A 115,343-nucleotide genomic window follows, 5' to 3' on the forward strand; every position below is an offset into this window, starting at 1 on the left:
AGGTTGATGCCCGCGAAGCCGGGGGCGATGGCCTTGACGATCTCCACGATGGCGTCGGAGTCCTGGGTGTCCAGGCAGATCGGCCAGGCGTCGATTCCGGCGAAGCGCTTGAACAGGGCCGCCTTGCCCTCCATGACCGGCAGCGCGGCCATGGGGCCGATGTTGCCCAGACCCAGGACCGCGGAGCCGTCGGTGACGACCGCGACGCTGTTGCGCTTGATCGTCAGCCGCCGGGCGTCCTCGGGATTGTCCGCGATCGCCTGGCACACCCGCGCCACACCCGGGGTGTAGACCATGGAGAGGTCGTCACGGTTGCGGATGGGGTGCTTGGACGACATCTCGATCTTGCCGCCGAGGTGCATCAGGAACGTACGGTCGGAGACCTTGCCGACCAGAATGCCCTCGATGCCGCGCAGCTTCTCGACGATCTCGTCGGCATGCGCGGTCGAGCTCGCCGCGATGGTGACGTCGATACGGAGCTTCTCGTGGCCGGAAGCGGTCACATCGAGGCCGGTGACAGAACCACCGGAGGACTCCACGGCCGTGGTCAGCTGGCTGACCGCCGTACCGCTCGCGGGGACCTCCAGCCGGACCGTCATCGAGTACGAGACGCTGGGCGCCGTTGCCATGCTTGTGTTCCTCTGCTGGTACGTATCGTGTCCACCGGTTCGGGCCCGGTCCGCGACCGGCATCAGGTGGTTGTCCCGGCGATCTCGGCCGGGCGGAGCAGGGCGGCCAGCCGGTCGGCCGGGAGCAGTCCCTTCTCCAGGACGAGTTCGGCGACGCCGCGCCCGGTGGCCAGGGCCTCCTTGGCGATGCTGGTGGCCGCCGTATAACCGATGTGCGGGTTGAGGGCGGTCACCAGGCCGATGGAGTTCTCGACGGTGGCGCGCAGCTCCTCGACGTTGGCGGTGATGCCGGACACGCAACGGTCGGCCAGCACCAGGCAGGCGGCGCGCAGATGGGTGACGCTCTCCGAGAGGGAGTGCAGGATGATCGGCTCGAAGGCGTTCAGCTGGAGCTGACCGGCCTCGGCCGCCATGGTGATGGCCACGTCGTTGCCGATCACCTCGAAGGCCACCTGGTTGACGACCTCAGGGATGACCGGGTTGACCTTGCCGGGCATGATGCTCGAACCGGCCTGCACCGGCGGCAGGTTGATCTCATTGAGCCCGGCGCGCGGACCGGAGGAGAGCAGCCGCAGGTCGTTGCAGCTCTTGGAGAGCTTGACCGCGATGCGCTTGAGCACACCGGACAGATGGACGAACGCCCCACAGTCCTGGGTGGCCTCCACCAGGTTCGCGGCGGTGATCAGCGGCAGCCCGGTGATGTCCTCCAGGTGGCCACGCGCCGCCTCGGCGTAACCCTTGGGGGCGTTGAGGCCGGTGCCGATGGCGGTGGCGCCGAGGTTGATCTCGTGCACCAGGCCGGAGGCCTCCAGCAGCCGACTGCCGTCTTCCTCCAGCATCACGGCGTACGTGGAGAACTCCTGGCCGAGCGTCATCGGCACCGCGTCCTGGAGCTGGGTGCGGCCCATCTTGAGGACGTCGCGGAACTCCTCGGCCTTGGCGGCGAACGCCTCCCGCAACACGGCCATCGCGTCGAGCAGTTCACGGACGGCGATGACCGTGGCGACCTTGAGGGCCGTCGGGTAGACGTCGTTGGTGGACTGGCTGAGGTTGACGTCCTCGTTGGGGTGGAGGACGTCGTACTCGCCCTTTTCGTGGCCGAGGATCTCCAGGGCCCGGTTGGCGATGACCTCGTTGGCGTTCATGTTCGTCGAGGTACCGGCGCCGCCCTGGATCACGTCCACGACGAACTGATCGTGCAGCCGCCCGTCCCGGATCTCCTGGCAGGCGGCGACGATGGCCGCGGCCTTCTCCGGGGCCAGGAGCCCGAGGTCCTCATTGGCGCGGGCCGTGGCTTCCTTGACCGCCGCGAGGGCGTTGATCAGGTGCGGGTACGCGGAGATAGCCGTACCGGTGATGGGGAAGTTCTCCCGGGCACGCAGCGTGTGGATGCCCCAGTACGCGTCGAGGGGCACATCCCGGTCGCCGAGTAGATCGTGCTCGCGGCGATGGTCCGCAGTCATGGACACAGAGGTTTTCCTTCGTGAGGGTCGTGATGCTGGGGCCGTGTGAAACCGGACAGAGGCAGACATGACGCGGCCATGTCAGCGCGTACGGACGACGGGCCGGTGATCGAGGGGCGACGTACCAGGCGAGGGCCGCGGCGGCCCTTCGCTGAGGACACTCTGCGGTGCCGTCGCTGTGAGGTCCATCGGCAATTTCCCCGGTTGCTTATGAAGCTTTGCTTCACAGACACTCTTCTGGTCTACTCCGTGATGTGATCGATCCACGCAGGCTCCGGGTATTGCGGGCGCTGGCCGAACATGGCACTGTCACCGCCGCGGCCCAGGCTCTCTACATGTCCCCGTCGGCGGCTTCGCAGCAGCTCGCCGCCCTTGAGGGGGAGGTCGGACACGTTCTGCTGGAACGGCGCGGGCGCACCGTCCGGCTGACGCCCACCGGCATCGTGCTGGCAGCTCACGCGACGAAGATCGCCTCGCAGCTGGAGCAGGCGGAGGCCGAGATGGCGGCGTGCTCGGAGGGCCTGGCCGGTGAGGTGACCATCGCGGCATTCGCCAGTGCGATCACCGAAGTGGTGGCCCCGGCGGTGGCGGCGCTGCGGGAGGACGCTCCGCAGGTACGCATCCGGGTGAAGGACGCCGAAGGGCATGCGAGCCAGCGGCTCCTCGTCGACGGCGCGGTCGACATCGCCCTGTCGGTGGAGCACCGGGACGTCCCCGGTCAGAGCACCGAGCAGCTGCTGCGCGAGCCGCTGTACGCGGAGCCGTTCGATGTCGTGCTGCCGTCCGGCCATCGGCTGGCCGACGCCCCGGAGGTCGACCTGGCCGACTTGAGCAAGGACCCGTGGGTCACGCCCTGGCCCGGCAACCCCGTGCACGACGTCGTCCTGCGCGCATGCGAGGAGGCTCGTTTCCAGCCCCGGGTGGAGTGTCTCGCCGATGACTCCCGGGCGGTGTGTGCCCTGGTCTCCGCCGGTGCGGGGGTGGCGCTGGTGCCCCGCTCGGCGCTCCACGGCATCGCCTTCGGCGGCGCCGCCACCCGCCCGGTCTGCGGCCACCGTCCCACCCGGCGGGTGTTCACGGCCGTCCGGAGCGGCAGCGAACGCCATCCACTGCTCCGGCTGGTGCTGCGCGAGCTACGGGACCAGGCCGCCGCCCTCCGCTCGTGAGCGCTGATCGGCACGCGCTGTCGGCCGCTCGCGACCCGGCGGGAGAACGGCCGGAGGCAGCCGCGCCACCAGCGGGTCGCCGTCGAGGAAGCCGAGGAGTTCGCCACCGGTGGGCGCGGTGGCGGGGCCGTGCCGGGTGACGGCGAAGGCGGCCGCCGCGTTGGCGCCCCGCGCGGCCTCGACCGGGGTCAGCCCGCTGCCGAGGAGAGCGAGGAAGGCGCCGGTGTGGGCGTCGCCAGCGCCGTTGCTGTCGACGGCGGTTACCCGGCGCCCGGGGAGGTGTACGGGCTCGCCACCGGGCGGTACGAGGCGGCATCCGGCGGCGTCGGCTCGTACGATCACCCCGGTGTCCGGGCCCAGCCGCGCGGCGATCGCGGCCGCGATCGCCGGGGCGTCGTCCAGCCCCGTCAGCAGCCGTCCCTCGCGCTGGTTGCAGGTGATCCAGTCGCTGCGGGCCAGGACGGGGTCCAGTACGTCCGGGGGGATGTCGGCGACCAGTGGCCCCGGGTCGAGGAAGACCCGGACGTCCCGGGGCAGCCGTGCGATGAGGGAGGCCAGGACCGGGCCGTTCACCGGGTAGGCGAGCCCGTACCCGGAAATCTGCACCAGGTCGCCGGGGCGCAGCGCGGCGAGCACCGTGGCCGCGTCGGCCTCGGTGAGCCGGGCCTCCGCGCCGAGGCTGGTGGCGAAGGTGCGCTCGCCGTCGTCGTCGACGAAGGCCACGCAGAATCCGGTGTCCGCCTCCGCCAGTGGCGGCAGCAGCACCTCGATGTCCTCGTGTGCGAGGTCGGTGCGCACCCGGTCCGCGAACGGGCCCGTGCCGTGGGCTCCGGTGTACAGGGCGGGCAGGCCCAGGCGGCGGGCGGCCACCAGGACGTTGAAGCCGCCGCCGGTGGTGAGGGTGGTGTCCGTGGACACGGTGTCGCCACCGCGTTCGGGCACGGACGGCACCCGCATCACCAGGTCGACGATGGCGTTGCCGAGGAGGACGAGCCTGCCCTCCGCCCGGCCGCCGGTGGCGACGTCCGCGCCGCTCATGCGTGCTCCTGTGCGGTCGGCTGTGCGGTCGGCGCGAGCATCGTGTGCTGTGCGGAGGCCTCGCTGCGGACGGTGGCGTCCAGGCGTCGCAGCAGGGCGTAGACGGCGGCGGCCAGGGCCAGGGTCACCACCCAGCCCAGTCCGTTGGTGCCGATCCAGCTGTCCGAGAGGGGTCCGGAGAACCAGATGTCGTGGGCCCCGGTTCCGGCTTCGGTGAAGAGCAGGCCCACCACGATGGCCACGGCCCAGGCGGTCGTCGCGGGCCAGGAGAAGCCGCCCCGGTACCAGTAGCGGCTGGTGCGGCCGGTGTTCATCAGGGCGTCGGTGTCGTAGGACCGCCGGAGGATCAGGTCGACGGCGAAGACCCCCACCCAGGCGGTGATCGGCACGGCGAGGAGGGTGAGGAACGTGATGAACGGACCGTAGAAGTCCTTGGCGATCAGGATGAAGTAGATGCCGCCGACGAAGGTGACGACCACGTCCAGGGCGACGGCCAGGGTGCGCCGGACCCGTATCCCCAGGGTGATCATGGTGAGCCCGGCCGAGTACACGGACAGGTGGTTGGAGAGCAGTAGCCCGCCGAAGGCGGCGATCAGGTACGGGACGGACATCCACACCGGCAGCATCGCGTTGATCGCCGAGACCGGGTCGGACGCGGAGGCGAGATCCGGCTCCCCCGCCGCGAGCAGCGAACCGAGGGAGATGAGGACGACCAGGGGAATGCCCGCGCCGAACGCCGAGGCGGCCACGAGCCTGCCGCCGGAGATCCGGCGGGGCAGGTAACGGGCGTAGTCGGCCCCGGTGTTGGCCCAGCCGATGCCCGTTCCGGCGGCGATCATGCCGGTGCCCACGACCATGGCGCTCACCGGACCGGCCGGGGCCTGGAAGACCTTGTGCCAGTCCACGGTGGCCACGAGGAAGCCGATGACGACCACATTGAGCAGGCCGAAGACGTAGGTGGCCCACTTGTTGATCCACATGATGGTGGCGTGTCCGAGGCCGCTGATCAGCAGGGTGCAGCCGATGAAGACCAGCAGACAGATCACGGTGAGCACGGTGTTCTTCTGTATGCCGAAGGCGACGTTGAGCAGCGCCAGGAGGGCGAAGGCGGCCGTGGTCGTGTTGATCGTCTCCCAGCCGAGCCGGCTCAGCCAGGTGACCAGCGTGGGGCCCGCGTTGCCCCGGGCCCCGAAGACCGCCCGGGAGAGGGTGAGCGCGGGCGCGCCACCGCGTTTACCGGCGATGCTGAGGGCGCCCACCAGGGCGAACGAGCCGAAGGCGCCGAGCACGGCCACAATGGCCGCCTGCCAGATGTTCAGGCCGCGGAAGCTGACCAGCGCCGCGCCGAGCGGCAGCCCCAGAATGCTGATGTTGGCCGCGAACCAGGTCCAGAACATCTGCCCCGGGTGGCCATGGCGTTCGGTGTCGGGCACGGGCTCGATACCGCGTGTCTCCACCGCGCCGACGCGGTCGTTGTCTGATCCGGCCATGGTCGTACCTGTCTTTCTGTTCGGGGAGAGCAGTCACCCGGTCGCGGCGGCCCGCAGCGCGAGGAGGGAGGTGGTCAGCGGCTCCAGGTCGAGGCCGTTGACGGAGCGGAGGGTGGTGAGCGCGTCGGCCGGGAGGCCGGAGGCGCCGCTGAGTGATCCGGCGACGGCCCCGGCGATGGCGCCGATGGTGTCGCAGTCGCCGCCGAGGTTGGCGGCCAGGATGCAGGCACGCCACGGTTCGCCGTCGGCCAGGGCCAGTACGGCGAAGGCCGCGGGGACGGACTCCTGACTGGCGACGCTGGTGCCCACGAGGTCGCTGATGCGGTCCAGGGCCCGCTGCTCGGGCAGCCCGCGGACCAGTTCCACGGCCCATTCGATACGGGCCGCGATGGAGGCCCCGTAGACCCAGTGGCCGCGCTCGGCCCCGGCGGTCGCAGCCGTGATCGCCGCGGCGATGACGTCCTCCGGGCCGCCGCCGTCGATCCCCCGGCTCACCGCCGCGGCCACGGCGGCGGCCGAGGAAATGCCGAGGGTGGTGTCATGGGTGACCTGGCACGCCGCGGCGACCTGGTCGATGAAGGGCTCCAGCGGCTTGCCGGGGAAGGCCACGCCGACCGGGGTGATCCGCATGGCGGCGCCATTGGTGGCACCGGACTTCCCCGCCTCCTCGGGCGGTGTGCCGCGGGACACGGCCTCCAGGGCGGCCTTGGTGGACGGGCCCAGCAGATCGAAGGAGCCCTTGGCCTTCATGGCGCGCTCCCACTCCAGAAGCTCCTGGGCGAGCCGCGTCGGGTCGATACGACCGCTCCCCTCGGCCAGCAGGCGGCCCACGATGACGGCCTGGTCGGTGTCGTCGGTGACCGACCCCGCGGGCATTCCGGCGCTCACCGGATTGTCGGCCGGGCCCGGTTCAAAACCGGTGACGGTGCCGAACCGGGCGACGATCGACCGCCGGGACATGATCTGGGTCGGCATGCCGAGGGCGTCGCCCATCGCCAGGCCGTACATGGCTCCGAGGGCGCGGTCGTGCTGGTCGCTCATCAAGGTTCCTATCGGTGCGGGACTGGTCGGTGCGGGGGCTGGTCGTGCGGGGGCGGCGGCTCATTCGGGCGGCTCGCCGAAGCCGAGGTGGAGTTCGAAGCGGGCGGGGTCCAGCAGGCTCGTCACGTACTCGACGACGCGGCCGTCCGGCCCCCGGCTGATCCGGCGCGTACGGAGGAACATCTCCCCCTCGCCACGGCGCAGCAGGGCCGCCTCGTCCGCGTCCAGCCTGGTGAGGGACGCCCACTCGTCCCCGTACGTGGCGCGGACGCCCACCGCGGCCAGGGTCCTGGTCAGCGAACCGTCCACCAGGCCGCGCAGCGGCACCTCGGCGAGGGCCGGGGTCAGCGGGACCCGGCTGCGCTCCAGCGAGACGGGGGTGTTCCCGGGCAGGACGCGCAGGCGGTCCAGGGCCAGGAATTCGCCACCCGCGATGTCGAGCTCCCCGGCCAGTCCTTCGTCACGCACCGCTTCGAGGCGCAGCACCTCTGTGGTGATCCGGGCGCCCTGATCGGCCAGGGCTCTGGTCCAGCCCAGCCGGTTGTCCAGCAGGGTGCCGTCGAAGGTGACGAACGAGCCGACACCGGCGTGCGTCGAGATCAGCCCCTGCTTGCTGAGCTCGTCCAGCGCCTGGCGGACGGTGGTCCGGCTGACGGCGAAGCGCTGGGTGAGCGCGTGCTCGCCGGGCAGCCTGCTGCCCGGTTCCAGAGCGCCGCTGTGGATCTCACGGGCCAGGACGCGGGCGACGCGCTGGTGCTTCAGGACCTGTTCAGTCATGTCCGGAAGCTAGCCATACATGTCCAGTCCTGTCTAGAGGGCTAGCGGGATGAACTGGATACCCGCTGATCCTCGGGAGACTCCCAGACGGCATGGTCATGGGCGAAGAGCACCCGTCGCGGGTCGAACTGGACGAGGCGATCCAGCCACGCCAGGTACGGCGGCAGCGGCCGGGCCAGCCCGTCGATGGTGTGGCCGCCCCTGCGCGCGGTGGCCAGTTCCGTGCCGCACCAGGTAGCCGAGCACCGGCTCGACCCGTGGGTGCGGGCCGCCCGTCCCCGACCGCGGGCGGGTGTGGAGCGGGGCTCGACCGAGAATCCTGTGCGGGGAGGTATCCAGATAGGTGGTCAGTCGGTCTGGAACTGCCACGCCGACCCCGGACTTCCGAAGGAGTCAGGCATGATGCGCCGCCTCACCACCACGGCAGGGATTCTGGCCGCCGCAGGAGCCCTCGTCCTTGGGATGGCCACTTCGGCCTCCGCTGCTCACGGCGACCTCTTCAACAGCACCTGGCGCTCCGTCAACCCCAGCGGCTGCATTTCCGTACCGCTGGAGGACAACAGGTTCCACGTGTACAACGCCACCAACGAATACGCCCTCGCCTATATGAACAACGACTGCACCGGGCCGGTCATCGATGTGATCCCGCCCGACGGCCAGTCCGAGGGAGGCGAGATCGCCATTCTGGGCCGGGCCGTCTGGATTCGCTGACGGCGGAGTGGACGGCGCGGGTGTGCGCGCCGTCCACGGGGTGTGTGTCAGCCGCCTGCGGCGATGGCCGTCAGGAGCGCTTGTCGATGGTGATGAACGGGTCCCATTGGAAGTACCCCACCGGTTTCAGGTCGCTGTCCAGGACCTGGAAGTAGAAGCGGTACGTGACCCGGCCGATCTTGCGGACGTCCGCCTCCCAGTAGTGGTCCTCGTAGTCCTGCGTCACGAAGTCCGGCCTGCCGTCGGACCCCTCCTTCGGCATCGGATAGGTGCCGTCGCCCACCACGACCCGCGGGGTGCTGATCAGCGGATCGCTGCTCACGTACCGGTAGAGCAAGGCGCTGTACTCGCTGTTGAGGGACAGGGTCGTCTCGCGCCAGCGGATGATGTCCCGGGGGTTGGCCCGGAAGTTCAGCTCGGCTCCCGACGTGCCGACGACGCGGTCGTGGCGGGTCGTCATGTAGATCAACTCGTGGTCGACCTGGGTCGGCGCGTCGGGATTCCTCGACGCACTGGTATAGCGCTGGGCGATCGAGAAGGCGTCGAACGCGATCATCACGTTGATGATTTCGGACATGTTCCTAACCCCTTTTCTCTTGCACCTTGTAGGCCATCGCCCGCGGGTAGTCGTGCCGGTGCAGGCGGACGCGGACCAGCAGCGGTCCGTCGTTGAGCGGATCGGTGGGGTCGGCGAGGCGGGCCAGCAGCTCGTCCAGCTCGGAGGTGTGGGCGATGCTGATCCCGTTCGCCGGGGTCTTCTTGCCGGAGAAGACATCGGCGAGGCGGTCGTAGTGCCACGGGTGGAGGACGTTGTAAAAGTCCGCCTCCTGCGCCTCGTCCCCCTCGCCGGGGTCCCCCTCGCCGGAGTTCCCCTCTCCGGAGTTCCCCTCTCCGGAGTTGCGGTCGGCGTAGTAGGACGGGTGCACGAGCATCTGCTCGATGCCGTAGAAGTGCCCGTTGTCCATGACGAACACCACCGACCGCAGCCCGAGCCGGGTGTGGGTGGAGATCTCCTGGCAGGTCTCCTGGAAGGCGCCGTCGCCGACGAACACCATCGGGCGGGCGTGTTCACGCTCGGGGGCGAGCGCGGCGCCGGTGGCCGCGCCGACGGACCAGCCGATGGACAGCCAGCTGATCTGCGACAGGAACCCGCCCGCGGGCAGGCTCAGGTTCATCGAGCCGATGAGGGAGAACGCGGCGTCGGAGACGACTGTCCAGTCCGTTTGGGTCTCCTGGCCCAGGAAGTGGTTGATCCGGTCGAACACGCCGTCGTAGGTGAGCCGTTCGCCGGACCGGGTGCGCGAGCCGCCGCTGTGGAGGGTGGCGCGGTGGTTCCGGAGGCTGGCGGGGCGGTCGCCGGGCGCACCGTGGTGGGCGTGGGCCTCGGCGTAGTAGTCGGCGGCCAGGCCTCCCGATCCGAAGCGCTTCACCAGTGCGTCCTGGAGTGCGGGCAGCAGCCGCTCCAGCTGGACGTCGGGGAAGTACCGGGTGCCGACGCTGACGCCACCCTGCGCGGCCATCACCCAGTCGGTGCCGACGGACTGGTCCCCGCCGAGGTTCTTCGACGTGGACCAGGCGCCGAGCCCGATGCGGCAGGTGGCCCAGTCCTTGAAGATCCAGTGCACATCCGGATGGCTGGCGGGGCCGTTGTAGACGCCGTGGAACTGCCGCAGTTCCTCGTCGACGACGGCCTTGGCGCCGACGGTGGTGCAGAAGGGCACCCCGGTGGCGTCCGTCAGATCGGTGAGCTGATCGCCGAGGCGGAACCGGTCGATCTCCTCGCCCGCCCACACGATCGGGCGGGGCCTGCCGTCCGGGCCGGGATGGTCGTCGATCAGGGTGAGGATGGCGTCGACCGCGTTGTCCAGCATGGTCTGGTTACGGGTGCTGAACGGCCGCTCGCGGCGGAGGAGGGGCGCTTCGGCGACAGCACAGGGCTCGTCCCACAGGTCCTCCATGACCTCCAGGTAGACCGGCCTGCGCTCGGACAGACAGGCGGTGAGCGCGGCGTCGATCTGGCCGGGGGCGAGGCCCGGGTTGGAGATGACCTGCGCGTCCACGGTGACCTGCCGGTAGACGTCCAGGTTGCTCTCCCGGCGGGGGCTCATATGGGAGGTGAGCAGGCCCAGGGCGCGGTAGTTCTGCCACTGCTCGTAGGGCGGGCAGGCGTTGATGGCGACGAGCGGGATGTGCTCGACGTAGGCGCCGCCGCAGGCGTTGAGCAGGTTGAACGCGCCGACGCTGTAGGTGACGGCGGCCGCGCCGATGCCGTGGACGCGGGCGTAGGCGTCGGCGGCCTGTCCCGCGCCGCCCTCGGTGGGAGTGCCGACCCACTCGACGTCGCCCTCGGCCCGCAGGGTGGTGAGGAACGGGCCCAGATGGTTGCCGGGGACGCCGAACAGGTGGGTGATGCCCAGCTCGGCCAGACGGCCGGCCAGATAGCGGGCGACCGTGCACTCGGGGGACAACGCGGTCACGAGCGGCTCCCCTGCTGCGGACCCGGGGTGGTGACCGGCGGGGCCTGGTGGACGGCAGTGGCGGCGCGGATGGCGCTCTCCAGGGCGCCCTCGATCCAGGCGTGCTTGAGGGAGGTGTGCTCTCCGGCGAAGTGGACGGGCCCTTCGGGGCGGGAGACGTCCAGGTGGAAGCTGGTCATCTGGTGCGCGGTGTAGATGGCGGCCTCGCCGAACGCGTACGGGTCGCGGGCCCAGCTCTTGGTGGCGCCCCGGCCGGTGAAGAACACCTCGACGCGGCGGCCGTGCAGGGCCTGGAGGTTGCGCAGGGCGTAGACGTAGCGCTCGTCGCTGCGCATGGAGTCCCAGCGTGCGGCGTCGTCGGACCAGGAGTACGAGGCGAGCACCACGCCGCCGGTGCTGCCCTCGACCCGGTGCGAGGGGTAGTACATGAACCGGTTGGGGTTGTCGGTGGCGGAGCCCCCGCCGAAGCAGTGGGAGGCGGGGCGGACGGCGGGGCCGCGCAGCGGCATGGTGCTGTTGAGCTTCCGCATGTCCTCGGTGACGCTGCTGTCCTTGACCGCGGCGCCGAGCAGGCCGGCGCCCGCCTCGGCGAGCACGGGGGCGGGGGCGGCACCGGCGGCGTGCTCGCCGCTCAGCTGGTAGTACTCGTACAGCCCCGGTGCGATGCTCTCCAGTTCGTTGCGCCAGTCGTCCTCGGTGAACTCCCACCACCGGTGGCTGAACTCCAGCAGCACCTTGGTGGCCTGGTCGTAGTGGGTCTCGATGATGGCGCGGCGCTTCTTGTACGACATCGAGGGGACGATCTCCACGAAGCGCAGCGCGGAGAACGGGATGGTGACGATCGCCAGGTCCGCGGTCCACTGGCGCGGCGGGGCCTGCGGATCGTTCTCGGCGACGGTCGTCACGGCCACGCCCCATCCGTCGGGTCCGACGGCGTCGGTGCCCTCGGGGGCGGCGTCGCGGCTGGGGTCGTGGTATTCGAGGCGGATCATGCGGTGGCCGGTCTTCACCTCGTCGCGCAGCCCCTGGTGGAGGGCGTGCGGCAGCCGCCAACTGCCGCCGGGAATCTCCCAGTAGCGCACGCCGGGGTTGATGTCGCTGCGGCTGAGGAAGCTGTGGAAGAAGGAGAGGTGCAGCCGTGAGGACATGTTTTCCAGGGTGCCGACGGCCTCGATCGCCTCGTCGCTCAGCCCGCCCTGGTCGCGCAGGAAACCGCCCATGGAGTAGCCGTCGAAGTCGCGGATGACCCGGGCCCAGCCCTCGACCCACTCGTCGAACGGCTTGTTGACGCGCCGCCCGTCGACGATGTCGGAGTAGTAGTCGCGTACGGTCTCCAGCGCGTCGTCGACCATCTTCACGACCGGGGCGCGGACCTCGTCGTCGGTGAGGTGGAAGCCCTCGTTGACGCGTTCCGGGGCGGCGCTGTAGTCGGCGCGCCGCACCTGGACGCGGTTGGCGCGTATCCAGGAGTTGCCGCGCTTGTCGGGCTCCCGGAAGCCGGGGCTGTCCTCGCCGTAAGTCCAGGTGCGTCCGGTGAAGGAGGTGTACGTCACCGGGGGGAGCGCGGCGTCGGGGCCGCTGCCGGTGGCGGGGTCGATGTCCACGTTGTAGAACTGCCGACGGCCGAGCCCGAGTTTGTCGACGAGAGCGAGCACGAGCGGGTGGAAGTCGGGCAACCGCATGGCCCCGGCCTCGGCGTACTGCGCGGAGTCGTCGAAGGGCTGATGGTGCTTGGTGGCGCGGAAGGTCTTGATGCGTCCGCCGACACGGCTGGCGTTGGCCTCCAGGATGGTGACGTCGTGACCCGCGTCCTTGAGCAGGCGCCCGGTGACGAGGCCGGTGATACCGGCGCCGATGATGAGGATCTTCTTCCGGGGGTGGGGCGTGGCGCCGAGGCCACCCGTGTCGATCAGCGTCCGGAGATAGCCGAGCTTGAGATCGTCGTTGTCCGGCCCGACGAGGAGGAGCTCGCGGGCGAGCCTGAGACACGTTTGCCAGCGCGCACGGGTGGCGGAGTTGTCGCGTGGAGTGTCGGTCATAGCCTGGGATCGTAGATACGAAGAAACGATTTTCCGATTAACCAGAAAGGTAATGCATTGGCAAAGTCCTAAAAATATCGAACACGCGACGAAACACATGCATAATGAATGGGAACAAGAATTCGTATACGTCGCGTTCGGTGCGCTCCGTGAGCCGGGGCGGCCGCCGGTTCGCAGACGGCCGCCCCGCCGGGCGGATCTAGTCGCGCAGTACCGTTGTGGCCTTGTTCCCGGCGTAATCCTCCAGCACGGCGACGACCTCGCTGGTCGAGCTGGTCATGGTCACCGTCATCGCCGGGCGGGTGGTGCGGCCGCGGACGATATACGGCTTGGTGCCCGAGCCGTACGTCGTGGCGAACGATTTCGGCTTTCCGTCCTCAAGGATGGAAAGCGTGTGCCAGTCGGGAAGGGTGGGGCGGGAGAAAGAGAAAGTGTTTCCCGTAATCTTCACGGCGGATTGGGGATAGGGGCTGATATCGGTGTCGGCGAATCTGCCGCGCACTCCTGTGGCCGTGCCCCCGCCGGTCTGCGCGGTGAGGAGGAAGTCGTCTCCGTTGACGGGGACACCTGTCAGGGTCGCGCCCGGCTGGTCGCCCGGCACCGTGACCTTCTTGGTGAACGGCTTGGAGGTGTCGAGGCCGCGGACCGTCACGGTGACGGGCTCACCGCTCTGCCGCGGGGACCAAGCGGCCTTCAGGGTGCCGTCGGGGGCCGCCTTGGCGGTCACGCCGGCCGGAGCGGTGGACAGGTCGAACGACACGGTCGCGGGCTTGCTCCGGGTGCCGTCGGGGCCGACCGCGACAAGCTTGATCTTCCCTGATGTGGCGGTGAATCGCTTGACGTAGTAGACATCGTCGTAGATGCCGCCGAGGTAGGTGTCGTCGAGGTAGACGTCGTAGCGGCGCACCGTGTCGTAGTCGCTGCGCCGCCAGGACAGGAACAGTTCGTCGCTTCCGGGCAGCAACTGGTCGATGCGCAGCTTCTCCGGCGTCGCCGGGGTGCGGTCCACGCCGTCGTGCAGCGCCAGGGCACCCACGTTGACCTGATAGTTCTTGATCGGCTGCGCTCCTGCGGCGACGACGAGGCCGAGGGAGGCGATGCGTTCTCCGGCGTACTTCGACAGGTCGGCGGACGCGGTGGTCCAGCCGCTGGTGTGCTTGCCGGAGCCGGACAGCGGCACCTGGGCCACCTTGCCCGGGTCGGAGGCGAGCACCAGCGCGAGGCGCAGCTGCGAGTCGTCGTCGGCCGAGGGCTTGTTGTAGGTGAGGTCGAGCGTGGACGCCGAGGTGACGCTCAGGTCGGTCTTGTAGAGGCGCACGGTGTTGTCGCTTTCGAGCGTGCCGCCGAGGGCCAGGGAGCTGCCCCCGTTGTAGGCGCCGATGGGCCGGTAGGAGAAGCGGCTCGCGGGCGTGTACTCGGGGCCGTAGTCGAAGTCGGCCTTGAGGGGCGACTTCGCGGCGTCGATCCACCACTGCCAGGTCACCGGGGTGTCCTGGAGGTTGATGTTGCCCCATTCGGCGTCGCCTGCGAGCTTGCCACCGCTCCAGGAGGACAGGCCGTGTCCGGTGTTGAAGGACGTGGCGAAGGTGCTGCCCTTGATGACGGAGCGCTCGGCGATGTACTTCGACATGCCCTTCCAGTTGCCCTCCGGTGTGGTGGCGCCCTGGGACGAGCCCGTCCACCAGCGGCGTTCCCGGTCGAAGACGGCCGACTGGGCCTTGTCGTCGGTCTTGTTCGCGTAGTCGGAGGAGACGAAGTCGGCGCCGAGCGTGGCGATGCCGTTCATGGGGGCGCCGTCGGCGTCGAGGTTGTTGTCGAGGTCGTAGGGCTGGTCGAACTGGTACATGCCTGCCTCGACACCGGCGAAGACGCTTCTGCGCGGGTCGAGACCGAGGCCCTTCGCGTAGGTCTTCGACTTGGTGAGCTTGGTCTTGTTCCACCAGTAGTTGAGGAAGATGGAGTCGGACACGTCGCCCGTGGCCGCGTCCCGGACGAACGGGCCGTTCACCGCGTTGAACTCGTTCTGGTACGAGATCCTGCCGCTGGAGTTGTCGATGGAGTCGTACCACTGCACATACAGGCCGCCGTCGCGCAGCTGCTGGAGGAACTTCTTGTAGGCGGGGATGTCGGCCGGGGCGACCGCGTCCTCCTGGTTGATGAAGTAACCGTCGAAGCCGTAGTAGCCGGCGACCTCGATGAGCTTCGCGGCGGCGGGGAACCGGCCGTCGGCGTCCCGCTGGAGCAGCTCGGAGTAGGCCTGGTCACCCCGGTCGTTCGGGGAGAAGAAGACGCAGCCCAGGGACCGTACTCCGTTGGCGTGCGCGGCGTTGGTGTAGCCGGGGTTGGGGAGGTTGACCGCCCCGAACTCGAACCACTTCTCCTTCCAGTCGAGGTCGGGGTCGTAGTAGTCCGTGGGTACGCCCTCGGTGGGCATGCCGTGCCAGGACGCGTACACATCCGAGTACTGCCAGTAGTTGAAGAGGTACTGGCTGAACTCGTTGGTGTAGGGGTGGCTTTCGAAGAAGGCGTTGCCGTAGTCGCCCGCGAGGGTCAGCGACTGGGTGTCGGCGGGGAGGGACGGTGTGCGCTGGGTGGCGGCGTTGGGAGCGATGCGGGTCTGCAGGGGCACCTTGGCGCGCAGCAGCTCGGCGTCGGTGTCGTCCGCGGGGTTCCAGCGCAGCAGGTCGGTGGAGGAGTAGCCGTGCTGGTAGGGCTGGTTGGCCCCGACGGCGCTCTCCCCCGGCCACGGGAGGGTGTCGCTCGCCAGGGCGCTGCCGGCGCCCAGGATCAGGGCCAGTGCCGCTGCCAGGGCACCGGTGCGGATACGGGCCGGGGCCCGTCTTCCGGTGCCGTGGTGTCGCCGTTGTCGCTGTCGTCGTGCCATGCCATGTCCTCGCTTTCACTGGTGCGGGCGGATGGTGGCGCTCAGATCGCTCACGTACAGGTCCGTGCGGGCGCGTGCGGGCGCGCCCTCGGCGAAGCAGTGGGCGGCGGGCAGGTCCCAGGCGACGGTGACCCGGCCGCGTGGCGGGGCGGTGACCCGGCGGAAGGCGAGGAGTTCCCGTCGCCGGGGCAGTACCGCGCCGCCGGTGCGGTGGCCGAACAGGGGGACGATGACCTCGGCTTCGGCGGGGTCGGGGTTGGTGAGGCCGACTTCGATGTGTACGGATCGCCCGGCCACGTGGGCGGTGAGGTGGTCGAAGGCGACGGTCCCGTAGCGCAGGCCGAATCCGAAGGGGAACAGCACCGGGTCGGGCGCGTCCCGGTAGACGTCGGCGGCCGGGTGACGGTCGTTGTACCGCACGGGTACGGCCCCGGGGTGGCGGGGCGCGGTGAACGGCAGCAGGCCGACCGGTTCGTGGCCGCCGAGGAGCGCGGCGGTGATGGCTTCGGCGCCGTGCGGCCCGGGGTAGCCCGCCCACAGCACGGCGTCCGTGTGGTCCGTGACGGTGGTGAGTACATGTGGCCTGCCCGCGATGACCACCGCGACGACGGGGCAGCCGGTCCGCGCGCGTACGGCGGTGACCAGGTCGTCCTGGCCTCCGGGCAGCGACACGTCCGCGACGTCGACGCCCTCTCCGGCGGTCGCCACCGCGGCGGGGCCCGCGACGGCCCCGTTGTCGGCGAAGGCGTCGTCGTAGGCGCGGTGGCTCGTCCCGCCGAGGGCGAGGATCACGACGTCGGCGCCGCACAGGTCGGCCCGGGAGGGCAGGCCGGGCGGGCGCACGATCTCGGTGTGGGGCAGTGCCCGGCGCAGCGCGTGTTCCAGGGAGAGGGCCGATGCCGCCGGGAGGGGTGGCACGTAGTCGCCCAGCATCGCGGTGACGTCGTGGGCGTTGGGTCCGGCGAGCACCACCTTGGTGAGGGATTGCGGGGCCAGTGGCAGCAGATGGTCCGCGTTGTGCAGCAGGACCAGGGACTGGCGGGCCAGGCGCCGGGACAGCCGGTCCGTCGTGCGGGCGGCCAGGGTGAGCCGCTCCCGGGCGGGTACGGGATGGGCGGGTGCGGGCCGGGCCGGGCCCGTTTCCGGCAGCAGGCCCAGGCGGTGCTTGAGGGTGAGCACCCGGCGGCAGGCGGCGTCGACCAGCTCGGCCACGCGGGGGTCCCGGTCGGCGGCGGATTCCAGCAGGGCGAAGGACTCGTCCCACAGCGAGAGGTCCACACCGGCTTCGAGGGCGGCCACGGCGGCGGCCTCGGGGCTTCCGGTCATCGTGGCCAGGCGGTCCACGGCCCGGCCGTCCGCCATGACGATCCCGCCGAACCCGCACTCCTCGCGCAGGAAGCCGGTGAGCAGCTCGCGGTGGGCGCAGCAGGGCACGCCGTCGATGTCGTTGTAGGCGGCCATGAACCCGAGCGCCCCCGCCTCGACCGCTGCCCGGGCGCTCGGCAGATGGAGTTCGCGCAGGTCGCGGGGGCCGATGACGGCGGACTGGCCGTTGCGCCCGCCGACCGCCTCCCCCTGGGCCGCCAGGTGTTTGAGTACGACGGCGACGCCGCCCGTACCCGGTGCGCCCGCGCCGCCGCCCCCGTGGCCGTCCTGCATTCCGGTCACCACGGCCCGGGTGAGTTCGGCGGCCAGCAGCGGGTCCTCTCCGAAGCACTCCTCCGCCCGCCCCCAGCGCGGGTCGCGCAGCAGATCGAGCGCCGAGACCAGCGCCAGATGTACCCCGCTCGCCGCCAGTTCGGCGCCGACGGCCGCCGCCGCCTCGGTCAGCAGGGCCGTATCCCATCCGGCGGCGACGGCCAGGTTGGTGGGCAGCAGCGTTCCGCCGAGGGCCTGGTGGCCGTGGGGTGCCTCTTCCGAGAGGAGCACCCCGATACGGTGGCGGCTCGCCCGGGTCACTTCGTCCTGGACGAGCGCCGCGGCCTCGGCGCGCTCCTCGGGCCGGATGCCGTCGTGCCAGGAGCGGCCCGACCAGGCGTCGGCGCGGAACAGCCCGTACAGGGCCCCGAGGCCGCCCCAGCGGTCGACCTCGGCACGGGCCCGGTGGGTGAGCCGGAAGCCGCCCCGGGGCGCGCGTTCGACGGCCTGCCAGCCGTACAGGCGCTGGTTGAGCTGACCGGCCTTCTCTCTCGGGGTCAGCTCGGAGAGGAGTCGTTCGACAGCGGCGGGTGCGGGCGCGGGCGCGGGTTCAGTGTTCGGCATGGGTATGCGTCCTGCTCAGTACCTCGGCGTCGCTGACCGAGGTGTAGTAGGTGCGTCCGGTCGGTTCGGCGTGGATGAGGGAGGTGATGCCGCGGGCGCGCAGCGCGTCCGGGTCGGCGGCGGACGTGGAGGTGACGAGGGCGGGGCGTGCTCCGGCGCGGGCGCGTCGCATCCAGGTCTCGAACACACCGCCGCCCGGGGACAGTTCGGCGCGGGAGAGGGGGACGTCGGCGCTGTCGACCGGGACCACGACGGCTTCTCGCCGGGGCGAGGGGCGCGGCCGGTCGCGGAGCTCGGCGGCGAGTGCGGCGAAGCGCTCCCCGATCGGCTTCACCGCGCCGTCGGCGCCGATCAGGCCGAGGCTGTGTTCGAGGTCGGGGAAGTCACCGAGTCGGCGGTCCACATCGTGTGAGCACCACCAGGTGATCCCCCACAGGGCCTCGCTGTCGGCCGCCGCTCGGACCGTCTGTTCAAGGAAGTCGGGCGCCTGGTCCTCGGTGAGGTGGTTGAGCGGGGCGCCGACCTCCTGGAGCCACACCGGGCGGGCGGGGTCGGTGGCGAAGGCGCGGGACAGCTCGACGAGGTAGGCGGCGTGGTGGACGCTCTCGTGGGACATGGCGCCGTACCCCTGCGCGGTGCCGTTGAAGATCCACGAGTGGACGACGCTCATCTGGCCGTGACGGCTGGAGTGGGCCGGGACGAAGGCGTGGTCGTCGGCGTACCAGACGGCGTCGTATTCGGCGTTGAGCCGGAAGTGGCGGGGGTCGCGCGGCCCGGTGCCGTGCAGGGCGTCGAGCCAGCTGGTCACCTGGTGCGGGGTGGCGGGCATCGGGTGGGGATGCACCGCCGAGGTGAACTGGTTGACCTCGTTGCCCAGGGTCAGCCCGAGGAAGGTGGGCACGTCGTGGAGGTGCTCGTCGAACGCCTCGACCAGCCGGGCCTGGGCGGCGATGGCGTCGGGGTCGGTGAACATGCTGCGCCGGTGCCAGTCCGTCAGCCAGCTGGGCACGAAGTCGAAGCCGGACAGATGTCCCTGGAGGACATCGACACTGGCGTCCAGACCGGCGTCGCCCGCGATTTCCACGACCTCGCGGATGTCGCGCAGGGCGCGGTGGCGGATCAGGGTGCGGTTCGGCTGGACGACGGGCCACAGCGGCAGGATGCGCACATGGTCGATTCCCAGGGCCGCCAGGGCCGCCATGTCACGGCGGGTGGCGTCCCGGTCGGGGGCCAGCCAGGAGTAGAACCAGTCCTTGGACGGCGCGTAGTTGACTCCAAACCTCAGCATCTCAACCTTTCAGGCCGCCGGCTTCCAGCCCGCGGAAGAAGTGGCGCTGCAGGACGGCGAAGAACGCCACGATGGGAACCAGGGCGATGATGGTGCCTGCCGCGATGAGGCGGGGATCGTCGTAGAAGGTGCCGCGCAACCGGTTCAGGCCGACGGTGAGGGTGTAGTTCTGTTCGTCCGACAGGACGATGAGGGGCCAGAGGAAGTCGTTCCACGAGCCGACGAAGGCGAAGATGGCCACCACCGCGATCACGCCCTTGACCTGGGGAACGGAGATCCGGAGGAAGCGCTGCCAGGCGTTGGCGCCGTCGACGATGGCGGCCTCTTCCAGCTCTCCGGGGAGGTTGCGGAAGGCGTTGCGCATGAGCAGCACGTTCAGCGCCGCCACCAGGGTCGGCAGGGCGACCCCGACCAGCGTGTTCACCAGCCCGGTGGCCCTGACGGTGAGGAATTGCGCGATGAGGACGGTCTCGGACGGGACCAGCAGGGCGGCGACGCAGATCGCGGTGGCCACGCCCCGGCCGCGGAAGCGCAGTTTCCCCAGCGCGTACCCGGCGCAGGTGGCCCCGACCACATTGCCCGCCACGGCCATGGCCGCCACCGCCAGGGAGTTCAGCAGATAGCGCGGCACCGGAACACGGTCGAGCACCGTGGCGAAGTGGTCGAGCGTGGGGTGTTGGGGGATCAGCTCGGGCGGCCGTGTGTACAGCGGTTCACCGGCGCCTTTGAGGGACAGCGACAGCTGCCACACCAGCGGCCCCGCCAGGAGCACGGCCATGAGCAGGAGGATCAGATAGCGCGCCACGGAGCCCGGTGAGGCCCCGCGCCGCCGGGTGGCCGGTGCGCGCGTGGGCACGGGGCGATGAGCCATCACGAACTCCTCTTGCGCTGCAGGGCGAGTTGTACGAGCAGCAGCCCGCCGAGGATGACGAACATGAAGAGACTGATCGCGCCCGCGTACCCGGTACGCGCCTGCAGCCCGGTGCCCTCCCGCTGGATCAGCATCGTCATGGTGAGGTCGCCGCCACCCACTCCCCCGGTGCCGCCGGTGAGGACGTAGACCTCGCCGAACACGCGGAAGGCCGCCACGGAGGACAGCACGGCGATGAGGGTCATGGTGGACCGCACACCGGGGACCGTGACGGCCAGGAAGGTGCGCACCACACCGGCGCCGTCCACCGCCGCCGCGTCGTACAGGCTCTGGTCGATATTGGCCAGCGCCGCCAGGTAGATGACCATGTAGTAGCCGAGGCCGGTCCACACGGTCACGAACATGGCGCTGAAGAGCAGCAGCCATCGGTCGGTGAGGAAGGGAACGGGCTCGGCCACCATGTCGAGCGTGGAGAACAACGCGTTGACCAGGCCTCGTTTGTCGAGCATGTTCGTCCAGATCAGGCCGACGACCACGGGCGACATCACGACGGGCAGATACATGGTGGTGCGGAAGAAACCGGTGAGCCGTCCCGCGCTGCTCACCAAGGTGGCGAGGATGAGCGGGAGGATCACCATGCAGGGCACCACGCACACGGTGTAGAGCATGGAGTTCAGCAGGGCCGTGGTGAAGCGTTCGTCGGCGAACATGCGGCGGAAGTTGTCCCAGCCGACGAACTCCCCCTGCCGCAGCAGGGTCGAGTCCGTGAACGACAGGCCCAGTGTGTTCGCGAACGGCACGATGACCATCGCCACGATGACGGTCAGTCCCGGCAGCAGGAACAGCCACGGGGTCAGGCTCCAGCGGTGCGTGGCCAGGACGGTCGCCGTGCGGCGGGCCGGGCGCGCGGCTCGCTTCGCGGAGCCCTGGGAGGTCCGGCGCTGCTGGGCGGAGAGGGTCACTTGTCCGCTTTCAGGCGCTCGTTGGAGTACCGGACGGACGCGTCCAGCGCCGCCTTCACGGACTTCTTGCCCAGCAGTGCCTGGGCGATCTGCTCCCGCAGTGTGTTGCTGTCGGCCGAGCCGGAGAACGCGGGCGGCCACCACACGACCGCCTTCCGCACCTGGGCGGCGCTCTCCCGTCGCACCGTGGTGGCGGGGTCCCCGTCGTCCTTGGTGAAGTACGCGTTGTCCAGCGTCCCGGCGGACGAGGGGAAGACCGACGCCTTCTTGGCGAAGGCGAGCTGATGGGCGGAGTTCGTCACGTACGTGGCGAAGGCGGTGGCCAGGGACCGGTTCTTGCTCGCGGCGTTGACGACCAGGGACTCCAGGTACATGTTGGGGGCGCTGTCGCTGATGCGCGGGCCGATGCCCAAGTTCTTGTAGACGCCGGGCGCGGTGGCCTTCAGGTCGTCCAGCGTGTAGGAGCTGCCGGGCAGATAGGCCAGACGGCCCGCCTTGAACTCCTCCACCTCCTTGGTCTGGAGGTTGTTCAGCGCCTCTTCGTCGATGCCCTTGTCGGCGTAGAGCTTGCGGAACCGTTCGACGTACTCCACGCCCTTGGCGTCGTTGTACGTGAACTTGCTCCCGCGCGCGTCCATGAGCGGCACGCCGTACTCGCCGAAGGTCTCGATGGCGGGCATCCGGGCGATCATCATGGTGTCCGAGCACTTCTCGGCCATGGTTTCCGCCTGGTCGAACAGCTCGTCGTAGGTGGCGGGCAGCTTGCCGGGGTTCAGACCGCACTTCTTGAACAGGGACTTGTTGAAGAAGGACGGCCCGGTGTTCAGATACCACGGGTAGCCGTAGGTGCCGCCGTCCAGGCCCTCGAAGGTCATGGCCTCCCATGCCTGGTCCGCATACTTCTTCTTGGCCTTCGGATCGGCCTTGTTCACATCGAGCAGGACACCGGCCTTGGCCAGGGTGTAGGCGGACTCCGGCCCCATGTCGGCCACATCGGGGAGGGACCCGGCCGCGGCGTCGGCCGACAGCTTGTCCTGGTAGCCCTCCGCGGGCTGGTCCACCCACGTGATGTCGGTCCCCGGGTGGGCCTTCTCGAACGAGGCGATGAGCTCCTTGAAGTACGAGGTGAACTTGTCGTTCTTCAGGTTCCAGGTCTGGAAGGTGATCTTGCCGGACACCTTTCCGTCCGACGCCTCCTTCGACCCGCCGCCGCCCATGACACAGGCGGACAGCATCAGCGATCCAGCAGCGAGTCCGGCGATGAGCGCGGACCGTCTTCCCGCCGACGTCATTCGTTTTCTCCTCATCTGGGGTGTGTTCCAGGGGTGATCCGCAGGGTCGCCACCTGGAAGGGGCCGAGGTTCAGAACCGCGCCGTCGGCGGCACGGCGCGTACCGCACGGTGTCCGGGGCAGCGCCGTGGGCAGGTCGTCCTCGGGCGCGAGTGCGCGTTCCAGCAGGTCGGTCTCTTCCGCGACGGCGTCCGCGCCGAGTTCTTCGCAGGGGCGGAGCAGGGCTTTCGCCCGGCTCCCCCGCGTCTCGTAGACCCGTACGACGAGGTCGCCAGAACCGTCGTCGGCGAGTTTGATCCAGTCGACGACCGCGTGCCCTCGCAGCAGCTCGATTGCCACCAGGGGTGCCAGTGGCGGGAGCGGTGCGATATCGGGCGCGTTGAACGCGGCGGCGGCCTCGACCGTGGCGGGGATGTCCGCGCCGGGGAGCAGCGCCCAGCGGAAGTGGTGGCGGCCCGCGTCGGCGCCGGGGTCGGGGAAGCGGCTGCCCCTGAGCAGCGACAGCCGGATCACGGTGGAGTCGCGGTCGGCGCGTGCGTCGGCGCCGTACATGGTGTCGTTGAGGATGCCGAGGCCGTAGTCGCCGTCGGCCACCTGGATGTACCGGTGCATGGCGGCCTCGAACATCGCGTCCTGCGATGCGGTGTTCGTCAGGAGCGGCCGCTCGACATGGCCGTACTGCGTCTCGAAGCGTGCCGTGCCCGCCATGAGGTGGACCGGCAGAGCGACCTTGAGCAGGCGCTCGCGCTCCTGCCAGTCGATGGCGCACTCCGTCTCGAACCGGCCGGTGCCCGCCCTCAGCCACATCGTCAGCGTGACCGTCGAGGCGCCGAACCGCCGGACGACCTCGACACCGGCGTCGGGTCCGTCCTGGACCACCGTCCGGCTGGTGACATCGTCGACCACCTGGAAGTGGCGCAGGGTGTGGCGGTCCACGTCCCACGCGTCCCACCGCACCGGCTCGTCGCGGAACAGCTGCAGTACGCCCATACGCCCGCCGGGGGGCACCACCTCCCGGTCACCGCGCAGGTCGTGGAGCGAGGTGAGGTGGCCGTCGGCGTCGACGACGACCCGCAGCAGGCCGTCGTCCAGAACGGTGGCGCCCGCTTGGCCGTCGGTGACGCGGACGGGTTCCGGCTGCGTGTCGGCAGCGGGGATGAACGGCGGCAGCAGACCCGCCGTCCGGCCGTCAGCCGGAGCGCCCAGGGCCTTGGCCGCCCGGTCGATGAGCTCGCGCAGACGGGACTCGGTGGCCCGGTAGGTGTCGCGGGCCTCGCGGTGCACCCAGCTGATGGAGGTGCCCGGCAGGATGTCGTGGAACTGGTGCAGGAGCACACCGCGCCAGATCTCGTCGAGACTCTCCCGCGGATAGGGCGCGCCCCGCAGGACGGTGGCCGCCGCGCCGAGGTACTCGGCCGCCCTGAGCAGCGATTCGCAACGCCGGTTGTGCCGCTTCATGGCCACCTGGGACGTCAGGGTGCCCCGGTGCAGCTCCAGGTACAGCTCCCCGCGGTGGACGGGCGCCAGTGGCCTCGCCACCGCCTCGACCTCGCGCAGCTCCGCCTCGGCGTCCTCGAAGAACTCCGCCGGAGTACGCGACACCATGCGTGGCGCGCCTTCGATGTCGGCGAAGCGGCGCAGCCGTTCGGCCATCTCCCGGGTGGGGCCACCGCCACCGTCGCCGTAGCCGTAGGGCAGCAGCGAGTGGGAGGCGATCGCCTTGTCCTGGAAGGTGGTGACCGCGTGGCGCAGTTCGCGGGCGGTGACCTCGGCGGCGTAGGTCTCCGCGGGCGGGAAGTGCGTGAAGATCCGGGTGCCGTCGATGCCTTCCCACCAGAAGGAGTGGTGCGGGAAGACCGTGGTGTCGTTCCAGGAGATCTTCTGGGTCAGAAACCAGCGGGCCCCGGCACGGCGGGCCAGCTGCGGCAGCGCACCCGAGTAGCCGAAGGAGTCGGGCAGCCACACCTCCCGCGTCTCGATGCCGAAGCGGCTGAGAAAGTACCTTTTGCCATAGGTGAGTTGGCGCACCAGGGACTCGCCGGTGGGTATGACGCCGTCCGGCTCCACCCACATGCCGCCGACGGGCACCAGCCGCCCTCGCTCGACGTGGTGGCGCACCCGCGCGAAGAGTGCGGGGTAGTGCTCTTCGAGCCAGGCGAAGTGCTGCGCCGCCGACATGGTGTAGACGAGGTCGGGATGGGCGTCCAGCAGGGCGAGGGCGTTGGAGACGGTCCGGGCGAGTTTCCGTACCGTCTCGCGCAGCGGCCACAGCCACGCCGAGTCCATGTGCGCGTGTCCGACGGCGGTGATCCGGTGGGCGGAGGCGTGCGCGGGCGCGGCGAGCAGTGGCGCGAGGTGGGCCCGTGCCCGGCGGGCGGTGGCTTCGGCGTCCGCCTCGTCGTAGGTGTCGAGGGCACGTTCGATGCCGTAGAGCAGTCGCCAGTGCCGTGGCTCGTCCTCGGTGAGTTCGGCGGCCAGGCCGCCGAGGACGTCCAGGTCGGACATCAGGGCGTGCACCTCCGGCGCGAAGACGGCGGTCTCGGCGCGCCGTAACCGGAACTGCTCGAACGGTTCCCGCGCGCCCTTCTCCCCGTGCTCGGTGGTGACGAAGGGCGGCAGGCCCAGCAGAAGGGGGTTCGCCGCGGCCTCGACGTAGAGCACGAAGCGGCCGTCGGGGCCGAGCAGCCCGGGGCCGGTGTGCCTGTCGCCGTCCCCGTCCCCGTCCCCGAGCCGGATCGCCGTCTGGCGCGGGTGCAGCCCCTTGACGACGGTGCCGTCCGGGGTGAACACCAGCCCCTCGCAGTGGCCGCCGACGGAGTGGTCGAACCAGCCCAGGTCGAGCAGCAGGTCGATCGGTCCGGACGCCCGGGGCCCGGCCTTGCCGCTGACGCGGAACCAGGTCGTGGACCACGCCGGTCCCCAGGCGTCGCCCAGGGCGAAGGGACGGTAGTCGGGGCGGCCGACCTCGGGATCGGCCGTCAGCCCGAGCGCGTGGCGAGAGCTCACCGGCTCGCCGTCGCCGCCGACCGGCCACGCCTCGATCTCGACATCCCCGAGGTGGCTGTGGACCCGGGGAAGGATGCGTTCCCTGCGTACGCGGTCAAGCCGCTCGAGCGTCCTGCCGAAGTGCTGATGCATACGTGGTCCCCACCGCAGAGGAGGAGCAACAGGCTTGCTTATACGTTTTAGTAGAATCGAGTCGGCGGCAGATTAATACGTTTCAGTTCGGCAGCCACCGCGACGGATCATCACGTTTGCGTAAAGTCGACGGGGGTCACGAGGGAGGGGCGATGCCACCGAAGAACCATGCCTCGTCAGGAGCGGGGACGGACCCGGACTCCCCCGGCGGCCCGCGCGGCGCACCCGGTCGCCCCCGTGCGGACGCGTCGCCGCCCCGGCTGCGCAGCACCGACATCGCGCGGCTCGCGGGCGTCTCCGTGGCGGCGGTGTCCATCGCGGTCAACGGGCGCCCCGGGCTGAGCGACGCGACCCGCAAGCGCATCCTCGATGTCGCCGATGAGCTCAACTGGCGCCCCCACCTGGCGGCCCGGGCGCTCAAGGGCGCGGCCAACGACGTGGTCGGCATCGTCATCGCCCGTCCCGCGCGCACACTCGGCGTCGAGCCGTTCTTCGCCCAGTTCCTCTCCGGCCTCCAGTCCTGCCTGTCCAACCGGGGCATCGCCACACAGTTACTCATCGTCGAGGACACCGAGACCCAGCTGACGGTCTATCGGCGCTGGGCGGCCGAGAACCGGGTCGACGGCCTCGTCCTGCTCGACCTCGCGGTCGACGACACCCGGCCACCGCTCGTCGCCTCTCTGGGCATCCCCGCGGTGGTGCTGGGCAGCCATGGGAACCCCATGGAGCTGACCAGCGTCTGGGTGGACGACCACGCCGCGACGGTCAGCATCCTGCGCCATCTGGTCGCCCTCGGACACCGCCGCATCGGCCACGTCAGCGGCACGGTGGCCTACCAGCACACCCAGCGCCGCCTGCGGGCCATCGACGACGTGCGCGAGTCCACCGGCATCGACGTGACGTCCGTCGCCACCGATTACTCCGACGCCCAGGGCGCGTCGGCCACCCGCCGTCTGCTCGAAGCCAGCCCCCGCCACACGGCCCTCGTGTACGACAACGACGTCATGGCGGTCGCCGGACTCGGCGTGGCCACCGAGATGGGCATCCCCGTTCCCGGCGAGGTCTCCGTGGTGTCCTTCGACGACTCCGTCCTCACCACCATGGCGCACCCCTCGCTCACCGCGCTCACCCGCGACACCTTCGCCCTGGGCACGCTCACGGCCACCGAGCTGCTCCGCGTCATGGCAGAACGCCCCGCGCCCCGCGCCGTGCAGGCCCCGACTCCGCGGCTCGTCGTACGGCAGAGCACCGCCCCTCCCGCCGGGGGCCGATCCGCGGGCCCCTGCGAGTTCCCCGAAATTCCCTAGACCTGCCCGGAATTCCCCTGGACTTTCCGGAGCCATTACCACCGGTTGCGTTCCGGGCGGCCATTGACATGGTCATCCTGCTGTCGAAAAATCTTCCCGACCGCTTGGCGATCTCCCTTCCATGGCATGAGTGAAAGGTCTGCTCTTGTCGATGACATCGTTGTCCGACCCCGCCTCTTCAGCCGACGCGACCGCGGAACCGGGGCCGGACGGCCGACCGCCGCTCTCTTTCGGCCAGCGCCGGCTGTGGGCGCTGTCCCAGCGTGAGGGTGCCAGTGCCGCGTACAACGAGCCCATGGCGTTCCGGCTGCGCGGGCCGCTGGACCGGGCCGTGCTGGCCCGGGCGCTGGACGCCCTGACGGCCCGGCACGAGGCGCTGCGCACCCGGCTGGTGCCGTACGAGGGCGACGCGTACCAGCAGGTCGACCCGGCGGACACCGGCTTCGCCCTGGCGGTGGACGACCTGACGGGCTGCCCGGATGCCGAGGACCGGCTCGCCGAGGTGCTGCGCCGGGAGACCGCCGTCCCGTTCGCCATGGCCGCCGAACCGCTGGCCCGAGGGCGGCTGGTGGTGCTCGGCCCGGACCACCACGTGATCGTGCTGACCGTGCACCACGCGATGTTCGACGGCTGGTCCCGCAGCATGATGCTGCGCGAGACCGGCGCGCTCTACGCCGCCCTGCTGCGCGGCGAGCCGGACCCGCTGCCGCCCGTACGGTGGCAGTACACCGACTTCACCCGCCGCCAGCGGCAGTGGATGGCGGGCGGCGAGCCCGCCGCGCAGGAGGAGTACTGGGCCGGGAAGCTGGCCGGGGTGCCACCGCTGCTGGAGCTGCCGACCGACCGGCCGCGCCCGGCCGAGCAGGACCACTCCGGTGACCGGGTGCACCTGGAGATCGGCCCCGAGCTGACCTCGGCGCTCAAGGCGGTCACCGAGGAACACGAGGGGTCGCTCTTCTCCACGCTGCTCACCGGCTGGTCGATCGTGCTGTCCCGGCTGTCCGGACAGCGGGACCTGGTGGTGGGCACCCCCACCGCCAATCGCCGCCGCGGCGAGGTCGGCGGCGTCATGGGTTTCGTCGTCAACACCCTTGCCCTGCGCGTGGAGCTGGCGGACGCGCCGACCGGCTCGGAGTTGCTGCGGCGGGTGCGGGCCACGGTCCGGGCCGGGGTGAAGAACACCGACCTGCCCTTCGAGCGGGTCGTGGAGCTGGTCAACCCGCTGCGCAGCGCCGCGCACACCCCGCTGTTCCAGACCATGCTCGCCTGGGTTCCGCCCATGGAGGACGTGATGGAGCTGCCGGGGGTGACGGTACGGCTGCTGCCGATGCCGTACGCCCCGGCCAAGTTCGACCTGGTCCTCGGGGCGGAGGAGGCGGACGGGCGGATCGTCGGCGATCTGGACTACGCCACCGCGCTGTTCGACCGGGAGACCGTCGAACGCCATCTGCGCTACCTGGTCCGGGTACTGGAGCAGCTGGCCCGCGAGCCCGGGCGGCCCGTCACCGAGTACACGCTGCTGGACGAGGCGGAGACCGCCGAGCTGCTGGCCGACTGGGACGCCACCGGTGCCCCGGGAGTTCTCTCCGGCGAACCGGGCGGGCTGGTCGAACGGTTCGAGGCCCGCGTACGGTCCGCCCCGGCGGCCACCGCTGTGGTGGCGGACGGCCGCCGCCTGACCTACGCCGACCTCGACCGGCGGGCCAACCGGCTGGCGCACGCCCTCATCGCCCGTGGGGTGCGCCCGGACCAGGTGGTCGCGCTGCACACGGGCCGGTCGGCCGAGCTGGTGGCCGGTGTGCTCGGCATCCTCAAGGCCGGTGCCGGGTGGCTGCCCCTCGACCCGGGCCAGCCTGCCGAGCGGCTGGCCGCGATGGTGTCCGGCGCACGGCCCGCCCTGGTCCTCACCGACCGGCGGGGCGCGCCGGAGTCGTGGCATCCGTTGACGGCCGTCGAGGCCGAGGGCGAGCGGGACGACGCGCCGGGCGTCAGCGTCCCGCCCTCGCATCTGGCGTACGTGATCTACACCTCCGGCTCCACCGGCCGCCCCAAGGGTGTCGCGGTGACCCGTGGCAATGTGCTGGCCCTCTTCGACCAGTGGCTGGCCCGGTTCGGCACCACCCCGGGCGAGGCGGCCTCGGCCTGGTCCAGCATCGGGTTCGACGCCTCGGTGCACGAGCTGCTGCTGCCCCTCACCACGGGCGCCGAAGTGCACCTCGTACCCGAGGAGTTGCGTGGCGACCCGGCGGCGCTGATGGACTGGCTGCGCGAACACCGGGTGGTGCAGGCATTCCTGCCACCGGCCTACATACGGTGGATCGACGAGGACCCGGAAGGGCGGCTGGCCGGGCTGGCGCTGCGCCAGGTGCTGACCGGGGTGGAGTCGCTGCCCGAGGCGGCACTGCACCGGATGGCGTCGGCCCTGCCCGGGCTGCGGATCTGCTTCGGCTACGGGCCGACCGAGACCACGCTGTACAGCACCGCCTACACCGACCCGGGGCCGGTGGACCGGCCGTGCCCGATCGGCCGCCCGCTGCCCGGCACCCGGCTCTATCTGCTGGACGAACGGATGCGGCCGGTACCGCCCGGTGTGGTGGGCGAGGTGTACATCGGCGGGGCGAGCGTGGCCCGCGGATATCTCAACCAGCCGGAGCTGACCGCCGAGCGGTTCCGGGACGACCCGTTCGTACCCGGCGGCCGGATCTACCGCACCGGCGATCTGGCCCGCCGCTTGCCGGACGGCAACGCCGAATACGCCGGCCGCCACGACGACCAGGTCAAGCTGCGCGGATTCCGCATCGAGCCGGGCGAGGTGGAGGCGGCGCTGCTGGCGCTGCCGGGGGTGCGGGAGGCCGCCGTACTGGTCGACCGCGACCCGGGCGGCGAACCACGGCTGGTGGCGGGCATCGGGCGGGGCGGGGCGCCGTCCCGGCAACCGCACGAGTGGCGGGCGGCGCTGGCCGACCGGCTGCCGGACTACATGATCCCCGCGGTCTTCGTGGAGCTGCCCGGCCTGCCGCTGGGCCGCAGTGGCAAGCTGGACCGGGCCGCCCTGCTGGAGCGGGCGCGGGCCGCACTGCCCGCGCAGGTCAACACCGCGACCCCGCGCGACCGGGTGGAGATGGCGCTGCACCGGATCTGGTCCCGGCTGCTGCTCCACCCCGGAATCGGCATATCGGACAACTTCTTCGACGTCGGCGGCACCTCCATATCGGCCATCAAGATGGCCCACGCGATCGGCGAGGAATTCGGCGAGACGCCGCAGATCCGCGAGGTGATCCTGCATCCGACCATCGAGGGGCTCGCCGAACGGCTGCGCCGGGGCGCCACCGGACCGACGGATGCGAAACCGGGGGCGACGCCGGGTACGAAACCGGGGGCGAACCTGATCGAGTTCCGGGCCGGGGCCGGGCGGCAGCGGCTGGTGTGCGTCCATCCGGCCGGGGGCACCGCCTTCTGCTATCTGCCACTGGCGGGCACGCTCCCCGAGGACATCGGAGTCCAGGGCATCCAGGCCCCGGGCATCGACCCGGGTGAGGAGCGGCTTCCCACGGTCGAGGCGATGGCGCGGGCGTACCTGGAGATGATCGACGTCCGCCCGGACGAGTCGCTGGTGCTGTGCGGGCTGTCCTATGGCGGCCTGATCGCGCATGAGATGGGCCGTCGGCTGGCGCTGACCGGCCACTCCCGGCTGAGCGTGGTACTGCTCGACACCCAGGCCACCGACGACCCGGCCGAGCGGGCCGCGATCCAGCCGGTGGCGTACGAGGAGTTCGCCGACAAGCTGGTGCGGTTCAACGGCATGTACCCGGGCATCGAAGCCGACCAGCTCACCCGGTACTTCGAGACCTACAACCACAGCCGGATGACGGCCCGCGACCACCACCCGGGGCCGACCACCGCCGCGCTGACCCTGATCGAGGCCGCCGCGGACGGTCCGGACCTCTCGGGCCCGCATCCGACCCGCGAGTTCTGGCGGCGGCGGGCCGGTGCCGGGCTCGCGGTGGTGCCGCTCGACTGCGGCCACTGGGACCTGCTGGAGGGGGCACAGGTCTCGGCGGTGGCCGGAGTGGTCGTCACCGAACTGGCCCGGCTGGACGCCGTGGAGCCGACCCGCCAGTTCGTACCGTCGTCCGTGGCGCCGGAGCGCTCATGACGACCTTGAGCGACGGCCCGGCCACGGTGGCCACCGGTCTGGCCCACGGCGTCCACCTCCAGGCACGACTCACCCCCGACGCGATCGCGCTGGTGGACCGGGACCGCCGGTTCGGTTACGCGGCGCTGGACGGAGCGGGCGCGCGGGTGGCCGAGGCGCTGCGCGGCCACGGGGTGCGCCCCGGCGACGCGGTCGCGGTCGGCCTGCCACGCTCCTGGCAGCTGGTCGTGGTGGTGCTCGGCGCGCTGCGGCTGGGCGCCCGGGTGGTGCCGCTGGACACGCAGAGCCCGCCGGAGCGGCAGGCGCACATCCTGACCGACTCGGACAGCGTCGTGCTGGTGCATGGCGCCACGGCGCCGGAGGGCCTCCCGGCCCCGGTGCGTCCGCTCCCGGCGGCGCGGCTGCTGGACGCCGTCACGGACGATGCGACATCGGTCGACGGATTCGCCGTGACGGACGATGCGACATCGGTCGGCGGGTTCGCCGCAGCGGACGGTGCCGCATCAGCCGACGGGTTCCCGGAGCGGCCCGCCGGGCTGGTCCTCTACACCTCCGGCACCACCGGCCGCCCCAAGGGGGTGGAGCTGCCGGAGGCCGGTGTCCTGCGGCTGGCCCTCCCCGGCTGGCTGCGGCGGGAGCCGGGAGCACGGTTCGCCTGCCTGTCCAACCCGGCCTTCGACGCGATCAACTTCGAGATGTGGACACCGCTGCTGACCGGCGGCTGCTGCGTGGTGCTGCGGGACGAGGACGTGCAGTCGCCGCACCGGCTCGCCGCCGCGCTGCTGCGCGAGCGCATCGACACACTGTTCATCACCACCGCGCTCTTCCAGGCCGTGGTGGACACCGTGCCCTCCTGTTTCGCCGGTGCCCGGCAGGTGCTGGTCGGCGGCGAGCAGCTCAACGCGGCCGTGGTGCGGCGCTGGTACGGACACAACGCGGGCGCCGCCACGGTGCTGCACAACATCTACGGCCCCACCGAGGTGTGCACCTTCTCGCTGGTCCACCCGATCCCCCGCGACTTCGACGCGGACGCGGTGCCGATCGGCCGTCCACTGCCGGACACCGGGGCGCTGCTGGTGGTACCGGGCTCCGACCGCGTCGCCGAGCCGGGCGAGACGGCCGAGCTGCTGCTGTCCGGGCCGGGCGTGGCCACCGGCTACCGTAACCTGCCGGAGGAGACCGCCCGGCGGTTCGTCCGGTTGCCCTGGTACGACGGCGGCCGGGAGCGCCACTACCGCACCGGTGACCTGGTGCGGGCCGACGCCGACGGCGTGATCAGCTATCTGGGCCGGGCGGACCGGCAGGTGAAGGTGCGCGGCTTCCGGATCGAACCGGCGGAAGTGGAACGGCGGATCGCGGCGCACCCGGCGGTCCGGCAGGCGTACGTCTGCACCCGGGAGCATCCGGAGACCGCCGGACACGAACTGCTGGCCTACCTGGTGGCCGGGCCGGAGCTGGACTTCGAGGAGTTCGACCGGCATCTGACGTCCGCCGTACCGGCCTATATGCGGCCGCACCGGATGTACCGGGTGGACGCACTGCCGCTGACGGGCAACGGCAAGGTGGACCGGGCCGCGCTGTTACGCCGCCCGGACCGCCCGTGGCAGCGCTCCGCCGACACCGACGCGGGCCCGGCCGCCGTGGTCACCGCCCGGCAGCGGGAGGTGCTGGAGCTGGCCGAGGCGGTGCTCGGCACCTCGGGGCTGCGCCCCGCCGACCGGTGGATCTCCAGCGGGGGCGATTCGCTGCGGGCGCTGCGGCTCCGGTTCGAGATCCGCCGCCGCTGGGGGTGCGAACTGGGCCAGGCGGAGGTGCTGCACGCCGATTTCGCCGCCATCGCCGAGGCGGTCGACCGGTGGGCCGGTTCGGGCGCCGGCCCGCGCTACCCGGTGCCGCCCCCGCCGTCCGGCGCCGTCCGTGGTCCGGCCACCAGCGAGCAGCAGCGGCTATGGCTGCACCATCAGCGCTTCCCCGGCTCCCTTGGCTACACGGTCGGCCAGGCGCTCCGGCTGGACGGCCCGGTGGACGCGGCCGCGCTGCGCCAGGCCCTGTGCGCCCTGGTGGCCCGGCATCCGGCGCTGCGTACCGGGTTCGAGGCGTCGCCGGACGGTCTGCTGCAGGTGGTGGGCGCGCCGTACGACCCGTGGACCGAGCCGGAGGCCACGGCGCTCGCCGGTGAGGAGGACGAACGGGCTGAGGAAGCCGCATCCGTCTTCGCCGAACCGCACGATCTGGCGCGTCCGCGGATGCTGGACGTCTGCTGGCTGCCACGCGGAAGCGGATCGGCCCAGGGCGGCGGCACGCTGCTGCTGCGGCTGCACCACATCGCGGTGGACGGCTGGTCGCTGACCGTGCTCTTCCGCGACCTGTCGGCCTGTTACGCCCAGGCGCTGAACGCCCCGGACACCGCCCTGCCGGAGGTCTCCACGGCCCCCACCCCGCTGGACCACGCGGCCTGGCAGGCCGACTGGTTCGCCGGGGCCGGGTACGAGGCGCTCCGCGCCGGGCTGCGCGAGCGGTGGACCGCCCGGGAGGAGCCGGACGAACCGCTGCTGCCGGTCCGCGACCGGCCGTACCCCGAGGGACGGCTACTGCACACCGCACTGGACCCGGACCACCGTGCCGCGATGGACCGGCTCTGCGGCGAACTGGAGCTGAGCCGCTTCGAGTTGCTGCTCGGGGTGTTCGCCTGGAGCCTGTACGCGGTCACCGGCCGGACCCGGCCGCGGATCGCCACGCCGGTCACGGGCCGTCCTGTGCGGGAGTTCGAGTCGAGTGTCGGGATGTTCGCCAACACCGTGCCGCTGCCCGTGGCGGTCGCGCCGCGCGGCGAGCTGCGCGCCGAACTGCTGCGGCTGGGCGCGGCGGTACGCGAAACCCTGGAGTGGCAGGACGTGTCGCTCGCCGATGTGCTGGACGACCGTGGCCACCCGGCCGGGCGCACCCCATTCGACGTGCTGTTCGTGCTGGAGAACACCGACTTCGGCGCGCTGGAGCTGCCCGGGGTCACCGCCCGGCCGGTGTGGCGGGCACCGGCCGAGGCCAAGGTGCCGCTGACCGTCTCGCTGGTGGAACACCCGGACGGCTTCGACTGCCTGTGGGAGTACGCGGCCGACCACTTCACGGCTGACGGAATCGAGGCCATGGACCGGCTGTTCCGGACCGGCCTGGACCTCCTCGCCACCGGCCGGTCCGCTACGCCCGCCGAGTTGGCGGGCCCGTACCGGCGCGGGCTGCCGGAGTTCGGGCGCGGTGCCGAGCCGTCCGGCGGCTGGACCACGGTGGCCGAGGGCTTCGCCGCCCAGGTCGCCCGGACCCCGGACGCACCTGCCCTGATGACCGCGGACGGCCCGGTCGGCTACGCACGGCTGGACCGGTGGACGGCGGCGCTCGCCGGGGAACTGCGGGCCGCGCACGCCCCGGCGGCCGACGGCGAGCGGCAGCGGCATGTGGCGCTGTACATGGAGCCGTCGGCGGAGCACGTGGTGGCGCTGCTGGCGCTCGCCCGGCTCAACTGGACCGCGGTGCCGCTCGACCCGGCCTACCCGGCCGGGCTGCTACGGCAGATCCTGCGCCAGGTCGACCCGGTGTGCGTGCTCCTCGCACCGGACGGCGGGGCACCGGGCGGCGGGGCGGCGCTCGACGGGGCATTCGACGAGGTCGACCCGGGCGGCACCGTACGCCGGACCGTCACCCTGACGGAGGGCGAGCCGCCCGCCGTACCACCACTGCCGCCGCACACCGGCCGTCCGCTGTACACGCTCTTCACCTCCGGCTCCACCGGGACGCCCAAGGGTGTCCAGGTCTTCGACCGCACGCTGGCCAATCTGCTGCACTGGCAGGCGGCCGAGGGCGGTCTCGGCGCACCGGCCGTGACCCAGCAGTTCTCCATGCTGTCGTTCGACGTCTCGTTCCAGGAGATCTTCACCACCCTGTGCGGTGGCGGCTGTCTGCACCTGATACGCCCCGGCCTGCGGCAGGACGTCCCGGCGCTGCTCGACCAGCTGGAGTCGGCCGGTGTGGAGCGCGTCTTCATGCCGTACGTGGCGCTGCAACTGCTCGCCGAACACGCCGTCCACCTGGGCCGCTATCCGTCCCGGCTGCGCGAGGTGGTCACCGCGGGCGAGCAGCTGGTGTGCACCGGCGCCATCCGCCGCTGGTTCGCCGGTCTGCCCGGGGCCCGGTTGTTCAACCACTACGGGCCGACCGAGACCCACGTGGTCAGCGCCCTGTGCCTGGAGGGCGATCCGGCGCACTGGCCGGAGCGCCCGGCCATCGGCGGCCCGGTGGCCGGGGCCGTGCTGCGGGTGGTGGACACAGGCGGCGAGCCGCTGCCCCCGGGGTGCGTCGGCGACCTGCTGATCGGCGGCACCATGGTGTCCCGCTGCTATCTGGGCGACGGCACACTCAACCGGGAGCGTTTCACCGAACTTCCTGGTACGCAGGGCCTGTTCTACCGCAGCGGCGACCGGGCCGCCTTCGGCCACGACGGGCTGCTGCACCACCACGGCCGGGACGACCAGCAGATCAAGGTGAGCGGCCACCGGCTGGAGCTGGGCCAGGTGGAGGCGGCGCTGCTGCGCCATCCGAAGGTGGTCGGCGCGGTGGTGGTCGCGGAGGGCGGCGGGCTGACCGCCTGCCTGGAGTGCCGCGATGACGCCCCTTCGGCCCGGGAGCTGGACGGCCACCTGGTGCCGCTGCTCCCGCCGCACGTACGGATCGACCGGTTCCGTCGTCTGGGGTCGCTGCCGCGCACCCCGAGCGGCAAGCTGGACCGCCGGGCGGCGCCGCGCGCTCCGGGCGAGGAGTTGCGGCGCGGCGCGGCCGACGGGCAGCGGCTCTCGGAGCGGGAGGCCGAGCTGTCCGCGGTGTTCGAGACCGTGACCGGTGTGCCCATCGGCCCGGATCAGACGTTCTTCGAAGCCGGTGCGTCCAGCCTGGGGCTGATGCGTTTCCATCTGCGGTGCACCACCGCGCTCGGGCTGCGGTTCGAGATCGCGGACCTCTTCGAGCATGTGACGGTACGCGCGCTGGCCCGCTTCCTGGACGGCACCGGGCCAGTGGTGCGATCGGCCGAGGTGGCGGGCCCGGCCCAGGTATCGGGCCAGGAGCCGATCGCCGTGGTCGGGATGGCGGTGCGGGTGGCGGGCGCACCGGACCTGCGGGCCTTCTGGGAGCTGGTCCGCGGCGGCGGCCGGGGCATCGAGTACTTCGACGCCCCGGACGGGCTGGTGGGGGCGCGCAGCCAGATGGACGGGCTGCTCGACTTCGACCCGGACCACTTCGGCATCAGCCGCCAGGAGGCCCGGCTGATGGACCCACAGCAGCGGCACACGCTGATGACCTGCGTCGAAGCGCTGGCGCACGCCGGTATCGCCGACACCTCGGCGCTGCGTGTCGGGCTGGTGGCCGGTGCGGGCGAGAACACCTACCTCCCGTCCCTGCTGCGGCGGACCGGCCCGGACCGGCTGCCGGACGGGTTCCAGCTCGCGCTGCACCACGAGAAGGACTTCCTGGCCACCAAGGCCGCGTACCACCTCGGTCTGACCGGTCCCGCGTTCACCGTCCAGGCGGCGTGCGCCACTTCGCTCTTCGCGGTGCACCTGGCCGCCGGGCTGCTGCGGCAGGGCGACGCCGATGTGATGCTGGCGGGCGGGGTGCTGGTGGACACCGGGCTGAGCGACGGCTACCGCTACAAGCCGCAGCACATCTACTCGGTGGACGGCCACTGCCGCCCGTTCAGCGACGACGCCACCGGCACCGTCGGCTCCAGCGGGGTCGGCATGCTCGTCCTCAAGCCGCTGCGGCTGGCCCGCGAGGCCGGGGACACGGTGTACGCGCTGATCACCGGGTCGGCGGTGAACAACGACGGTTCGGACAAGCTCGGTTACAGCGCCCCCTCGCTCGCGGGCCAGCGCGAGGTGATCCGTACCGCGCTGCGCCGCAGCGGGCGCACCGGCGCCGACCTCGGCTACGTCGAGGCGCACGGCACCGGCACCCGGCTCGGCGATCCGGTCGAAGTCGGCGCGCTGCGCCAGGCGTTCGAGGTGGCGGAGTCCGGCCGTACCGCGCTCAGCTCGGTCAAGAGCCAGATCGGCCACCTGGGCGCGGCGGCCGGGGTGGTCGGGCTGGTCCGGGCGGCGCTGTCCGTCCACCATGGCCTGATCCCGCCCACGCTGGACTTCCGCGCCCTCAACCCGCAGCTCGGCCCCGACCCGACGCCGTTCTACGTACCCTCCGAGGCACTGCCCTGGCCCGCCGACCGGCCTCGGGTGGCGGCGGTCAGCAGCTTCGGCATCGGGGGCGCCAACGCACACGCCGTACTCGAAGCGGGCGAACCGGGGCGGCCGGTCGGCGCGCCGCCGCCCTGTCTGCTGCTCTCCGCCTCCAGCGAGGCGGCGCTGCGCACCGACGCGGACCGGATCGCCGCCTACCTCGCGGAGCGCCCGGAGGCGTATCCGGCGGTGCTGCGGCATCTCCAGGCGGGCCGTCCGATCCGCCGCTGGCGGATGGCGGCGGTCTGTCCGGACCCGGCCTCGGCGGTGCGGTGGCTGCGGACCGCCACCGGCACGGAGGCCGAGCCGGGTGCCGGGCCGGGTGCCGGGCCGGTCCCGGTGGCGGACCGCGACGCGCCGCGGCTGGTCGCCGACTGGCTGGCCGGGCAGCGGATCGGCTGGCGAAAAGGCCCGGCGCAGGCGCCATGGGACTTCCCTCCGCCGTCCTTCGCGCGGGCGGAGTACGACATCGAACGGGCGGCGGAGGAGCCGCCCCCGAGCGGTGCCGCCTGGCCCGCCCGCCTGCCCGAGGAACAGTGGCTGCGTCAGCCGCACTGGGTGCGGTTCCGCCGGGCGGGCGCCACCGGCCCGGCGGCCGTCTCCCGCCCGCTGGTCCTGGTCACGGACGGCCCGGCCGACCCGGAGGAGGTACGGGCGCTGCACTCGGTCCGCCCCCGAGTGGTGCGGGTGGCCGCCGGGGGCGGGTTCGCCCGGCTCGACGACGACGCGTACCTGGTGGACCCGGCCGACCCGGTCTCGCTGGGCGCCCTGCTGGACGCGCTGGGCGACTTGGGCGCCGTGGACTGGCTGCACGCGCTGCCGCTGGGCGTGACCGGCCCGGTCGACGCCGACCGGCTGGACCGGGCCCGCCGGGCCTGCCTGGACGCTCCGGCCGCGCTGGTCCGGGCGGCGGCCGGGCGGACCGGTCTCACGCTGCGCCCGGTGTGGCTGTCGTACCGGGCCCGGCCGGTGGACGGACCCGTGGACCGGCCCGAGCTGGCGCTGCTGGCCGGGGTCACGGAGGTGGCGTCGCAGGAGGGCGCCGCCGCCGGGCACTGGGTCGACCTCCCGGCCGCCGCGCCGACCGGCTGGGCGACGGCTCTGGCGGCGCTGCTGGCCACCGACGAGCGGCTCCCGGCGCATCTGGCGCTGCGTCACGGCTACTGGTGGCGGCAGGACACGGCGCCGGTACCGGAGCCCGCCGACCACCCCGTGGTGCCGGACGGGGCGGATACGGTCCACTTGGTGCTGGGCGGCACCGGCGGCATCGGCGCCACCGTCGCGGGCTGGCTGCTGGAGCGGACCGCCGGGCAGGTGCTGCTGCTGGCCCGGCGGCCGGAGCTGCCGGACGCGCTGCTGCCGTGGGCCGACCGGATCGAGCTGGTCGAGGCCGACCTCACCACCGGCTCCCCGGAGCGGCTCGCCGGGCTCGTCGCCGACCGCACCGGGCGGCTGGACACCGTCGTGCACGCGGCGGGCACCGGAGCGGGCGGGCTGATCGCACGCCGGGACCCCGCCGTGGCACGTGCCGGTTCGCTCGCCAAGCTGCACGGCGCGCTGCTGGTGGAGCGGCTGATCGAGCGGTTCCGGCCGCAAGGGGCCGTCTACTGCTCCTCCATGGCCGGGACGCTGGGCGGGGTCGGTCAGCTCGACTACGCGGCGGCGGCCGGAGTGCTGGACGCCTTCGCCCACCACGAGCCGTCCCCGCCGGACGGCGGCGCCACTCCGGTCGGCAGGACGACGCTCCGGCTGGCCATCGGCTGGGACGTGTGGCGGGAGGCCGGGATGGCGCTGCGGGCACCGGCCTCGGACGTACGCCACCAGGCCCATCTGGCGGTCGGGCTGACGGTGGAGGAGGGCCGTCGGACCCTCGCCCGGGCGCTGGCCGCGCAGCTGCCACAGGTGCTGGTCTCCACCACCGAACTGACGGCCTCCCGCGCCTTCTACGCCGGACCCGCGCCCGCACCGGACGCCGAACCCGCCCGGTGCGTCGACGAACCGGCCGAGCTGCTGGGCGACTGGCTGTGCGAATGGCTGGGGCTGGACACCCTCGACCCGGACGTCTCGCTCTACGACCTGGGCGCCGACTCGCTGACCCTGCTGGACCTCATCGGCGAGATGAAGCGCCACTTCGACGTGGAACTCGATCTGGCCGCGCTGAGTCACCAGGTCTCGCTGACCGAAGTGCTGACCCTGCTGGACCGGGCCCGCGCCACGGCGTCCGCCTCCACGGCGTCCGCCTCCACGGACACCGCCGGGGCGGGCGAGGACGTCACACTCGACGTGTGGCAGCAGGGCACCGGAGGGGAGGTGCTGTGCCTGGTGCACCCCGTCGGCGGGGACATCCAGGCGTACCGCGCGCTGGTCGCGGGCCTCGATCCGCGGCTGACCGTGGCGTTGATCGCCGACCCGGCGCTGCGCCGGTCCGGCGCCCCGGAGTGGACCCTCACCGAGCGGGCCCGCCACTACCACGCAGCGCTGGAGGCGCGTTTCCCCGCCGCCGACTGGCACCGGCAGCTGGCCGGATGGTCGTTCGGCGCGTGGGTGGCCGTCGGCATGGCCGCCGAAGCGGAGGCGGCCGGGCGGCCCGTGGACGCGCTCCACCTGCTCGACCCGCCACCGCCCGGCTCCGGCCCGCTCTACCGGACGTACGGCGAGGACGAGTTGCGGACCCTCTTCGCACACGAGCTGGGCCTCGGCAGCAGTGGCCGGGACGGCGAGGCGGCCCGGGAGTACGCCGAACGGCTCACCCGGCGCTGTCTGGCCAACCTCCGGGCCATGGCCGAACACCGGCTGCCGCTGCTGGCCACCACCCCGGCCCGGGTGTGGCTGGCCCGGCTCCCGGTGGAGGGCCTCCCATCGCTGGGCTCGCCCGCGGAGCAGCGCGAGCGGTGGCGGGCCCATCTGACCGCGCCGGGCGACTGGCACGAACGGGAAACCACCCACTACGGCCTGGTCCGCCCGCCCCATGTGGCGGCGGTGGCGGAAGCGGTCAACGCCGTCCACCGCGAGGTGGCCGGTCCGCACTGACGGAACCGGCCGCCACCCACCATTCGCCGTACCCAGCAGGGAGAGCCATGGAAGCGTACGAACTCGACGCCATCAAGCGGATCACCACCCGGCCACGGGCCGAGTACCGGACCATCGAGGTGGCGCCGATCACCCCGGTCATCGGGGCCGAGGTCTCCGGCCTGGACCTCGCCCGGGAGCTGACCGGGGAACAGCTCGCCGAGGTCCGCCGCGCCTTCCTCGACCACCATGTGCTGGTCTTCCGCCACCAGGACATCGGCGACGACGACCACAAGCGGTTCGCCGGACACTTCGGCGAGCTGCGCCCGGTCAACCCGCCGCCGCCGGAGGGCGACCCGTATGTGCTGGAGATCCGCACCGGCGCCCAGGCGAGCAACGTGGCGGGCAACGGCTGGCACGCCGACGGCACCGCGGACCCGGAGCCGTCGCTCGGCTCGATGCTGCACATCACGCGGATGCCGGAGCCGCACTGCGGCGGCGACACGTTGTTCGCCAATATGCACTTGGCCTACGACATGCTCTCGCCCACGCTGCGCGGAATGCTGGACGGGCTGACCGCGGTGCACGACGGCGGGCTGTCGCTCAAGGGGTACACCCTGCCGCCGGACTACGTGGTGCCGAAGTCCGAACACCCGCTGGTGGTCCGGCACCCGGAGACCGACCGCCGGGTCCTCTACGTCAACCCCGCCTACACCGACCGCATCCCGCAGCTGTCGGCCGACGAGAGCCGGGCGGTGCTGGACCTGCTCTTCAAGGTGGTCGCGGAACGCCCGCCGCTCTTCTGCCGGGTGCGCTGGGAACCGAACACGCTGGTGTTCTGGGACAACCGCTGCGTCCAGCACCACGCGGTCTACGACTACTACCCGCACACCCGCTACGGCCGCCGGGTGGCGATCAACGGCGGCCCGCTGAAAGGCTGAGCCGACGATGCGTGTGGTGCTGTCGACGTACGGGACACGCGGGGACGTCGAACCGCTGGTGGCACTCGCGGTGCGGTTGCGGGCGCTGGGCGCACAGGTGCGGGTGTGCGCGCCGCCGGACCAGGAGTTCACGGACCTGCTGGCCGGTGTCGGCGTGCCGCTGGTGCCGCTCGGCGAGCCGGTGCGCCCGACCATGCATGGCGCGGCGCCACCGTCGTCGGCGGATCTGTCCCGGCGCCGTATCGAGTTGGTCGCCGCGCAGTTCGACACGGTCGCCGCGGCGGCCGAGGGAGGTGACGCGCTGGTGGCGGCCGGTCTGGGGCAGGTCGCCGCGCGGTCGGTGGCCGAGCGGCTGGGCATCCCGTATGTGTACGCGAGCTACCACCCGGTCAGCCTGCCCTCGCCGCACCACGCGCCGCCGCCACGGCCGGGCATGCCGCTCCCACCGGACGTGACCGGCAACCGCGCGCTGTGGGACGCGGATGCCCAGAACCTGAACGCGCTGTTCGGCGAGGCGCTGGCCACCCGGCGGGCGGCGACCGGGCTGCCCCCGGTGGCCGACGTCCGCGACCATGTCCTCACCGGCCGCCCGTGGCTGGCGGCGGACCCGGTCCTGGGCCCGTGGCGGGCGACTGCGGACCTCGACGTCATACAGACCGGCGCGTGGATTCTGCCGGACGAACGCCCGCTCCCGGCCGAGTTGGACGCGTTCCTGGACGCCGGAACACCACCGGTGTATGTGGGCTTCGGCAGCATGCGCGCCCCGGAGGACGTCGCCCGGGTGGCCGTCGCGGCGGTCCGCGCGCAAGGCCGCCGCGTCCTCGTCTCGCGCGGCTGGGCCGGGCTGGACCTGATCGACGACCGGGAGGACTGCCACGTCGTCGGCGAGGTCAACCAGCAGGCCCTGTTCGCCCGGGTGGCCGCCGTCGTGCACCACGGCGGCGCGGGCACGACGACGGCGGCCGCCCGGGCCGGTGCGCCCCAAGTGGTGGTGGCGCAGATGGTGGACCAGCCGTACTGGGCGGGCCGGGTGGCCGGGCTGGGCATCGGCGCGGCACACGACGGCCCGGTGCCGACCGCCGCGTCCCTGTCCGCCGCGCTCAGGACGGCGCTGGCCCCCACGACCCGCGCGCGAGCGGCCGCCGTGGCGGGCACGATCCGCACCGGTGGGGCGGCGGTGGCCGCGAAGCTGCTGCTCGGCACGGTCGGCCGGGAAAGGGCGGCCAGGTCCGCGTAAAACACGCGTGCCGCGTCGCGGTGGTCGGCTAGCCTCGCGAGGTTGTCCGCCACGCCCGCAGCGAGGAGACCGTCATGGCCCAGCCTTTCCCGCCCGCCGAACCGGACGCGCACGGACTCCTCGACGTCGGCGACGGCAACCGGATCTACTGGGAGACCAGCGGGAACCCCGAGGGGAAGGCGGCGCTGTGCGTGCACGGCGGCCCCGGCAGTGGCGGGCGCCGTGGCAGCCGCACGATGTTCGACCCCGAGGTCTACCGGGTCGTCCTGTTCGACCAGCGCGGCTGCGGTGAGAGCCGTCCCCATGCCTCCGACCCGGCCGTCGGTCTCGCTCACAACACCACCCGCCACCTCGTCGCCGACATGGAGCGGCTGCGCGAGCACCTGGGCATCGAGCGCTGGCTCCTGCACGGCGGCTCCTGGGGGTCGACGCTGATCCTGGCCTACGCGGAGCGCTACCCCGAGCGGGTCTCCGAGATCGTCATCGCAGGCGTCACCACGACCCGGCCGGAGGAGACCGACTGGCTCTACCGCGGCGTCGGACGCCTGCTGCCCGGCCCCTGGGAGGCGTTCCGCGACGCCCTTCCGGCCCGGGACCGCGGCGGCGATCTCGTGGCCGCCTACGACCGGCTGCTCAACGCCCCGGACGAGGCGGACGAGTCGGTCCGGGCCAGGGCGGTGCGGGACTGGTGTGCCTGGGAGGACGCGGTCATCGCCCATGAGGTGCTCGGCAGTCCGGGCTACTACAGCGACAAAACCGACGACGCGCTGATGGCCTTCGTCCGGATCTGCGCGCACTACTTCGCCCACGACGCCTGGTTGGAGGACGGGCAACTGCTGCGGGACGCGCACCGGCTGGCGGGCATCCCGGCGGTGCTGATCCACGGACGGCTCGACCTGGGCAGTCCGCTGAAGACCGCGTGGGAGCTGTCCAAGGCGTGGCCGGACGCGGAGTTGAAGGTGATCGACGACTCGGGGCACACGGGCAGTCCCGCGATGCGGGACGCGGTCCTGGAAGCGATCGCCCGATTCGGGAGGAACCGGTAGCGACCGGCTCCCCCGCTCACTCTCGGGACTACCCGAATTCCGCTCCGTGAGTTAGGTTAGGCATACCTAAGTAGCCCGCTTGGTGTTCGCCTCCCCGCGCCTGGAGTTCCCCGGATGCGTCCTTTCCCCACCCGCACCGTCACCCCGACCGCCGCCGAGCGCGTCCGGTCGATCCTCGCCGCCGCCCACTCCATGTCCGTGGTGAGCGACGGCGTCAGCACCGAAGTCCGCCGCCTCGACGGCACGGGGGCGATGGGCCACTTCCACCTCCACCCGCCGTTCGAGGGCACCGAGGGGGCGCAGACGGCGATGCGCGTCCCGGTGCGGCTGGAGCTCACCGACATCGCCCCCACGCCCGTACGCGACCGCCTTCGCGCCCGCGTCACGGTGACCGGGCTGCTGTCTGCTCCCTACGACGCGGAGGCCGCCGAGAGCACCTGCCTGGAGTTCGGCCAGGCGGTCCTCGAAGACACCGGGGGACGCTCGTACGTCACCCTCCACACCCTGCAGGCGGCGCCGCTCGACCCCATCGCGACCAGCGAGGCGAGCATGCTGACCCATCTCGTGGACGACCACAGCGAACTCGTGCCCCTGCTGCTGCGCCTCGTCCACCCCCACCCGGAGAAGGGCATGGTGCGCGCCCTCCCCGTGGCGATGGACCGCTACGGCCTCACCCTGCGCCTGGAATACCCCCGCACCCACCACGACGTCCGGCTGCCGTTCAAAACCACGGTGACCGACATCAACCAGGCCGGGCCTCAGATCCACGCCCTCCTGACCACGGCCCGCCGCCTCTCCCACACGGGCAACCTGCTGGCCTGAACCACCGGGCGCGTCAACCGGTGAGGGTCCTTGTACTTCCTTTGCCACGAGTTCGCCGGGCATTGGCCTGAGCTTGTTTGCATACAGGAATGGACCACATCACCTTTCTGGTGGCGGTCGTCATCGTCACGGCGCTCGCCTTCGACTTCACCAACGGATTCCACGACACCGCGAACGCGATGGCAACCTCCATCGCCACCGGCGCGCTCTCCCCCAGAACGGCGGTTCTGGTGAGCGGAGTGCTCAACGTCGTCGGTGCCTTCCTGTCCACCGAGGTCGCCAAGACCATCTCCGGCGGCATCGTCGACGACACCCTGGTCACCCCAGGCATGATCTTCGCGGGGCTGGTCGGGGCGATCCTCTGGAATCTGCTGACGTGGCTCGTCGGGCTGCCGTCGAGCTCGTCGCACGCCCTGTTCGGCGGGCTGATCGGGGCCGTGTGGGTCGGGGCGGGTGCCCACGGGGTGCACTTCGACAAGGTCATCGAGAAGGTGCTGATCCCGGCGGTGGCCTCGCCGCTCGTGGCCGGTGTCGCCGCGCTGCTGGCCACGTACCTCGCGTACCGGCTCACCGACCGCGCCCGCAAGAAGTCGGTGACCAAGGGCTTCCGGGCCGGTCAGATCGCCTCGGCCTCGCTCGTCTCCCTCGCGCACGGCACGAACGACGCGCAGAAGACCATGGGCGTCATCACGCTGACCCTGATCTCGACGGGCGCGCTCGGCCATGACGCCGGTCCGCCGCTGTGGGTGATCGGCTCCGCGGGGCTCGCCATCGGCCTGGGCACCTACCTGGGCGGCTGGCGGATCATCCGCACGATGGGCAAGGGCCTCACCGAGATCCAGTCGCCCCAGGGCTTCGCCGCCGAGACCGCCTCCACCACCGTCATCCTCACCTCCGCCCACCTCGGCTTCGCCCTGTCCACCACCCAGGTCGCCTCCGGCAGCATCCTCGGCGCGGGGCTTGGCCGCAGGCTGGCGGAGGTGCGCTGGGGCGTCGCGGGCCGCATGGTCATCGCCTGGATGGTCACCCTGCCCGCCGCCGCGGTGGTCGGTGGCGTCTCCGCGAGCGTGGTCACCAACGGCGGCAACATCGGCGCGGCGGTCGTCGCGCTGATCGGCGCGGCCCTCGCCGCCGGCATCGTGATCCTCTCGCGCCGCAACCCCGTGGACGCGCGGAACGTGAACGAAACCCACGAGGTCACCCTCCGCACCGAGCAGCCGGCCACGGTCGGCACGGCCGCGTAAGTTCCTTTCGCATCACGGGAGTTGAAGAACCATGCATCTCGACTGGAACGCACTCGGCCAGGTCACCGCGGTGAGCATCGGCGCCACCGTCGCCGTGGTCACCGTCTTCGCCCTCGGCGTCCTGGGCCTGGCCCGAGCCGAGGCGGCCCGCGAGGGGAACGGCACCGGCTCCGCCCTCGGCCTCACCCAGGCGGGCCTGTGCTTCGTGGCGTGCGCCGCGGTGGTGGCGTACGGAATCTATCTGATCGTGCCGCAGCTCCACTGAGACCGGAAAGGAGAACCGGATGACCACACCGCCCTTGCTGTCCGAGCTGGCCGACCTGCGGGTCGACTACACCGACCACGACGACCCCGTACTCATCCGGCCGGACGGAAGCCCGGTCGACACCTGGCGGGAGAACTATCCGTACGCGCAGCGCATGGAGCGCCCGGAGTACGAATGGCACAAGCGGCTCCAGCAGATCGAACTGCTGAAGCTGCAGAGCTGGATCAAGGAGACCGGACGCCGGCTCGTCATCGTCTTCGAGGGCCGGGACGCGGCCGGCAAGGGCGGCACGATCAAGCGGTTCACCGAGCATCTCAACCCGCGTGGCGCCCGGGTCGTCGCGCTGGAGAAGCCGACCGAGCGCGAGCGCGGCCAGTGGTACTTCCAGCGCTACGTGGAACATCTGCCGACCGCGGGCGAGATCGTGCTCCTCGACCGGTCCTGGTACAACCGGGCCGGTGTCGAGCGGGTCATGGGCTTCTGCGCGGACGACGAGTACCAGCGCTTCATGCGCCAGGCTCCGCTGTTCGAGCGGATGCTCGTGGACGACGGCGTGGACCTGGTGAAGTTCTGGTTCTCGGTGTCCCAGGGCGAGCAGCGCACCCGCTTCACGATCCGCCAGGTGGACCCCGTACGGCAGTGGAAGCTCAGCCCGATGGACCTGGCCTCGCTGGACCTCTGGGACGACTACACCGCCGCGAAGGTCGCCATGTTCCGCGAGACGGACACGGAGCACGCGCCTTGGACGGTGGTCAAGAGCAACGACAAGAAGCGGGCTCGCGTCGAGGCCATGCGCACCGTGCTGGCCCGTTTCGACTACGCCGACAAGGACGCGGAGGTGGTCGGCACCGCCGATCCGCGCGTCGTGGGGGCGGCGGCGGGTCTGCTGGAGGAGGGCGAGGACGACACGGCACGGGGTATAACCAGGCCATGATCTGTCACGTTGTGCCGTCCGGTGACTGGAAGGCCGAACCCGACCGCCCGTACGCACCCGCTTCCCTGGTGGAGCACGGTTTTGTCCACTGTGCCCCGGACGAGGAGACCACGCTGGCCGTCGTCAACGCCTTCTACCGGACCGCGCCGAGGCCCTTGCTGGCGTTGTTCCTCGACGAGCGCAGGCTGATCCCCGATGTGGAGTGGGAAGCGGCGGTTCCCACCCCGCCGCCCGGGGTCGCGGAGGGCACCTTGTTCCCCCATGTGTACGGGCCCATCAACCGCGACGCGGTCGAGCGGATAGGGGAAATCCAGTGGGATGGGCAAGGCCGCGCAACAGGGTTCAGGAATCCCGGCTGAGGAGCCGCGATGCTCAAGCCCCCGCATCTCCTCACGCTGAAGGCCGTCGTCGGCAGCGGCTCGTTCGCCGTCGCCGCCCGCGACCTCGGCTACACCGCCTCCGCGATCTCGCAGCAGATCTCCGCCCTGGAGAAGGAGACCGGTCTGGTGCTCTTCGAGCGGGAGGCGCACGGCATCCGTCCGACCGCCGCGGCCCACCGTCTGGTCGACCTCAGCGGCCGGGCCCTCGCCGCCCTGGACGACCTGGACCAGCAGGTGCGGGAGCTGGCCACCGGGGCCACCGGGCGGCTGAGGCTGGGCAGTTTCCCGACGGCGAGCGTCCGGCTGGTGCCCGCCGCGCTGTCGGCGCTCGTCGAAACCCACCCCCGGGCGCGGATACAGCTGGAGGAGGGCGAACCGGAGGACCTCCTCGCCCAGCTCACCGGCGGTGACCTGGACATCGCCCTGGTCTACGAGTACGGGCTCAGCCCCCGGCAGTGGCCCGACGGGCTGACCCGCCACCCCTTGCTGCGCGAGGACCTGGTCCTGCTGCGGGCCACGGACAGCAGGCTGGGGGCGAGCCTTCCCCAACTGGCCGGGGCGCGCTGGATCACCAGCGGGGAGGGCACCGCCGGGGCGCTCTCGCTGGTCCGCCTCTGCGCGGCCGCCGGTTTCGACGCGGAGGTCGCGTTCCGGAGCAACAACTACGACGTCGTACGGGAGTTGGTGTCCACAGGGCTCGGAGTGGCGGTCGTCCCCGCGCTCGGCCACGCCCCCAGCGAGGCGATCCAGGCCACCCGGCTCACACAGCGGTCCGCGCACCGCCAGGTGATGGCCCTGCACCGGGGCGAGAACACCAACCCCATGCTCGGCACGGTGCTCGACACCCTGCGGCACGCGGTGCCCGATGACGAGCCATATCTGCACCCGGTCGAGGAGTCCGCGCCCTGATCCCCGCCGGATCAGGCGCCCAGCGGCCTCCCGGAGGCGGCGCGGACCAGGCCGTCCAGCCATGCCTGGTGGCCGTTGAGCATCGGGTTCGGGGTCTGCTCGGCCAACTCGGCGGCGGGACGGCCGATCTGGGTCTCCTGGGTCAGGACGCGGACCCGGCCGCCGGACAGGTCTTCCACCAGCCAGGCGTGCAGCACGTCCAGCCGCTCTTCCGGCGTGCCGTCCTGCTTCGCGGTCCACGACAGGCGGCCCGGAACGCTTTCGGCGGGAGCCTGGAACTCCACGACGTGGGCGGCCAGGGGCGGGAAGCCGAAGGTGCCGAAGCTGAAAACGGTCTCGCCCGTGAGGACGGGGCCGCCGCCGTGGGGGAAGGAGATGCCGTCGACGTTGTCGTAGTACGACTCCCACCTGGAGGTGGCCGCGCGGCTCCCGGCGCACGCCGATCTGAACCTGCTGCGGACGTTCCTGGCCGTCTACCGCGCCGGTACGTTCACCGCCGCCGCTCCCGCGCTGGGGCTGTCCCAGCCCACCGTGACCGCGCAGATCCGCACCCTTGAACAGCAGACCGGCCGCGAGCTGTTCACCCGGCTTCCGCGTGGCGCCGAGCCCAGCCCCTTCGCCCACGAACTCGCCGCGCGGATCGCGGCTCCGCTCGATACGCTCGCCGGTCTCGACGGCGGCAGCCCCCTGGCCGGGAACACGGCACCCGTGCACATTGCCGGGCCGTCCGAGCTGCTGTGCGTGCGTGTTCTGCCCGCCCTGGCGCCGCTCGTCGCCGACGGCGTCCGGCTGCGCGTCGGCCAAGGGCTGCCCGAACCACTGCTGGAGAAGATGCGGACGGGACGCCACGACCTGGTCATCGCCACCCGGCGCCCTCGCGGCCGCGGCCTGGAATCGGTGCCGCTCACCGACGAGGAGTACCTGCTCGTCGCCGCCCCCGCCTGGGCCCGGCGCATCGCCGCGCACCCGCGGGCCGCCGACGAGCAGGCCACCGATGATCTGTGCGCCGCCCTGCGCGAGGTCCCGTTGGTCACCTACGCCGAAGACCTGCCCATCGTGCGGCGCTACTGGCGGACCATCTTCGGCAAGCAGCTCACCACCCGCGCCGCGGTCACCGTGCCCAATCTGTACGCGGTCCTGTCCGCGGTCAACGCGGGCACCGGGGTCAGCGTGCTGCCCCGCTCGCTGCCTCACCAACGCTATTGAGGTTAGGCTAAGCTAACAACATCTTGGGGGGGTCCGGACGAGGCGGGGGCATAGATGAGACCGGTCGTCATCAAGTTCGGCGGTCACGCCATGGTGGACGAGGGCCTGCAGCGGGCGTTCGCCGCCGATGTCGTGGAGCTGCGGCACGCGGGGCTGCGGCCGGTCGTCGTCCACGGGGGCGGGCCGCAGATCAGCGCGATGCTCGACCGATTAGGCCTGGAGACCCGGTTCGAGGCAGGCCTGCGGGTGACCACGGCGGAGGCCATGGACGTGGTGCGCATGGTGCTGTCCGGCCGGGTGCAGCGGGAACTGGTCGGCCACATCAACGCCCACGGGCCCTTCGCCGTAGGGATGACCGGCGAGGACGCGCACACGATGACCGCCGCGCGGCGGCCCGCCTGGGTGGACGGACGGCCGGTGGACATCGGCCTCGTCGGCGACATCGTGGACGTGAACCCGGGCATGGTGCGCACACTCCTGGAGCAGGGGCACATCCCGGTGGTCTCCCCCGTGGCGCGCGGCGCGGACGGGCAGGTCTACAACGTCAACGCCGATCTCGCGGCGTCCGCCCTGGCCGTGGCCCTCGACGCCGAGCGGCTGGTGATGCTCACCGATGTGGCGGGGCTGTACGCGAACTGGCCGCACAGCACCGAGGTGATCGAGCGTCTGACGGCCGACGCGCTGGACGGGCTGCTGCCGGGACTGGCGAGCGGGATGCTGCCGAAGATGGAGGGGTGCCTGCGGGCCGTCCGGGGCGGTGTACGCAGGGCTCATGTGCTCGACGGCCGCGAGCCGCACGCGGTGCTGCGAGGCGTTCTCGGCGAAGCGGGCCACGGCACCACCGTGGTACTCGACAACAGCGCGGATCTCAGCTCGGTCCACAGCCCGGATCACAGCCCGGACTCCGACAAAAGCAGCGTATGAGGGGTCACAGGGCCCGCGCGAGAATCCGCGCGTCGCGCCGGGGGTCCAGCGACTCCGCCCAGGACGCGGGCGCCAGACGCACGGCCGTCGGCGCGAATCCGTACCGGAGGAACAGACCGCCACCGCCGGTCGTCGCCGTGAACACGGCGTCGAGCGACTGGGCGCGCGCCCTGGCCAGCACCGCGCGCAGAAGCCCGGCTCCCACTCCGCTTCCCTGCCGCCGCCCGGCCACGCAGAAGTTGTACACGACGCCCACGGACCCGCGGCCCAGCCCCGGGTCGGCGGAGTGCACACGCAGGCCCACGCAGCCGTCCACGGTGCCGTCGGGGGCCTCCGTCACGAGGAAGTCGGCCGCGTGGCTGGCGTAGAGCGAGGCGGGCCGCTCCCGCAGCGCGCCCGAGCGCACGAAGGGCCGGGATAATGAGGCGAGTTCGGCGGCGTCCTCCTGACGGGCCGCGCGCACGGACGGTGTCGGCGCGGGCAGTACCCCGGCGACCGCCGACGTCCCGTTCACAGCGCCGACGCTCCGGTCTCGCGGCCGTCGACATACGTCGCCACCACCTCGATGTCCCCGATCCGCGAGGGGTCCGCGCTCCGGGGGTCGTCGCCGAGGACGACCAGGTCGGCGAGCTTGCCCGGGGTGAGGCTGCCCAGGCTGTCCTCCCAGTGGCAGGCGAGCGCGCCCGCCACCGTGTAGGCGCGCAGGGCCTCGTCGACGGTGATGGCCTCGTCCGGGCCGATGACCTGGCCGGATTCGGAGGCGCGCTCGACCATGAACTGGATGGCCCGCAGCGGAGATCCGTCGGCGACGGGGCGGTCGGAGCTGCCGACGAGGGGGATGCCATGGTCCAGGAACGCCCTCCCCCGGTAGAGCCAGGGGGCCCGCTCCTCGCCCATGATGGCCGCGTAATCGTCGCCGAAGTAGCGCAGGAAGCTGGGCTGGACGACCGCGCTGACGCCGAGCCGCGCGAAGCGCGGGAGCTGGTCGGGGCGGATCAGACCGGCGTGCTCGATGCGGTGCCGGGCGCCGGGGCGCGGGCGGAGGCGCTGGGCCCGTTCCAGGGCGTCCAGGGCGATGTCGGCCGCGCGGTCGCCGATCGCGTGCACGGCGAGCTGCCATCCGGCCAGGTGGCCGTCCACGATCGTGTCGGCGAGCACCTCCGGGTCGTCCTGCACCTCACCGCTGTGGTCGAGCCCCTCGTACGGGCTGCTGAGCGCGGCGGTCCGGGCCATCATCCCGCCGTCGGTGAAGATCTTCAGCGCGCCCACGGAGAGCCGGTCGCCGCCGAACCCGGTGCGCAGGCCGAGGTCGAGGGCCCGGGGTATGCCGTCGGTGGCATGCGCGGCGGCCGGGCGCAGCCGGTCGGCGGACACCATGAGCTGGACCCGCAGCGGCAACAGCCCCTGTTCATAGGCGAGTTGGTAGGCGCCCAGCTCGACCGGGCTATGGCCGAAGAGGGTGCCGCCGATGCCCGCCTCGGCGCAGGCGGTGACGCCCTCGGCCAGGCAGGTCCGGGCGGCGCGTCCGATCGCCCCGGCCAGTTCCGTCTGGGAGTGCGGCAGGCGCAGTGCGCGGGCGGCCCCCATGGCACCTTCGTCCAGGAAGCCGTTGTCATGGGGCAGGTCGGCGGGGAGCAGGTCCAGGACGGCGGAGTTGACGACGCAGCCGTGCCCGGACTCGTGCAGCATGAACACCTTGTGCCCGTGGCTGACCATGTCGAGTTCGGCAGCGGTCAGATGACGGCCCAGGGGCCGCTGGTCGTAGCCCGCGAGGCTCACCCAGGCGCCGGGCAAGCCCTTGCGGAGGACGGTCTCCTCCACGACGGCGAGCACGTCGTCGATCCGTGTGCACCCCGCGACGCTCGGCGTGTTCTGCTGGAAACCGGTCCAGGCCAGGTGCACATGGGCGTCGATGAACCCGGGCAGCACGGTGGCGCCCCGCAGGTCGATCACCTCGCGGGCGGGCAAGGACGTCACGGCCTCGTCCAGGCCCACGATCCGGCCCCGCCAGATGCCCAGGTCGTGGGCGACGGGGTGGTCGGGGTCCATGGTGACGAACCGTGCGTTCGTCAGTCTGGTGCAGAGCATCGGGCAGGTCTCCCCCGCGGTGAACGCCAAAGTTAGGTTAGGCTCGCCTAATTGACAGGAGCTTATCTGTGTCCCTTCCCTCTCACAAGGAGACGTTCATGCGCCTGGACACGGTCGGCAGGGAGAACACCTTCGCCGCGTTCGGACTCCCCGGCACACCCGGCACCGACGAGTTCTGGGCGGCTGCGCGCACACCCGCGTCGATACCCGCCGACGACGGCGGCTGGACGACCCTGTTCCTGTGGCGCGGGTCCCCGGCGACCATCGGCTTCGAGAGCTGGTCGGAGCCGGTCCCGCTGCGCCGGTGGGGCGACACCGACTGCTGGTACGCCGAGGTGCGCATGCCCGCGCGGCTGCGGGTGACCTACCAGCTCCTCGCGGACGACGCGGCGCACGCCGACCCGTTCAACCCGGCCGGTGCCGGTGGCGACCGGTCCATCGCCGCGACTCCGGACGCCCCGCCCCAGCCGCACTGGCCCGTCGTCGGCGCCACTGACGTGCTGCCCCTCCCCCGCACCCGGGTCCGCTGGAGCAGTGAACGGCTCGGCGGGCGGCGCACCGTGCGCATCCACCCGGTGGGCGGCGGCGGGCCCGTGGTTCTGCTGCTCGACGGGGACGACTGGCTGTATCTCCACCCGGCCATCACCGCGTTCGACTCGGCCTTCGCCAGCGGCGGGATGCCCGCCGTCACGCTCGTCTTCCTGCCCGTCAGGGACCGGGAGGCCGAGTTCGGGTGCGGGCCCCGGCTGTGGGAGGCGGTCCGGGACGAACTGCTGCCGCTGGTGGCGGAATCCGGCGTCCCCGCCGACCCGGACCGGCTGGTGGTGGCGGGGCAGAGCCTGGGCGGGCTGAGCGCGCTGTACGCGGCGCTGGAGTTCCCGGACCTGGTGTCCCGCGTCGCCTGTCAGTCGGGGTCGTTCTGGTGGACGCCCGACGCCCTGGACCTGCCCGACCCCTTGAGCGGCCCGGTCGGCGGGGCCGTCGCCGCGCGCCTGCGGGAGCGCCCCGATCTGTCCGGCCTGCGGATCGCGTTCGACGTGGGGGAACACGAGACACACATGCTCCCCCACTGCACGCTGACCGAGACCCTGACCGGACGGACCGGCGCGACCGTACGGGTGTCACGGTCGGCGTCCGGCCACGACCGGGCGGGCTGGCGGCACGCCCTGCTCAGGGATGTCGCCTGGGCGCTCTCCTAGCCGGTCACCGCGCCACCGCCGAGCAGTAGCCCGGGTCGGTGGCCAGGAGGTTGCGGTGGGTGTCCTCGGCGGTGATGACACCGTCGTCCAGGACGAGGACACGGTCGGCGGCGTCCAGGAGCGCCGGGCTGCTGGTGATGACGATGGTGGTGCGGTCCCGGCGCAGCTTCGCGACGTTGCGCGCGATGAGCTGCTCGGTGACCGCGTCGACGGCCGTCGTCGGGTCGTGCAGCACGAGGACGTCGGTGTCGGCGGCCAGCGCCCGGGCCAGGGACAGCCGCTGGCGCTGCCCTCCGGAGAGGTTCGCGCCACGGTCGCGGACACCGTAGTCGAGCCCCGCGCGGTGGAGGGCGACCACGTCGGTCAGCATGGACGCCTCGACGGCCTCGGGGACCATCCGGCTGGTGCCCGACGGGTCGATGTTCGTGCGGAGGGTGCCCGCGAAGATCTCCCCGTCGTACGGGTTGACCAGCAGGTGTGCGCGGACCGCCTCGACCGCCAGGTCCGCCAGCTCCTGCCCGCCGATCCGCACCGCTCCCTCGTACGCGCCGGGCGGCACGTTCACGGCCAGGACCGAGGCGAGGTCCGCCGCCACGCGCGGCTGGTAGGCGGCGATCGCCACGAACTCGCCCGCCGCCACCTGGAACTTGAGCTCCCGCAGGGCCCCGTACCGGACGCAGTCGAGCTCCAGGTCCCCGCCGGTGGCGGGGCGCCGCGGGCCCGGGGCCGTCACCGGCGGCGCGGCCAGCACCAGGGCCATCCGCTCGGCCGACGCGCGCGCCATCATCACGTACTTCGGCATCTCCGAGAACAGTTTGAGCGGCTCCATGATGAACTGCGCCAGCCCCACGGCCATGACGAGTTCCCCGATGTTGATGCGGCCGTCCCAGGCCAGTGAGCCCGCCGTCAGGGTCACGGCGGCGGCGAGGACCGCGTTGAGGGCGAGCGCGGTGCCCGCGTACACGCCGTTCACCTTGGCGACGGTGATCGCCTGGTGCTTCGCCTCCGTGCTGACCTCGCGGTAGGAGCGGAACGCGGCGTGGTTGCCGCCGAAGCCGTGCAGCGGGCGCAGGCCGGTGATCAGGTCGGCCACCTTCGCGCCCGCCCGCGCCACCCGGGCCTGCTGTTCGCGGGTGCTGGAGCCGATCCGCTTGGACAGCACGCTCAGGACCGAAAGGATCGCGACGGTGCCCACGATCACCAGCAGCCCGAGGCGGACGTCGGCCAGGCCCAGCGCGACGGCGGCGACCGCCACCGCGACCAGGGAGCTGATCAGCAGCGGCACCACCTCGATGATGTCGGCGGTCTGGTCGGCGTCCTCGGTGGCGATGGTCAGCACCTCGCCGGACTTGAGGTCCATGTCCGTGGCCACCGGCTGAAGGCCGCAGGACGCGACCTTCACCCGCCAGTGGTGTGCCTCGGTCGTGTTGGCCTTCTGCAGGACGCGCATGCCGAACCGCCACGACAGCGACACCGTCGTGATGATGACCGCCAGTGCGGCGATCGACAGGCCGAGCGCGCCGAGGCTCCGGTCCCGCATGGTGTGTTCGACGATCAGGCCGAGCGCGATGGGGAAGGCCGTCTCACCCGCCTGGTACAGGCCCATGAGGACGGTGCCCCAGGTCATGGCGCCGAGGTTGCGGCGCAGGGCGGTCCGGAGGATGTCGGCCCCCGGCCGGGGCCGCCGCTCGGGCCGCTCGGGCTGCGTGAGCTGCTGGGGCTGCTCGGGCTGCGTGGGCTGCGTGTCAGGAGTGGTCATCGCGGTGTGCTGTCATCGAGGTGGCGGGCCATCGCTTCCGGGGTTCGCAGGGTGAACAGATCACGGATGGTGATCACAGGACCGTACTCTCGGCGGAGCAGCCCGATCAGCCGCACCGCCAGCATGGAGTGCCCGCCCAGGGACACGAAGTCGCTCACCGCGCTCACCTCGTCGTCGTCCAGGTCCAGTGCCTCGGCGAAGAACTCGCACACCACGGTCTCCGTCTCGGTCTCGGGCCCCCGCTCCCCCGCCGTGGTCAGCGCGCCCAGCGGCTTGGCCTCCGGCAGCGCCTTGGTGTCAGCCTTCCCGTTCACCGTCAGCGGGATGCTGTCGACCCGGGCGTAGTGCGTCGGGCGCAGGAAGTCCGGCAGCCCGGCGCCCACCTCGGCGGCGACGTCCGCCAGTTCGGCGCCCTCCAGCACCAGATAGGCGGCCAGCCGGTACGCGCCGTCGACCCGCGGGTCGGGCTGGGCGACGGCGGCGGTGAACCGCACCGCCGGGTGTGCCGCGAACACGGCCTCGACCTCGCCGAGTTCGACCCGGTGTCCCCGGATCTTGACCTGCTGGTCGGTGCGGCCCAGGTACATCAGGTTGCCGTCGGGGCGGCGTGTCACCAGGTCCCCGGTGCGGTACATGCGCTCGCCGGGTGCGCCGAACGGGCATGCCACGAAGCGGTGCGCGGTCTGGGCGGGCTGCCCGAGATAGCCGCGCGCGATGCCGATGCCCGACACGTACAGCTCACCGGGCACCCCGTCCGGCAGCGGCCGCAGCCATGGGTCGAGCACATACACATCGGTGTTGTCGATGGCCACGCCCACCACCGGGTCCTGGCATTCGAAGGTGCCGACGCCGAGGGTGTTGATGGTGTACTCGGTGGGTCCGTAGAGGTTGTAGCCGACCGTGCCGTCGGTCTCGGCGAGCCGCCGCCACAGTGCCGGGGTGACGGCCTCGCCGCCCAGCAGCACCAGCGCCGGCCGCCGTGCGGGGTTGTCGAGCAGGCCCTCGGCCACCAGCTGCTGTGCGTAGGTCGGCGTCACGTTGATGACGTCGATGCCGTGTTCGAGGCAGTACTCGACCAGCCGGGGCGCGTCACGGCGCAGTTCCTCGTCGCAGATGTGCACCTCGTGGCCGTCGGCGAGCCACAGCAGCTCCTCCCACGACATGTCGAAGGCGAACGACACGGTGTGCGCGATCCGGAAGGTCCGGTGGCCGTGCTCCGCAAGCACCGGTTCGAAGATCCGGCGCTGGTGGTTGATCAGCATGTTGGTGAGCCCGGCGTACTCGGTCACCACGCCCTTGGGCTTGCCGGTCGATCCGGAGGTATAGATCGTGTACGCGGGGTGCCGCAGCCGGTCCGGGTCGTCCGGCGCGAACGTCACGCAGGGCTCGGCGTCCGGCAGCGGACGGTCCAGCTTGAGCAGCTCGCCCGTCAGGCGGTGCGATACGGCGCTCACCGTGAGGATCACCTCGGGGCGGGCGTCCGCGACGATCGCGGCGATCCGCTCGTCGGGGTGGTCCAGCTCCAGCGGCACATACGCGGCGCCGGCGCGCAGCACGGCGAACAGCGCCACGATCGAGTCGAGGGAGCGCGGGACCGCGATTCCCACGGTCGTCTCCGGGCCGATGCCACGCCGGGCGAGCACACCGGCCACCGCGCGGCTGCGGTCCCGGAGCTGGGCGAACGTCATCGTCGAGCCATGGGCCACGAGCGCGACCCGCTGCGGGTCACGGTCCGCTGCCTGGTCGAACCGGTCGACGACGGTGTCCGTGCCGACGTCCGTACGTGCCCCCTGCTGTGGCCGCGGCCCCAGCCCCCGCAACGCACCGACCGGTCCGGTGGAGCGCGCCACGTCGTCGAGGACGCGCAGGAAGTCGTCGAGGAGACGGCGGGCGTTCTCGGTGTCGTGGTCGCGGTACTCCAGCTTGACCGTGAGCCGGTCGCCGGGGGTGACGACCCAGGTGAAGGGGTAGTGGGTGGAGTCGTCGGCCTTCACCGAGGTGATGCCGTGCCGGGTGTTCATCTCGGCGAACGCGTCCATGTCCAGGAAGTTCTGCAGCACGAACAGGTTGTCGAACAGGGTGTCGTGCCCGCTGGCCCGCTGGATCTCGCCCAGCCCCAGGTGCTCGTGTTCCATCGCCTCGACCCTGGCCGCCTGGACGGCCGACAGATACGCCCCGACCGTGTCATCCGGCCGGGCCCGTGTCCACTGGGGCACGGTGTTCAGCAGCACGCCGACGATGCCGTCCAGACCCTCGCCCTCCCGGCCGGAGACGGTCACACCGAAGACGGCGTCGCTACGGCCCGTATGGGCACCCAGCAGAAGGCCGAACGCGCCGGTCAGCACCGAGTTCAGCGTGACGCCGTGTGTCCTGGCCGCGTCCCGCAGCAGCTCCGACCGCTCGGCGGACAGCGTGTGCACGAGGGTGCCCGGCAGATCGTCGGCGAGGGACGGCGCGGGTCCGGCGAGCAGCGTCGGGCCGGGGAGACCGGCCAGGTGCTCCGCCCAGAAGCGCTCCGACGCGGCGGCGTCCCGGGCGCCGAGCGCCCGGGCGTGGTCCTCGAAGCTCGGCGTGGCCGGGACCGGTGCGGGCAGCTCGCCCGCGAGGACGGCCCGGTAGGCGTCGAACAGCTCCCGCAGCACGATCTCGCGGGACCAGCCGTCCCACAGCAGCAGGTGGTAGCTGAGCAGCAGCCCGTCGCGGTCGTCGGGCAGCCGCACCACGGTCATCCGGATCAGTGGCGGCTCCCCCGGGTCGAATCCCGTGTCGCGGTCCCGGGCGCGCAGGGAGTCGACTTCCGCGTCCGTGGCGAGAGCGACCGTGCGGACGCCGACCCGGCGTCCCGCGCCCAGGACCTGGACCGGGTTTCCGTCGTCGTCGGTGGCGAAACCGGCGGCCACGCCCGGGTAGCGCGCGATCACGTACGCCATCGCCTCGGCCAGCGCGTCGGTGTCCAGGCGCCGGTCGAAGGTGAACCAGCTCTGCGCGACGTAGTGTCCGGCCGGGCCCGCCAGCTGGGCCTGGAAGAACAGGCCCCGCTGGAGCGGGGTGACCGGTGCCGTGCGCTCGGCCGTCGCGGAGGCGTCCGCGATGCGTTCCAGCGCGTTCCGCCAGTGCTCGGTGATCTCGTCCGGGATGGACTCGGCGAGGGTGAAGTCCGTGTGCAGGCTTCCGGTGGCCGCGTCGGTCCAGGCGTTGACCTCGACGGCGTACGGGCTGCCCTGATCGCCGCCGGTGACGCGTGGCGCCCGGGACTCGCCGCCCCGGCCGAGGTAGTTGAACAGCACCTGCGGGCGGGGGCCGAGCAGCGGGGCCGTCTGCGGGTTGAGGTATCTGAGCTGCCCGTAGGCGACGTGTGCGCGCTCGTCCGGCTGGCGTTCTGCGACCTCCCGCGCCGCCGCGACGGGGTCGGTGTGCGCCGTGAGCCGCACGGGTGCGATGGCGGTGAACCAGCCGACCGTGCGGGTGTAGTCGTGGTGTTCCAGCGCCGGGACGCGGCCGTGCCGCTCCAGCTCGATGGCGAGATCGGTGGGCGAGGGCTGGACACGGGTCAGCGCGGTGCGCAGCGCGCCGCACAGCAGCTCGGTGAGACCGGTGCCGAGCGCGGCGGGCGCCGTACGTGTCACACGGTCGCTCACGTCGGGGGCGAGCACGACAGTGGTTTCGCGCAACTCGCCTGTCGTCGCCAGCAGTTCGGGCGCCTGGAGCGTGGTGATCCAGTGCCCGAGGCCGTCGGTGGCCTGACCGGACCGCGACGCGAGTGCTTCGGCGTACTCGGCGTAGGACGTGGTCGGCGGGGCCAGCGGCGCCCCGCGCAGAGCGGTGGCCAGGTCGTCCAGCAGGATCAGCCAGGACACCGAGTCGACGGCGAGGTGGTGCGCGGTGACCACCAGGGTGCGGCTCGCCTCCAGCCAGGTGAACGCGACCACGTCCCCGGACTCGGGATCGAGCCGTCCGGCGGCCTCGTTCGCGGCGGCCGTCGCGTCGGTGGTGTCCGTCGCCACGACGGTGACCTCGCGGGCGGGTTCGGTGCGCAGGGCCCACACCCCGTGCTCGACGCGCAGCCGCAGCCGGAGGGCGGGGTGCGCGGCCACCACGGTGTTCGCGGCGCGCTCGGCGTCAGCGAATCCGGCGCCCTCGGGCGCCACCAGTGTCCTGGCCTGGGCGAACCGGGTGAGCGATCCGCCCAGTTCACGCTGGCGCAGGATGATCGGCGTCGGCGTCAGCGGGCCGTCCTCGTGGCGCGGGGCGGGTGTTTCGGCGTTCGGTGTGCGCGTTCCCAGGTGTTCGGCGAGCGCGCGCGGTGTTCTGAACAGGAACACATCCCGTGGCGCGATCGGCAGGCCGAGCGCCCTGGCCCGGTTGATCACGGTGATGGCGACGATGCTGTCGCCCCCGGCCCGGAAGAAGTCGGTGTCGCCGTCCACGGCGGATTCGGGCAGCGTGTCCGCGAAGATGTCGACCAGTGCGGCGAGCGCGGAATCACTCATGGCCGCCGGGGTGTCGTCCTGTGCGGCGGCGCGCCGGATCAGGGCCTCGCGGTCCAGCTTGCCGTTGACCGTCAGCGGCAGGGCGTCGACCGGCAGCACCCGGCCCGGCACCATGTGCGCGGGCAGCTTCGCGGACAGCGACTCGACGAGGTCACCGGGCACCCGGCCCACGAGGTGTGCGACCAGGTGGTCGCCGCTGTCCGCCACGGTAACGGCCACGTCGACCACACCGTCGAGTTCCCTGACCGCGGCCTCGACCTCGCCCAACTCGATACGGAAGCCCTTGAGTTGGACCTGATCGTCGGCGCGGCCGGTGAACTCCAGCTCGCCGTCGAGGGTGCGGATGGCGAGGTCGCCCGTGTGGTACATGCGGGAGCCGCCGCCCGCGAACGGGTCCGCCACGAACCGGCCCGCGGTGAGCCCCGGCCTGCCCAGATAGCCCAGCGACACCTGGTCTCCGGCGACGTAGATGGCGCCCTCCCGGCCCGGCGGCACCGGCCGGAGACGGTCGTCGAGCAGATAGGTGACCAGCCCGGGAATCGGCCCGCCGATCGGGCTGACGTCCCGGCCGGGGCCGAAGTCCTCGTCGGTCAGCACCCGGTGGGTGACATGGACGGTGGTCTCGGTGATGCCGTACATGTTGACCAGCTCGGGCGCACCGGTACCGTGCCGCTCGACCCAGCCGCGCAGCCGCCCCAGGTCCAGTGCCTCGCCGCCGAAGATGACGCGGCGCAGTGCGGGCAGCGGCTCGCCCGCATGCCGGTCGGCCTCGATGAACTGGTAGAACGCCGACGGGGTCTGGTTGAGCACGGTCACTCCGCGCTCGCGGACCAGCCGGTGGAAGTCGACCGGCGAGCGGGTCAGCCCGTACTCCGGCACCAGCAGCTCGCCACCGTGTGCCAGCGCGCCCCACAGCTCCCAGACCGCGAAGTCGAAGGAGAAGGAGTGGAACTGGACCCATATGTCGTGGGGGCCGAAGTCCATGGCGGGCCGGGTGTTCGCGAGCAGTGTCACCACGCTGGAGTGCGGGACCACGACGCCCTTGGGCCTGCCGGTCGATCCGGATGTGTAGATCACGTACGCGGGGTCGTGCCACCCGGCCTCCGGGCCGGGCCCGGTGGTGGCCGGTGACGGCTCGTCCCCCCGCACAAGCACCCGGGCCCGCACTCCCGCCCGGGCCAGCAGCCGGGTGAAGCGGTCGCGCTGCTCGCGTTCCACGAGGACGACCTGCGGAGCGGCGTCGGCGAGGATGTACTCCAGCCGTTCGTCCGGGTACGCCAGGTCCAGCGGTACGTACGCGCCGCCCGCGCCGACGATCGCGACCAGGGCGACGACCTGTTCGAGCGAGCGCGGGACGGCGACGGCGACCCGCTGCCCCGGACCGACCCCGGCCGCGCGCAGAATTGAGGCCAACTCGTGCTTGGCGTCGGCCAGTTCGCCGTAGGTGAGTGACCGGGCGCCGCCGTCGAGACCGCACTGCGTGACGGCGGTGGCCGCCGGGTCGCGGCGCGCGGCGGCGTCAAAGAGCCCGCCCAGAGTGGTCGGGGCGATCCGCCCTGGACTCCGGGTGGCGTCCTGCGCCAGGTCGTCGACCAGGGTGTCCGGCCGGGTGAGCAGGCCGGTGAGGGCTTGGGTGAAGGTGTGCAGGATCGCCCGGGCACTCGCCTCGCGCAGCAGTTCGCCGTCGTAGATCAAGTTGAAGCGGGGGCGGCCGTCGAGCGCGCGCTCGACGACCAGCGTCAGCGGGTAGTGCGGGGCGCCCTCGTTGACGATGCCGGTGATGGCGAGCGTGTCGTCGGGCCGTCGCAGCGCGTCCACGTCGGTGGCGACGTCGAACACCACCAACGTGTCGAACACGGTGCCCGTGCCGGTCCGGCGGCCGATCCGCGCCAGCGAGACATGCTGGTGCGGCAGCACCGCGCTCTGGTGTTCCCGCACCGAGGCCAGCAGGTCACCCGCCGTGGTGGCACCGGCCCACCGGGCGCGCACGGGGATGGTGTTGATGAACAGCCCCACCATGTCCTCGATGCCGGGCACATCGGCGTCACGCCCGGACACCGTGGAGCCGAACACCACATCCCTGCCGTGCAGGATGGAGCCCAGTGTCACCGCCCAGGCGCTGTGCACGGCCACGCTCAGCGGCACACCGGCCGACCGGGCGGCCGCGTCGATGTCCTGCCCCGGTGCCACGGCGATGTCGGCGAACCGGTCGGACGGGGTGTGTCCCTCGGCAACCAGCGAGGGGCCGGGCAGCCCGGCCAGCTGCTCGCGCCACACCCGGTCGCTCTCGTCGTCGTCACGTCCGGCGAGCCGCCGCACGTAGTCGGGGAAGCCGCCGAGCGGGTACCTGGTCCCCGGCGCGTGGTATTCGGCCAGCAGCGCGCGGAGCATCGGCGGCACCGACCAGCCGTCGGCGATGATGTGGTGCACGGTCTGCACCAGGACGTCTCCGCCGGGGCCCCCGCGGATGAGCGTGTACCGCATCAGCGGACCGGTGGCCAGGTCGAACCCGGCGCGGCGGTCCCGCTCGGCCAAGCGGCGGATCTCGTCGTCGGTGATGCCGGGGCGGTCCAGCGTGGTGAAGGGCGCCTCCCCACCGCTCTCCAGTACGGAGACCACACGGCCGTCGGCGAGGGCCACGAACCGGGCGGCCAGGTTCGGGTACAGCGTGAGCAGCCGGGTGGCCGCCACCGCGAGCCGGTCGGCGTCCACCTCGCCGTCCAGTGTGAGCAGTTGCTGCTCGACGTAGGCGCCCGCCGAGTCGCCGTCGAAGACCGAGTGGAAGTACAGGCCCTCCTGCAACGGGGTCAGGGGCAGGATGTCGCGCAGCGCCGGGCCGTCCAGTGCGTCGACGTCGGTCTGGGTGAGCGGCACCGCGCCGAAGTCACCGGGCGAGTGGCCGCCCTGGTCGAGCGCGGCCAGCCCGCCCAGGGTCTCGCGGAAGTATCCGCCGATCGTCGCGATGTCCTCGTCGGTGAACATCCCCTCGGGCCAGGAGATGGTGGTGACCAGTTCGTAGGCGCCCCTCGAGGCGGGTTCGGTGATCGCGTTGAACTCCAGGGCGCGCGGCAGACGCATCCTCAGGTCGCGCTTCTCACCCAATTGGCCGGTGGCGCCAGCAAGTTGCCAGTCACCGGAGGTGCCCGCGTCGAAGCGGCCCAGGTAATTGAACAACACCTGCGGTGCGGGCGCGTCGAACTCGGTGCCGTGCAGGTAGCGCAGGGCGCCGTAGGAGACGCCGTTGCCCGGCACACGGGCGAGGTCGTCCTTGACAGTCTTGAGCGCGGCGGCCAGATACGCGGGGGCGGTGAGATCGGCCGCCGCGCCAGGGTCCACGGTCACCGGGAACAGGGTGGTGAACCAGCCCACGGTCCGCGACAGGTCCGGCTCGAAGCCCGCGGTGTCCGCCACGAACCGCCCCTCGCGGCCGTGGCCTTCGAGTTCGATATGCGCGAACGTCTGGTCCTGGCCGAGGTCGCGGCGCCACCGGACGAGGGTGACGGCGAGCGCGGTCAGCAGTACATCGTTGACGCCCGCGTGGAACCTCGCGGGAATCTCGCCCAGCAGCGCGGCCGTGACCTCGGGACCGGCACAGACGGTCCGTACCCGCTCCCGCGCGACGGTGTCGGCTTCGGACAGCGCCCGCCTGCCCACGGGCCCGTCCGCCCCCGGCAGGGGACGCCGGAAGTAGGCGCGGTCCATGTCGAACGCCGTGTGCTCCAGCAGTTGTGTCCAGCGCCGGAACGACGTGCCCACCGGGGGCAATTCGATGGGCGCGCCCGAGGCGGACTGCCGCCACGCCGTGGCCAGGTCGTCCATCAGGACCCGCCAGGACACGCCGTCGATCACCACGTGGTGCACGACCACCACCAGTTGCCGGGCCGGGCGTCTCCAGACGGCGCGCAGCATCACGCCGCCCGCCGGGTCCAGCCCGCCGGTGGCGAGCGCGACACACTCCTCCAGCGGCCGGTCGCTCTCCTGCCACACCGCCGTATCCCGGGCCGTCTCCGGGATGTCGAAACTCCAGCGGTCGCCGCGCACCAGCGCGGCGCGCAGCATGTCGTGCCGCCGGAGCACGGCGGCGAGGATCTCCTCCAGGGCGTCGGCGGTCAGGTCCACCGGGGTGTTCAGCACGACCGACTGCACGAAGCCGTCAATCGCGTCCGTGGTCTCACCGAGCCATCGCACGATGGGCGATCCCACGACGGGCCCGGTCGGGACATCCTCGTGGTCCACGGTGGAGGTGTCCTCGACGACCGCCACCGCCGCCAGCGCGCCCACGGTGCTGTGGGTGAAGATCTGCCGTGCCGTGAGGTGCAGGCCCGCGTCGCGGACCGCGCTCAGCAGCGAGATCGCCAGCAGGCTGTCCCCGCCGAGCTGGAAGAAGTCCTGGTCGACACCGACCTCGTCCAGCCGCAGCACCTTCGCGACCGCCGCGCACACCACGCGCTCGTTCTCGGTGGCGGGCGGGGCGAGCGAGCCCGTCCCGATCACGGGTTCCGGCAGCGCGCGGCGGTCGAGCTTGCCGTTCGCGGTGAGCGGGAACTCCGTCATCACCACGAGGTGGGCGGGCACCATGTACTCCACCATGTGCGCGGCGGCCCACGCCGTGACCTCGTCCGCGCGCAGGTCCTCGCTCCCGGCGGCCGGGATCACGTACCCCACCAGGTAGGTGCCGCCCGCCGTGTTCTTCTTCGCGACGACACAGGTGTGCCGCACCCCGGGGTGCTCCGCGAGGCCGACCTCGACGTCCTCGATCTCCAGCCGCATACCGCGGATCTTGACCTGATTGTCGGCGCGGCCGAGGAAGTCCAGCGAGCCATCCGGGGCGAATCGCGCCAGGTCACCGGTCCGGTACAGCCGGGACCCGTCGCCCGCGAAGGGGTTCGCCACGAACCGGGACGCCGTCAGACCGGGCGCGTTGATGTACCCGCGGCCCAGGAGGAATCCGCCCGCGTACAGTTCGCCGCCGACCCCGACCGGGACCGGGCGCAGTTCGTCGTCCAGCACGTACAACTGGGTGTTCGGGTTGGCCTTGCCGATCGATGTCGACAGGCGTTCCGCCGCACCCCGGTAGATGACGTGCGAGACACCGATCGTCGTCTCGGCCGGGCCGTAGCCGTGGTACAGCGGGATGTCGAGCCGGGTGCGGAACCGCTCGTACAGCTCCGGGGTCAGCACCTCGCCGCCGCACCACACATGGCGCAGGCTGTCCAGCCGTCCGGAGTCGCCCGCCATCTCCAGCAGCACGTCCAGCATGGACGACACCAGGTACGTGAAGGTGACGCGCTGCTCGGCGATCACGCTCAGGAGGTGGTGCGGGTCGCGTTCGCCACAGGGCCGCAGGACCACCAGCCTGCCGCCGGAGACCAGTGGCAGGAAGATCTCGTTGATGGAGATGTCGAAGGACAGCGGCGCCTTGAACAGCGACGCGTCGTCGGGGCCGAAGCCCAGGATCTCGTCGACCTGCCACAGCAGACGCTCGCTGATCGCCTCGTGCCGGATCATCGCGCCCTTGGGCCGCCCGGTCGAACCGGAGGTGAAGATCACGTATGCCAGGGCGTCGCCGGGGACGGTGACCCCCGGGCCTTCGGCGGGGTGGCAGCCGAAGCGCCAGTCGCCGAGGTCGACGGCCACGGCTTCCGGTTCGCCCGGGGCGGGTTCGCCCGAGTCGTTGAGCTGCAGCACGACCTGGGCGTCGTCGATGACGACGGCCCGGCGCGCGGCGGGCCACCGCGGATCGAGCGGTACGAACGCGCCCCCCGCCTGGACCACGCCGAGCAGCCCGATCACCATCTCGGCGGAGCGGCCGAGGGAGATGCCGACGACCTGTTCGGGGCCGAGCCCGCGGGCGATCAGCTGGTGGGCCAGCTGACCGGCCAGTTCGGCCGCCTCGCGGTAGGTCAGCGACCGGTGCTCGTCGACGATGGCGATGGCGTCCGGCCTGGTCCGCGCCTGCTCGCGGAACATCTCCACGATGGTCGGGCGGACCCGGTCGGCGTGGGTGTCGTTCCACTCGGCCAGGGCGTCGAGCCGCGCCGCCACGCTGGACGGGCCGATGGTGCCCAGGGGCCGGTCCGGGAAGTCGGCCAGGTCGTCGAGCGCGAGCTGCGCGTCGGCCGGCAGGACACCTTCCGGGACCGTGATGCTCCAGCCGTCCGCGCCGACCTCCCAACTGCCGTTCCCCGCACCTCCGTTGTCGACCCATCCGAGGACGTCGGCGAACAGGGTGGCGGGGGTGAGGTCGATGCCGTCGGGGCTGCGGCCCGTGGCCCAGTACGACAGCCCGATGGCGCACGCTTCGGCGATGGTCCGGTCGGAGAAGTCCCCGGTTCGGCGGCGCACGTCGGCAACGCGTGCGGAAGAGAGCGGTACGCGGCGAGCGCTCGGTTCCATCATCGAAGACTCAGCATTCCTTCCACGTCATGAAAACCTCACCTGAATCAGGGGTGCGGGAGCAGCACCGCCGGCTCGACCGGCCGGACGACCGGGCCGCCTCGGACACCGCCTAACTGCCCTCTCGCCAGGCCCGCCACAGTCGCGCGTACCGGCCGCCGAGAGCCACCAGCTCCTCGTGTGTTCCCTGCTCCACCACGCGTCCCGCGTCCAGTACGGCGATCCGGTCCGCCGCCATCGCCTGGGTCAGCCGGTGTGCCACGAACAACGTGGTCCGGCCCGCACACGCGGCCAGCACGGCCCGCTCCAGTTCGGCGGCGCCCTCGCTGCCCGCCTCCGCGGTCGACTCGTCGAGCACCACCACCGGGGACCGGCCCAGCACCAGCCGGGCCAGGGCGATCTGCGCCACCTTGGTGACGTCCAGGCGTTCGCCGCCCTCGCCGACCATGGTGTGCAGCCCCTCGGGCAGCGCCTCGGCCCATCCCCCGGCGCCGACCGTGCGCAGCGCGTCCATCAGCTCGGCGTCGGTCGCCTCCGGCGCGGCCAGCCGCAGGTCGTCGGCGAGCGAACCGGAGAACACGTGGGTGTCCTGCGTCAGGATGCTCACCAGCGCCCGTGCCCCGGCCTCGTCCAGACCGGCCAGGTCGACCGGGCCGATGCGCACCGACCCGGCCTCCGGGGTTCCGATGCCCGCGATCAGCGCGGCCAGGGTCGTCTTGCCCGCGCCCGTCGCCCCCACCAGCGCGAGCGAACCGCCCGCCGGGATCGTCAGGCTGACGTCCCGGAGGACCGGGTCCTCGGCGTCGGGATAGCGGTACGTCAGCCCCTCCACCGTCACCGGGTACGGCACGGCCGCCGCGGGCGCGACGGCGGCCGCGTCGCCCACCAGCCGGTCCTCCGCGGCCTCCCCCACCACCCCGACCAGCCGGGTCAGGCTCGCGCCCGACTTCTGCGCCTCGTCGAACGTGAACATGATGGAGCCCAGCGGGGTGAACAGCCGGTGGAACATCAGGGGGGCCGAGGACACCTCGCCCAGGCTGGCGGCGTCGGCCTCCAGCAGGGCGTAGCCCACCACGATGATGAGGACCAGCCCGATGAACTCGGCGCGGTTCTCCCGGCCGACGAACCGTCCGAAGAACCGGAACACCTCGACGCCGAGGTCGCGCACCCGCCACGACTCACGGGTGACCTTCTCGCGGAAGGCGCCCTCCAGGCGGTATGCCCGGACCGTGTCGATCCCGTTCAGGCCACTGATCAACGCCTGCGCGCGGTCGGCCTGGGCCACCCGCTGCTGCTGGTAGAGCGGGGCGGACCGGGGCAGATACCAGCGCAGGGCCAGCGCGTACGCGGGCAGCGCGCCGGCGCCCGCGAGTCCGAGCCGCCAGTCCAGGCCGAACATGCCGACCGTGGCGATGACGACCAGCACGCCCGCCGAGAACACCGTGGGGACGGCGGTGCGGATGCCCTTGGACAGCACGGCCACATCGTCGCCGACCCTGGACAGCACGTCTCCCCGGCCGACCTGCTCGATGCGTGCGCTCGGCATCCCCAGCACCGCGCGGACGGCGCCTTCGCGCAGCCGTGCGAGCAGATCCGCGCCCAGCCGCCCGATCAGATAGGTCGACGCCGCGGTGGCCGCCGCGCCGAGCAGCGCGGCGGCCACCATCAGACTTCCGATGGTGACCAGGGCCGAGCGCGGTTCGCCCCCGGCCACTCCGTCGACCACCTGGCCGAGCAGGAGCACCGGGAGTACCTGGAGCGCCGCCCCGGCCACGGTGGTGAGCACGGTGGCGACGGCCAGCCATGGCACCTCGCGGCAGTGCGCCACGACCCATCGGGTGGCCACGCGTCCGGTCGCCGTGCGCAGGGTCGCCGGGGCGCTACGTACGTCGGTGGCGCTCACACCTAACCGGCCGACTTGACGAGTTCGTCGATCGCGTACGGCAGGGACAGCAGGGTGCCCTGGGACATGGCGGCGCCGACGGCCGGGCCCTCGCTGTCCAGCAGGTACGACACGTTGCCCTTCTTCACGGCGTCCAGGTTGCTGAACAGCTTGAACTTCTTCAGCGCTGTCTGGTCCGCCTTGTCGTTGACGACGAAGACGCGGTCGACGTCCACCAGGTCGACGCGCTCGGGGGACAGCGCGGTGAAGAACTTTCCGTCCGCGACCTTGTCGATCTCCTTCTGGTACGTGAAGCCCATGCCCGTCAGCAGCCGTCCGCGCACATCGGTGGAGGTGAAGGGCGCCACCGAGTTCTTGTACCAGGACAGCGCGACCGCGGTCTGGTTCGTGAACTTCGGGTGCGCCTTCTTGGCCGTGGCGAGTTTGTCCTGGATGCCCTGCACCAGCTCGGTACCCTCGTCCTCCTTGCCCAGCGCCTTGGCGATCTGCACGGCGTTGTCCTGCCAGGGGGCGCTGAACGGCTCCTTCTCGCCCTTGGTGCGGCCGACGGTCGGGGCGATCTTGGAGAGCTTGTCGTAGGCGGCCTTGTCGATCTCGGAGTACACCGCGACGATCAGGTCCGGCCGCAGGGCGGCGATCTTCTCGTAGTCGGGTCCGGAGTCGCCGTTCTTCATGATGACCTCGGGCCGGGTGTCGCCCCACTTGTCCTTCACCCACGGCCACTGGGTGTTGATGTCGGGCTTCTTGCCCGCCGGGTTCGGGTACTGGTCGACCATGCCGACCGGCTTGACGCCGAGCGCCAGCATGGCCTGGTCGTCCGTGTAGCCGACGGAGACCACCCGCTTGGGCGCCTCGCTGACCTTCGTGGTTCCGAACGCGTGCTCCACGGTGACCGGGTACGCGCCGGAGGCGGCGGCCGGGGCGTCGTCGTCCGCCTTGTCCGCCGAGCCGGAACCGCATCCCGCGAGGAGGCCGGCGCTCAAGGCCGCGGCGGAGAGTGCCGCCGCTAACCGGCGTCTTGGCGTCATACGCGTCGTTCGGTGGAGGAGCATCCGGAATCCCTTGCTGTCGCGCTGTCCATTACGCCCCTGTCTCAGGGCAGGCAAACCTTATCCCGTTCAAGTGAGGCTAGCCTAGCCTTACTTGCAACATTCCTCTGCCGGGACCTGGTCGAGCCGCACGTGGGTACGGCCGATCGGCACGATGAGCGGCCGGTCGCCCACCGGATCGTCAACGACCATGGCACGCAGTCCGAACGCCTCGTCCAGCAGCTCGGCGGTGATCACCTCACGCGGGTGTCCCTGCGCCAGGATCGAACCGGCCCGCATCACGATGAGGTTGTCGCTGTAGCGGGTGGCGAGGTTGAGGTCGTGCAGCACCATGACCACGGTGCGGCCCGACTCGTGCAGGTCGTCCACCAAGTCGAGCACATCGATCGCGTGCGCCAGGTCCAGGTAGGTGGTCGGCTCGTCGAGGAGCAGCAGATCGGTGCCCTGGGCCAGGGTCATCGAGATCCAGACGCGCTGCCGCTGCCCGCCGGACAGCGAGTCGACCGGGCGGTCGGCCAGATCCGCCACCCCGGTCAGGGCGAGCGCGCGCTCCACGACCCCGGCGTCGTCCGACGACCACTGCCGCAGCCAGCTCTGGTGCGGATGGCGTCCCCTGGCGACCAGGTCGGCCACCGTCAGCCCCTCCGGCGCGACCGGTGCCTGCGGCAGCAGGCCCAGCTTCTTCGCCACGTCGCGGGTTCTGAGCCGCGCGATGTCCTCGCCGTCCAGCACGACGCTTCCGCTGGCCGGTTTGAGCAGCCGGGTCAGGGTGCGCAGAAGAGTGGATTTTCCACAGCCGTTGGGACCGATGATCGTGGTGATCACGCCCGGCGGAATGGCCACGTCCAGGCCGTCGATGACGTTCCGGCCACCGTATCCGACGGTGACGCCCCTGGCCGCCAGCCGTGCGAGGCCCCGGGCCCCGGACTCGATCTCGGTGATGCACTCGGCGCTCACAAGCCCCCCTGTATTCAGGTTTGCCTAACTTTTTTATCATCTATCGGAGGTTCGCCCGCACCAGCAGATAGACGAGGAAGGGCCCGCCGATCGCGGCGGTGACCACCCCGACCGGGAGCGTGATCGGCAGGGCCGTGCGCGCGACCAGATCCGCGCCGATCAGCAGCAGCGCCCCCACCATGCCGGAGGCCACCATCGGCGGCGTCGGACACCTCGCCAGACGCATCGCCACCTGCGGCGCCACCAGCGCGACGAACGGCACCGGGCCCGCGGCGCTCACCGCCACCCCGGCCAGCAGCACCGCGCACAGCAGCAGGACGGCCCGCACCATCGCGTACCGGACGCCCAGGCCCGCGGCGACCTCGTCGCCCAGATGCATCGGCTTGAACTGGAACGCGGCACAGGCCACCACGGCCAGGATGACGAGCGTGCACCACAGCGCGATCCGGACCTCGCCCCACGACCGGTTGTCCAGCGAGCCGACCAGCCACGCCTGGGCCCGGGCCACGTCCTTGATGTCGGCCGTGACCAGCAGCCATGTCGTGATGGCCTCCATCACGGCGCTCACCGAGATGCCGATGAGGATGAGCCGGAAGCCGTCGATCCCGCGCCGCCACGCCAGGAAGTACACCAGCAGCCCCGTGCCGAGACCGCCCGCGAGCGCCGCCGCGGACAGGCCCACGGTGCTTTCGACCGCCGCGGCGGCCCCGCCCGACACCGTCACCAGGAACACCGAAACCGCTCCGGCGCCCCCGGTGATCCCCAGGATGTCCGGGCTGGCCAGCGGATTGCGCGCGATGGACTGCGTCAGCGCCCCGGACACCCCCAGCGCGATGCCCACGACGAGCCCGGCCAGGGCGCGCGGCATCCGCAGATCCATGATGACGAACTGGTCCACCCGCTCGCCCCGGCCGAGGATCGTCCTGACCACCTGGGGCAGCCCGATGGGGAACTCCCCGACGCCGATGGACAAGCAGAACACCAGGAAGACCGCCGCCGCCAGCAGCAGCGTCACGCAGACGAGCCAGGGCCGCCATACGAACGACACCCGACCGAGCCGCACGCCCGGCGCCACCGGCCGCTTCCCGTCTGCTCTCACATCGGTTCCCGCATCTGTTCTCACATCGGTTCTCACATCGGTTCTCACAGGTGTTCCGCTCATGCCTTCTTGAACTTTCCGCGCCACACCAGCGCCGCGAAGAACGGGGCGCCGAGGAGAGCCACGAGGACACCGGCGTCCAACTCGCCCGGCCGCACCACCAAGCGGCCCACGATGTCGCAGACCAGCAGGACGACGGCTCCGAGCAGACCCGCGTACGGCACCAGCCAGCGGTAGTCCGGCCCGGTCAGATACCGGGCGATGTGGGCCACCATGAGCCCGAGGAACGCGATGGAGCCGCACGCCGCCGTCGCCGCGCCCGCCAGCAGGGTGATGGCGAGGATGCCGATGGTCCGGCTCAGCGCGATGTTCACGCCCAGCCCCCGCGCCACGTCGTCCCCCAGGTTGAGCAGGTTGATGGCGGGCAGCGTGGTCGCCGCCAGCACCAGCCCGACGGCGACGAACCCGGTCACCGGCCAGATGACGTCGAATCCGACACCGGCGACCGAGCCCGCGTTCCAGAACCGCAGCGCGTTCAGCGACTTCTGGTCCGACAGCGCCACCGCCGTGGTCATCGCCGCGAGGAACACCGTGATCCCCTGCCCGGCCAGGGCGAGCGTCAGCGGATTCCCGGCGCCCCGGCCGACGCTCGCCAGCCCGAACACCACGACCCCGGCGACCGCCGCCCCCAGGAAGGCGAACCAGACGTACTGGAACGGATCGGCGAACCCGAACAGGGCGATCGCCGACACCACGGCGAACGAGGCGCCGGCGTTCACCCCCAGCAAGCCCGTGTCGGCGATCGGGTTCCGGGTGCACCCCTGGATCAGCGCCCCGCCGACCCCCAGCGCGATGCCCGCCACGATGGCGAGCACCGTCCGGGGCACCCGTACGGTCCGCACGATGAGCCGGATCTCGGTCAGCCGCTGGTCGGAGTCCGCTTCCGCGAACAGCCCGTGCCACACCTCGGCGGGGCTCAACGCGCGCGCGCCGACGGCCAGCGACACCGCCGCCGCGGCCACCAGGACCGCCACCAGCGTGCCCAGACCCACAACCCGCCGCCGACGAGCCGTCGTTGTGCCCCGGGATACGGGGCGCTCGATTACAGTCGTGCCCATGTCTCAGTACGTCATCCTTCGATCCACCGGGGGACGCACTAGCGCGCGGTGCCGACTCCGTCGGCCACCGACCGGGCCTCGACGGAAGCGGACCGCACGCCCCGGCCGATGAGCGAGTCCAGGATCTCGCCGACCCTGATCGCGGTGTTGGACAGCAGGGACGACGTGATGCCGTGGCTGTGCTCCGTGCCGCCCTGCAGATAGATGCCGCAGCGCAGGCCGGGGTCGGTAGCGATGCGGTAGTCCCGCTCGACCCGGACCCGCCCCTCGTCGTCGCGGACGCAGGCGTCGGCGACTTCGCCGAGGAGGCCGAGGGGGTCGACGGAGCTGTAGCCGGTGGCGAAGACCACGACGTCCGCGTCCAGGAGTGTCTCCTCGCCGGTGACGAGGGACTTCACGGTGGCCCGGACCTGGGCGGGTGTCTCCTTGACGTCGGTGAGGCGGGACACATTCAGGAAACGCAGCCGCTCGGCGCCGAGGACCTTCTCCTGGTACATCTGCCGGTACAGGTCGTCGATCAGGTCGATGTCGACCACGGAGTAGTTGGTGTTGCCGTGGTAGTCCATCAGCCGGCGCTTGACGTCTTCCGGAGCCGCGAAGTAGTCGTCGACCGCGCCGGGGTCGAAGATCCGGTTGGCGAAGCCGCTGTCGTCGGCGGGGCTGTAGCCGTAGCGGGAGAAGACCGCGCACACCTCGGCTCCGGGGAAGCGGCGGTGCAGATAGGCGACGTTCTCGGCGGCGCTCTGCCCGGCGCCCACGACGATGAACCGGGAGGGCGAGGTGGATTCCAGCCCGTCGGCCTTCGCCAGGAGTTCGGAGGTGTGCCAGACGCGGTCGCCGCGTTCCACGCCCTCCGGCATGAGGGGACGAAGCCCCGTCCCTATGACGAGGTTGCGGGCCCGGTGGACCTCCAGCCCCTCCCCCGACCGGACCGTCACATCCAGGTACTCCACGGCTCCGTCGCGGACAACGGGCGCGACGCCGACCACCTCGTGGCCGTAGGAGACCATGTCCCCGACCTTGGCCGCGGCCCACTCGAAGTAGTCGTGGAACTCCACCCGCAGCGGGAAGAGGTTCTTGTGGTTGATGAAGTCGATCAGCCGGCCCTTGCTCTGCAGATAGCAGAGGAAGCTGAACTCACTGGCCGGGTTCCGCAGCGTCACCAGGTCCTTGAGGAAGGACACCTGCATGGTCGCGTCGTCGATCAGCATGCCACGGTGCCAGCCGAAGCGCGGCTGCTGCTCGAAGAAGTGCGCGCTGATCGCCTCCGGCCCGTCGGCGCCTGCGTTGTGCTCGCCGATTGCGATCGCCATGGCCACATTGGACGGCCCGAAGCCGATGCCAATGAGGTCGTGGACCGGTAATGCGTCACCAGGAAGAACCCGTGACATGTCACTCCCATCGTGCGGGGCAATCGCCTGTCAGGCGTGGGGAAGTCGCGGTGGGCACGCCGACGGAGCGACACGCCAACAACTTAGGTGAGCCTAAGCTAAACCCGTGAGGCTGTCGATAGCCGGAAACAATCAATCCGAGCCCCACGTCCGCCAACTGGGCCACTAGATCGGAACGTTGCGGGCTAAGGCAAGCCTTGCTTTACTTGCCCCGGTCATCCCCTGCCGCGAGGAGGAACCCCATGCGGGTCGTCATGTTCGGTTACCAGACCTGGGGGCACCGCACCCTGCAAGCCCTCCTGGACTCCGAACACGACGTCTTACTGGTGGTGACCCACCCCAAGAGCGAGCACGCGTACGAGAAGATCTGGAGCGACTCCGTCGCCGACCTCGCCGAGGAGCACGGCGTCCCGGTGCTGATCCGCAACCGCCCCGACGACGACGAGTTGTTCGCGCGCCTCGAGGAGGCCGACCCGGACATCATCGTGGCGAACAACTGGCGGACGTGGATTCCCCCGCGCATCTTCGGTCTGCCACGCCGCGGCACGCTCAACGTCCATGACTCGCTGCTGCCGAAGTACGCCGGTTTCTCCCCGCTGATCTGGGCCCTGATCAACGGCGAGCCCGAAGTGGGCGTCACCGCGCACATGATGAACGACGAACTCGACGCCGGTGACATCGTCCGGCAGGAGGCGGTCCCGGTCGGCCCGAAGGACACCACCACCGACCTCTTCCACAAGACCGTCGGCCTCATCGCCCCCGTCACCATCGGCGCGCTCGACCTCATCGCCACCGGACAGACGGAGTTCACCAAGCAGGACCGGTCCCGGGCGACCTTCTTCCACAAGCGGTCCGCCGAGGACATCCGCATCGACTGGACCTGGCCCGCGCAGGACCTCGAACGCCTGGTCCGCGCCCAGTCCGAGCCGTACCCCAGCACCTACACCTTCCATAAGGGCAAGCGCCTCGAAATCCTGGCCGCGGACGTGTCCCGGAACCGGTACGGCGGCACTCCCGGCCGCATCTTCTACCGCGAGGGCGACGGCGTGGTGATCGTCACCGGCGCCGACGCCCGCACCGGCCGCAACCACGGCCTGGCCATCACCCGCGTACGCACCGAGGACGGCCACGAACTGGGCGCCACCGAGTACTTCACCTCCATGGGCGGCTACCTCACCAGCCACCCCTGAGCCACGCGTCGAGCGGTCCCGGGAGGGGTCCCGGGACCGCCGGGTTACAAACTCCGGGCCAGATTCCCTGTGAGGACCGGAGGATTCCTTGATGAGTACGGGCATGCGCCGACGCGCCGCGACGACCGCCGTGACGCTGACCTTGGCGGGCGCACTGGGAGGCGGCCTGATGGCGCCGGTGGCGTACGGGGCCGGGCGGGGGCCCTGTTACGACGGACGGTGCGCCATCACCGTGTCGAAGCCGCGGAGCATCAGCGTTCAACGCGGCACGTTCGGGTTCGGGAAGCTGAATGTCACGCACATCAGCTCCCGGTCCGTGAAGTTCTCGGCCACCAGCGGTGGAACGCGTCTGGGCGGCAGCGCCAGTCCGGGGAGCACGGTCCAGCTGAACAACCTGAGGATCTGGGTGAAGTCGGCCTCGGGCCACAAGGCCAGGCTCGTCCTCTCCCGCACCTGGTAGCGGCCGCACGTGCGTGGCCCCGTACCCGGTCCTGCCGGGTACGGGGCCACGCACGCCCGTGGGTCAGAGGTCGGCGGCGGCGCCGCGGAGGTTCTTGGCGGCCAGGGCGAGGCCCTCGGTCTGGGAGTAGGCGGCGTCCTCGTGCTCGATGTTGACGGCCATGTCCGGGTCGACCTCCGCGAGGGCGCGCAGGAACTCCGTCCAGTAGGCGGTGTCGTGCCCGAGGCCGACCGCGACGAACTTCCACGCCGGGTTCTCCGGCCAGGCGTTGCACCAGAAGCCGTAGCCGGTGGGCACCTTGCCGGGTGCGTCGGCGGGCACGCGGGTGAACGACGAGTCGAGTACGCCGCGGATGTCGGCGCCGGGGCAGAGTGTCGCGTCCTTCGCCGCGGCGTGGAACACCAGCGGGCCGAGCCACTTGATGGACGCCACGATGTCCATGCCCTGCCACATCAGGTGCGAGGGGTCCATCTCCGCGCCGACGTTGGTGGCGCCGGTCTCGTCGACCAGCCGCTTCAGGGTGACCGGGGAGAACACCACGTTGTGCGGGTGCATCTCGACGGCGACCCGGACGTCGTTCTCCCGGGCCAGCGCGTCGATCTCCTTCCAGAACGCGACGGCCACGCCCCACTGGTAGTCCAGGACGTCCATGTAGACGCCGTCCCACGGGTTCACGACCCAGGAGGGGTACTTGGCGTCGGGGTCGGAGCCCGGGGTGCCGGACATGGTGACCACGTGCTTCACACCGAGGAGGCCCGCGAGCCGGATGGTGCGGCGCAGGTCGTCGGCGTGTTTCGGACCGACGCCGGGGAGCGGGTTGAGCGGGTTGCCGTTGCAGTTGAGGCCGGTGAGCTCCATCCCGCGGTCGGCGAAGGTGGCCAGGTACTCCTCGCGTGCGGTGGCCGAGGAGAGCAGCAGGTCGACCGGGCAGTGCGGGGCGGGGATGAAGCCACCGGTGTTGACCTCCACGGAGGTCAGTCCGTTCTCCTTGAGGATGTCGAGGGCCTCGGTGAGGGTGCGGTCGTGCAGGCAGGCGGTGTAGGCGCCGAGCTTGAGAGCCATGGGCTTCGTCCTTCGTGGGGGGGGTCAGGAGGCGGGCGGGATGGTGACGGCGGCACCGCCGCTGCGGGAGGACTCGACGACGGCCTGGATGATCTCCATGGTCCGCAGCGCGTCGGCGAAGGTGGCGCAGGCCGGCAGCGGGTCGGTGACACCCGCGACCTGGTCGAGGAAGGCGCGGGCCTGGTACGTGAACATCTCGGCGTTGCCGCCGCCCACGCCCGGTGCCTCCATCGGGTAGCCGCCCTTGAAGTACGGCAGCTGCGGACCGGCGATGATGTGGCGCGCACCGCGGGTGCGGGCGTCCGGCTGGGCGTCGTCGAAGAGGTACTCGGCGGGCCGGTGCTGGTCGAACGCCGCCCGGCCGCCGAGTCCCACGACGTCGAAGGCGAGCCCGTTGGGCAGGCCGAAGGCGGTGCGCGACAGCGAGAAGGTGCCCACGAGGCCGGACTCGAAGCGTGCGGTGAAGGACGCGGTGTCCTCGTTCTCGACCTCGCCGAACTCATCCGAGACGGGCGCGGCGTTGTGCCCGACGACCGCGCCCAGCGGCAGCGGGCGCTTGGGGATCTGCGTCGACAGGGAGGCGCCGGATACCGCGGTGATGGGACCGGCGATGTACTCGGCGGCGTCGATGACGTGCGCGCCGACGTCCCCGAGCGCTCCGGAGCCGGGGCCGCCCTTGAAGCGCCAGCTCAGCGGGGAGTTCGGGTCGGTGGCGTAGTCACACCAGTAGCGCCCGCTGAACAGCGTGAGGTCGCCCAGCTCATCGCGGCGCACATGGTCGCGGATGGCGGAGATGGCGGGAGAGCGCCGGAAGGTGTATCCGACGGACGTCACGACATCGGCGGTGCGCTCGAGGTCGGCCATCGCGCGGGCGTCGTCGAGCGTTCCGGCCAGGGGCTTCTCGCACAGCACATGCTTGCCCGCGGCGACCAGGGCCTCGGCGATGGGGCGGTGCAGATCGTTGCCGACGACGATGCTGACGGCGTCGATCGTCGGGTCCTCGGCCACGGCCTCCCAGCTGGGGAGCGCCTTCTCGTAGCCGTACCGGCGGGCGGCGTCCTCGCCGAGCGCGACGTTGGCGTCGGCTATGGCGGCCAGGCGGACCGGCGGCAGACCGGCCGCGAAGACCGTGTTGACGTTGCGATAACCGGCGGCGTGGGTGCGGCCGGCCATGCCGGCTCCGATTACCGCGACGGACAGGGGCTTGCCGGACGTGGCCATGGGTGGGTGCCTTTCGACATGGACGGTGGTGGGTCGGGTCAGCGTGCGGTGGGGTGGTCAGGCGGCGGCCTGGCCGCGGAAGTGGGCCTCGATGGCTTCCATCGAGCGGCCTCGCGTCTCGGGGACGGTACGGAGGTAGTAGAAGATGGTGGCGACGTTGACCGCCGCGAAGAGCAGGAACGTGGCGCCGCCGATCGCGGCGATCAGCGGGGGGAAGGCCAGAGTCACCACGAAGTTGGCCGTCCAGGTGCCGAACACGGCCATGCCCATCGCGAAACCACGCAGCCGGAGCGGGAAGATCTCGGAGAGCATCAGCCAGAAGACGGTGGCGACACATCCCTGCATGAACAGCAGGAACAGCAGCATGGACGCGAGCACGAGGTAGCTGCGGGCGGTCGATGCGGGCAGGGCCAGGAAGCAGAAGGCGATCAGCACCAGGGAGACGGTGACGCCGATCTGTCCCGTCAGCAGCATCGGGCGCCGCCCGTACCGGCCCAGCAGCCACATGCCGGTGGAGACGGCGAGCACGGCGACGACGCCGTTGGCGATGGTGGCGGTCAGCGCGGCCTGGGTGCCGAGCCCGGTGTCCAGCAGGATCGTCGGCGCGAAGTACATGATCGAGTTGACGCCGGTGAGCTGGGTCAGCACGGCGAGCGCGAAGCCGAATATCACCAGGCGCCGCACCCACGGGGTGCGCAGGTCACCCCAACTCGCCCGCGGTTCACCGGCGTCGGCCATGACGCGCCGCTTGATCTCGGCGAACTCCGGCTCGACCACCTCCGGGTCGCGGATGAGGCCCAGGGTGCGGGCGGCGTCGTCGAAGCGGCCGCGGGAGGCGAGCCAGCGCGGTGACTCGGGCACGAACAGCATGCCGATCCACAGCAGCACGGCCGGGATTGTGGCCAGCGCGAGCATCCAGCGCCAGGCGTCTCCCTCGCCCATGGTCTTCGCGATGACCGCGTTCGAGGTGTAGGCCAGAAGCTGGCCGGTCACGATCATCAGCTCGTTCTGGGTCACCAGGCGGCCGCGGTGGGCGGCGGGGGCCAGCTCGGCGATGAAGACCGGCACGGTGGCGGACGCGCCGCCGACGGCGAGCCCGAGCAGGACCCGGAACAGCACCATCACCACGAGGTCCGGTGCGAGCGAGGTGCCCAGGGCGCCGACGAAGAACAGCACGGCGAGCCCGAGGATCGCCCGCTTGCGCCCGTAGGCGTCGGACAGGCGCCCGCCGTACAGGGCGCCGAACGCGGCACCCGCCACGAGGGAGGACGCGACGACCCCTTCGGTCAGGGGGCTGAGTCCCAGTCCGCCCTGCTCGGCCGAGAGGGCCATGAAGGGAAGCGCACCGGAGATGACGCCGGTGTCATAGCCGAAGAGGAGTCCGCCGAACGTGGCGATGACGGTGATGATCCGCAGTCTTCGGTAGACCTCCGGAGAGGCGTGGTCCGTGACGGCGTTGCTCTGTGTGGAGGCCTGTGGCGTGTCGTCCCTGACATCCATGGCCACCTCCAACGAGTTGGTGTGCGGGCGTAGTGGCTTTCCTGCGATGCGTCTTCCTGTGGTGCGCCAGCGGAGTTAAAGCGCTTTAAACGCGCCCTCGACGAGTACGATGCCCTCGCGTAAATGTCATGTCAATAGGTTGTCTCTACGCCGTTGCCCCGGCCCGTTACTCATCACCGGTTGCCCTTCGCGGCGAACGCGGCGACGGCGTGGACGTTGGCCTTGTCGACGAAAGCGGGGCCGGTCAGCACGGGCCGCTCGCCGCCGCCGCTGTAGTTGCCGTTGTTCTTGTAGAGCCACAGCGAGTCGACCGCCAAGTAGCCCTGGAGATAGGGCTGCTGGTCGACGGCGAACTGGACACTGCCTTTCTCGATGGCGGTGATGAGTTCCTTGTTGAGGTCGAAGGTCGCGACCTTCGCCTTGCCGCCCGCCTCCGACGCGGCCTGCGCGGCCGTGAGCGCGAACGGGGCGCCGAGGGTGACCACTTCGTCGATGGAGGCGTCCTGGGAGAGCTTGGCCTTGATCGTCGACTTCACCGAGGGCATGTCGGTGCCGTTGACGTAGAGGATGTCGGTCTTGCCGCCGAAGGTCTTCTTCACTCCGGCGCAGCGCTCTTCGAGGTTGACGTCCCCCTGGGCCTGGATGACGCACAGGGCGTGCTTGGCCCCGGTGGTGTTGATCTTGCTGCCGAGTGCCCGGCCGGAGACGGCCTCGTCCTGGCCGAAGAACGACAGCAGGCCCTGCTTCTTCCAGACGGACAGGCCCGCGTTGAAGCCGACGACCGGGATACCGGCCTTCTCGGCCTTGGCGACCACGGCCTTCAGGGCGTCCGGCTTGGCCAGGGTGACGGCGATGCCGTCGACCTTCTGGTCGATCGCGTTCCGCACCAGGTTGGCCTGGTCGCCCGCGCTCTCGTCGCCGGAGTAGATGAGCTTGACGTTGTCCTTGGCGGCGGCGGCCTGGGCGCCCTTGCGGATGGTGTCCCAGAAGGTGTCGCCGGAGGGTGCGTGGGTGACCATCGCGATCGTCATGCGGGGCGTGGAGGCCTTGCCCGCGGACACATTGTTTCCGGCCTCTTCGGCCTTCTTCCCGCCGGAGCCGGAACAGCCCGCGAGGATCAGGGCGGCCGAGGCGGCCACGGCGGCGACGGGGACGATTCTTCGGGAGCGGGAGAGCGAGAGGGAAACGCGGTTCATGGCTCGTGCACCTCACTGTGCGACGGGGAGGGGACGGAGAGGGAGAAGGAGAGCGGACCGAAGCCGGGCGCGCGCCGTGCGGTGTCGCACACGGGGGCCGACTTCACGGGGAACAACCAGGAGCGGTCCGGAGCGATTAAAGCGCTTTAAGTGCTGGTACTATCGACTCGTTTCAAGAGCGTGTCAAGGCATTGCGCGAGGAGATCGCTGTCCGGGAGGCACAGGTGGACGATGCCGATTCCGAGCGTCACCGGAACGGCGCGAACAAGCGCCCCCGGCTGGAGGACGTGGCCGCCCGCGTAGGCGTGTCCACCGCGTCCGTCTCCCTGGTGCTGCGCGGAGTGTCCGGCCCCAGCGAGCGCACCCGGCAGCGGGTCCTGAAGGCCGCGGCCGAACTCGGCTACCAGGTGGACCGCACCGCCAGCCTGCTCGCCAGCAGACGCACCCGGCTGCTCGGCGTCATGGTCGACGTCCACAGCCCCTACCACGCCGAAGTGGTCGACCATCTGCACTCGGCGGCCGAGGAAGTGGGCTACGACCTCGTCCTCAGCACCCTGACCCGGACCCGCGACGAGCACACCGCCGTCGACACCCTGCTGGCCTTCCGCAGCGAGGCCCTGATCCTCCTCGGCCCGACCTCTCCCGCCGACACCCTCGCCGCCCTCGACCGCAAGGCCCCGGTCATCGTCGTCGGCCGCCGGATCACCGACGAGCAGCTGGACGTGGTCCGCAGCGCGGACGACGACGGGGTCGGCCAGATCGTCGACCACCTGGTGGGGCTCGGCCACCGTGCCATCACCCACGTCGACGGCGGCAGGGGCGTCATCGCCACCGACCGGCGCCGCGGCTACCGCGCCGCCATGCGCCGCCACGGCCTGGAGACGCACATCAGCGTGCTGCGCGGCGACAACACCGAGGCGGCCGGTGAGCGCGCCGCCCGCCATCTCCTCGACGGCGCCGCGCTGCCCACCGCCGTCGTCGCCTTCAATGACCAGTGCGCCATCGGTGTCCTGGCCGCCCTCTCCCGCGCCGGTGTCGCCGTCCCCGGCGAGGTGTCCGTGGCCGGATACGACGACGACACGCTCTCCCGGCTGAGCTGCTTCAACCTGACCACGGTCAGCCAGAACGCCGAGGAACAGGCCCGCCACGCGGTGGCCGCCGCCGTCGACCGCCTCGACCAGGGCCGTACCAGCCCCCGCGAGGTCGTCCTGAGCCCGCGACTCGTCGTACGCGGCACCGTGGCCGAGCCCGCCCGCCCTGCCTGACCCACCTGCCCACCCGCCTCGCGAAACAGGGACTCCCCGCCCCGGGAGCAGTTTCCCGGGGACGGGGAGTCCCTCGCGTCACTCGGCAGAGCGCCCAGATCAGGACTGGGGGCGGCTGCCGTGGTTGGCACCGTTCTTACGACGGGCCTTCTTCTTGCGACGTCGCTTCGACGACATGTCGCCCTCCTTCCAACGATGCTCTACCTGTGCCGATCACATCGGTATCCCACGAGGTGATCATGGCGCGCTTACCCAGCTCGCCACGCGTCACCCTTCATTGTGAAGCACCTCACGCCACGTTCACTCACCGACCTAGCTTGCTAGGATGCTAGCATCGCCCATTGTGGGCGATGAGGATGTCAAGCAGTTCAACGTGTACCTGCCGATCGGACTGATCAAGCAGGTCAAGTACCGCGCCATCGAGTCGGGCATGTCGTTGTCGGCGCTGGTCGCCGACGCGCTGCGCACCTACCTCGACGACGCCGACAACTCCGGACAGCAATCGACCGAACAGGAGATCTGACATGGCGACCGAAGGCATCGAGGCCGTGTTCCTGACGACACACAACTGGGGCAAGGCGGCCAAGTTCTTCCAGACACTCGGCTACGAGCTGGAGTTCGCGACGGATCACAGCTCCGGCCAGCTCCGCAACGGCGACGGGCCGTATGTGTTCATCGCCGAGGTCCCCGAGGACCAGGAGCCCGAGACGCGGATCGTCCTGAAGGTGCCCGACGCGGACGCGCTCCGTACCGATCCGGCTGTCGTCGAGGTAGTCACACCGTTCGAGGACACGCACTTCGGGACCAGGGAAATGACCGTCCGCGACCCCGACGGGCGGGTGTGGAGCCTCCAGGCTCCCGCCGGGAACTGACCCACGGCGAAAGGGAAAGCCATGACAGACGAGCAGAACCAGGCGCCGGACAGCACCGCCGTGCGGACCGCACTGTGGCGGGCCATGCATGTCCAGGTGGACCCGCCGCCGCATGTGATCGAGGACGAGATCGGGCTGCGGCTGGCGGCTCCCGGGGAGGCGTGGCGGGAGCGGCCGGACATGGAGCCGCACGCCACCAGGGCGTTCCGGGCGGCCATGGTGGCGCGCGCCCGTTTCATCGAGGAGCTGATCACCGAGCGGGCCGGGCACGGGGTGGGCCAGTACGTCATCCTGGGAGCCGGTCTGGACACCTTCGCCCAGCGCAGGCCGGAAATCGCCTCCCGGCTGCGGATCTTCGAGGTCGACCAGCCCGGCCCCCAGGCCTGGAAGCGCCGCCGCCTGGCCGAACTCGGCTATGGCATCCCGGAGTGGCTGCACCTGGTGCCGTTCGACTTCGAGGCGGGCGGGTCCTGGCTGGAGCGGCTGGCCGCTGCCGGTTTTGACGCCGGGCAGCCCGCGGTCGTCGTCTCCACCGGCGTGAGCATGTACCTCACCAAGGACGCCACCACCGCCACTCTGCGCCGGATCGCCGGGCTCGCCCCCGGTTCGACGCTCGCCATGACCTTCCTGCTGCCGCCCGGCCTTGTCGACGAGGCCGACCGCCCCGGCCTCCGGGCGAGTGAGGAGGGCGCACGAGCCTCGGGAACGCCGTTCCTCAGCTTCTACACCCCGCCGGAGATGCTGGCCCTGGCCCGCGAGGCCGGTTTCCGGGATGTCCGCCATGTATCGGGGGCCTCGCACGCCGAGCGCTACTTCGCCGACCGTGCCGATGGCCTCCGTCCGTCCAGTGGCGAGGATCTGCTGCTGGCCACCACCTGACGTCCCGCCATGTACCCAGTATCTGGCTGATCGCCACGCTGCTCGCCGTCGTCGCCCTGACGCCGGCCAGCTACCGGTGGGCGGTGCGCAGTGGCTTCCGCACCGAGCAACTCGACCGCGCCCTCGCGGAGGACTATGCCGGCCCCGGAACCGCCCCGCGGCTGAGGTGGTAAACGCCCTTTCGGGTGGGTACGTGGCATGGTGTGCGCTGGCTGAGCAATGTCCGGACAGCGATTGCGTTCGCCCTGGTGGGGCCGCTGATCGTGTCGCTGCTGCTGGTGCCGTTCCGTACCGTCTTCCCTCGGACCGACGCGGCTCTCGTGCTGGTGGCCGTGGTGGTCGCCGTGGCGGCCCTGGGCTACCGGAGCGCCGGTGTGATCGCGGCGCTGTCGGCCACCCTCTGGTTCGACTTCTTCCTGACCCGTCCCTGGGACGCGCTGTCCGTCACCAGCGCCCAGGAGGGCTGGACGGCCGTCCTGCTGCTCACCATCGGTCTCGCCGTCTCGGAACTGGCGGTTCGCGCCCTCAGCCAGCGGGACCGGGCGCGGGCGGCACACGGCCGCCTCACGCTGCTGCACGACGCCGGTACGGCCATCGGCGCCACCCTCGACGCGGAGCGGACCGCGCGGGAGCTGGCGCAGGTGGCGGTCGGCCGGTTCGCCGATGTCGTCACCGTCGATCTGGCGGTGTGCGTCCTGGCCGGGGAGGAGGTGCCGCCGGACGGCGCCACGCGGGTGCGCCGGGTGGCCCTGGCCGGGGCCCGCCGACACCATCCGCTGCTCCCCGTCGACGGACCGCCCAGGCTCGCCCTGTGCGGGGCGCGGGAGCGCGGTTCACCCTGGGAGCGGCCGAGGCTCGAACCCGATGTGCGGGCCTGCCCCGACTGGCAGGCGCTGGTCCCCGAGCCCGCCGGGGCGGTGCTGGACTACGGCATGCGCTCGCTGATCACGGCTCCGCTGCGGGCGCGGGGCAGTGTGCTGGGGATGGTCGGCTTCTGGCGTACGCGGGACACCCCGCCCTTCACCGAGAGCGATCTGTCCGACGCCGGGGAACTGGCCGCCAAGGCCGCCGCCGCCATCGACAACGCGCGCCGCTACACCCGTGAGCGGGCCACCGCGCTGGCGCTGCAGCGCAATCTGCTGCCCCGGCATCTGCCCGGGCAGACGGCCGTGGATGTGGCATCGCGCTATCTGCCCGCGGATTCGCGAGCCGGAGTGGGCGGCGACTGGTTCGATGTGATCCCGCTCTCCGGCAGCCGTGTCGCGCTCGTCGTCGGGGATGTGGTCGGCCACGGCATCAACGCCTCCGCCACCATGGGACGGCTGCGCACCGCCGTGCGCACGCTGGCCGATGTCGACCTGCCGCCCGACGAACTCCTCACCCACCTCGACGACCTGGTCGTCCACCTCGGCGAAGACGAGCAGGACACCACCGCGGACGCGGACCCCGACCCGGGCGCAGACACCGGGACGGACACGTACCCGGGCACCGACACCGCGGCCACCGGCGGGGTGGGAACGACCTGTCTGTACGCGGTCTACGATCCGGTCTCCCGGCACTGCGCGCTGGCCTCGGCCGGTCACCCGCTGCCCGTCCTCGTCACCCCCGGCGGCAGGGCCGACCTGGTGCGCGGCTTCACCGGCCCGCCGCTCGGAGTGGGCGGCCTCCCCTTCGAGACCACCGAGATGGACCTGGCCACCGACAGCGTCCTCGCCCTGTACTCCGACGGTCTGGTGCGCTCCGGCGACCGCGACATCGACGCGGGTCTGACCAAGCTGTGCGACGCGCTGTCGGTGCCGGAGACGTCGCTGAACGGGACGTGCGACACCGTCCTGCGCACACTGGCGGACGACCGCCCGGCGGACGACATCACCCTGCTGCTCGCCCGTACCCGCGCTCTGGCCCCCGACCGGGTCGCCGACTGGGATATCGCCGCCGACCCGGCCCTGGTCGTGCACGCCCGGAAGCTGGCCGTGGAGCAGCTCGACGCATGGGGGCTGTGGGATCTGGCGTTCATCACCGAGCTGCTGGTCAGCGAACTGGTCACCAATGCCATCCGCTACGGCGCCGCCCCGATCCGCCTGCGGCTGATCCGCGACCGCAAGCTGATCTGCGAGGTGTCCGACGCCAGCAGCACCACTCCCCATCTGCGCCGCAGCCGGGTCTACGACGAGGGCGGCCGTGGCCTGGTGCTCGTCGCACAGCTCAGCCACAACTGGGGGACGCGTCAGACCACCGCCGGAAAGACCATCTGGTGCGAGCAGAGGCTGCCGGGTGCTAGCCGAGCTTCTTGAGCAGCTCGGTGGCGAGGGCGGCGGAGGAGGCGGGGTTCTGGCCGGTGACCACGTTGCGGTCGACCTCGACGTGCGGGGCCCAGGCGTCGCCGGTCTCGACGGTGAGCCCGGCCTCGGTCAGCCGGTCCTGCAGCAGCCACTTGGCGTTGTCGGCGCCGCCTGCCAACTGCTCTTCGGCGTTCGTGAACGCGGTGATCCGGTAACCGGCGTAGGCGTTGGTGCCATCCTCCTTGACGGCGGCCAGCAGCGCGGCCGGGCCGTGGCACACCACGCCCACCGGCATCCCGGACTCCACCGCCCGCGTCAGGAGCCGCCCGGAGTCGGCGTCGACCGCGAGGTCCTCCATGGGGCCGTGGCCGCCGGGAACGTAGACCGCGTCGAAGTCCTCCAGCCGCACCTCGGCCAGGACAGCCGGGTGGCGGAACTCGGCGGCGGTCTCCACCACCTTCGTGAGCCTCCCGGCCTCCTCGGCGCCACCGGCGGCCTCCGGAGCCAGGCTGACGGGGTCGACCGGCGACACCACACCGCCCGGGGTGGCCACGGTGACCTCGTGCCCGGCACCCTTGAAGGCCTCCAGCGGAACGACGGCCTCTTCCGCCCAGAAGCCCGTGCGGTGCTTGCCGCCGTCCGCGAGCGTCCACGCGTCGGCGCCGGTCATCACAAAAAGAATCTTCGCCATGGTTGTCTCCTCGTAGCGGTGTTCCGTGGCCTTCCCGCACACTAGGTCCGCTGGTCGTTGAAGATCCAATCACCGGGTCGGCGCCGTCTTCCGATGAGGCCCGGCCCATTTCCGGATCATCACTCTGCGCACGATCCCGACGATCGATTAGGCTCGGCAGATGGCAAAGTACTTCGATGTTCACCCGGACAACCCGCAAGCGCGCACCATCGGCAATGTGGCGGAAAGGATTCGTTCGGGCGCCCTGGTGGCCTATCCGACGGATTCCTGCTTCGCGCTCGGCTGCCAGATGGGCAACCGCGACGGCATCAGCCGTATCCGGTCGATCCGCAACCTCGACGACCGTCACCACTTCACTCTGGTGTGCCAGGATTTCGCGCAGCTGGGTCAGTTCGTGCACATCGACAAGGATGTGTTCCGGGCGATCAAGGCGGCGACGCCCGGCAGCTACACCTTCATCCTGCCCGCGACCAAGGAAGTGCCGCGGCAGCTGCCGCATCCGAAGAAGAAGACGGTCGGCGTGCGGATTCCGGACCACACCGTCACTCAGGCGCTGCTCGCCGACCTCGGCGAGCCGCTGCTGTCCAGCACTCTGCTGCTGCCCGGCGAGGACGAGCCGCTGACTCAGGGCTGGGAGATCAAGGAACGGCTCGACCATGTGGTGGACGCCGTGGTCGACTCGGGAGAATGCGGGACCGAGCCGACCACGGTCATCGACTTCTCCGACGGCGAGGCCCAGATCGTGCGCCGGGGAGCGGGCGACACCGCGCGGTTCGAATAAGGCTCAGTCGTCGATGCACTTGGGGTACTTCGCACCCCGGTCGCAGTCGTGGTAGTCGTACTTACTGACCCGGAACTTCTTCTCCGAGCCACCCTTGGCGGGGTCGACGACCAGATAGAACTTCTTCCCGTCCTTGACCTTTTCGGTCACCTTCCCCTCCGGGCCTTTGTCGAAGTCCTGCGCGCACCCGGTGAGGGCGAGGGCTGTCACGGCCACGAGAGCGAGAGCGGGGGCGAGGCGGCGTTGCATGTGGTGCTCCTGATCGACTGGAAGACGAGGGCAGTCTAGGGTGATCCGCCGCCCCGCCGAGCGGGCAGGGTCCGCCGATCACACCCCCTTCACAACCGCGCCCAACACCCCCTTCTGTCAGATCTCTTGACGCCCCGGCAGCCCCGCCTTAGCTTCGGCGTTTATAAATGCGGACCGAGTACGCACATGTAGACAGCCTCGGGGGCCAGGATGAGATCGGACCGGGCGCGCACCGTGCTCACCCTTGTGGTCTCGGGGACGATGTTGCTGACCAGCGCGTGCGCCGTGGCGAACAGTGACGCCGCGGGGGATGCCGGGAGCGCGGGCGGCGGCACACTCCGGGTGGTGCTCACCCAGGAGCCCCCGACGCTGGAGCCCTGCGAGTCGTCGCTGACCGCGACCGGAGTCGTCGTCCGCTCGAATGTCACCGAACCGCTGGTCGAACGGGACCCCGCCTCGGGCAGGCTGGAACCGCTGCTGGCCACCGGCTGGCGGCAGACCAAGCCCACCACGTGGACCTTCGGCATCCGCTCGGGCGTGACCTTCCAGAACGGGCGGCCGTTCACCGCGCGGGACGCCGCCTTCTCCATCGAACGCGCCGTCAACTCGGATCTCGCCTGCAATGTGGACGGCTATGTCTTCGGCGACGAGAAGCTCGACGTGCGGGCGGTCGGCGCCACCCGGCTGACCGTCACCACACGCACGGCCGACCCCATCCTCCCGCTGCGGCTCAGCTTCATCGAGATCGTGCCGCGCACCACCGACACCACGGCCAAGGTGCGGATACCGGTCGGGACCGGCCCCTACGCCGTAGGGAAGTGGGAAACCGGCGTCTCGATCTCCCTTGCCCGCAACGACCGTTACTGGGGCAAGCCGCCCGCCTATCCCCGGGCCAGATATGTCTGGCGTGGCGACGCCAGTGTCCGCGCCGCCATGATCGACAAGGGCGAGGCCGACATCGCGACGGCGCTGGACCCCGTGGACGCGGCCAAGGACACCACCGTCGCCTACCCCAACAACGAGACGACCGCCCTGCGGCTGGACGGCCGCGAGGCGCCGCTGGACGACATCCGGGTACGCAAGGCGATCGGCATGGCCGTCGACCGCACGGGCATCGTGGACGCCCTGCTCGGGGGACTCGCCCGGCCCGCCGCGCAGCTCGTCCCACCCGGCGTGGTGGGCCACAACGACGGCCTCGCCACCACCCCGTACCAGGTGGCCACGGCCCGCAAGCTGGTTCGACGGGCCGCCGCCGACGGTGTCCCGGTCCACCGGCGGATCACCCTCGTCGCGCGCAACGGCCAGTTCGCCGGGATCGCGGAGGTGGCCGAGGCGCTGCAGTACCAGATGGCGCGCATCGGGCTGAACGTACGGATACGGATGGCGGACACCGCAACCCATCTCCAGTACCAGCTGCGGCCACTCCCCCGCGGCGTCGGGCCGATCGCGCTGCTGATCATGCACGGCAACCAGGCCGGGGACGCGGCCTTCACCACCAGTCAGTACCTGCTGAGCGACGGACCCCAGTCGACCTTCGGCACCCCGCGGCTCGACCGGCGGATCGCCGCGGCGAACGCGCTGTCCGGCAAGGCCCGGCAGAAGGCCTTCGCCGAGGTGCTCGCCTACCAGAACGAGAAGGTCGCGCAGTACGCCTACCTGGCCCATATGCGCGGACTGCTCGGGCTGTCGCCCTCGGTGCGGTACCGCCCGGACTCCGCCACCGGCGACGAGATGCGGCTGGCCGAGGTCCGCCCGGTGGCGGCGGGGAACCGCTGATATGGCGTCCTTTCTGCGCAAACGCGTCGTCTCCAGCGCGATCCCCCTGGTGTTCGTGGTGCTGGGCGTGTTCTGTCTGGCCCGCCTGACCGGCAACCCCGTCGACCTCTACCTCCCGCTGAGCGCCACCCCCGAGCAGCGCGCGGAGTTCTCCGCCGCCCATGGCTTCGACGACTCCCTCCCCGTGCAGCTGTGGGACTACCTCGGCAACGCGGCGCGACTCGACTTCGGGGTATCGCTGCGCACCGGGGAGCCCGCCGACGCGATGGTCCTGGAGGCGTTTCCCGTCACCCTCCAGCTCGCCGGGATGACGATGCTGCTGGCGGTCACCGGCGCCCTGCTGGTCGGCAGCCTCGCCGCCTACCGGCCGCAGTCGGCCGTCGACCGGCTCGCGGGTCTGCTGTCGATGACCGCGGCCAGCATCCCTGACTTCTGGTTCGCCATCATGGGTGTGCTGGTCTTCGGAGTGGCGCTGGACTGGCTGCCGACCTCGGGCACCCTGGGCGGTCCCGAGGTATGGGTACTGCCGCTCGCCACCTTGCTGATCCGCCCGTTCGGAGTGCTCGTCCAGGTGGTCCGCGGCAGCATGGTCGGCGCGCTGTCGGCCCCGTACGTCAAGGTCGCCCGCAGCAAGGGGGCGGGTGCCCTGCGCGTGGTGTTCGGGCACGCCCTGCGCAACGCCGTCACCCCCGTCCTGACCGTGGCCGGGGATCTGGCCGTGGGCCTCGTCAACGGCGCGGTGGTCGTGGAGACCATCTTCGGCTGGCCCGGGATCGGCAAGCTCATGATCGACTCGATTCTCCAGCGCGACTTCGCGGTGTTGCAGGCCGCCGTCCTGCTCACCGCCGTGACGATCTTCGCGCTGAACATCCTCGTCGACGTCTGCCACGCGCTGATCGACCCCCGCGTGCGCCAGGCGGTACCGGCGTGAGCGAAGGAGTCACCATGTCCGCCCCCGACGGCCGTATCCCCTCCGGTGCGGCCACCTCCTCGCGTTCCCGTCCGCCCCGCTGGTGGCTGCTGCTCGGCCGGGACCGGACCGCGGCCGCCGCGGCCACCGTCCTGGCCCTGGTGTTCCTCGTCGCGCTGTGCGGCCGGCTGTTCCTCGGCGACCGGGCGGTACGGCAGGATCTGCGCGCCTCGCTGCGCCCGCCCTCCCTGGACCACGGCGTCTCCGGGCTGCTCGGCACGGACGTGCTGGGGCGCAGCGTGCTGGCGCGGCTGGTGGACGCCGCCGGGACGACGCTGTCCATCGCGGTGCCCGCGGTGCTGTGCTCGCTGCTGATCGGCTCGGCGCTGGGGCTGTGGGCCGGGTACCACGGTGGGATGCGCGAGAGCGTCGCGATGCGGGTCGCCGATGTCATTCTCAGCTTTCCGTCCCTGCTGATCGCGGTGGTCGTGCTGTACGTCTTCGCACCCGGCGCGATGAACATCGTGCTGATCCTCGCCGTCGCGCGCATCCCCATCTATCTGCGCACCGCCCGCGCGGAGGCGGCCGAGCTGAGGAGCCGCCTGTTCGTCGACGCGGCCCGGACCTTCGGTACGCCCGCCTCGGCCATCATCGTCCGGCATCTCCTGCCGATCGCGCTGCCGACGCTGCTGACCGTGGCCACGCTCGACTTCTGCTTCGTCATGCTGACCGAGTCGTCGTTGAGTTTCCTCGGTATCGGCATCCAGCCGCCCGAGGTGAGCTGGGGGCTGATGGTGGCCCAGGGGCGCCAGTACCTGCGGACCGCCTGGTGGATCGCCGTGCTGCCGGGGCTCGCCATCATGCTCACCACGGTGTCGGCCACGGTGCTCGCCGCCTGGGTGCGCCTGGCCACCGACCCCGGGCAGCGCTGGCGGCTGACGCTGCCCCGCAAGCGGCGCGGCGCCCGGGCCGCCGTTCCCCCGGAGATGATCGCGTGAAGCCACCGGAGCTCCCCTCGCCCGGCCGCCCGGTTCTGGAGGTCGACGGGCTCCGCGTCGATCTGCACACCCCCTCCGGCACGGTCCGCGCCGTCGACGGGGTCAGCTTCGGTGTGCACAAGGGGCGCACCCTGGCGCTGCTGGGCGAGTCCGGCTGCGGGAAGTCGATGACGGCGCTGTCCATCGCCGGGCTGCTCGACCCCGTGGCCGAGGTGACGGGCGGGTCCGTGCGGGTGTCCGGCACCGATGTGGTGCGGTCGAGCCGGGCCGAGCGCAGAAAGCTGGCCGGTCCTGTGCTGTCGATCGTCTTCCAGGACGCGCTGGCCGCGCTCAACCCCGTACAGCCGGTCGGCCGTCAGCTCGCGGAGCCGTTCCGCATCCATCGCGGGCTGTCGCGGCGCCGGGCCGCGGAGCGGGCGGTGGAGCTGATGACCCGTGTCGGCATCCCCGAGCCCCGGCTGCGGGCCCGCTCGTACCCGCATCAGTTCTCCGGCGGTATGCGCCAGCGGCTGCTGATCGCGATGGCCGTCGCCCTGGACCCCGATGTGCTGATCGCCGACGAGCCGACGACCGCGCTCGACGTCACCGTGCAGGCGCAGATCATGCGGCTGCTGCGGGATCTGCGGACCGAGCGGGAGATGGCGCTCGTGCTGATCACCCACGACCTGGCGGTGGTCGCCCGGCACGCGGACGATGTGGTGGTCATGTACGCGGGCACGGTGGTGGAGACCGGCCCGGTGCGGGACGTGTTCTCCCGCCCCCGCCACCCCTACACCAAGGGGCTGCTCGACTCCGTTCCCGAACACGCCGTCAGGGGCCGCCCGCTGCCCGCCGTCCCCGGCAGCCCGCCCGAGCTGAGCGCGGTGCCGTCCGGCTGTGTCTTCCGGGCCCGGTGTCCGCTGGCCGCCGAACGGTGCGCCCGGGAACGCCCTCCGCTGGAGTCCGTGGGCGTCTCCCGTTCGGCCGCCTGCCACTTCTCCGAGGAGCTCGACCGTGGCTGAGACCCCCGGAACACCTCTGCTCGACGTCCGCGGCGTGACGAAGTCGTTCGGCCACGGCCGACGCCGCCTGACCGCGGTCGACGGCGTCGACATCCGGGTCGGGCGCGGCGAGACCCTCGGCCTGGTGGGCGAGTCCGGCTGCGGGAAGTCGACCCTGGCCCGGGTGGTGCTCGGGCTGGAGCGGCCGGACGCGGGGTCGGTGCGCTTCGACGGCACCGACCCGTTCACCCTGAAGGGCCGGGACCTGCTGGCCTGGCGGCGCCGGATACAGATGGTGTTCCAGGACCCGTTCGCCTCGCTCAACGCCCGGATGTCCGCGGGTGACCTCATCGGCGAGCCATGGCGCACCCACCGCGACATCGTGCCCACGGCGCGGGAGCGGGACCGCCGGGTCCGCGAGCTGCTGTCCCTGGTCGGACTGCGGGAGAGCGACGCCGGCCGCTACCCGAACGAGTTCTCCGGCGGGCAGCGGCAGCGCATCGGCATCGCCCGCGCGCTGGCCCTCGAACCCGACCTCATCGTGTGCGACGAGCCGGTGTCCGCGCTGGACCTGTCGGTGCAGGCCCAAGTACTCAATGTGCTCGGCGAGTTGCGGACCCGGCTCGGTGTTTCCTACGTGTTCATCTCGCACGACCTGTCCGTGGTCCGGTACATCTCCGACCGGGTGGCGGTGATGTACCTGGGCAAGGTCATCGAACATGGCCGCGCCGACGATGTCTTCGACCGGCCGCTGCACCCGTACACCGCCGCCCTGATGTCCTCCGCTCCCCGGCTCGATGTGTCCGGGGCGGCGCCCGGGGAGGAGATTCCGCTGCGCGGGGAGATCCCCTCCCCGTACGGCATTCCCTCGGGCTGCCGGTTCCGTACCCGCTGCTGGAAGAGCGAGGCCCGGTGCGCCGAGACCGCCCCTTCGGCCGTCACCCGTGAACCGGCGCCGCCCGCCGGGCGGGAGCGGCACGAGGGTCTGTGCCACTTCCCGCTCGACGGCTGAGGGCGGTCAGGAGGGGTTGTCCGCGTGGGTGAGGGTCGTCCAGGCGTTGAAGTAGTTGTCCGTGCCGGACGGGCGGTGTGCCTCGGTGTACTTCTGGGTGTTGGACATGGCGATGCCGAGGCGGTTGTGGAGGGCGTTGAAGCCGACCTCGGTGACCTGGTCGAGGCCCTTCTTGACCGAGCCGCCGCACAGCCAGGACGGCACGGTGGCGCCGTTCTCGTAGGTGGTGTGGAAGCCCAGCGCCTGGCGCAGCCGGTCCTGGATCTTCGGGTAGAGGTCCTGGCCCTGGATGCGGCTGGTCTCGGCGATGTCCGCGATGGAGGCGATGCCCCAGCCGGTGTGCCCGAAGTCGCGGCAGGTCTCCTGGGAGAGGCCGTCGGCGAAGGTGCTCTGGCCCTGCCAGTACTTGATGATCTCGGCCTTGGTGTCGATGCTGCTGTTCGCGGGCGGCTTGGGCAGATCGCCGTCGCCGGTCAGATACACGTACGCCGGAACGCGGGCGAGGTAGGTGCTGACGGCCTTGTCGTAGCTGGTGCGGTCCTCGATGAAGACGGAGATGCCGATCGCCGCCTCCGTCATGACCAGTTGCCAGTTGCCGTTCTTGGTCTCGGCGCCGCTGATCACCTCGGGGAGGTATACGTCGCGCAGCATGGTCGCGAAGCGGCCCGCGCCCGCCCAGCCGCCGTCGTAGGTGTACTTGATGATCTCGGCGGCCCGTGGCCAGGTGGAGCCGGACCAGCCGGTCTGCAGCGGGGCGTTGCTGTTGGTGTGGTCGGTGATGGTCGCGGACCAGGCGTCCATGATCTCGATGGACTTCTTGGCGTATCTGCTGTCCCGGGTGAAGTACCAGGCGAGCGCGTCGGTGTAGGCCGCGATGGCGTCCTGGCGCTCGTCGGTGCAGCCGTAGTTGGGGTTGGACGACGATCCGCACTCCACGACGGCGCGTGGCTTCGGGGTGCGCGACAGTGAGGCGTAGGAGCTGGCCATCATGTCGTCGTACGCGGCCTTCCAGGGCTGCTGACCTGCCTGCACCTTGCCCCGGGCGTAGTCGAGCTGGGCCTGGCTGACCAGCACTCCGGGGTGGGTGAAGGCGGTCGGCGCGGCGGCGGCGCGCGGGGCCGGGCCGGTGAGCTGAAGGCTCACCAGGGCGGCCAGCAGGGTGAGAACACTGAGCAGCGCGGTTCTGGTTCTGATTCTGGTTCCGGCTCTGGCTCGTGCCATCCGATGACCTCTTCCATGCTCGTTGGCCTGGACCATACGGATAGTCGTGGGCATGTCAATGAATGTCAATGGACGTGTATGTGGCCGGTGTTCACCTCCTTGTCCGTGGCTCGTGAGCGGGCGCCCGGCACCGGCACCTGCCGGGCGTCGCCCGGTCACGTACGATCCGGGCAGTGCGGGGTCTGCCATCGGACACCCTTGGCCCCGCCGCCCGTCAGCAAGGACAGCAAGGAGTTCCCATGTCCAAGCCGCCGCTGCCGCCCGAGGCCGTCGCCCTGCTGCGCCGCCCCAATCCCGCCGTCATGGCTACCGTGCGCTCGGACGGCACCCCCGTGTCCACTCCCACCTGGTACGCGTGGGAGGACGGCCGCCTGCTGGTCAACCTGGACGACGGCCGGGTGCGGCTGAAGCATCTGCGCCACGATCCGCGGGTGACCCTCACCGTCCTGGACAAGGACGACTGGTACACCCATGTCACCCTCATCGGGCGTGTCGTGGAGATCCGCCAGGACGAGGGCCTGGCGGACATCGACCGCATCGCCCGCCACTACATCGGCGGGCCCTACCCGGACCGGGACCGCACCCGCACCAGCGCCTGGGTCGAGGTCGAGCGGTGGCACGGCTGGGGTGCGATGAAGGACAACGACCAGGCGTCCACGTAAGCCGTCGACAGCACCGATACCGCCTTCCTCCGGCCGCTCCGGCCCGGGGCAGGGGTGTTTTCGCAGCGGGGCGGCGTTCTCACCCGCCCACGGGGGCGGCCTCCCTCAGGCGCTCCGGGGCCGCCGCCACCGCCGCCTTCACCGCGTCCTCCGCGTCCTCCGTGATGCCGAACTCCACCCGCGCGCGGTCCACCATCCGGCGGGCGTGCCGCAGTCCGATCCGGTCCAGGACACCGGCCAGCTCGGCCAGATCGGCGGCGGTCAGGGTGCGGTCACGCCCCAGCCGGGCCAGGGACTTGACGAGCCCCAGCCTGGCGAGGGCCTCGCCACGCGGCTCGCTCATGGTGCGGAACTCGGCCAGTGCCTCCCGGTAGACATCGCGCGCCTCCGCGAAGCGGCCCGCGCGATAGAACACATTGCCCCGCATCTTGTGGTTGTAGGCCAGCGCGCTCATCAGGTTCATCGCGCGACACGCCACCTCCGCCTGGGAGAGCAGGCCCAGCGCACGGTCCGCGTCCCCGTCGCGCACGGAGACGATGTCGGCCAGCCCCCGCAGCGCCCAGGCGTGTCCGCGCCGGTCATCGGCCTGCGCGGCGATCGCCGCGGACTCCTCGAACATCGCGTACGCCGTGTCGTACGACCCGGTGTTGCGATGCATCTGGGCGATCCCCTCCAGCGCCCATACGGTGTGCCGCGCCTCACCGCGCTCCCGCGCCTCGGCGAGAAGCTGCTCGTGCAGCGCGCCCACGGCCTCGTAATCCCCCTGGATGCGGCCCGTCTCCGCCAAACCGGCGAGCGAGTAGCCACGGGCGAGGATGTCCCCACCGCGCTCCCCCAGTTCGGCCGCGAATCCGAGCAGGCGCCACGCCAGCGCCAGTGCGCCACGCTGCCGGGCGAGCGTGCCGCCGCTCCACAGCGCCCACGCCATCGCCCCGGCATCCCCCGCCCCACGGGCCGCCCGGTAGCTGGCCTTCCACTCGCGGTCGGCATCCGTCACCTGCCCCAGCCTGCGGTGGGCCTCCGCCACTGCCAGCCCCGAGCGTGCCGCCTCACGCGGGCAACCGCTCCGCTCGGCCGCCCGCAACCGCTCGGTGCCCGCGGCCAGTACATCGACCAGCGAAGAGTTCACGGACAGGGAGGTGAGGGAGCCCTGGTACTCCGGGGCGAATGCCTTGCCGTACATGGGTACGCGCCTTTCCGTCTGCGATCTGCCGGAGCGCGCGCCATCTTTCTGTCCACTCCCACTATACGCCGAGTGTATAGCGAGTCGGAAACAACCCCCTCCGGGTTGTCCGCCGCGCGTCCGTTGTCGATCAAGACGCGTTTTGGCCCGGCGAGGTTGTCCGGCCTTTCACGTGGTGTGTTCGGGCGGGTTGATCCGCGAGGTTTTGACGGCGGAGGGGCCGGTGCCCCACTTGTCGAGGATGCGGGCGTAGACACCGTCCTTGATCAGCTCGTTGACGGCGGACTGGAAGGCCCGGGTGAGGCGTGATCCCTTCTTGAAGGCGAAGCCCACGTCGAGCCGGTGGTACTCACCGAGGAAGCTGCTCTGGGCGGCCTGCTGCGCCGCCTGGTGGCGGAGGCCGTTGATGGTGGACATCTCCACGTCGATCCGGCCCTGCTGGAGCGCGGTGAGGAGGGCGCCGTTCTCCGAGTACACCTTCACGTCGTACGGCTTCTTGCCCGCTTTCACGCACACCTTCTTCTGGGCTTCGAGGGTCGCCTCGAAGGTGGTGCCCGCCCCGGTGCCGATGGTCAGGCCGCACAGCCGGGTCAGGTCGGTGACCTTGCCGCCGAGCGAGGTGTTGCCCTTCTTCACCGCGAAGCCCTGGCCGTCGTTGATGTACGTGGCGAAGTCGATCGTCTTCAACCGCTCGGCGGTCACACCGAAGTTGCCGGTCCCGACGTCGTACTTGCCGCTGCCGAGGGCGGGCAGGATCGTCTCGAACGAGGCGTCCTGGCGCTGCAGTTCGACGCCCAGGACCTTGGCCACCGCGTTCGCGAGGTCGATGTCCTGGCCCACCGGCTTCCCGCCCGCACCCTGCGGGTAGTACGCGCCCGGCGGTCCGCCCACCGAGCTGCCGATGCGCAGCTTGCCCGACTTCCTGACCTCGGCGGGCAGGAGGGCCGCGACGGAGTCGACCTTGTGCACGGCGGCGACCGGGTTGCCGGTCGGCGCGGGGGACGCGGCGCCCGCCGCCGAGGTCCCGCCGGTGCCACCGGAGCCGCATCCGGCCAGCGCCAGCGGGAGAGCGGCGGATGTCGCGGCCGCGGCCAGACGGAGACGCGGTCTCGTACGGGAGTGGTTCACGGAGCTGATGCCTTTCGGGTGCGGGCGACGACGGTGGTATGCGCGTCGGCGGTGAGGTGTTTCTCGAAGGGGAGCGGGCCGATGGTCTCCGGGTCGGCCTCGGTGTCGAACAGCGGTGTGTAGCCGGTGGCCAGGTACAGACCGCGGGCCTCGGGCTGGCGCGGCCCGGTGGTCAGGTAGAGGCGGCGATAGCCGTAGGTCCCTGCCACGCACTCCAGTTCGGCCACCACCCGGCGGGCGAGGCCGCGGCGGCGGTGGCCGGAGTGGGTCCAGATCCGCTTCAGTTCGGCCGTGGCCGCGTCGTACCGGCGGAACGCGCCGCCCGCGACCGGCTCCCCGTGCTCCAGCAGCAGGAGCAGCACACCGCCGTGCGGGGCGGTGAACTCCTCGTCGGGGTACCGGGCCAGCTCGGCGTGGGCGTCCTTGCCGTAGCGGGTGGAGTACTCGTCGCCCAGTTCCCGCAACAGCGGCGCCACGCGCGGATCGCCGACCTCGACGGTGACGACGGCCAGCCCGGCGGCGGCCGGGCCGGTGACCGTCGGGCCGGTGGTGGCCGGGCCGGTGGCGGGGCGCTGTGTGACAGCGGTCATGCGCGCACCGCCGCGAGGGCCTGTGTTCCGCGCGCTGCGCGCTCGGCATCGCGCTCGGCATCGCGCTTGGCGACCTCCTCGCGAACGATCGGGATCACGTGCCGCCCGAAGTCGATCGCGTCGTCCAGCAGGTCGTAGCCACGGGCCGAGAGGATGTCGACGCCCAGGTCGTAGTAGTCCAGCAGTGCCTGGGCCACCGTCTCGGGGGTGCCGACCAGGGCATTGGAGTTGCCCGCGCCGCCGGTGGCGGCGGCCGTCGGGGTCCACAGCGCGCGGTCGTAGCGCTCCCCCTGCTCGGCGATGGCGATCAGCCGCTGGGAGCCGGTGTTCTCGGGGGCGCCGTTGCGATGGTGTCGTACGAGCCCCTGCTCACGCCGGGCGCGGATCGCGCCGACCGTGCGGTGGGCCTTCTCCCAGGCCAGTGCCTCGGTCGGGGCGATGATCGGGCGGAAGGCCGCCTGGATGCGCGGGACGTCGGTGCGGCCCGCCGCCCGCGCCGCCGACTTCACCGCCTCGATCTGTTCGGCGGTCTTCTCCAGGGGCTCGCCCCACAGGCAGTAGATGTCGGCCTCCTCTCCCCCGGCCGCGTAGGCCGCCGGAGAGGAACCGCCGAAGGAGACCCGGGGCCGGGGCTGCTGCACGGGGTGGACATCGCTGACGAAGTCGTGGAAGCGGTAGTACTCCCCCTCGTGGTCGAAGGCCTCGTGGGACGTCCAGATCTTCTTCACGATCCGGATGTACTCGCGGGTGCGCTCATAGCGCTGGTCCTTGGTGAGGGTGTCGCCCTCCCGGCCCTGCTCATGGTCGTTCCCGCCGGTGATGAAGTGCACCGTCAACCGGCCGTCGCTGATCTGGTCGAGGGTGGCGAAGGTCTTGGCGGCGTACGTGGGATACGAGACGTTGGGCCGGTGGGCGAGCAGGATCTGCAGGCGGTCCAGTCTGCTCGCGATGTACGCGGCGGCCGGGGCGGGATCGGCCGACCCGGAGCCGTAGGCGAAGAGCACCCGGTCCCAGCCGTGGTCCTCGTGCGCACGGGCGAGCCGGAGCGTGTACTCCTTGTCGAAGGCCGCGCCGGAGCGCGGCGTGGTCTCGGAGCCGTCATGGGTGGCGGCGATGCCGAGGAATTCCACAGGCATGCGAAGGGCCTTTCGGAAAAGGGCGGAGGGGTCCCGCGAGCAGGGCGGGATGCCGCTGGTCCGGCCGTGTGCGACGGCGGATCAGCGTGGTGCGGAGCGCGGGTGGAACAGGCGTGATGAGGCCGGAAGGATGCGAAGGCAGCGCGTGTCCGGGTCCGCCGCAGGACCGTTCGCATCCGGGCGGACGCGCCCGGGTACCGCGGTCGTGCGAGGGAGGAACTCGGCCCGCGACGGGGTCACCGAGGGAGGGAAGGGCCGGTCAGACAGCCCGCTGCCGAGTCAGGCGCAACACATCGCGGACCACACACGACCGAAGTCGATGTGGTCGCGGGAGACCAAGCGCAACTGGGCAGGCATGGGACTAATTGAGCAGTACGAACGGCGTCGCGTCAACCAGTGCTCGGATGACGGACCGGCTGACCGACCGGGAAATGGCCCGGCTCCCCGCCACATTGACATTTGCACGCTGTCGGCACATACCATCGCCCCTGGACCGGCTCCGCTCCTGCGCGGCAGCCGCTCCGGCCGCGTTGAGGGACGCGGCGAGCGTGATGAACCGCCCCGGGCCACACCGTGCCACCGGGGTGCTCACACCCACGCCCGCGATCCTTCCCCCCGGAGAAGCCTCAGATGGCCACGCCTTCCGATGTCACCGCCCCTGCCCCCATACCCGTGTCCACACGCGAAGACCCGGACCCCGGCGACTCCGGCGATCTGCCGCGGATCGTGCCACGCCGGCACCTCGGCCGGTGGTTCGCGGCGGCGGCCGCTCTGCTGGTGTTCGCGATGGTGGTCAACTCCGTCGTCCGCAACCCCGCGTTCCAATGGGAGGTGGTGGGGAGCTACTTCACCACCACCGCCGTGCTCGACGGGCTGCTGCTGACGCTGTGGCTGACCGGGCTCGTCATGGTGCTGGGCTTTCTGATCGGCACCCTGCTGGCCGTCATGCGGCTGTCCGCCAACCCCGTGCTCGCCACGCTGAGTTGGGGCTACGTATGGATCTTCCGCTCCACACCGCTCCTCGTTCAGATGCTGTTCTGGTTCAACATCGGCGCCCTCTACCCGACGCTGGGTGTCGGCATCCCCTTCGGCCCCGAGTTCGTCACCGTCAAGACCGTCAACCTGCTCGGCCCCGCCCTCACCGCCGTCATCGGCCTGACCCTGCACGAGGCCGCCTACGCCGCCGAAGTGGTCCGCGGCGGCATCCTCTCCGTGGACCCCGGGCAGACCCAGGCGGCCCAGGCGCTCGGCCTGGGACGGTGGCGCACACTGCGCCGGATCGTCGTCCCCCAGGCGATGCGCTCCATCGTGCCGACGGCCGGAAACATGCTGATCGGCACCCTGAAGGGCACCAGCATCGTCAGTGTCCTGGCCGTACACGACCTGCTCTACTCGGTGCAGCTGGTCTACAACCAGACCTACCAGGTCATCCCCCTGCTGATGGTCGCCACCCTCTGGTACATCGCCGTCACCACGGTGCTGAGCGCCGGGCAGTTCTACGTCGAGCGGCACTACGCGCGCGGGGCTGCCCGTACGCTGCCGCCCACGCCGGTGCAACGTCTGCGCGGACAGGTGGCCGCCCTGCGCACCCGGCTGCGGTGAGCTGCGCGCGGGGCGGCCCGTATGACGTGGCGTCAGCCGGGCTCGACCGGGGTCCTGGTCCGGGTGTGCGCCGCCCAGTCCAGGATCTGCACCGCCGCTCCGGCGGCCTCCAGGCCGCGGCAGTGGGCGTGGTGCCGTCGGGCGATACCGTCGAGGTCGAGGTGGGGGCCGAACGCCGGGTGGGCGGCCAGCCGCCGTGCGTAGGCCCACACATGCGGATGGTCGGTGACGCGGTGCACCGCGGCGGCGTCCAGGTGCTGCCGGTGCACGGTGTCGAGCCACACCAGGGTCACCCACACCTGCACATCGGAAGCGGTCAGGTCGTCGCCCAGGACATGGGTCCGGGTCGCGAGCCGTCGCTCCAGTCCGTCCAGCGCGCCGAACACGGTGCTGAGCGCGGCCTCGCGCGCCGCGTCGTCGGCACCGGGCTGTCCGGCGGCCTGGACGGCTTCACTGATGCCGTGCTCGCAGAGGCGTGCGATCGCCTCCATCTCCCGCTCCGCGCCGCACGGGTGGAGCACGGCGCGGTCGGGGCTCCCGCTGCCGAAACGGCGGTCCAGGTCGCGCAGGATGTCGGGGGCGTACGTGCTGACGATCCTGCCCGACCAGTCGTCGCTGAGCACCGGTGCGGCGGTCGGCCCGGCGTAGTGGTGCGCGCTGGCCTCGTACATCAGCCGCAGGGCGGAGTGCCCGCCGTCCGGTCCGTCGGGGACGGCGGGCAGCAGGGTCACCGGGAGGGTGCCCTCCAGGCCGAGCAGGCTGTGGGTGATGGCGATCCGCAGACAGTGCCGGCATGACAGCGCCAGATGGAGGCGGTAGCGGCGCGGCACGGCGTAGTGTCCACTGCGCGCGTCCCGGCCGATCCTGCCCCGGAACGGTGCGACGGACAGTGACGACGGCGCGGCATTCCCAGGTGTAATGGACACGTTTCTCCCCAGGTCGGGTTATTCGCTGGCGGTGAGACGTACGGTGAGCGGACGGCGGCGACCGGATGACGGTGAGCCGCCCGCGGCGGGCGCACGGCGGTGCGTGCACGCGTATCGGCGTATGACGACGGTGTCAGGTGCCCGCGAGGGCCTCCCGGCTCAGGACGGGAGGGACGGGAGACTTGCGGCGCTGCAGACGCGCAGCAGGTCGATGTGGCGGCGGGACGTCAGAAGGGGAGAGGTCAGAAGGGGAGATGGCCGATGCGTGCGGACCGCTCGTTCGGCGGCCGCCTGCCCAGGCCTCATCATTCCCCACCTATCCGCTAGGAATCCCTCCCGAGAGTGTCGAGGGCCCCGTGAGTCCCGTCAAGGGGTGTCCCACGTCCTGGTTACGGGTTCGTCCACGCCTCCGGGTCCTCGGCGAGGTCCAGGACCCCGTCGGGCAGCTCGGCCGCGGCGACCTCGGCGAGGGTGACCTCGCCGAGGATCTTGCGGACATTGGCCCGTACCGCGATCCACAGCGGCAGCAGCGACTCCGCCGGGCCGCGGTACGACAGCTCGGGCGGGCGCACACCCCGGACCGACACCAGGGGCCCGTCGACCACGCGGATCACATCGGCGATCGTGATCTCGTCGGCGGGACGGGCCAGCCGATAGCCGCCGTTCCCGCCACGCTGGCTGGCCACCAGTCCGCCGCGGCGCAGATCGCCCAGAATCCCTTCGAGAAACTTGTGCGGAACGCCCTGTGACGCGGCGATCGCCTCGGCCTTGACGGAGACACCGTCCACCGCCACCGCCAGCTCCAGGGCCGCCCGCACCGCATAGTCCGCCTTCGCAGAGATCCGCATACGGTGATTATCCGCCACCGGGACGCACGGCGATCAGAAGGGCAGGGCGAACGGAGGGTGCTCGCCGTGGAGGAAGTAGTCCCCCACCTCCTGGAGCCGGGGCGCGACCGGGACGCAGAGGGTGTGGGTCCGCACGTTGCGCCAGAACCGGTCGAATCCGTACGCCGAGGCGGCGGAGCGGGCCCCGAGGACATCCAGCGCGCGGGCCGTGACGTCCTGTGCGGCACCGGCGGCGGCCGCCTCGGCCGCCGCCGCCAGCATGGTGATCTCGGCGCACTCGTCGTCGGTGAGGTCCTCACCGCGCGCCAGCCCGCAGTCCAGCGCCTCCAGCGCCTGGTCGGCGAGCGCGGACGCGGAGAACGTGGCGACGGTCAGCTCCCCGTAGGTCGTCAGCACGTACGGGTTCCGGGGCGAGCCGTACGACGGACCGTCCAGCCGCCAGGGCACGTCCGCGGCCCTGCTGTACTCACGGGCCTCGGCGAGCACCCCCTGGGCCATCCCGAGACAGATCTGCGCCGAGACCAGGCGTCCGGTCGGGGCGGACAGTCCGGCGAAGGGCGACAGCGTGCCGTCGTCCGGGGAGAGCGGGCCGAGTACCGCGTCGCGCTCGACCGCCACCGCGTCGAACTCCACGCTCCCGCCGGCCGCCAGCCGCTGGCCGAAGGTGTCCCCGCCATCGGCCCCGGCCACCACGCCGGGCCGGGCGGCGTCGACGAGCACGGCCAGCGGCTCCCCCGTCTCGGAGTGGTCCGCGCGCACCGCGAGCCGGTCGGCGACCAGGACGCCGGTGGCGTACCCCTGACGTCCGTCCAGCACATAGCCGCCCGGCCCCGGGGTGAGCGTCAGCCGCGGCTCCACGGAGGCCAGCCCGCCGCCCCAGCACCACTGACCGGCCGCGGACTCCCGCTCGACGCGGGCGGCGAGGTCGGGCCCGGCGAAGAACCGCGCGCTGGAGGACAGCAGGTAGTGGCAGCCGAGCACTTGGCCGATCGCCCCGTCGGCCGCGGCTATCGTCCGGATGACGGCGTGCGCCGTGGGCCAGTCCGCGCCGCCGCCCCCGCTCTCCACGGGGATCAGCAACGACAGGAGCCCCGCCTCGCGAAGCCGCGAGACCTCGTCGAAGGGCGTCTTCCCCGCCTGGTCGCGGACCACCGCGTCGGTGGCCAGGTCGTCCGCCGCCTCACGGGCGATATGCAGCCAACGCGCGCGGTCGGGTGTCTCCGTTACCGCTTCCACCACCGTCACGCCTGCTCCTCTTCATCCGGTTCATGCGGTTCATGCGGTTCATCCGGCGCGAACCCGTCCGGCCATACTTCCCTATTAACCCAGTAGGAAAAATAGGGAATCCAGCCGCCGACGTCCAGCCGGTACCGTCTGTGCGTGGACGCGAGCGCAGGGCACGAGATGATCGACATCCCGCCGGGGCAGGTGACACTGTCGGACCGGCGGACCCAGCGCAGTTGGCCGGTCCGGCTCACGCCGTACCAGCTCGGCGCGTACCCGGTCACCCAGACGCTGTACGCCCGGATCACCGGCCTGCGGCCGAGCACCACCCAGGGGGACGCGTCGCCCGTCGAAGGCGTTTCCTGGCGGGATGCGGTGCGGTTCTGCAACGCCCTGTCACAACATGACGGATTCGCGCCCGCTTACCACCTCGATGCCGATGGCGAGGGCGTGGAGTGGGACGCGTCCGCCGACGGGTACCGGCTGCCCACGGAGGGAGAGTGGGAGCACGCCTGCCGTGCCGGTACGGCCGGACCGCGGTACGGGCCGCTCGACGACATCGCCTGGCACCGCGGCAACGCCGGGGAGCGGCTTCGCGACGTCGGCGGCAAACGGCCCAACGCGTGGGGCCTCCACGACATGCTGGGCAACGTCTGGGAGTGGTGCTGGGACCTCTACGACGCCGAGGTCTACGGCACCTACCGCGTGCTGCGCGGCGGTGGCTGGTTCGACGAACACTGGAGCTGCCGGGCCTCCGTACGGCGCCGCAGCCACCCGACCTTCCGGGTGGACGACGTGGGATTCCGCGTCGCGCGTTCAGCCGGAGGCTGACCCCATGAGCATCGAAGCGGCCACGGGCGACGAACAGCCCCTCGGCGCGGGCACACCGGAGCGGGCGGCGGCGGTGCGGGCGGCGTTCGACGGCCTGCTGGAGATCCGGCGGCTGATGAACGCCGAGCGCGACGACCCTCTTGCCACGCCCGCCGCCTGGGAGCGGCACCAGCCGGTACGGGCCGTGGCCATCTCCCTGGAGGCGGCGGGCGTGCCGCCCTCGGCGGTCGGTGCCGACGGCCACCGGCTGGCCACGGGATACCGCTGCGGTGCGGCAGCCGATCAGGCGGGGGTGGTACGGGTCGAGTGGCTGGGGCCAGCGGGAAGTGGCGCCTCGTACGCGGCCGCGGAGGAGCTGGGGAACTGCGCGCGGGTGCTGCGCGGGCTGGGCTGGGAGGCCCTGGAGTACCGCGGCCGCGGCCGCCACCGCTACCTGGACGTCGAACCACTCCCCTGAGATCGAGTGGCTTCTCCGGGTCCCCGTTCAGCGGCGGCCCGCCGAAGCCTCCGGTTGAACCCGGCCGCGCAGAACCAGCACGGCCAGCCCCTCCGCGTCGAACCGCTCCACCCGCTTCCATCCCGTGCTCAGCAGGCTGACCTCCGTCTCGTCCAGCGCGACGGCCCGCCGCTCCTCGGGGGTCGTCGCGACGAGCGGTGTGATCACCACGATGGCTCCGCCGTCCCTCAGCCGACGGCCGAGGTCGTCCATGACCTGGACGCGGTCGCGGAAGAAGGCATAGACGAGCCGCAGCGTGATCAGGTCGTAGCCGTCCTGGCGCAGCGGCGCGAGGTCGTCCCGTTCGATGTCCAGACGCAGCCACCGCACGCCCCGCGGGTGAGTGGCGCGGGCCCGGGCGAGGCCGCTGTCGGCCCAGTCGACGGCGTCGACTGTATGGCCCACCGATGCCAGATGCGCGGCCAGTTCGCCGAGGCCGCAGCCCACGTCAAGGGCCCGGCCGCCGTCGGCGGGGGCGGGTACGTGGGCGGACAGCAGCGCGCGTTCGGCGTCCCCCAGGGGCCGGTAGGTCTTCCCGTCGGCGTAGTGGGCGTCCCATTCGTCCTGGCGTGTGTGTCCCAATGGACTGCTCCTCAAGGGGGTCGGTCACGTTCCCGGCCGCGGTGTGGGCGGACCGTCAAGGATCGCCCAGGGTTTCCGCTGGTCCAACCAGTCGGTATGTTGCAGGTCCGCCGAACAGACCTGTTGGGAGTGCCCCATGACGCAGCAGTCCGTGCCGCCCGTACCGCGTATCGATGGCCACTGCGACCCGCGGTTCACCGCCGTGCGTGACGCGTTCGAAGCCAACTTCGCCGAGCGCGAGGAGCTGGGCGCGGCGGTGACCGTCCAGGTGGGCGGCCGGACCGTGGTGGATCTGTGGGGCGGCTGGGCGGACGCCGGGCGGATACGGGCGTGGGAGCGGGACACCGTGGTGAACGTCTGGTCCACCACCAAGGGTGTGACGGCGCTGTGCGCGCATGTGCTCGCGGACCGGGGGCTGCTGGACTTCGACGCTCCGGTGGCCTCGTACTGGCCGGAGTTCGCGGCGGCGGGCAAGGCCGACCTGCCGGTGCGCCATCTGCTCTCCCACCGGGCGGGCCTGGCGGGGCTGCGGGCACGGCACACCGTGGAGGATCTGTTCGACTGGGAGAAGACGTGCGCGCGGCTGGCCGCCACCGAGCCGTGGTGGGAGCCCGGGACGCGGTCCGGCTACCACGCCATCACCTACGGCCACTTGGTCGGCGAGGTGATCCGGCGCATCACCGGTGTCCTGCCCGGTGAGTTCCTGCGCCAGGAGATCACCGGGCCGCTGGGGATCGATTTCAGCATCGGGCTGCCGGAGAAGGAGGCCGGACGGGTGGCGGAGCTGGTCCATCCGCCCGCCGCCGCGTCCAGCGAACAGGCCGCCGTCTTCGCCCAGTTGGAGCCCGTCGCGATCGCCGCGCTGGCCAATCCGCTCGTCGGGGCGGCCGAGGCCAATACGCCGGAGTGGCGGGCTGCCCAGATACCGGCCGCCAACGGCCATGGGACGGCCCGGGCGCTCGCCACCCTCTACGGCGTCTACGCCCGGCACGGCCTGGCCGGGGAGCACGGGGAGCACCGGGTGCTCTCGCCCGAGGCCGTCGAGCGCGCCCGTGAGGGGCAGGGGGCGTGCCGTGACCTGATCCTGGGGCACGGCTTCACCCACGACACCGAAGCCGGGCTCGGGGTGTGGCTGAGCGGCCCCAACGGCTCCTACGGCCCCAACCCCCGGGCCTTCGGCCACGACGGCTTCGGCGGCTCCTGCGGCCACGCCGACCCCGAGGCCGGGGTCAGCCTCGGCTACGTCATGAACCGCATGGGCCCGCACATCGTCGACGATCCCCGGAAGAAGGCCCTGATCGACGCGGTGTACACGGCGCTGTGACAGGGGCGCGGACACTGCTCGCGCGCTGACGCGGTGCGGTGCGGTGCGGCAAAAAACTGTTATCGGCGGCGCTGTGGCTCCGTCTCCTGAGCGTCCCCTGTGATCCCCGTTCAGGAGTTGAGCCACATGCCGCACGACAACAAGCACCGCCTCAGCCGCAGAGGCCTGTTCACCCTCGGCGGCGGCCTCGCGGCGGCCGGGGCGCTCGGCGGCGGGATCGCCGCGCTCGCCGGGGGTGGCGCCGAGGCCGCCCCGGCGGACTTCGCACATCCCGGGGCGCTGCACAGCGCCGGGGATCTGCACCGCGCCGCGGTGCGGGTCAAGGCGGGCGACGACCCGTGGCGGGCGGGATGGCAGAGACTGACCGCCAACCGGCACTCCGCGAGCACCTGGCAGCCCAGGCCCCAGGCCACGGTTATCCGCGGTGGCACCGGCCAGAACTACCCCACGCTGTACCACGACGTCCACGCCGCCTACCAGAACGCCCTGCGCTGGAAGATCGGCGGCACCAGGGCCAACGGCGACACCGCCGTCGCGATCCTCAACGCCTGGTCGTCCACGCTGAAGGAGATCACCGGCAACGCCGACCGCTTCCTGGCCGCCGGTCTCTACGGCTACCAGTTCGCGAACGCCGCCGAGCTGATGCGCGGCTACGACGGCTTCCAGCTCGCCCGTTTCCAGACGATGGCGCAGCGCGTCTTCCAGCCGCTCAACGAGGACTTCCTCACCCGCCACAACGACGCCTGCGTCACCAACTACTGGGCCAACTGGGACCTGTGCAACACCGCCTCGCTCATGGCGATCGGCATCCTCCGCGACGACGCCACGACGTTCGACCGCGCCGTGACGTACATGAAGTCCGGCGAGGGCAACGGCTCCCTCCCGCACGCCATCCCCTTCGTCCACGAGGGCCAGGGGCTCGCCCAGTGGCAGGAGAGCGGCCGCGACCAGGGCCACACCATGATGGGCATCGGCCTGATGGGCGCGATCTGTGAAATGGCCTGGACCCAGGGCGTCGACCTGTACGGCTACGACGACAACCGGTTCATGAAGGCCGCCGAGTACGTCGCCACGTACAACCTCGGACGGGACGTGCCGTTCACCACCTACACCTGGGGCACCGGCCAGAACTGCGCGCGGCAGTCGCAGACTGTGATCTCCGACGCGGGCCGTGGGCAGATCCGCCCGGTCTGGGAGATCTTGCGCTACCACTACGCACGGCGCCGCGGGCTCTCCGTCCCCGCCATCACGGCGATGGCTGAGAAGGTGGGCGCCGAGGGCGGGGGCGGCGACTACGGGCCGAACAGCGGAGGCTTCGACCAGCTCGGCTTCGGGACGCTCCTCTACGCGAAGTGAGACCCGGGCGGGAAGAAGCGGCGCCGGAAAGACGGATGGCGGAAGGGCGGACGGTGGACGGGCGGGTTGTGGACGGGCGGCAGTGGCGCGCCACCATCACGGCGGCGCAGAGCGGCGACCGGCGCGCCCTCGACGAGCTGGTCGAGGGCTGGCTGCCGCTCGTCTACAACATCGTCGGACGGGCCCTGAACGGCCACGCGGACGTGGACGACGTGGTGCAGGAAACCATGCTGCGCGCCGTCCACGGTCTGGGCTCGCTGCGCGATCCGGAGGCTTTCCGGTCCTGGCTGGTGGCCATCGCCATGCGCCAGATCCGCGACCGGGCGCGGCGGCGGACCGCCGAGGCGCTGCCCGACGAGGCCCACGGCACTGCGGATTTCGCCGAACTGACCGTGCTGCGACTCCAGTTGGAGGGGCAGCGGCGGGAGGTCGCGGAGGCGGTGCGCTGGCTCGCCGACGAGGACCGGCAACTGCTGTCCCTGTGGTGGCTGGAAGTCGCGGGCGAGCTGACCCGGCGTGAGCTGGCGGCGGCCGTCGGCATCAGCCGTCAGCACGCCGCCGTGCGGGTGCAGCGGCTGAAGGGGCGCCTGGAGACCGCGCGGGGCATCGTCCGGGCGCTCGACTCCTCGTGCGCGGACCTGCGCGAGGTGACCGACGGCTGGGACGGGCGGCCCGACTCGGTGTGGCGCAAGCGGCTGGCCCGCCACGTCCGGGGATGTGCGCGCTGCTCGGGACGGCGCGCGGACACGGTCCCCGCCGAGCGGCTGCTCGTCGGCATCGCGCTGGTGCCGCTGCCGGTCGGCTTCACGCTGTGGACGGTGCTGGGCGGCAAGACGGCGGCCGCGGCCGCCACGATCACGGCCTCTGCCACTTCCGTCTCGGCCGCCGCGACCCCGGTGGGCTGGTCGGCCAAGGTGCTCGGCGCGCTGGCCAAGCCCGCGGTGGCGGTGACCGCCGGGGCCGCCATCGCCGCGGGCGGCGCGTACGTCGTGACGCAAACGCCGGACGAGCCCGCGCCGCGCGCCGCCCCGCCCACCGCCGCGAGTACCGCCCGCCCGCCGTCGTCCGCTCCCCCGCCCTCCCCGGCGCCGTCACCCTCGCGCCGCCGGGCGCGGCCGTACGGCACCGTCGTCGACACGGCCGACCGCGCCCCCTCGGCCACCGCCCGCCCCGCGGCGCTGCCGCGGCGCGCCGACGGCACGGTGACGCTGAGCGGCGCACCGCCGACCGGGCTGACCCACCGGGGCGAGCAGGTCACGTTCACGGGGCGCGGATACGTCCGGGTGCGCTGGCAGGTGCTGCCCGGGCAGCGCCCCGGCGATCTCGCCATGCCGGCCTGGACCGGTCTGCGCGGCAAGCTCTTCCATGTGGCCTCGGGCGGCGGGCGGCGCCTGGACGATGTACAGCCGGGTTCGGCGGACGGCACGACCTGGATGGGCGGCCCCGCCACCGGCTCCACCGTGCTGCCCGCCGGGACCCAGCAGATGTGGCAGAACGAGTACTTCTGGCTGGACGGCAGCGTCACCCTCCACCAGAACGAGCGCGGCGCGGACTACAACCTCTTCGCCCAGGCGTCCAGTTGGGGCCAGATCACCGACGACGTGGCCGCTCCGCCCGACCCGGGCGCGGGCATCGTCCGGTACGGGCTGGTCCGGGACACCGGCGAGGACACGGCCCCGGTACCGCAGTATCTGACGCGCGCGCGGCCCGCGGACCCCGCGACCGTAGAGCAGCGGTCCCAGGTCACTCCCCCGCCTCACTGACGCTTGCGCACACTCTCGTCCCAGCCATTGACGTGTTCTGACCGGCGGTCTACTTTCGCGTCGACTTCCCGAACGTCGGTCGATATACCGAACGTTGTGTGATCGTTCCCAGAAACGAGGCATCCATGGCACCCGCACCCGCCAGACGAGCCGTCCTCCGCGCCGCGGCCCTCGTCGCCGCGGCCCCGGCGCTGGCCTCGCTCACCGTCGGCCGCGCGACCGCCACTCCGGCGACCACCACTCCGGCGGCCGGGGCCCCGGCCGCCTGGACGCTGCGGCCGTTCGGCCCCGAGGACGTGGCACTCCGGAAAAGTGTCTTCACGGCCAAGCGCCGGCTGATGCTGGACTTCGGCCGTGGCTACGACGTGGACCGGCTGCTCCAGGTTTTCCGGGCCAACGCGGGCCTCTCCACCCGTGGTGCCGTCGCCCCGGGCGGCTGGGAGGGGCTGGACGGCGAGGCAGGCGGCAACCTCCGCGGACACTTCACCGGCCACTTCCTCACCATGCTCTCCCAGGCGTACACCGGCACCGGGGAGAAGGCGTACGCGGACAAGATCGGCCATATGGTCGGGGCCCTGGACGAGGTCCGCGAGGCGCTGCGGCGCGATCCGGCGGTGCTCAGCGTGCCGGGCAGGTTCGGCACCGCCGCGGAGAACGTCCGGGGCTCCTACCAGTTCGTCGACCTGCCGGACACCGTGCTCGGCGGCGCCACCGCGGTCACCCTCGCGGCCCGGGTGAAGCCCAGCCACCACACCGCCTGGGCCCGGATTCTCGACTTCGGCGACGACACCACCCGCTACCTCTACCTGGCCGCCCGCAACGCACAGGGCAACCCCCGCTTCGCCCTCACCACCTCGGGAGCCGGTGGAGAGCAGAGCCTCGACGGCACGGCGCCACTGCCCCTGGACGAGTGGAGCCATGTGGCGGTGACGATCGCGGACGGCACCGGAATCCTCTACGTCAACGGCGCCGCGGTCGCGAAGAACACCGCGATGACCCTCACCCCGGCAGCGCTCGGCACCCTCCGCGACCACTGGCTCGGCCGGTCCCACTACGCCGCCGACCCGGTGTTCGCGGGCGCCTTCGACGAGGTCGGCATCTGGTCACGGGCCCTGACCGCCGCCCAGATCGCCGAGCTTCGGGACCACCCGGCCGCCGAGACGTCCGCCGGGGCCGGAAACCTGGCCGCCTACACCTTCGAGGAGACCACCGGCGGCACCTTCGCCGACTCCTCGGGCCGCGATCAGCACGCCACTCTGCGCCGCACCTGGGGAGGGCCGAGCCACCCCGGGTTCCTCGCGGCGTACCCGGAGACGCAGTTCATCACCCTGGAGTCGATGACCAGCGGCGACTACACGGTGGTCTGGGCGCCGTACTACACCGCCCACAAGATCCTGCGCGGACTGCTCGACGCCCATCTCGGCACCGGCGACGCACGGGCCCTGGACCTCGCGATGGGCATGTGCGACTGGATGTACTCCCGGCTGTCCAAGCTGCCCGCGAGCACCCTCCAGCGGATGTGGTCCATCTTCTCCAGCGGCGAGTTCGGCGGCATCGTCGAGGCGATCTGCGATCTGTACGCGCTCAGCGGCAAGGCCCAGCACCTCGCGCTGGCCCGCCTGTTCGACCTCGACAAGCTCATCGACGCCTGCGCCGCCGGGAACGACATCCTGGAGGGCCTGCACGCCAACCAGCACATCCCGATCTTCACCGGGCTGGTCCGGCTGTACGACGAGACAAAGGAGACGCGCTACCTCACCGCGGCGAAGAACTTCTGGGACATGGTCGTCCCGACCCGGATGTACGGGATCGGCGGCACCAGCGACCGGGAGTTCTGGGGCGCGCGCGGCGCCATCGCCAAGACCCTCGGCGACACCACGGCCGAGACCTGCTGCGCCTACAACATGCTCAAGCTGAGCAGGATGCTGTTCTTCCACGAGCAGGACCCGAAGTACATGGACTACTACGAACGCGCCCTGTACAACCAGGTCCTCGGCTCCAAGCAGGACAAGGCCGACGCGGAGAAGCCGCTCGTCACGTACTTCATCGGCCTGGTACCGGGGCAGGTGCGCGACTACACCCCCAAGGCGGGCACGACCTGCTGCGAGGGCACCGGCATGGAGAGCGCCACCAAATACCAGGACTCGGTGTACTTCCAAAAGGCCGACGGCAGCGCCCTGTACGTCAACCTGTACAGCCCGTCCACGCTCACCTGGGCCGAGAAGGGCATCACCGTCACCCAGTCCACCGGCTATCCCAGCGAGCAGGGTTCCACGCTCACCGTCCGGGGCCGCACCGCCGCCTTCGACCTGCGGCTGCGCGTGCCCGGGTGGGCGACGAGCGGTTTCCGGGTGACGGTCAACGGCAAGGCAGTGAAGGGGACCTGGACCCCCGGCAGCTATGCCTCGGTGTCGCGTACCTGGCGCGACGGGGACACCGTCCGGGTGCTCATCCCGTTCCGGCTGCGGGTGGAGAAGGCGCTCGACGAGCCGGGCGTACAGGCGCTGTTCCACGGTCCGGTCAACCTGGTGGCGCGCGACGCCCGTACGTCGTTCCTGAAGGTGGGCCTCTACCGCAACGCCGCGCTCTCCGGCGATCTGCTGCCCACGCTCACCCCCGTACCGGGCAAGCCGCTCCATCACACCCTCGAGGGCGTCGAGTTCGCCCCGTTCTCCGAGGGCACCGAGGAGCCGGCGCACGCCTACTTCCACCGCTCCGAGCCGACGGTGGTCTTCGGCGGCACCGACTCCGGCATCGCCAACCCGGCCCGGGACGACGGCACCACCCTCCTCGACGCGATCTGGGCCGCCGCCCCGTTCCGGAACAAGGGCGCGCTGATCAAGCACGTCCGGTCCACCGTCGATGCCTGGGTGGCCGCGGGGCTGCTCGGCGCGGCGGACGGCCGCGGCGTGGTCGACGCGGCGAAGCAGGCCGACTACGTATCCTGAGCGACTCCCCCTCCTCGGCGAACAGGGGTGCGACGGCGCTCGGCGCAAGCCCGGCGCCCGCGCGCCCTGCCTCAAGGCGGCCGTCCACGGCTATGGTGAGCGGGGTTCAAGGGGCACGGGCCCCGGCGGGGGAAGCGCTTCGGCGCTGGTGAGGGAGGGCTGCTGTGGACGGCGGCACGGTGGGTCTGAAGATCGCATCGGCAGTGGTCGTGCCGGTGGTCAAACGACTGCTGCTGCCGCCCGCGAGCGCTCCTGCGGCCGAGTTCGGCGAGCGCCCGATTCCGGTCCGCCGGCTGGTGTCGTTCGGCAGGGAGCACCGCACCCTGACCGAGGACGATCTCCACAAGCTGGCCCGGGAGCTGGTCCGCCGCGCCGTGCGCGCCGCCGGACCCCACGATCCGCCGATCGGCGCCGACGAGCACGACTCCGTCGGCCAGGCGCTGACCCGCACCCTGCACGCGCTCGGCGACCTGGACATGGACGACGTCCACGCCTTCGCGCTGGGCCCCGAGCGGCTGGCCGCGGAGCTGTCCAGGAGCGCGGGCCCCGACACCCGGCGGCTGCTCAGCGACGATGCCGCGCGCTTCCACGACCGGCTCCTGGAGACGGCGTGCGTGCATCTCATGCGCTTCTTCAGCCAGCGGCCCGGGTTCGCGGCCCGTGCCCAGATCGAGCAGAGCCGCGAGATCCGGGAGCAGAGCGAGAAATTGGACAGAATCCTGCGGCAGCTGCCCGACATCAGCCGCCAGGACACGGAGTTCGAGGAGGAGTACGCGCGCTACGTCGTCGAGAGCCACGGCAGGCTCACGATCTACGGCGTCGATCTGCGCGAACCCGACGGCCAGGACTGGCCGCTGGAGACCGCGTATCTGAGCCTGGAGGCCAGGCCGTACCGCGAGGGAACCGATCAGCTTCCGGTGGTGACCGGTGAGCCGGGCGCCGACCGGGACCCGGAGGCAGACCGGGCCGCGGGCCCGGCCGAGGCGGTCTTCGCCCGCCATGAGCGGGTGCTGCTGCACGGGGTCGCGGGCACCGGCAAGACGACCCTGGTGCAGTGGCTGGCCCTCGCCACGGCGCAGCAGGAGCGGGTGCCGGGCGGGCTGACCCAGCTGTTCGGGCGCGTCCCCTTCGTCCTGCCGCTGCGCACCCTGGCGCGCAAGAACGCCGAGCTGCCCATGCCCGAGGACTTCCTGCGCTGGATCGGCTGCCCGCTGGTGGGCACGGAACCGGACGGGTGGGCGGCGCGGGTGCTGCAGCACGGGCGCGGTGTGCTCCTGATCGACGGGGCCGACGAGATCCCCAAGGAGGACCGGACCCGCACCCGGGCCTGGCTCAGGAAGCTGCTCGCCGTCTTCCCCGGCAATCTGTGGCTGCTCACCTCCCGCCCCTCGGCCCTGGAGCGGGGCTGGCTGGCGCGCGAGGGCTTCCAGGAGTTCGCGCTCGCCGCGATGCGGCCCGCCGACATGAAGCAGTTCATCCGGCGCTGGCACGCGGCGGCCGGGGCGTCGGAGGAGCTGGGCGAGACGCTCACGCTGTCGCTGCGCAGCAGCCCCGAGCTGAGCCGTCTGGCGACCAACCCGCTGATGTGCGGCCTGATCTGCGCGCTGCACCGGGAGCGCCGCGGCTTTCTGCCCCAGGGCCGCGCCGCCCTGTACGAGGCGGCGCTGTCGATGCTGCTGGAGCGGCGCGATCTGGAGCGTGAGGTGTACGGCCGCGGCCGCCCGGTGCTGGACCAGAAGTCGGCGACGGAACCGCTGCAGCGGCTGGCGTACTGGCTGATCCGCAACGAGCGGACCCAGCTGGACCGTCCGGACGCGGTGGACGTGGTGCGGCGGCTGCAGCCCTCCGTGCCGCGTCTGGCGGAGTTGGGGACGGCGGAGGAAGCTTTGCAGCATCTGCTGGAGCGTTCCGGCCTGTTGCGGGAACCCGCCACGGGAGCAGTGAACTTCATTCACCGGACTTTTCAGGATTTCCTGGGCGCCCGTGCCGTACTGGAAGAGCGCGACATGGGCATGCTGGTGAACAACGCGCACTTGGACCAGTGGGAGGACGTGGTTCAGATGGCCGTCGCACAGGCTCGTCACCAGGAGCGCGCCGACCTGCTGACCCGTTTACGCGAACGGGGCGACCGGGAGCAGGACGCGGCGGTGCAGGCGCGGCTGCGGCTCCTCGCGCTCGCCTCCCTCGAACAGGCCACCCGGCTGGAGCCGGCGGTGCGCGAAGCGATCGAGGACCGGGCCGCGCGGCTCCTCCCGCCGCGCAGTCTGCGGGAGGCCAGGGCACTGGCGCAGACGGGCCCGCTGCTGCTCGGTCTGCTGCCCGGCGCCAAGGACCTGGAGGGCGACGAGGAACTGGCCACCGTCCACGCGATATGCCAGATCGGCGGGGACTCCGCCATTCCCCGGCTCCGCGAGTTCCTGCGCACCGGCCAGCGCGCGGTGCGCGCCCAGCTCCTCGCCCACTGGGACCGGTTCGACACCACCGCGTACGCCGAGGAAATCGTGCGCCCGCTCCTGGAAGCCGCGCCCGAGGAGATCGTCACGGTGCGCTCGCACGCCGAGCTGGACG

80 protein-coding genes and 1 pseudogene (1 of these 81 running past the window's edge) are annotated in these 115,343 nt (G+C 71.6%); 39 read left to right on the top strand and 42 right to left on the bottom strand.

The window, feature by feature from the left end:
- Together ABZ370_RS08785 and aspA are read right to left on the bottom strand one after the other, a co-directional pair.
- A pseudogene (locus ABZ370_RS08785) lies at positions 1-629 on the bottom strand (NAD-dependent malic enzyme); the annotation flags it as partial.
- Between the two features lie 62 nt (positions 630-691).
- Entirely contained in the window at positions 692-2,092 is a 1,401-nt protein-coding gene (aspA, locus tag ABZ370_RS08790; protein ID WP_358618369.1) for an aspartate ammonia-lyase, read from the bottom strand.
- 254 nt (positions 2,093-2,346) lie between these two features.
- On the opposite strand from aspA, the gene ABZ370_RS08795 reads away from it, so the two are divergent.
- Entirely contained in the window at positions 2,347-3,258 is a 912-nt protein-coding gene (locus ABZ370_RS08795; RefSeq protein ID WP_358618370.1) for a LysR family transcriptional regulator, read from the top strand.
- Here the strand turns inward: ABZ370_RS08795 and ABZ370_RS08800 are convergent.
- From ABZ370_RS08800 to ABZ370_RS08815, 4 genes are read right to left on the bottom strand one after another with little or no spacing between them, the layout of a single operon-like run.
- Complete coding sequence (locus tag ABZ370_RS08800; RefSeq protein ID WP_358618372.1) at positions 3,226-4,296, bottom strand: PfkB family carbohydrate kinase; 1,071 nt, start codon at positions 4,294-4,296, stop codon at positions 3,226-3,228. The genes ABZ370_RS08795 and ABZ370_RS08800 overlap by 33 nt on opposite strands.
- Complete coding sequence (locus ABZ370_RS08805; RefSeq protein WP_358618374.1) at positions 4,293-5,786, bottom strand: cytosine permease; 1,494 nt, start codon at positions 5,784-5,786, stop codon at positions 4,293-4,295. Before ABZ370_RS08805 ends, ABZ370_RS08800 begins: the two co-directional genes overlap by 4 nt.
- 33 nt (positions 5,787-5,819) lie before the next feature.
- Positions 5,820-6,827 carry an ADP-ribosylglycohydrolase family protein gene (locus ABZ370_RS08810; protein WP_358618376.1) on the bottom strand — a complete coding sequence of 336 codons (1,008 nt, stop codon included), beginning with the start codon at positions 6,825-6,827 and terminating at the stop codon, positions 5,820-5,822.
- A 60-nt stretch (positions 6,828-6,887) separates the two neighbouring features.
- Positions 6,888-7,604, bottom strand: a complete 717-nt coding sequence (locus tag ABZ370_RS08815; RefSeq protein WP_358618378.1) for a GntR family transcriptional regulator — start codon at positions 7,602-7,604, stop codon at positions 6,888-6,890.
- A gap of 399 nt (positions 7,605-8,003) precedes the next feature.
- Between ABZ370_RS08815 and ABZ370_RS08820 the strand changes: the two genes are divergently transcribed.
- Positions 8,004-8,315 (top strand): hypothetical protein, encoded by a 312-nt coding sequence (locus tag ABZ370_RS08820; protein WP_358618380.1) that lies wholly within the window; start codon positions 8,004-8,006, stop codon positions 8,313-8,315.
- Positions 8,316-8,385: 70 nt separating this feature from the next.
- On the opposite strand, the gene ABZ370_RS08825 is transcribed toward ABZ370_RS08820, so the two are convergent.
- From ABZ370_RS08825 to ABZ370_RS08870, 10 genes are all read right to left on the bottom strand, one after another.
- Complete coding sequence (locus ABZ370_RS08825; RefSeq protein WP_358618381.1) at positions 8,386-8,892, bottom strand: inclusion body family protein; 507 nt, start codon at positions 8,890-8,892, stop codon at positions 8,386-8,388.
- 4 nt (positions 8,893-8,896) lie between these two features.
- Positions 8,897-10,792 carry a thiamine pyrophosphate-binding protein gene (locus ABZ370_RS08830; RefSeq protein ID WP_358618382.1) on the bottom strand — a complete coding sequence of 632 codons (1,896 nt, stop codon included), beginning with the start codon at positions 10,790-10,792 and terminating at the stop codon, positions 8,897-8,899.
- On the bottom strand, positions 10,789-12,831 hold the full coding sequence (locus tag ABZ370_RS08835) for an FAD-dependent oxidoreductase (RefSeq protein ID WP_358618384.1): 2,043 nt from the start codon (positions 12,829-12,831) through the stop codon (positions 10,789-10,791). Before ABZ370_RS08835 ends, ABZ370_RS08830 begins: the two co-directional genes overlap by 4 nt.
- A gap of 199 nt (positions 12,832-13,030) precedes the next feature.
- A complete protein-coding gene (locus tag ABZ370_RS08840) occupies positions 13,031-15,715 on the bottom strand; it encodes an endo-beta-N-acetylglucosaminidase (protein ID WP_358618386.1) in 2,685 nt (894 codons plus the stop codon).
- 15 nt (positions 15,716-15,730) lie between these two features.
- Complete coding sequence (locus ABZ370_RS08845; RefSeq protein WP_358618388.1) at positions 15,731-17,977, bottom strand: glycoside hydrolase family 3 N-terminal domain-containing protein; 2,247 nt, start codon at positions 17,975-17,977, stop codon at positions 15,731-15,733.
- Positions 17,964-19,265 (bottom strand): glycosyl hydrolase, encoded by a 1,302-nt coding sequence (locus ABZ370_RS08850; RefSeq protein ID WP_358618390.1) that lies wholly within the window; start codon positions 19,263-19,265, stop codon positions 17,964-17,966. The genes ABZ370_RS08845 and ABZ370_RS08850 overlap by 14 nt, the downstream gene beginning before the upstream one ends.
- A 1-nt stretch (position 19,266) precedes the next feature.
- Positions 19,267-20,043: a carbohydrate ABC transporter permease gene (locus ABZ370_RS08855; RefSeq protein ID WP_358618795.1), complete on the bottom strand. Its 777-nt coding sequence runs from the start codon at positions 20,041-20,043 to the stop codon at positions 19,267-19,269.
- 92 nt (positions 20,044-20,135) lie between these two features.
- Positions 20,136-21,098 carry a sugar ABC transporter permease gene (locus ABZ370_RS08860; RefSeq protein WP_358618392.1) on the bottom strand — a complete coding sequence of 321 codons (963 nt, stop codon included), beginning with the start codon at positions 21,096-21,098 and terminating at the stop codon, positions 20,136-20,138.
- Positions 21,095-22,390 carry an extracellular solute-binding protein gene (locus ABZ370_RS08865; protein ID WP_358618393.1) on the bottom strand — a complete coding sequence of 432 codons (1,296 nt, stop codon included), beginning with the start codon at positions 22,388-22,390 and terminating at the stop codon, positions 21,095-21,097. The genes ABZ370_RS08860 and ABZ370_RS08865 overlap by 4 nt, the downstream gene beginning before the upstream one ends.
- Before the next feature lie 11 nt (positions 22,391-22,401).
- Positions 22,402-25,527, bottom strand: coding sequence for a glycoside hydrolase family 38 C-terminal domain-containing protein (locus ABZ370_RS08870; protein WP_358618394.1), 3,126 nt, complete (start codon positions 25,525-25,527; stop codon positions 22,402-22,404).
- Between the two features lie 152 nt (positions 25,528-25,679).
- Here ABZ370_RS08870 and ABZ370_RS08875 point away from each other — a divergent pair, with 152 nt between their 5' ends.
- The 12 genes from ABZ370_RS08875 (at position 25,680) to ABZ370_RS08930 (ending at position 48,052) form a co-directional block, all read left to right on the top strand.
- A complete protein-coding gene (locus ABZ370_RS08875; protein WP_358618396.1) occupies positions 25,680-26,834 on the top strand; it encodes a LacI family DNA-binding transcriptional regulator in 1,155 nt (384 codons plus the stop codon).
- A gap of 151 nt (positions 26,835-26,985) precedes the next feature.
- Positions 26,986-30,990, top strand: a complete 4,005-nt coding sequence (locus ABZ370_RS08880; RefSeq protein WP_358618397.1) for an amino acid adenylation domain-containing protein — start codon at positions 26,986-26,988, stop codon at positions 30,988-30,990.
- Positions 30,987-40,295 (top strand): amino acid adenylation domain-containing protein, encoded by a 9,309-nt coding sequence (locus tag ABZ370_RS08885; protein ID WP_358618398.1) that lies wholly within the window; start codon positions 30,987-30,989, stop codon positions 40,293-40,295. The genes ABZ370_RS08880 and ABZ370_RS08885 overlap by 4 nt, the downstream gene beginning before the upstream one ends.
- 47 nt (positions 40,296-40,342) lie before the next feature.
- Positions 40,343-41,215: a TauD/TfdA family dioxygenase gene (locus tag ABZ370_RS08890; RefSeq protein ID WP_358618399.1), complete on the top strand. Its 873-nt coding sequence runs from the start codon at positions 40,343-40,345 to the stop codon at positions 41,213-41,215.
- 7 nt (positions 41,216-41,222) lie between these two features.
- Positions 41,223-42,452, top strand: coding sequence for a glycosyltransferase (locus ABZ370_RS08895; RefSeq protein ID WP_358618400.1), 1,230 nt, complete (start codon positions 41,223-41,225; stop codon positions 42,450-42,452).
- Positions 42,453-42,526: 74 nt separating this feature from the next.
- Complete coding sequence (gene pip, locus ABZ370_RS08900) at positions 42,527-43,498, top strand: prolyl aminopeptidase (RefSeq protein WP_358618401.1); 972 nt, start codon at positions 42,527-42,529, stop codon at positions 43,496-43,498.
- 114 nt (positions 43,499-43,612) lie between these two features.
- On the top strand, positions 43,613-44,320 hold the full coding sequence (locus ABZ370_RS08905; RefSeq protein WP_358618402.1) for a DUF2470 domain-containing protein: 708 nt from the start codon (positions 43,613-43,615) through the stop codon (positions 44,318-44,320).
- An 89-nt stretch (positions 44,321-44,409) separates the two neighbouring features.
- Positions 44,410-45,564, top strand: a complete 1,155-nt coding sequence (locus ABZ370_RS08910) for an inorganic phosphate transporter (protein ID WP_358618404.1) — start codon at positions 44,410-44,412, stop codon at positions 45,562-45,564.
- A 31-nt stretch (positions 45,565-45,595) separates the two neighbouring features.
- Positions 45,596-45,829 carry a hypothetical protein gene (locus ABZ370_RS08915; RefSeq protein WP_358618405.1) on the top strand — a complete coding sequence of 78 codons (234 nt, stop codon included), beginning with the start codon at positions 45,596-45,598 and terminating at the stop codon, positions 45,827-45,829.
- A gap of 19 nt (positions 45,830-45,848) precedes the next feature.
- The gene (ppk2, locus tag ABZ370_RS08920) at positions 45,849-46,763 is read left to right on the top strand and encodes a polyphosphate kinase 2 (RefSeq protein WP_358618406.1); all 915 of its coding nucleotides are present in this window, start codon (positions 45,849-45,851) and stop codon (positions 46,761-46,763) included.
- Entirely contained in the window at positions 46,760-47,122 is a 363-nt protein-coding gene (locus ABZ370_RS08925; RefSeq protein WP_358618407.1) for a DUF952 domain-containing protein, read from the top strand. The genes ppk2 and ABZ370_RS08925 overlap by 4 nt, the downstream gene beginning before the upstream one ends.
- Positions 47,123-47,131: 9 nt before the next feature.
- Positions 47,132-48,052 (top strand): LysR substrate-binding domain-containing protein, encoded by a 921-nt coding sequence (locus tag ABZ370_RS08930; RefSeq protein ID WP_358618408.1) that lies wholly within the window; start codon positions 47,132-47,134, stop codon positions 48,050-48,052.
- Between the two features lie 11 nt (positions 48,053-48,063).
- On the opposite strand, the gene ABZ370_RS08935 is transcribed toward ABZ370_RS08930, so the two are convergent.
- Positions 48,064-48,336 (bottom strand): hypothetical protein, encoded by a 273-nt coding sequence (locus tag ABZ370_RS08935; protein WP_358618409.1) that lies wholly within the window; start codon positions 48,334-48,336, stop codon positions 48,064-48,066.
- Positions 48,337-48,466: 130 nt separating this feature from the next.
- Here ABZ370_RS08935 and ABZ370_RS08940 point away from each other — a divergent pair, with 130 nt between their 5' ends.
- Entirely contained in the window at positions 48,467-49,258 is a 792-nt protein-coding gene (locus ABZ370_RS08940; protein WP_358618410.1) for a LysR family transcriptional regulator, read from the top strand.
- A gap of 54 nt (positions 49,259-49,312) precedes the next feature.
- Positions 49,313-50,182: an acetylglutamate kinase gene (gene argB / locus ABZ370_RS08945; protein WP_358618411.1), complete on the top strand. Its 870-nt coding sequence runs from the start codon at positions 49,313-49,315 to the stop codon at positions 50,180-50,182.
- A gap of 4 nt (positions 50,183-50,186) precedes the next feature.
- On the opposite strand, the gene ABZ370_RS08950 is transcribed toward argB, so the two are convergent.
- Positions 50,187-50,696 (bottom strand): GNAT family N-acetyltransferase, encoded by a 510-nt coding sequence (locus ABZ370_RS08950; RefSeq protein ID WP_358618413.1) that lies wholly within the window; start codon positions 50,694-50,696, stop codon positions 50,187-50,189.
- Complete coding sequence (locus ABZ370_RS08955; RefSeq protein ID WP_358618414.1) at positions 50,693-52,270, bottom strand: amidohydrolase; 1,578 nt, start codon at positions 52,268-52,270, stop codon at positions 50,693-50,695. The genes ABZ370_RS08950 and ABZ370_RS08955 overlap by 4 nt, the downstream gene beginning before the upstream one ends.
- Positions 52,271-52,368: 98 nt before the next feature.
- Here ABZ370_RS08955 and ABZ370_RS08960 point away from each other — a divergent pair, with 98 nt between their 5' ends.
- Entirely contained in the window at positions 52,369-53,469 is a 1,101-nt protein-coding gene (locus ABZ370_RS08960) for an alpha/beta hydrolase-fold protein (RefSeq protein WP_358618415.1), read from the top strand.
- A gap of 4 nt (positions 53,470-53,473) precedes the next feature.
- Here the strand turns inward: ABZ370_RS08960 and ABZ370_RS08965 are convergent, their stop codons facing one another.
- The 8 genes from ABZ370_RS08965 to ABZ370_RS09000 all read right to left on the bottom strand — a co-directional run bounded on the left by ABZ370_RS08965 (position 53,474) and on the right by ABZ370_RS09000 (position 73,631).
- Positions 53,474-55,096 (bottom strand): ABC transporter ATP-binding protein, encoded by a 1,623-nt coding sequence (locus tag ABZ370_RS08965; protein WP_358618796.1) that lies wholly within the window; start codon positions 55,094-55,096, stop codon positions 53,474-53,476.
- Between the two features lie 128 nt (positions 55,097-55,224).
- Positions 55,225-66,117 (bottom strand): amino acid adenylation domain-containing protein, encoded by a 10,893-nt coding sequence (locus ABZ370_RS08970; protein WP_358618417.1) that lies wholly within the window; start codon positions 66,115-66,117, stop codon positions 55,225-55,227.
- Positions 66,118-66,226: 109 nt separating this feature from the next.
- On the bottom strand, positions 66,227-68,017 hold the full coding sequence (locus tag ABZ370_RS08975) for an ABC transporter ATP-binding protein (RefSeq protein ID WP_358618419.1): 1,791 nt from the start codon (positions 68,015-68,017) through the stop codon (positions 66,227-66,229).
- A gap of 2 nt (positions 68,018-68,019) precedes the next feature.
- Positions 68,020-69,069, bottom strand: a complete 1,050-nt coding sequence (locus ABZ370_RS08980) for an iron-siderophore ABC transporter substrate-binding protein (protein ID WP_358618421.1) — start codon at positions 69,067-69,069, stop codon at positions 68,020-68,022.
- An 87-nt stretch (positions 69,070-69,156) separates the two neighbouring features.
- The gene (locus ABZ370_RS08985) at positions 69,157-70,023 is read right to left on the bottom strand and encodes an ABC transporter ATP-binding protein (protein WP_358618423.1); all 867 of its coding nucleotides are present in this window, start codon (positions 70,021-70,023) and stop codon (positions 69,157-69,159) included.
- A 40-nt stretch (positions 70,024-70,063) separates the two neighbouring features.
- Positions 70,064-71,185 carry an iron chelate uptake ABC transporter family permease subunit gene (locus tag ABZ370_RS08990; RefSeq protein WP_358618424.1) on the bottom strand — a complete coding sequence of 374 codons (1,122 nt, stop codon included), beginning with the start codon at positions 71,183-71,185 and terminating at the stop codon, positions 70,064-70,066.
- A complete protein-coding gene (locus ABZ370_RS08995) occupies positions 71,182-72,240 on the bottom strand; it encodes an iron ABC transporter permease (protein WP_358618425.1) in 1,059 nt (352 codons plus the stop codon). Before ABZ370_RS08995 ends, ABZ370_RS08990 begins: the two co-directional genes overlap by 4 nt.
- Before the next feature lie 38 nt (positions 72,241-72,278).
- Positions 72,279-73,631 (bottom strand): lysine N(6)-hydroxylase/L-ornithine N(5)-oxygenase family protein, encoded by a 1,353-nt coding sequence (locus tag ABZ370_RS09000; protein WP_358618427.1) that lies wholly within the window; start codon positions 73,629-73,631, stop codon positions 72,279-72,281.
- Positions 73,632-73,873: 242 nt separating this feature from the next.
- Between ABZ370_RS09000 and ABZ370_RS09005 the strand changes: the two genes are divergently transcribed.
- Together ABZ370_RS09005 and ABZ370_RS09010 are read left to right on the top strand one after the other, a co-directional pair.
- Positions 73,874-74,821 (top strand): methionyl-tRNA formyltransferase, encoded by a 948-nt coding sequence (locus tag ABZ370_RS09005; protein WP_358618428.1) that lies wholly within the window; start codon positions 73,874-73,876, stop codon positions 74,819-74,821.
- Between the two features lie 91 nt (positions 74,822-74,912).
- Positions 74,913-75,281, top strand: a complete 369-nt coding sequence (locus ABZ370_RS09010) for a hypothetical protein (RefSeq protein ID WP_358618430.1) — start codon at positions 74,913-74,915, stop codon at positions 75,279-75,281.
- Positions 75,282-75,344: 63 nt separating this feature from the next.
- Here ABZ370_RS09010 and ABZ370_RS09015 read toward each other — a convergent pair whose 3' ends face one another.
- The 4 genes from ABZ370_RS09015 to ABZ370_RS09030 all read right to left on the bottom strand — a co-directional run bounded on the left by ABZ370_RS09015 (position 75,345) and on the right by ABZ370_RS09030 (position 80,260).
- A complete protein-coding gene (locus ABZ370_RS09015; protein WP_358618432.1) occupies positions 75,345-76,343 on the bottom strand; it encodes a sugar phosphate isomerase/epimerase in 999 nt (332 codons plus the stop codon).
- A gap of 24 nt (positions 76,344-76,367) precedes the next feature.
- Positions 76,368-77,564, bottom strand: coding sequence for a Gfo/Idh/MocA family oxidoreductase (locus ABZ370_RS09020; RefSeq protein WP_358618433.1), 1,197 nt, complete (start codon positions 77,562-77,564; stop codon positions 76,368-76,370).
- Between the two features lie 57 nt (positions 77,565-77,621).
- A complete protein-coding gene (locus ABZ370_RS09025) occupies positions 77,622-79,064 on the bottom strand; it encodes a sugar porter family MFS transporter (RefSeq protein WP_358618434.1) in 1,443 nt (480 codons plus the stop codon).
- 173 nt (positions 79,065-79,237) lie between these two features.
- Entirely contained in the window at positions 79,238-80,260 is a 1,023-nt protein-coding gene (locus tag ABZ370_RS09030) for a sugar ABC transporter substrate-binding protein (RefSeq protein ID WP_358618436.1), read from the bottom strand.
- 224 nt (positions 80,261-80,484) lie between these two features.
- On the opposite strand from ABZ370_RS09030, the gene ABZ370_RS09035 reads away from it, so the two are divergent.
- The 5 genes from ABZ370_RS09035 to ABZ370_RS09055 all read left to right on the top strand — a co-directional run bounded on the left by ABZ370_RS09035 (position 80,485) and on the right by ABZ370_RS09055 (position 85,570).
- Positions 80,485-81,525, top strand: coding sequence for a LacI family DNA-binding transcriptional regulator (locus tag ABZ370_RS09035; protein WP_358618437.1), 1,041 nt, complete (start codon positions 80,485-80,487; stop codon positions 81,523-81,525).
- 343 nt (positions 81,526-81,868) lie between these two features.
- Positions 81,869-82,048 carry a CopG family transcriptional regulator gene (locus tag ABZ370_RS09040; protein ID WP_358618439.1) on the top strand — a complete coding sequence of 60 codons (180 nt, stop codon included), beginning with the start codon at positions 81,869-81,871 and terminating at the stop codon, positions 82,046-82,048.
- 1 nt (position 82,049) lies between these two features.
- Entirely contained in the window at positions 82,050-82,397 is a 348-nt protein-coding gene (locus ABZ370_RS09045) for a VOC family protein (RefSeq protein WP_358618441.1), read from the top strand.
- Between the two features lie 21 nt (positions 82,398-82,418).
- A complete protein-coding gene (locus ABZ370_RS09050) occupies positions 82,419-83,276 on the top strand; it encodes a class I SAM-dependent methyltransferase (protein ID WP_358618443.1) in 858 nt (285 codons plus the stop codon).
- A gap of 248 nt (positions 83,277-83,524) precedes the next feature.
- Positions 83,525-85,570 carry a SpoIIE family protein phosphatase gene (locus ABZ370_RS09055; RefSeq protein WP_358618445.1) on the top strand — a complete coding sequence of 682 codons (2,046 nt, stop codon included), beginning with the start codon at positions 83,525-83,527 and terminating at the stop codon, positions 85,568-85,570.
- On the opposite strand, the gene ABZ370_RS09060 is transcribed toward ABZ370_RS09055, so the two are convergent.
- Entirely contained in the window at positions 85,554-86,249 is a 696-nt protein-coding gene (locus ABZ370_RS09060) for a type 1 glutamine amidotransferase domain-containing protein (protein WP_358618447.1), read from the bottom strand. The two genes, ABZ370_RS09055 and ABZ370_RS09060, sit on opposite strands and share 17 nt — an antisense overlap.
- 160 nt (positions 86,250-86,409) lie before the next feature.
- On the opposite strand from ABZ370_RS09060, the gene ABZ370_RS09065 reads away from it, so the two are divergent.
- Positions 86,410-87,030, top strand: a complete 621-nt coding sequence (locus ABZ370_RS09065; RefSeq protein WP_358618449.1) for an L-threonylcarbamoyladenylate synthase — start codon at positions 86,410-86,412, stop codon at positions 87,028-87,030.
- Positions 87,031-87,033: 3 nt separating this feature from the next.
- Here the strand turns inward: ABZ370_RS09065 and ABZ370_RS09070 are convergent, their stop codons facing one another.
- A complete protein-coding gene (locus ABZ370_RS09070) occupies positions 87,034-87,279 on the bottom strand; it encodes a hypothetical protein (protein ID WP_358618451.1) in 246 nt (81 codons plus the stop codon).
- 210 nt (positions 87,280-87,489) lie between these two features.
- Here ABZ370_RS09070 and ABZ370_RS09075 point away from each other — a divergent pair, with 210 nt between their 5' ends.
- From ABZ370_RS09075 to ABZ370_RS09095, 5 genes are read left to right on the top strand one after another with little or no spacing between them, the layout of a single operon-like run.
- On the top strand, positions 87,490-89,055 hold the full coding sequence (locus ABZ370_RS09075; protein WP_358618453.1) for an ABC transporter substrate-binding protein: 1,566 nt from the start codon (positions 87,490-87,492) through the stop codon (positions 89,053-89,055).
- 1 nt (position 89,056) lies between these two features.
- Positions 89,057-89,986, top strand: a complete 930-nt coding sequence (locus ABZ370_RS09080) for an ABC transporter permease (protein ID WP_358618454.1) — start codon at positions 89,057-89,059, stop codon at positions 89,984-89,986.
- A 14-nt stretch (positions 89,987-90,000) separates the two neighbouring features.
- Positions 90,001-90,963, top strand: coding sequence for an ABC transporter permease (locus ABZ370_RS09085; RefSeq protein WP_358618455.1), 963 nt, complete (start codon positions 90,001-90,003; stop codon positions 90,961-90,963).
- Positions 90,960-91,964: an ABC transporter ATP-binding protein gene (locus ABZ370_RS09090; RefSeq protein ID WP_358618457.1), complete on the top strand. Its 1,005-nt coding sequence runs from the start codon at positions 90,960-90,962 to the stop codon at positions 91,962-91,964. Before ABZ370_RS09085 ends, ABZ370_RS09090 begins: the two co-directional genes overlap by 4 nt.
- Positions 91,957-92,955: an ABC transporter ATP-binding protein gene (locus ABZ370_RS09095; protein ID WP_358618458.1), complete on the top strand. Its 999-nt coding sequence runs from the start codon at positions 91,957-91,959 to the stop codon at positions 92,953-92,955. The genes ABZ370_RS09090 and ABZ370_RS09095 overlap by 8 nt, the downstream gene beginning before the upstream one ends.
- A gap of 6 nt (positions 92,956-92,961) precedes the next feature.
- Here the strand turns inward: ABZ370_RS09095 and ABZ370_RS09100 are convergent, their stop codons facing one another.
- Positions 92,962-94,176 (bottom strand): alginate lyase family protein, encoded by a 1,215-nt coding sequence (locus ABZ370_RS09100; protein ID WP_358618460.1) that lies wholly within the window; start codon positions 94,174-94,176, stop codon positions 92,962-92,964.
- Between the two features lie 239 nt (positions 94,177-94,415).
- Here ABZ370_RS09100 and ABZ370_RS09105 point away from each other — a divergent pair, with 239 nt between their 5' ends.
- Entirely contained in the window at positions 94,416-94,838 is a 423-nt protein-coding gene (locus tag ABZ370_RS09105) for a PPOX class F420-dependent oxidoreductase (RefSeq protein WP_358618462.1), read from the top strand.
- Between the two features lie 79 nt (positions 94,839-94,917).
- Here the strand turns inward: ABZ370_RS09105 and ABZ370_RS09110 are convergent, their stop codons facing one another.
- The 4 genes from ABZ370_RS09110 to ABZ370_RS09125 form a co-directional block, all read right to left on the bottom strand.
- The gene (locus tag ABZ370_RS09110; protein ID WP_358618464.1) at positions 94,918-96,021 is read right to left on the bottom strand and encodes a tetratricopeptide repeat protein; all 1,104 of its coding nucleotides are present in this window, start codon (positions 96,019-96,021) and stop codon (positions 94,918-94,920) included.
- A gap of 168 nt (positions 96,022-96,189) precedes the next feature.
- Positions 96,190-97,149 (bottom strand): ABC transporter substrate-binding protein, encoded by a 960-nt coding sequence (locus tag ABZ370_RS09115; protein WP_358618466.1) that lies wholly within the window; start codon positions 97,147-97,149, stop codon positions 96,190-96,192.
- Entirely contained in the window at positions 97,146-97,739 is a 594-nt protein-coding gene (locus ABZ370_RS09120) for a GNAT family N-acetyltransferase (RefSeq protein WP_358618467.1), read from the bottom strand. Before ABZ370_RS09120 ends, ABZ370_RS09115 begins: the two co-directional genes overlap by 4 nt.
- Positions 97,736-98,875 (bottom strand): LLM class flavin-dependent oxidoreductase, encoded by a 1,140-nt coding sequence (locus tag ABZ370_RS09125; protein WP_358618468.1) that lies wholly within the window; start codon positions 98,873-98,875, stop codon positions 97,736-97,738. Before ABZ370_RS09125 ends, ABZ370_RS09120 begins: the two co-directional genes overlap by 4 nt.
- Before the next feature lie 630 nt (positions 98,876-99,505).
- On the opposite strand from ABZ370_RS09125, the gene ABZ370_RS09130 reads away from it, so the two are divergent.
- Positions 99,506-100,477, top strand: coding sequence for an amino acid ABC transporter permease (locus ABZ370_RS09130; RefSeq protein WP_358618470.1), 972 nt, complete (start codon positions 99,506-99,508; stop codon positions 100,475-100,477).
- A gap of 32 nt (positions 100,478-100,509) precedes the next feature.
- On the opposite strand, the gene ABZ370_RS09135 is transcribed toward ABZ370_RS09130, so the two are convergent.
- From ABZ370_RS09135 to ABZ370_RS09145, 3 genes are all read right to left on the bottom strand, one after another.
- The gene (locus ABZ370_RS09135; RefSeq protein WP_358618472.1) at positions 100,510-101,403 is read right to left on the bottom strand and encodes a glutathione S-transferase C-terminal domain-containing protein; all 894 of its coding nucleotides are present in this window, start codon (positions 101,401-101,403) and stop codon (positions 100,510-100,512) included.
- A gap of 389 nt (positions 101,404-101,792) precedes the next feature.
- Positions 101,793-102,251 (bottom strand): Rrf2 family transcriptional regulator, encoded by a 459-nt coding sequence (locus ABZ370_RS09140; protein ID WP_358618473.1) that lies wholly within the window; start codon positions 102,249-102,251, stop codon positions 101,793-101,795.
- A gap of 33 nt (positions 102,252-102,284) precedes the next feature.
- The gene (locus ABZ370_RS09145; RefSeq protein WP_358618474.1) at positions 102,285-103,496 is read right to left on the bottom strand and encodes an acyl-CoA dehydrogenase family protein; all 1,212 of its coding nucleotides are present in this window, start codon (positions 103,494-103,496) and stop codon (positions 102,285-102,287) included.
- 135 nt (positions 103,497-103,631) lie between these two features.
- On the opposite strand from ABZ370_RS09145, the gene ABZ370_RS09150 reads away from it, so the two are divergent.
- Together ABZ370_RS09150 and ABZ370_RS09155 are read left to right on the top strand one after the other, a co-directional pair.
- The gene (locus ABZ370_RS09150; RefSeq protein ID WP_358618476.1) at positions 103,632-104,306 is read left to right on the top strand and encodes a formylglycine-generating enzyme family protein; all 675 of its coding nucleotides are present in this window, start codon (positions 103,632-103,634) and stop codon (positions 104,304-104,306) included.
- Between the two features lie 4 nt (positions 104,307-104,310).
- Positions 104,311-104,763, top strand: a complete 453-nt coding sequence (locus tag ABZ370_RS09155; RefSeq protein ID WP_358618478.1) for a hypothetical protein — start codon at positions 104,311-104,313, stop codon at positions 104,761-104,763.
- 27 nt (positions 104,764-104,790) lie between these two features.
- Here ABZ370_RS09155 and ABZ370_RS09160 read toward each other — a convergent pair whose 3' ends face one another.
- Positions 104,791-105,384, bottom strand: a complete 594-nt coding sequence (locus ABZ370_RS09160; protein WP_358618480.1) for a class I SAM-dependent methyltransferase — start codon at positions 105,382-105,384, stop codon at positions 104,791-104,793.
- A gap of 136 nt (positions 105,385-105,520) precedes the next feature.
- Between ABZ370_RS09160 and ABZ370_RS09165 the strand changes: the two genes are divergently transcribed.
- From ABZ370_RS09165 to ABZ370_RS09185, 5 genes are all read left to right on the top strand, one after another.
- Complete coding sequence (locus ABZ370_RS09165; protein ID WP_358618482.1) at positions 105,521-106,708, top strand: serine hydrolase domain-containing protein; 1,188 nt, start codon at positions 105,521-105,523, stop codon at positions 106,706-106,708.
- Between the two features lie 126 nt (positions 106,709-106,834).
- Complete coding sequence (locus tag ABZ370_RS09170) at positions 106,835-108,064, top strand: alginate lyase family protein (protein ID WP_358618483.1); 1,230 nt, start codon at positions 106,835-106,837, stop codon at positions 108,062-108,064.
- Positions 108,065-108,099: 35 nt separating this feature from the next.
- Positions 108,100-109,827 carry a sigma-70 family RNA polymerase sigma factor gene (locus tag ABZ370_RS09175; RefSeq protein ID WP_358618484.1) on the top strand — a complete coding sequence of 576 codons (1,728 nt, stop codon included), beginning with the start codon at positions 108,100-108,102 and terminating at the stop codon, positions 109,825-109,827.
- Positions 109,828-109,952: 125 nt separating this feature from the next.
- The gene (locus ABZ370_RS09180; RefSeq protein WP_358618486.1) at positions 109,953-112,775 is read left to right on the top strand and encodes a beta-L-arabinofuranosidase domain-containing protein; all 2,823 of its coding nucleotides are present in this window, start codon (positions 109,953-109,955) and stop codon (positions 112,773-112,775) included.
- Positions 112,776-112,939: 164 nt separating this feature from the next.
- A protein-coding gene (locus ABZ370_RS09185) for an NACHT domain-containing protein (protein ID WP_358618487.1) crosses the window boundary here: on the top strand, positions 112,940-115,343 show its 5' portion. The gene runs 815 nt beyond the window's last position; only the first 2,404 of its 3,219 coding nucleotides appear in the window; the start codon lies at positions 112,940-112,942; its stop codon lies off the right edge, out of view.

Source organism: Streptomyces sp. NPDC005962 (assembly GCF_040629205.1).
Lineage (GTDB): Bacteria > Actinomycetota > Actinomycetes > Streptomycetales > Streptomycetaceae > Streptomyces.

What these genes read in the sequence shown, in the direction of transcription:
- aspA (WP_358618369.1), bottom strand. Translation starts at nt 2,092, where the DNA reads ATGACTGCGGACCATCGCCGCGAGCACGATCTACTCGGCGACCGGGAT.
- ABZ370_RS08800 (WP_358618372.1), bottom strand. Translation starts at nt 4,296, where the DNA reads ATGAGCGGCGCGGACGTCGCCACCGGCGGCCGGGCGGAGGGCAGGCTC.
- ABZ370_RS08805 (WP_358618374.1), bottom strand. Translation starts at nt 5,786, where the DNA reads ATGGCCGGATCAGACAACGACCGCGTCGGCGCGGTGGAGACACGCGGT.
- ABZ370_RS08810 (WP_358618376.1), bottom strand. Translation starts at nt 6,827, where the DNA reads ATGAGCGACCAGCACGACCGCGCCCTCGGAGCCATGTACGGCCTGGCG.
- ABZ370_RS08815 (WP_358618378.1), bottom strand. Translation starts at nt 7,604, where the DNA reads ATGACTGAACAGGTCCTGAAGCACCAGCGCGTCGCCCGCGTCCTGGCC.
- ABZ370_RS08820 (WP_358618380.1), top strand. Translation starts at nt 8,004, where the DNA reads ATGATGCGCCGCCTCACCACCACGGCAGGGATTCTGGCCGCCGCAGGA.
- ABZ370_RS08825 (WP_358618381.1), bottom strand. Translation starts at nt 8,892, where the DNA reads ATGTCCGAAATCATCAACGTGATGATCGCGTTCGACGCCTTCTCGATC.
- ABZ370_RS08835 (WP_358618384.1), bottom strand. Translation starts at nt 12,831, where the DNA reads ATGACCGACACTCCACGCGACAACTCCGCCACCCGTGCGCGCTGGCAA.
- ABZ370_RS08840 (WP_358618386.1), bottom strand. Translation starts at nt 15,715, where the DNA reads ATGGCACGACGACAGCGACAACGGCGACACCACGGCACCGGAAGACGG.
- ABZ370_RS08845 (WP_358618388.1), bottom strand. Translation starts at nt 17,977, where the DNA reads ATGCCGAACACTGAACCCGCGCCCGCGCCCGCACCCGCCGCTGTCGAA.
- ABZ370_RS08850 (WP_358618390.1), bottom strand. Translation starts at nt 19,265, where the DNA reads ATGCTGAGGTTTGGAGTCAACTACGCGCCGTCCAAGGACTGGTTCTAC.
- ABZ370_RS08855 (WP_358618795.1), bottom strand. Translation starts at nt 20,043, where the DNA reads ATGGCCGTGCTCCTGGCGGGGCCGCTGGTGTGGCAGCTGTCGCTGTCC.
- ABZ370_RS08865 (WP_358618393.1), bottom strand. Translation starts at nt 22,390, where the DNA reads ATGACGTCGGCGGGAAGACGGTCCGCGCTCATCGCCGGACTCGCTGCT.
- ABZ370_RS08870 (WP_358618394.1), bottom strand. Translation starts at nt 25,527, where the DNA reads ATGCATCAGCACTTCGGCAGGACGCTCGAGCGGCTTGACCGCGTACGC.
- ABZ370_RS08875 (WP_358618396.1), top strand. Translation starts at nt 25,680, where the DNA reads ATGCCACCGAAGAACCATGCCTCGTCAGGAGCGGGGACGGACCCGGAC.
- ABZ370_RS08880 (WP_358618397.1), top strand. Translation starts at nt 26,986, where the DNA reads ATGACATCGTTGTCCGACCCCGCCTCTTCAGCCGACGCGACCGCGGAA.
- ABZ370_RS08885 (WP_358618398.1), top strand. Translation starts at nt 30,987, where the DNA reads ATGACGACCTTGAGCGACGGCCCGGCCACGGTGGCCACCGGTCTGGCC.
- ABZ370_RS08890 (WP_358618399.1), top strand. Translation starts at nt 40,343, where the DNA reads ATGGAAGCGTACGAACTCGACGCCATCAAGCGGATCACCACCCGGCCA.
- ABZ370_RS08895 (WP_358618400.1), top strand. Translation starts at nt 41,223, where the DNA reads ATGCGTGTGGTGCTGTCGACGTACGGGACACGCGGGGACGTCGAACCG.
- pip (WP_358618401.1), top strand. Translation starts at nt 42,527, where the DNA reads ATGGCCCAGCCTTTCCCGCCCGCCGAACCGGACGCGCACGGACTCCTC.
- ABZ370_RS08905 (WP_358618402.1), top strand. Translation starts at nt 43,613, where the DNA reads ATGCGTCCTTTCCCCACCCGCACCGTCACCCCGACCGCCGCCGAGCGC.
- ABZ370_RS08910 (WP_358618404.1), top strand. Translation starts at nt 44,410, where the DNA reads ATGGACCACATCACCTTTCTGGTGGCGGTCGTCATCGTCACGGCGCTC.
- ABZ370_RS08915 (WP_358618405.1), top strand. Translation starts at nt 45,596, where the DNA reads ATGCATCTCGACTGGAACGCACTCGGCCAGGTCACCGCGGTGAGCATC.
- ppk2 (WP_358618406.1), top strand. Translation starts at nt 45,849, where the DNA reads ATGACCACACCGCCCTTGCTGTCCGAGCTGGCCGACCTGCGGGTCGAC.
- ABZ370_RS08925 (WP_358618407.1), top strand. Translation starts at nt 46,760, where the DNA reads ATGATCTGTCACGTTGTGCCGTCCGGTGACTGGAAGGCCGAACCCGAC.
- ABZ370_RS08930 (WP_358618408.1), top strand. Translation starts at nt 47,132, where the DNA reads ATGCTCAAGCCCCCGCATCTCCTCACGCTGAAGGCCGTCGTCGGCAGC.
- argB (WP_358618411.1), top strand. Translation starts at nt 49,313, where the DNA reads ATGAGACCGGTCGTCATCAAGTTCGGCGGTCACGCCATGGTGGACGAG.
- ABZ370_RS08955 (WP_358618414.1), bottom strand. Translation starts at nt 52,270, where the DNA reads ATGCTCTGCACCAGACTGACGAACGCACGGTTCGTCACCATGGACCCC.
- ABZ370_RS08960 (WP_358618415.1), top strand. Translation starts at nt 52,369, where the DNA reads ATGCGCCTGGACACGGTCGGCAGGGAGAACACCTTCGCCGCGTTCGGA.
- ABZ370_RS08965 (WP_358618796.1), bottom strand. Translation starts at nt 55,096, where the DNA reads ATGACCTGGGGCACCGTCCTCATGGGCCTGTACCAGGCGGGTGAGACG.
- ABZ370_RS08970 (WP_358618417.1), bottom strand. Translation starts at nt 66,117, where the DNA reads ATGATGGAACCGAGCGCTCGCCGCGTACCGCTCTCTTCCGCACGCGTT.
- ABZ370_RS08980 (WP_358618421.1), bottom strand. Translation starts at nt 69,069, where the DNA reads ATGCTCCTCCACCGAACGACGCGTATGACGCCAAGACGCCGGTTAGCG.
- ABZ370_RS08990 (WP_358618424.1), bottom strand. Translation starts at nt 71,185, where the DNA reads ATGAGCGGAACACCTGTGAGAACCGATGTGAGAACCGATGTGAGAACA.
- ABZ370_RS08995 (WP_358618425.1), bottom strand. Translation starts at nt 72,240, where the DNA reads ATGGGCACGACTGTAATCGAGCGCCCCGTATCCCGGGGCACAACGACG.
- ABZ370_RS09000 (WP_358618427.1), bottom strand. Translation starts at nt 73,631, where the DNA reads ATGTCACGGGTTCTTCCTGGTGACGCATTACCGGTCCACGACCTCATT.
- ABZ370_RS09005 (WP_358618428.1), top strand. Translation starts at nt 73,874, where the DNA reads ATGCGGGTCGTCATGTTCGGTTACCAGACCTGGGGGCACCGCACCCTG.
- ABZ370_RS09010 (WP_358618430.1), top strand. Translation starts at nt 74,913, where the DNA reads ATGAGTACGGGCATGCGCCGACGCGCCGCGACGACCGCCGTGACGCTG.
- ABZ370_RS09015 (WP_358618432.1), bottom strand. Translation starts at nt 76,343, where the DNA reads ATGGCTCTCAAGCTCGGCGCCTACACCGCCTGCCTGCACGACCGCACC.
- ABZ370_RS09020 (WP_358618433.1), bottom strand. Translation starts at nt 77,564, where the DNA reads ATGGCCACGTCCGGCAAGCCCCTGTCCGTCGCGGTAATCGGAGCCGGC.
- ABZ370_RS09025 (WP_358618434.1), bottom strand. Translation starts at nt 79,064, where the DNA reads ATGGATGTCAGGGACGACACGCCACAGGCCTCCACACAGAGCAACGCC.
- ABZ370_RS09030 (WP_358618436.1), bottom strand. Translation starts at nt 80,260, where the DNA reads ATGAACCGCGTTTCCCTCTCGCTCTCCCGCTCCCGAAGAATCGTCCCC.
- ABZ370_RS09045 (WP_358618441.1), top strand. Translation starts at nt 82,050, where the DNA reads ATGGCGACCGAAGGCATCGAGGCCGTGTTCCTGACGACACACAACTGG.
- ABZ370_RS09050 (WP_358618443.1), top strand. Translation starts at nt 82,419, where the DNA reads ATGACAGACGAGCAGAACCAGGCGCCGGACAGCACCGCCGTGCGGACC.
- ABZ370_RS09060 (WP_358618447.1), bottom strand. Translation starts at nt 86,249, where the DNA reads ATGGCGAAGATTCTTTTTGTGATGACCGGCGCCGACGCGTGGACGCTC.
- ABZ370_RS09065 (WP_358618449.1), top strand. Translation starts at nt 86,410, where the DNA reads ATGGCAAAGTACTTCGATGTTCACCCGGACAACCCGCAAGCGCGCACC.
- ABZ370_RS09070 (WP_358618451.1), bottom strand. Translation starts at nt 87,279, where the DNA reads ATGCAACGCCGCCTCGCCCCCGCTCTCGCTCTCGTGGCCGTGACAGCC.
- ABZ370_RS09075 (WP_358618453.1), top strand. Translation starts at nt 87,490, where the DNA reads ATGAGATCGGACCGGGCGCGCACCGTGCTCACCCTTGTGGTCTCGGGG.
- ABZ370_RS09080 (WP_358618454.1), top strand. Translation starts at nt 89,057, where the DNA reads ATGGCGTCCTTTCTGCGCAAACGCGTCGTCTCCAGCGCGATCCCCCTG.
- ABZ370_RS09085 (WP_358618455.1), top strand. Translation starts at nt 90,001, where the DNA reads ATGTCCGCCCCCGACGGCCGTATCCCCTCCGGTGCGGCCACCTCCTCG.
- ABZ370_RS09100 (WP_358618460.1), bottom strand. Translation starts at nt 94,176, where the DNA reads ATGGCACGAGCCAGAGCCGGAACCAGAATCAGAACCAGAACCGCGCTG.
- ABZ370_RS09105 (WP_358618462.1), top strand. Translation starts at nt 94,416, where the DNA reads ATGTCCAAGCCGCCGCTGCCGCCCGAGGCCGTCGCCCTGCTGCGCCGC.
- ABZ370_RS09110 (WP_358618464.1), bottom strand. Translation starts at nt 96,021, where the DNA reads ATGTACGGCAAGGCATTCGCCCCGGAGTACCAGGGCTCCCTCACCTCC.
- ABZ370_RS09120 (WP_358618467.1), bottom strand. Translation starts at nt 97,739, where the DNA reads ATGACCGCTGTCACACAGCGCCCCGCCACCGGCCCGGCCACCACCGGC.
- ABZ370_RS09125 (WP_358618468.1), bottom strand. Translation starts at nt 98,875, where the DNA reads ATGCCTGTGGAATTCCTCGGCATCGCCGCCACCCATGACGGCTCCGAG.
- ABZ370_RS09130 (WP_358618470.1), top strand. Translation starts at nt 99,506, where the DNA reads ATGGCCACGCCTTCCGATGTCACCGCCCCTGCCCCCATACCCGTGTCC.
- ABZ370_RS09140 (WP_358618473.1), bottom strand. Translation starts at nt 102,251, where the DNA reads ATGCGGATCTCTGCGAAGGCGGACTATGCGGTGCGGGCGGCCCTGGAG.
- ABZ370_RS09155 (WP_358618478.1), top strand. Translation starts at nt 104,311, where the DNA reads ATGAGCATCGAAGCGGCCACGGGCGACGAACAGCCCCTCGGCGCGGGC.
- ABZ370_RS09165 (WP_358618482.1), top strand. Translation starts at nt 105,521, where the DNA reads ATGACGCAGCAGTCCGTGCCGCCCGTACCGCGTATCGATGGCCACTGC.
- ABZ370_RS09170 (WP_358618483.1), top strand. Translation starts at nt 106,835, where the DNA reads ATGCCGCACGACAACAAGCACCGCCTCAGCCGCAGAGGCCTGTTCACC.
- ABZ370_RS09175 (WP_358618484.1), top strand. Translation starts at nt 108,100, where the DNA reads ATGGCGGAAGGGCGGACGGTGGACGGGCGGGTTGTGGACGGGCGGCAG.
- ABZ370_RS09180 (WP_358618486.1), top strand. Translation starts at nt 109,953, where the DNA reads ATGGCACCCGCACCCGCCAGACGAGCCGTCCTCCGCGCCGCGGCCCTC.